The sequence below is a fragment of the Streptomyces sp. NPDC002730 genome, from assembly GCF_042888805.1.
Taxonomy (GTDB): Bacteria; Actinomycetota; Actinomycetes; order Streptomycetales; family Streptomycetaceae; genus Streptomyces.
The window spans coordinates 1-115343 of the sequence record NZ_JBIAQG010000004.1; the positions used below are offsets into that span (position 1 = coordinate 1).

Consider the following 115343-nt stretch of genomic DNA (forward strand, 5'->3'; position numbering starts at 1 on the left):
CTCCGCCGTGCTCGGGTCGTCGGCGGCAATGACGACGGTGACCGGCGCGGACAGCTTCACCCTCGGCGGCGCGTCCAGGGCATCGGCGAAATAGCGGTGCGCGGACACACAGTCGTGCCGGTATGCCGCACCGACATGCTCGGCGCGCTGCGCATCCAGCTCACCGAGCTCGGTGTAGCCGCTGTCCGTACCCAGCGCCGCGGCGATCTCGGCATCGCTCCGCCCGGTGAGCTCGGTGATGGCGGCGCGCCGGTCGGTGGCGTCGCCGAGCAGCTGCGCGCCGAGGAACACCCGCTGGACGTCCACTCCGCGCTCCTGCAGCTGCCTGGCCGTCTCCACGGCCAACGCCGTGCCCGAGGAGTGGCCCCACAGCAGGATCCTGGTCAGGCCACGCCGGGTGATCTCGGCGATGACCTGTTCAACCACCTCTGCGATCGGCGCGAACGGCTCGCTCTCGGCGGCCACGTCGTGACCTGGCAGCTCGACGGCGTAGACCGCCAGGCCGCCGGTCGGCAGTGCTCTGGCCAGCGGCTGGAAGTTCACCGCGTTGCCGCCGGCGTGGGGGAAGCACAACAGGGCACCGGCCCGCGCGTGGTCCGATTCCGACAGTGACTGCAGCAGCCCGGAGCTCCGGTCGGACCGGCCGTCGACCAGCCCGGCCAGATCGGCGAGGACCGGGTGACGGGTGACATCCTTCAGGGTCACCGCACGGTCGAGGGTGATTGCCAGCTTCACTGCCGACAGCGATGTGCCGCCCCGGTCGAAGAAGTGGTCCCGCCGACCGATCCGGTCCTGCGGAATGCCGAGGACGTTCGCCCATGCGGCCGCCAGCCACTGTTCTGTGGGCGTACTCGGCGCGCTGTAGTCGTCCTCGACTGTGTCGAGTTCTTCGGCGAGCGCCGTCAGCGTCTTCCTGTCGATCTTGCTATTGGCCGTCAGCGGCAGACTTTCCCGCCAGTGGAAGACCGACGGGACCATGTACTCGGGCAGTGACGCACTCAGCCGGTCCAGCAGGACGTCGGCCTCGAGTGGCTGCCGGCCGGAGTAGAAGGCCACCAGGTACTTGCTCTGGCCGGTCCGCTCGGCGACCACTACCGCGCCGTCGCGGACACCCGGTACCCGCAGCAGGGTGTTCTCGATCTCGCCGATCTCGATCCGGAACCCGCGGATCTTGACCTGGGCATCCCGGCGGCCGAGGAACTCCAGCTTCCCCGACGGGTGCCAGCGGCCGAAGTCACCGCCCCGGTAGAGCCGCCGGCCCTTTCGGTGTGGATCCGCCATGAAAGCCAGCCGGGTGCGCTCCGGGTCGTTGACATACCCGCGGCCGACGCAGACCCCGGAGAAGACAATCTCACCGGGGGCGCCGAGCGGCACCGGTGTGAGGTGTTCGTCGACGACGTACACGTGGACGTTGTTGACCGCGCGGCCGAGCAGGATCCGGTCCGGCACCCGGTCCATGACCTCGTGGTTGGTGTCGTCGGAGGTCTCCGTCAGCCCGTAGGCGTTGACCAACTTGATCCCGGGTTCTGCCGCGAACCAGCGCTGGGTGAGCTCCTTCTTCAGCGCTTCGCCGGTGACCGAGACGCACCGCAGGTCCGGCAGTTCGCGGGGGCGCTGCTCCAGACTGGACAGAACGACTTCAAGGTAGGACGGGACGACTTGGAGCACGCCGACCCGGCCGTCGACGATCGTGTCGAGGAACTGTTGGGCGTCCAGGATCGCCTCCTGTTCGACCAGCAGGGTCTGACCGCCGACCAGGAGCGCGGAGAGCAGTTGCCACAGCGAGATGTCGAAGCACTGCGGCGCGGTCTGGGCCACGACCTGGCCCTTGCCGATGCCCAGATCGTCGATCTTGGCGTAGAGGTGGTTGAGCATGCCCGCGTGCTCGCACATCGCGCCCTTCGGCTCGCCTGTGGAGCCGGAGGTGAAGTAGATGTAGGCGAGCTGGTCCGGCGCGACGTCGATGCCGGGATCACCGTCGGGATGGTCTTCTTCGTAGGCCGCGTCGATGACCAGCGTCTGGACTGCGGGCAGCGAGTCGAGGGCCTGGTCGAGGGTGGTGGTGCTGCCGGGTTCGGTCAGCACGAGCCCGCATTCGGCGCGGGAGAGCGTGGTCGCGATGCGCCCGGCCGGGAAGTGCGGCTCGATGGGCAGGTATGCGCCGCCGGCCTTGAAGACCGCCAGCACGGCGGCCAGCCAGTCCAGGTTGCGCTCCGTCACCACCGCCACGACGCCCTCGCGGCCAAGGCCGCGGGCCAGCAGGGCGCGTGCCAGCCGGTTCGCGCGGGCGTTGAGTTCCCGGTACGTCCACTGCCTCTCGCCGTGCACGGCTGCGACGGCATCCGGATGCGCCCGCACCCGCTCCTCGAACAGCTCGTGCACCCGGCGGTCCGGCAACTCCCGGCGCGGTCCGGCCAGCCCCTCGAGCTGGAAGCGGAGTTCCTCGGCGGACAGCAGACTCTGCCACCCGTGCCCGGCGTCCGGATCGGCGGCGATCAGCGTGAGGGCGGTGAGGTGGTAGCCCGCGATCCTGGCGGCGCAGTCCGCGTCGAGCACGTCGGTCCGGTAGCGCAGCCGCAGCACACGCCGGCCGACGTGTTGCGAGAATCCCACCCACAGCGCGGTGCCTTCGGCGAGATCGCCGCCGTCACCGGTCGGATCGAACGCAATCTCGAGCGACGGTTCGCTCAGCTCCAGCTCGCGCCTGAGATCATCGACCGGGAAGTCCTTGTGCGACAGCAGTTCCGAGGCGACCCGATGGGTGTTCAGCAGCAGCGCCCGCCACGAGTCTGGTTCGGTCGTCAGCCGGCAGGGCAACGGCCGGCCGCCCTCCACGGCGACGTAGCCGGTCGCGACCTCATGCTCGCCCGACAGCGCGGCGAGCACCTTGGCGTGCGCGGCCAGCAGCACCGAACTGAGCGGCACCTCCAGCTCCTCCGCCAGCCGGTACAACGCCGCCACGACGTCGTCCGGGATCGCCGCCTCGTACTCGACGACGCCCGGCACCGGATTGAGCGTCCACCGCGGGATCTCGGTGAATCCACCGGCAACGAGCACACCGCGCCAGAACTCGCGGTCGGCTTCCACTTGCACTCCCATCCTCTTCGCCCTTCACTCACCGTGGCCATGTAGTTCAGCCAGTTGAGCGCGCTGACCGAGATGGTCCTGCTGCCCCTGCCGCACGAGTGCCTCAGGCTGATAGTGGTCTCGCATCTCGGTGGCTGGGTTTCCCCCCCACCGCGCGTGCTGGGGCATTTCCTCGCCTTTCATGAGGAAGGAGTCGGGGGCGAGCACTGCGGCGTCGCCCATGGTCACGCCGTAGTGGACGTGGGCGCCGACACCGAGGGTGCAGCCGACACCGATCGTGCTGCGGTCGGACTTGAAGGTGCCGTCCTCCTGCGAATGGCACTGGATTTTGCTCCCCGCGTTGAGCGTGCAGTCGTTCCCGATGGTGGTGAGCGTCCGCTCCGTCAGATAGCAGCCGTCGTCGAATACCCTGCGGCCGAGCCGGACACCCAGCATTCGCCAGATGACGTTCTTGAACGGGGTGCCGTTGAAGACGTTGAGGTATTCATCAGGCACCTTCCAAAGGCGCTCGTGCCACCAGAAATACGGTTCGTAGATGGAGCACAACTGCGGCCGCAGCGCACGGAATGCCGCAATGCCACGCTCCACCAGTACGAAGTAGACAGCGGTGAACCCTAGGGTGAGCGCCAGGGACGCGGCGATAATCACCTGCCCGAAAACACCGTACAGGTCGACGGTCGCGAGGCCGAACACCGTGAGCACGAAGAAGTGCAGCCACCGCACGAACAGGAAGAATCCCATCGTGCGGATGTTGTAGCGGTTCTTTGCGGCGAGATTGCGGCGTTTCTCGTCCCCGGTCCGGAGATGGTCGAACCGGCTGTCGCGTTCCACCGACCGGGGAATCTCGAAGCACGGCGATCCGAGCAGGCCCACCCCCTCGCGGACCTCACCGTCGAGCGGAATCATCACCTTCGTCGCGAGGAGACAGTTCTCGCCCGTCCTGGCCCCCGAGGGAAAGGCAATGTTGTTCCCAAGGAAGTTGTGTGGCCCGATCGACGCTCGGGATACGAGGAAGGACGTGCTCGAGAAGTCGGCATTGACGATGGAGAGCCCGTCGGCGATCATCGTTCCGCTGCCGACAGAGCTCAGATACGGCGTCTCATGCTGCACTTCCGTGCCGAAGTTCGACCCGGTCTGCTCGACATGGGACAAGTCGTATCCGAGGCCGCGCAAATAGTGGACGATGTAGGAGCTGTCGCCGAAGAGCCATTTGAAGAACTTTATGTTGGTCATGCGCGTGATCGCCCGGTGGGCCGAGTAATGGAGGCCGTACAGCGGATAGACCTTGTCCGGCTCGATCACCAGGTTCAGCAGGCGTGGAACGGTGAACATCATGGCAAGGCCCACGACGAGGAAGCCGAGGAACAGCACGAGGGAAAGGGCCAGCGCGTCGATGTAGAGCCTCGGAGACGTGAACCCCACCGTGCCCGGGCCCAGCAGGTTGCCCACCGCCGGAATCTCGGTCACCAGCATGTACGCGCCCCCGATGGTCAGCGGCACGTACAGGAAGAACAGCTGGAGCACGCTGAGGAGGCCGAAGCCGGCCCGGCGCAGCGTGCTGCAATCCGCCGGCGCGACTCTCACGTAGTCAAGCTCCGTGCGCTGTGCCGGGGATCCGTGCCACCGATGGCCGTCCGGGACCACCTGGCCGCTTTGCAGCGCGGACGTGTGGCCGAGCTGCGCCCCGTCGCCCATCGACGTGTCGATGTCGAGCACGGTCTTCTCGCCGATGAACACGTCCCGGCCGAGGGTGACCCGGCCGGTCTGGATACGGCCGGCGTGCGCCCGGTAGCAGAGGAAGAACGAGTCTTTGCGGATTACCGTGCCGGCGCCGATCGTGAGCAGGTCGGTGCAGACCGGAACGGTGTGGGAGAGGATCGTGACGCCCTTTCCGATCCGCGCGCCGAGGGCACGCAGGTACAGCACGTAGAGCGGATTGCCGATGAAGAAAATCATCGGGTTGGCGTGGACCAGCGCCTTGACGGTCCAGAAGCGCAGATAGGTCAGACCCCAGACTGGGAACTCGCGGGGCTTCCATCGACCGATGAGGATCCATTTGGCCACGATCGGCAACGTGCACAGGCCGATGAAGGCGGAGCCGCCGAAGAGGACCGACCGCACGTAGATGCCGCGCAAACCGGAGCCGGCCGAGACCCACTCGTAGCCTCGGGCGGTGACAAGTCCGGCGAGAAAGCAGTACCCGAGGAAAATCAGGAACTGCATCGTTCCGCAGAGGACGTACTGCAGCGTGCCGGCAGGTGTCACCACCTCGGGCGACGCCGGGACCGACGACTCGACAGGGGTGGGCGAGGCTTCCGCGAGCGCCGTCGCCAGACCACGGATCGTTGGGTACCGGTAGATATCCTTCATCGAGGCTGACGGCAGGTCCGTCCGCTTCCTGACCCGGGCGCAGAAATGGGCCATGACCAACGAGTTGGCGCCGAGGTCATCGAAGAAGTGGCTGTCGACCGACACCTGCTCGACGCACACGACGTCAGCCAGCAACTCGGCGAGGTCTCTTTCGATGCCGGTCTTCGGGCCGGTGTACCTGCGCTTGGGGATTGCAGATTCATCCGGCCCGGGCGTCAGGACTTCGACGGATTTCTCCTCCATGCGAGCTCCTTGAGGCATTTTCGACCACCATCGGTCATTACGGTCGGCACCCTGTCCTCGCGCTTGCCGATGGCCGGAGCGAGTAATCCGGAAGCCACGAGGTCGTGACCTCTTGTCCGGTTACAAAACCGTGCCCTCAGTCTCCGCCGTTCACCGTCGGGTTGCCACTCGAACTCGACCGTGTCGGCGAGGCAGCGGCTCTCGACGACGCCACAGGTCCTAGGCGCCGGACGCTTGCAGGAAGCCCCGATCTCGCCGTTGTAGTGGGCCGCGGTCGCCCAGCCGTCGGTGCTCACGGGTCTTACTGCATGCGAGTGGCGTGCGCCTGAAGTGAGCCGCGCTGGGGGCGTGCAACAGCCACCAAACGAAGTTCCTCTGACACCGAGAAGGTATTCCGTACCGCTAACCAGCTGAACAGGAAATTGCATATCAAGATGGCTTTAAAGCCCCTGCAGTGCAGCGGTTAATGAATCAGCCGCCGCCCGTCACGCCACCCAAACAGAGAAAATGCCGCGTGGACACGCGCGTTCTCCTGAAAAAACCAGTCCGCCCAATGGCTTGCCGGGTTTTCGTACTTCGGGCTCGTCAGCTCTCGCCGACTGCCGTGGGGCGGGATTCCGCATGGGGACCCACGTCGTACGGATTCTCCACGACCATGCCGCTGAGCCATACCTTCGGGTGGGCCTTCACCAGCGGGATGATCAGGTCGCCGCAGCCGTCTGTCGACGTCAGAACTGACTGACCTCCCGGTAATAGCCTCCCGGCCCGAGGATGCGGTAGAGGCCCAGTTCGTCGAAGGCCGTGGTGCCGTTGGGTGACCGCGAGCGTTGGCGGACCTCCAGCGACCGCAGCGCTTCCTGGAACGAGCGCGGAATCCCGGGGACGTCGCAACGGCCGCCCACACCGACCGAACCGGTGGGTGAGCCCAGTTCGCGGACCACCACCTGGTGCAGCGCTTCTGCCCGCGGCCGCCCTTGAGAAACAAGGACGGCCATTCCGACCGTTGGCCAGCAATGACCGCATCCGCAGACTTGCGGCCGCACGGCCGGATAGTGCGGTCCGTGCAGGTCATGGCCGACAGCGGCGGCCCGGGTGCAGGCACTCTCGTCATCGGTGCCGGTGATCAGATCGTCCACCAGCTCACGGCGCAGCCGCAACTCGACCTCGGCGAGGTTTCGCAGATGGGCCAGTTCCAGGGCAAGCACGGTGCACGCGTGGGCGAGGGTGAACTCCTCCTGCTCACCGGTGCTTGCCGCAGCGCCGACCAGGGCCATGGCACCCAGGGCCTCGCCACGGTGCTGGGCCAGGGCGACGAGTCGTTCCCCTATCCGCACCGGGCGCAGTCGACGAGCCGCTTCCTGTAGAAGTTCTTCGTGCTGCGTCGCGTCGGGTTTCGGGTATGGATCGGGGCAGCCTGGGCCCGCCCAGGCTCGGAGATTGCCGAAGCGGTCCGCCTCGGCGTGCCGGTCCTGTGGGCGGTCGCCGCGCTGCTCGGCGGTGGGTTGCTGCTCCGATCGCGCGACGTATAGCGGAGAGCTTCGGGCGCGTGGCCGCAGGCGCTCGGCCGGTGCCGCACCGGTGTCGACGGCTGTCGTGAGCGCGTGGTCGAGCTGCTCCAGCCACTCGCGCAACGCGGCGTCAAGGAGTTCGAGCAGTACGGCCTCGCGGGACTCGAAGTAGCGCAGCACATTCGACTTCGCCAGACCGACGCGGCGGCTCAGCTCGTTGAGACTCACCTGAGTCACGGGCATCTCGGAGCCCGAGCGCGGGTCGTGATGGCCGTCCGTACGGTCGTCAAGGCTCGCGGGACTTCTTCACGGCGTACTCCGTGAAGAAGTCCCGCGAGGACCTGATGGACCTCAGGAACACCTGGTTCTACGGCAGGCGGAAGCCGGTTACTTCACGTTGACCGCGCCCCAGGCGGCGGCGACTGTCTTCGCCTCCGCCCCGTCTGCTCCGTACAGGTCGTTGGCTGCCTTCACGGTCGCCTCACGGGCGGCCTTGTAGTCGGTCGTCGAGGTCATGTACGTGGTGAGGGCCTTGTACCAGATCTTGTAGGCCTTCTCCCGGCCGATCCCGGTGACCGTCGAGCCGTCCGAGGTCGGGGAGTCGTAGTCGACCCCGTTGATCGTCTTCTTGCCGCTGCCCTCGGACAGCAGGTAGAAGAAGTGGTTCGCGATGCCGGAGGAGTGGTGGACGTCCACGTCGCCGGCGCCGGCCTTCCACGCATCCAGGGACTGCCCGTCCTTGCTGGGCTTGTCCATGTAACGCAGGGGCGTGCCGTTGCCGTTGATGTCGATCTCTTCGCCGATGAGGTAGTCGCCGACATCCTTCTTGTTGTTGGCGAAAAACTCGACCGAGGTGCCGAAGATGTCGCTGGTCGCCTCGTTGAGCCCGCCCGACTCACCGCTGTACTCCAGCTTGGCGGTGCGGGAGGTGAGACCGTGGCTCATCTCGTGGCCCGCCACGTCGAGCTCGGTGAGGGACTTCTTGTCGCCCTCGCCGTCGCCGTACGTCATGCAGAAGCAGTCGTCGTCCCAGAAGGCGTTGACGTACGACTGGCCGTAGTGGACCCGGGAGTACGCGGCCTTGCCGTCGTCGGCGATGCCATTGCGGCCGAGCTCGGTCTTGTAGAAGTCCCAGGTCATGGCGGCGCCGTAGGCGGCGTCGACGCCGGCGGTCTGCCGGTCGTCGTTGGTGCCGCTGCCCCACTTGTCGTCGTCGTCAGTGAGCAGCTTGCCGGTGCCGCTCTGGCCCTGGTTCAGGTCGTAGGTCTTGTGGCCGCCGCGCTCGCCGTCGGTGAGCTCGAAGCCGGAGCCGCTCTTGGTGGTGGAGAGGGGGACCTCGCCGCTGTACTGGCTGGCGCCGGTGCCGGTCTCGACAGCTTCGTACTGGTGCAGCTTCTTGCCGGTTGTGGCGTCGGTGACGATGTGCAGCTTGCTGGGCGTACCGTCCTTCTGCACACCGGTCTTGACCGTCTCGAAGGCGAGGACCGGCTTGCCGTTGCCCGCCCAGATCACCTTGCGGGCACCGGCCGCGGCCTTACGCACCGCGTCGGTGGTCGCCACCGATATACGGGCGTCGTTCGCCTTGTCCACGCCCTTGAACTTGCCGCTCTTGGCGGTGTGCGTGACGAGGTCGCCGCCCAGGACGGGCAGTCCGTCGTACGTGCGCTCGTAGCGGGTGTGCACCGTGCCGTCCGCGTCCTTGATGACGTCACGGACGACCAGCTTCTCCTTGGCGCCGAGGCCGAGCGTGCCGGCGGCCGAAGTGGCGTCGGCCTGAGCGGACTTGATGGCGGCGTCCCGCGTGGAAACGCCCGTCGGGGCGGGGGTGGGGCCGTCCGCCCGGCCGGGAGCGCCGCTCGCGGATCCGGCCTGTACGCCGACGACGACCATGGCGGCCGTGGCCACGAGGGCAGCGGCGCGCCGGGTGTTCTTGTGGGGGGTCATGCGATCTCCATCGCTCGGTCTGTGGGGGGTTGATCAACCGCCGAGCGTGCCACCGAACGAACGAATTTGACGGAGTTTCGACAATTACCTCACAAATTTTTGACCAGTTCTTGTCCGACTGGGAGCCTCCGGTGTCCGTTATCCGGTGGACTCCAACGACTTGTGCAACTCACCGCAGCGGCAGCCGAGTTGGCGGTCATCGCGGGGCGCGGCGTCGCGCACCAGGCGTCCGTACCCGGCGTCGCGCGCCCGGCGTCGCAGGCGCCGGACCTTCTGAGCGATCCGAATGTGTCGGTCACGAGTATCGGCTGCAGAATTCAAGGAGGAGAGCGAAAGACGGAAGCCTCGGTCTGAATTCAGCATGGTGTGAGCCCAGGAAACGTCAACATTTTTGCAGGCAGCATCGGTTGCATGGCCCTGGACGAGAATGGCAGCGCCCGGTTACGTCCTGAGTAACTGACTCATGCTGCACGGACGGGACGGCGAGCCGGCGAGGAGCACATAGTCGTTCATCACGAAGTGGACGATGGCCATGCGATCCTCCGATCTGTCAGGCGGCTGCCCGGACCGTGGTGCTGTGCAATTGGCGGGCGTCGTTGCAGCGGGGCGGAAAACGCGGTGGAGCGAATTCCAGAGGGCGCAAGAAAGGGGATCCGGGACCGTGTGACGTCGGACCCAGGTTTGGTGCGGGGGTGGAGCGTGCGGGGGCGGTGCCGCACGGCCTGCGTGGGGGTCGCCCGGGGCCGCGAACGGTCGACTGCCGTCTCGCGGTACGAAACCTAGGCCGGGCACCAGCGGGCCGGAAGTGTACGTTCCATCCACTGGACAGCCACTCAGTGGATGTCCCGCACATGCGGAAAGGGTGCGTAAACGGTCCAGGTCGCTCGAAAAGGTCAGCCGTTCTGTGCCGATCACCGTCTTCGGTGGCATGGCCGGGCCGCGTGCAAGGCCGCGGCCGGGACCGCGGCGCGGATGCGCGGATCCGCTGCGGAGGCGGCTGCCGCCGGGGCCCGGCGCGGAGACCGCGGTCCGTTGCTGACTGGCGCAGGCGACGGTTCTTCCGCGAAGGGGAACGCCTTCACCTCTACTGCGGGTTGGTGCCTGGCACACTCCGGCGTCATCCGAGTGTGATTGCCGGAAAACAATCGTTGACGGCCGGACAACCGAACCCTATGGTTTGCGGCACGCGGTCGGCGGTGTGACGCAGCCACCGCGACGAATCATGGATTGTTCGAGATCCATAGGTTCGCGACGCGCCAAGGCATAAGCGGAACCCGCAAAGCCACAGCGATTCGTCGACGGCCCCAGAGTTGCGGCCGCACTCTCCACTCCGCCCCGAGACGGCGTAGATCCCCCCTTTGCTCAGCCTGAAGTTGTCATCGCCCGATTCCCGCATGCGTGGAAATTCCAAGAGAGGCCGTGCCGAAAATGACGCAGCCAACGACACCCATCAGCCGGCGGTCGATTCTGAGGACGGGAGCAGGTGCTGCGCTGGGGGTCCCGTTCGCGGGAAGCCTGCTCACCTCCTGCAGCACCAAGTCCACCAACACCGCGCCGGCGAACAAGACCGTGACGGTCACCTCGTACGGCGGCTCCTACAACGACCAGCTGACGAAGACCATCCTGAAGCCGTTCGAGAAGAAGACGGGCATCCGCTCGACGCTGCTCGCCAACACCAGCCTGGCGGCCCTCAAGACGCAGGTGCACTCCGGCGACGTGCAGTGGGACCTGGTGGAGCTGACGGCTCCGGAGTACGTCCAGGCCGTCAACGAAGACCTGCTCGAGAAGTTCGACTACGGCATCATCAGCGACAAGGGGCTGCCTTCCTACGCGAAGGCGGAGTACGGCATCAAGTACCTGAGCTTCCTGTTCGTGATGGCCTGGGACCAGAAGCACATCCCCGACGGGCAAGCACCGAAGAACTGGGCCCAGTTCTTCGACCAGGGCAGATACCCCACCAAGCGCTCGGTGTACGGACAGCTGTCGGACAGCTCGGTACTGGAAGCGGCGCGGCTGGCCGAGGGCATCCCGTTCGACAAGATCTATCCGCTGGATGTGGACGCCGCGCTGCGTTACCTGGCGAAGCACCCCGGACGCGACAAGCTGATCTACCACACGGCCAATCAGGAGCCCGTCCAGCAGTTGACGTCGGGCGAGGTCACGCTGTCGACCAGCTTCAACAACCGGATCAACGCCGCTCGCAAGGACGGGGCCAGGCTGAACTTCTCCTCGTCCAACGGTGTCCTCGCCGGCGACTACTTCGTCGTCCCCAAGGGATCGAGGAACAAGGAGGCGGCGTTCCGGCTGATGAACTTCATGAGCAACGACGCAGATGCCGGAGCCGACTTCGACCAGACGACAAACCTGACGCTGGCCAACACCCCCGCGCTCGCGAAGCTGCCCGCTGCTGTCGCCGACACCCTTCCCACCAGTCCGAAGCTGGCGGAGAGCATTCTCGTACGCGACGACGAGTGGTGGGCGAAGAACCTGAAGGCGACGGAGCAGAGGTTCAAGCTGTGGCAGGCGGGAAGCTGACCATGCCCCTCGCCGCCGTAGCGCCTGCGCAGGCCTGCGACACGTCCCGCGGACGCCGGTTCCGCGTCCGCGGGACGTGGTTGCTGCTCCTTGCGCCGATCGCCGCTTTCGACGCCATCCTGTTTCTCACCCCGCTGGGGACGCTCGTCTCCTCCAGCATGGAAGACCAGGCCTACCAACGGGTGCTCGAAGACCCGCTGGTGATCAAGTCGTTGATCAACACGTTCGAGATCAGCGCGGTCTCCACCCTCGCGACCATCGTGATCGGCTACCTCCTGGCCTGGGCGATCTGGCGCAGTGGCGCGCTCACGCGGGTCGTCCTGTTCGCCCTGGTCCTGCTGCCTTTCTGGACCGGAGTCCTGGTGAAGAACTTCGCCTGGGCGGTCCTCCTGCAGGACAACGGTCTGGTGAACGGCGCCCTGCAGGGACTCGGGCTCACCGACCATCCGCTGACGCTGCTGCACAACCGGTTCGCGGTCGTGCTGGGGATGGTGCACTACCTCCTGCCCTACGCCGTGTTCCCGATCTTCGCCGCGCTGGCCGCGATCGACAACCGGCTGGAGCTGGCCGCGCGCTCCCTGGGCGCGGGCGAGCTGTCGGTCTTCCGCCGGGTCATCCTTCCGCTCACTGTGCCGGGCGTCTCGGCCGCCGGGCTGCTGGTGTTCATCATCAGCACCGGCTTCTTCATCACACCGGTCGTGCTCGGTGGCCCGGGAGATCAGATGATTGCCAATCAAATCGACTTCTACGCAATGGAGTTGACCGACTTCGCCGGCGCCTCCGCGCTCGCGCTTGTGCTGACCGCCATCGTGAGCGTGCTCGTGGCGGTCTACCAGCGGATCCTCCGCGCGGGAGGTGCCCATGAGGTCGGCTAGTTCTCGGTTCTCCCCGGCGCTGCTCGCCGCAGTCCCGGTTTTCGTGTTCCTCGTCGTACCCACCGCGATCGTGGTGCCGATGGCGTTCAACCACAGCCGGTACATCACCTTCCCGCCGGATCGGATCTCCACCGACGCGGTCACCGGATTCTTCGGCGACACGGCCTGGATCTCGGCCGTTCTGGCGAGCCTGCAGGCCGCGGGTATCGCCGTGGTACTCGCGGTGCTGCTGGGCGGAGCCGCGGCAGTGGCCCTGCACGGGCGGCAGTTCCCGGGGCGGTCCGCGGTGACCGGGGTGATCCTCGCCCCGATGATCGTCCCCGCCGTGGTGCTGGCGCTGGCGTTCTACCAGTTCTTCAACTCCGTCGGACTCGTCGGCACGATTCTTCCGATCGGCCTCGCCCACGCCGTGATCGCCACGCCGTACGCGTTCCTCACCGTCCGCGCCAGCCTTTCCGGCCTGAATCCGGCGCTGGTGCGCTCCGCGCAGAGTCTGGGAGCCGGCACACCGTCCGTGGCACGGTTCGTGTATCTCCCGGTCATCCGGCCCGGTCTCGTCGCGGGCGCGCTGTTCGCCTTTTCCGTCTCCATCGACGAGACGGTGATCGCGCTGTTCCTGCAGTCGCCGAGTGCGACCACGCTGCCGGTGAAGATGTTCACCGACATTCAGTACAACCTGACGCCGAAGATCGCTGTCTCCTCGGCCATGTTGGTCACCGTCGCCACTCTCGGACTGCTCGTGCAGGTCCTCTTCATGCTCCGCCGCCGTTCCATCGCCCGGATGCTGCCGTTGACGACGGTGGCCGCCGACCAGACAGGGTGAGCCCCATGACAACCTCCGCTACGCTCCCGACCGCTGCCTCGCCGATCGTCGGGACTCAGGAAAACGGTTCCATCGAACTGCGCCGGGTGCGTAAGACCTACGGCGACGTCGCTGCGGTCGACAACCTCGATCTGACCGTGCAGCCCGGCGAGTTCGTCACCCTGCTCGGCCCCAGCGGTTCGGGCAAGACCACCACCATGATGATGGTTGCCGGCTTCGAGGAACTCACTTCCGGCACCGTGCTGATCAACGGCGAGCCGGTCGACAAGCTGCCGCCGAAGGACCGCAATCTCGGTGTGGTGTTCCAGAGTTACGCGCTGTTCCCCCACATGAGCGCCCGGGAGAACGTCGAGTTCGCCCTGCGTATGCGCAAGATCCGGCCGGCGGAGCGGCGCCAACGGGCCGAGGAGGCCCTCGAACGCGTCGGTCTGGCCAAGCTGGGCGACCGCCGCCCGCGCCAGCTGTCCGGAGGGCAGCAGCAGCGGGTCGCGCTGGCCCGCGCCCTGGTTTTCAATCCGTCGGCACTGCTCCTGGACGAGCCGATGGCAGCGCTGGACAAGCGGCTGCGCGAGCAGATGCAGGAAGAGATCAAGACCATCCAGCGGTCGCTGGGGATCTCCGTACTGTTCGTCACCCACGACCAGGACGAAGCCATGTCCATGTCGGACAGAATCGTCGTGATGCGCGACGGCAGGATCGTGCAGCAGGGCGCTCCCGAGGACGTGTACGCGCATCCCGCGACCGACTGGGTGGCCAACTTCCTCGGCGACACCAATCTCCTGCCGTGCAGCATCGTGGAGCGCTCGGGAGACACGGCCGTCGTCGACCTCGGCCGGCTCGGGATCTGCCGGGTACAGGACCGCGGGGCCAAGGGTGATCGGTACGCGGTGTCCATCCGGCCGGAACATCTGGTGTTCATTCCCGCCGAACGGGACGAGAACAGCGCGAAGGGCCGAGTGGTGTCCTCCACCAACCTCGGCGCCACCATCCGCCACCGGCTGCTTGTGGGGGAGCAGGAGCTGTTGATGCGGGAAATGTCCCCGAGCTCGCGCACCGCCGCCGACCTCGACGCGGATGTGTGCGTCGGCTGGGACCAGGACCACGCCCAGCTGCTCGTCCTCGACGCCTGACCGGACACGCCCGTTGGGAGCGACGGGCCATCTGCACCTCGCGTGGTGTGGCACGCGCGCCGGCCTGCCCGGGGGATGGGCGGCCGGCGCGCGGCGACCGCCCGCAGCGGCACCGGGGGGATGCCGCTCGACGGCGTCAGGGGCCGATCTTCACCGAGCTCCACATCTGCGTGAGGGGAGCCCTCGCTGTAGCGGCAGCTCTCGGAGACATCGGTCAGCAGCCCGGAGTGCTTGGTGAGCTGGTCGAGCGTTGTCTCGAATCCGGCGCTCTCGACGGGGTAGGCCCCTCCGTGCGTACGGCGGACCAGGCCGCTCTCCTCCAGCACCCGCAGATCCCGCCGCACGGTCTCCAGGGACACGGCCAACTCCCCCGAGAGGGCGGCGACTTCCACCGGTCCATCACGTCGCGCGACCGTGAGAATGGCACGCCGACGTTCGTCGCCGTCCAGGGTCATCTTCTCTTCTGTGTGTCGAAGGCCCGGACCCTGGCGATGAGCAGGGCCACGTCGTCGTGGTCTCCGGGGTGGCGCAGAGAGTGCAGAAGCACGTCACAGGTCTCCTCCAGAGACCGGGGAGGGGCGGCGAGGAGGGCCAGGAGGGTCTGCAGACGTTCATCGATGGCCTGTTCGCGCGTTTCGACCAGGCCGTCGGTGTAGAGGACCAGATCATCGTGAGGGCGCAGATCGAGCGCAGTGGTCTGGAAGTTGACGTCGCCCACGCCGAGCGGGGCGCCAGTGGGCACCTCGAGCAGTTTGGGGGGCAGGCCAGGGCGTACCAGAGCCGGTGGCAGGTGCCCGGCGTTGGAGATGAGGCACTGGGACTGGTGGGGATCGTAGACGGCGTAGATGCATGTGGTGATGGTCTGCCCCATGCGGTCGGCGATGCGGTCGAGGTGGCGCAGCACCTGGGCGGGGTCGAGGTCGAGTTCGGCCAGCGTGCGGGTGGCGGTGCGGAGCTGGCCCATCGTGGCGGCGGCGCTGATGCCGCTGCCCATGACGTCGCCGACGACGAGGGCGGTCTTGTCGCCCGTCAGCGGGATGACGTCGAACCAGTCGCCGCCGACCTCGCTGGCGGCCTGGGCCGGCTCATAGCGGTACGCAATCTCCAGACCGGGTTGGTCCGGTGGCTGCTGAGGCAGAAGGCTGCGCTGGAGAGTGAGTGCGGTATTGCGCACCTGCTGGTACCAGCGGGCGTTGTCGATGCACACGGCCGCTCGCGCGGCCAGCTCGCCGGCCAGGATCTCATCGTCGGTGTTGAACGGTTCAGGGTTGCGGGTGCGCTTGAGGTCGAGGGCGCCGAGGACTTCGCCGCGAGCGATCAGCGGCACGGCGAGGTAGGAGTGCACCCCCGCCGCGGCCAGCAGCCTCGCGGCTTCGGGACTGCGGGCGATACGCAGCAGGTCGTCGCTTTCCACGTGGGGCACCCGGACCGGGCGGCCGGTGATCACGCACTGGGTGACCAGCCGGTCGGTCTCGTATCTGGCGACCTCACCGGGCGGATCAGCGGCGCGTACGGCATCGGTGGGGTGCGCGGCGGCCACGGCGAGAGCCCGGAACACCGCGGGGCCTTCGTGGATCGCGATGGCCCCGCGGGCGTTCAGCACACTGTCGAGCACGTCCACGGCGGCCACGTCGGCCAGCTCCGGTACGGACACTGCGGCGAGTTCACGGGCGGTCTGGTCGAGGTCGAGCGTGGTGCCGATTCTTATGGTGGCGTCGGCAACGAGCGCGAGGCGTTTCCGGGCCTGGACGACCTCGGCGGTGGCGCGGTACCGCTCGGTGACATCCACGACTGAGGTGGCCACCCCGAGCACTTCCCCGTTGGAGGACTCCAGCCGGTAGAACGAGACCGACCAGGCGTGCTCGCGGTCCGGATCGGCCGGGGTGCGCCCCACCGACTCCTGGTCAAGAAGTGGAACGCCCGTGGCGAGAACCTCGCGCATCGCGGACTCGATGGCCTCAGTGTCCAAAAAAGGCACGGCATCCCGGACGTGACGTCCAACATGCTCGGCGGCCGGCAGGCCATTGATGCGCTCGAGTGCCGGGTTGACGCTGACGTACCGCAGATCAGTGTCCACCACCGCCAGCCCGATCGGGGACTGAGAGACCAACCGGGTGGACAGGGCCAGGTCTCGCTCCACCCGCAGCAATGCCGCCTGGTCAGTGGCGAGGCCCAGTGCGTAGAGCTCCTTCCGGTGGTCCTCCAGCCGCATATTGCGGAACTCCACCAGCAGCGTGCTGCCGTCCTTGCGTCGTACGGGGAAGGCACCCGCCCAGTTTCCGTCGCCCACCATCACCTCGGCGAACAGCTGGCGCACCAGATCCATGTGCTGCTCATGGACCAGCAACCGATCTGCGAAGCGGCCGAGCGCCTGCTCGGCGGTGTACCCGAACAACTCCTCGGCCTGCGGGCTCCACAGTGCGATCCGGCCGTACGCGTCCAGCACCACGGCGGCGACGCTCAGCAGATCAAACAGCCCCCCGGGCTCGGATGTGCCGCCTCTCGGCCGGGCGGGTTCGGCAGGGAAGGCATCGCCTGCACACATCCCAGGACCTCCTTCCGCCCGCCGCCACCACTCGATGGCCGTTGCCGACTCCGGCCCGCGGCGTCGCCGTGCGCATGGTCCGGTGCCTCCTATCGTCTCTCGCCCCCGGCTGATCTTGCACCCGTGCGCGAGCTCCAAACCCTCCCGCGGGCCCGCGCGGGGACGAGGGGAACGTGCGTCTCTCTCTGCGCCGACGCCCCGATCAGGGCCAGACGCCGGAGAAGTCGATCGCCCGAGCCCACTCCGGGTGGTCTATCAGGGGATTCCGGTTGCCCTGGATCTCCGCGATGGCGGCATTGCGGTGCAGCTCGTACTCGCTCACCGGTTCGTTCTCGTGCCACGACAGGAGATCGGGCAACCGCTCCTTGGGAAGCTCCCTCTCCGTGTCACCGACCAGCCCCGGGTAGCGCAGCAGGAAGTACAGAGTGGCCCTGGCGACCGTGCCCTTGCCCTCCTCGGGCTCGAACCCCACCGCCTCGCGCATTCCGCACTCCTCCCGGTGCGCTTCCTCGAAGCCGGGGAAGTCGAAGTAGGGGAAGTTGCCACGGAAGCTGTTGCACGCCGCCTCGCACGCGAACAGGTGGTGCAGGTCACCCCGCATGGGCTCCTGCTTGGTGAACCACGACTGCGGGACGACGTGCTCGCAGTTGAAGGGCATCGACGCCTCCAAGGCGTCGAACTCCGCTTCGAGTTCGGCCGGGCCCGCCGTACTCTCGCGCAGGAGGAATTCCTGCATACGTGCCACGCGGGCCGCTTGCATGGCGGCGTCGGCGCGTATGAACTCCTCGGCGGTGAAGGTCTTGCCGGAGTAAATGCTGCGCAGCCGGCCGTCCTTGTGCAGGTCGACCCACGGGTAGACCATCCGGATCGGCTTGTACGAGGGCCGGGGGGCGTGGGTCTGCTCCAGCAGGTCGGTCAGCGCCCGGCGAAGCGCCTCGGCGTTACCGGTGCTGATGCCTGCGTAGTAGGCCTCTCGTGCGGCCAGGTCGGTCTCACGGTCGTAGTAGGGGCGCTCCTTGCCGAGCCTGAGGTTGAGCAGGGCGGCGTTCAAGTCCCTCTCGACAGCGGCGCTTGAGCTTCCGTCTGCATGCCCGTCCACGGGAAGCGTGGGCCGCGGGGCAGCGGTGGTGTCCGCCTGGTTCGCGGGCACATCGACACCGACAGTGATCCGCAGCGGGACGGTGAGTCGTACGGAGCCGTCGGGGATGAGCGCTGTGGACCCGTTCGGTGCCGACCCGTTGGGTGAGGGCGCCGGTGCCGCGTGCGGTGTGCCGTCCACCGGGAGCGGGGCGGCCGTGGCGGTGAACACCTCATCCCGCAGCCGGGCGGCCGTGCCGGTCAGTGTGACCTCGCGCAGCGCCCGCAACACACGACTTATTCGCACGCCCTCGTTGGCCTTCCACGCCAGTCGGTGCTCACCCATCGCCGGCGTCCACGGCGTTCCGTCGACGCTCAGGGGCTGGTTGTCGGCGTCGGTCTTGGGGACGGCCGAGTGGTGCAGTGCGACGACCTCCCACTGGTCGTTGAAGACGGGCGAGCCCGACGAACCCAGATCGGTGTCGGACTCGTAGTGCAGGAACCGTTCCAGCACGTCGACGATCTGGTTCTCGCGCAGCGCCAGCTGCTTGGGCTCGCCCCTGGGGTGCTGGATGATGTTGACGAATTCCCCCAGAATGACCTTGCCTTCCGCTCCGCTGAGGGGGAGCCATCCGAATGAGGAGAGCGCCTCACCCTGCGGGTTGCGTTCGGCCACGGCGACCACGCTGAAATCAAGGTCCCGATCGGTCACAAAGAACCTCTGCGGCTCCAGCTGGAAAGACACTGGAGTGAGCGGGCTCCCGTCGATCCCGGACTGGAATCTGAACGCGACGATGCTGCGGCCCGCTTCCTCCATGCTGCGCAGCACATGGTTATTGGTGAGCAGAAGGGAAGGGGACACCATGAAGCCGGTGCCGTGACCGCCCCCGGGTCCGCTGATGGTGACCCGTCCGACCGAGCGAGCGACCAGGTTCCCTTCCTCCAGGAACGCGATCGGAGTGAGATTGTTGCGCCCGATGAGGCGCTCCAGCCCCAGTACCTCGCTGCTGAAGCTCTCCGGCGGCAGGGGCAGGGTGCTCCCCGCGGTCGTGACGGGTTCCGACGGCGCCTGCTCGATCGCCCTGGCCATTGACCAGTCGGCGCCGAGCCGTGCCAGTCGCTTGCCGACCCGCTCTGGTTCATCGGCGTACAACACGCCGCGCTGCTCGAGTACGTCTCGGGTGCTCTCCCGCTTCGCGGTCCGATTCGCGTAGCGTTGCGCGGCCATTTCCATCTGCGACAAGTAATCCGTTTCCGCCTCGGAAGCCTGCTCTGTTGTCGTCATGGGTCCGCCTTCTCGCCTGTGTGAATTGCGGGCACGCAGTGTTCGGTCTTTTCACCCCTTGGTCATTGTGTGCACAGGCTGCCCCCGGCTTCTTCTCCAGCTGATGGTTCCCGATTCAAAACTCGCACGGTCAACCCGCATCGGCGCCCGGCATTCAGCGTGCGACCGGCTCGAGGAAGTCGGACTATGAAGCCGAAGAGCGGAGTAACAGTGACCCAGGAAACTGCCACCCGCGGCACGGGCAACGCGCTGGTCGTGCTGCGCGACGTCAATAAGCACTTCGGCGCGCTCCATGTCCTCCAGGGCATCGACCTGACCATCGCCCAGGGCGAGGTTGTCGTCGTCATTGGGCCGTCCGGGGGTGGGAAGTCCACACTGTGCCGCGCCATCAACCGCCTGGAGACCATCGACTCCGGCGAGATCGCCATCGACGGCAAGCCACTGCCCGCCGAGGGCCGCGAGCTGGCCGCACTGCGGGCCGATGTGGGCATGGTCTTCCAGTCCTTCAACCTCTTCGCGCACAGGACCGTGCTGCAGAACGTGACGCTCGGCCAGATCAAGGTCCGCAAGAAGGACAAGAAGGCCGCCGAGGAGCGGGCGCGCCGGCTGCTCGACCGGGTGGGTGTCGCCTCCCAGGCGGACAAGTACCCCGCGCAGCTCTCCGGTGGCCAGCAGCAGCGGGTGGCGATCGCCAGAGCGCTGGCCATGGACCCGAAGATCATGCTCTTCGACGAGCCGACCTCCGCGCTCGACCCGGAGATGATCAATGAGGTGCTGGAGGTCATGCAGCAGCTCGCCCGGGACGGCATGACGATGGTCGTCGTCACCCATGAGATGGGATTCGCCCGTTCGGCCGCCAACCGGGTGGTCTTCATGGCGGACGGCCGGATCGTGGAAGAGACGACACCCGATGAGTTCTTCAGCAATCCGCGCAGTGACCGCGCCAAGGACTTTCTTTCGAAGATTCTTCACCACTGAGCCGGCCCCTTGAGCACTCCGGACCTTTGAGCACTAGGGATGATCACCATGAAGCTTCGTATGGTCTCTGCCGCAGCAGCCACTGCGCTCGCGCTGTCCCTGACCGCCACGGCCTGCGGATCCGGCGACGGCAGCAAGAGCAGTGCGGGCAGTGGTGACAAAAAAATCACCGTCGGCATCAAATTCGACCAGCCAGGCATCGGCCTGAAGACCCCGGACGGCAAGTACACGGGTCTCGACGTCGACGTGGCGGCGTACGTGGCCAAGCAGCTCGGCTACAAGCCCACCGACATCGAGTGGAAGGAAGCCAAGAGCGCCGACCGCGAGACTCTGCTCCAGCGCGGCGATGTCGACTACATCGTGGCCTCCTACTCGATCACGCCGGAGCGTCAGAAGAAGGTCGACTTCGCCGGCCCCTACCTGCTGGCGCACCAGGACGTCCTGATCCGGGCGGACGACAACTCCATCAAGAAGCCCCAGGACCTGAACAACAAGAAGCTCTGCTCGGTCACCGGGTCCACCTCTGCGCAGAACGTCAAGACAAAGATCGCGCCGAAGGCTCAGCTGCAGGAGTACGGCGGCTACTCCGAGTGCCTCACCGGTCTGGAGAACAAGGTCATCGACGCCTTGACCACTGATGACGCGATCCTCGCCGGCTACGCCGCGCAGCCCGAGTTCAAGGGCAAGTTCAAGCTGGGCGGCTTCAAGCTGAGCAACGAGAACTACGGCATCGGTGTCCAGAAGGGCAGCGAACTCAAGGCCAAGATCAACACCGCCCTGGAGAAGATGGTCAGCGACGGTTCCTGGCAGGCGTACGTCAACAAGAACCTGGGACCGGCCGGCTACAAGAACGAGCCTGCACCGAAGATCGGCGTCATCGTCAGCTGAAGCGGGTGCCTGACCGGCGCGCCGCCCATCGCTGCGGCGCGCCTCGCCCTTCACACACGAGCGGAAGGCTTCACACACGCGGAAGGCCGGGAGATCGTGTTCGACTTTCTTGAGGGTTACAACGTGCTGGGGGCCTTCTGGGTGACGGTGCAGCTCGCCTTCTATTCCGCAGTCGGCTCCCTGATCTGGGGAACGCTCCTGGCGGCCATGCGGGTCAGCCCGGTGCCCCTGATGCGTGGCTTCGGCACCTCCTACGTCAACGTGGTGCGGAACATCCCGCTGACGGTGATCATCGTCTTCACCTCGCTGGGCCTCTTCCAGACACTCGGCGTCAACCTCGGCGCGGACGACTTCACCACCATCAATTTCAGGCTCGCTGTGCTCGGCCTGACCGCCTACACGTCCGCCTTCGTGTGTGAGGCGCTGCGGTCCGGCATCAACACCGTGCCCATCGGCCAGACGGAGGCAGCGCGTGCCATCGGCCTGAGCTTCCCCCAGGTCCTGCGGCTGATCGTCCTTCCGCAGGCCTTCCGCTCTGTGGTGGGTCCGCTGGCGAACGTGCTGATCGCCCTCATCAAGAACACCACGGTGGCCGCCGCGATCGGTGTCGCCGAGGCCGCGGCGCTGATGCGGCAAATGATCGAGAACGAGGCTCAGCTCATTCTCATCTCCGGCATCTTCGCGTTCGGCTTCATCTGCCTCACCCTCCCGACCGGACTGTTCCTCGGCTGGGTGAGCAAGAAGGTGGCGGTGAAGCGGTGACCTCTGTCCTGTACGACGCCCCGGGGCCGCGCGCCAAGCGGCGCAATGTCCTGTTCACGGTGGTGTTCGTGATCGCGCTGGCAGCGCTGATCTGGTGGGTGGTCCAGAGCCTCGTCGACAAGAACCAGCTCGAATGGGCCAAGTGGAAGCCGTTCTTCACCGATTCCCGTGCCTGGTCGACGTACCTCGTGCCGGGGCTCAAGAACACGCTCAAAGGCGCCGCCCTGGCCATGGTCATCGCGCTGCCGCTCGGAGCGCTCTTCGGTATCGCCCGGCTCTCCGACCACTGGTGGGTACGGGGCGCGGCCGGCGCCGTCGTGGAGTTCTTCCGTGCCATCCCGGTGCTGATCCTGATGCTCTTCGCCAACGCGGCGTACGCCGAGTACACGGACATCAGTCCCGACAACCGGCCGCTGTACGCCGTGGTCACGGGCCTGGTGCTCTACAACGCCTCGGTGCTCGCCGAGATCGTACGGGCGGGCATTCTCTCCCTTCCCCAGGGGCAGTCCGACGCGGCCAAGGCGATCGGTATGCGCAAGAGCCAGACCATGCTGTACGTGCTGCTGCCGCAGTCGGTCACCGCGATGCTCCCCGCCATCGTCAGCCAGCTGGTGGTCATCGTGAAGGACACCGCGCTCGGCGGCGCGTTGCTCGGCTTCTCCGAACTGCTGGCATCGGTCCGCCCGATGAGCGCGAACTACGGGGCGAACACCATCGCCAGCTTCACCGTCGTCGCCGTGATCTTCGTCGTGCTCAACTTCGCGCTCACCACCTTTGCGAGCCGGCTGGAAGGCCGGCTGCGCCGTGGCAAGAGGTCCACCGGCGCGGTGGTCGGCGTCGACGCGGTCGAGGAACTCTCGACGCCTGGCGAGCACGTCGGCCCAGGAGAGCTGGGCGGCGGAGGGGGACGGGCCGGGGGCGGGCCGGCCGATCGGGCGAAGTGACCGGACGAACTGACGACAGGTGAGTGACTCTGCGGCCTCTCTCCTCACGGAGACCGATGCGAAGAAGCCAAACCCTCTTCCGCGCGAGGACGGGGCGATGGGAGGGCAACCATGAGGGGGATGCCGCTCGTCCCCACCTATGGTCGCGCCGATGCCGGGGCGGCCGTGGCCCACACAGGGCCTGTGAGCGAAGGAGGCGGCGTGCTCCGCATTCACTTCACCCCCCACGACCTGCAGAACATCCGAATCGCTCCGCAGCCCGACCCATTGTGGGAACTGGTCTGCAGTGTCTGCCGATTACAGACCGGACAGGGACGGCTCGAGTTCGGCGATTGGCGTAGCTCGGCCCACCACAGGCTCCGCACGGATCCGCTGGTGAATCGTGCCCTGCACCTGCTGCGGACAGTGATTCCCCCTTCCGGCTACATCCCGGACTTCCTCACCCCGCCGGTCCCCGGCGCCGATCTGCCCGCGGGCCTCGAGCAGGTGCGCCTCACCCCGCACAGACAGCTGGTCCGCGAGATGTCGAGGCTGGCCGAGTCCCGCCCGATCCCGAGCTGGACCTCGCTCGGCGGTCCTGGTCGCGATGCGCTTGCCTCGCTGACAGGCGCACTGGCGACGTATCACGGGGCACTGCTGCGGCCGTACTGGTCCCGCATCCGTACCGCTGTCGGCAACGATGTCAGCCAGCGAGCGCGCACCCTGCTGGAAGGCGGCACACAGACGTTGCTGGACGGATTGCACCCGCTGGCTCGGTGGAACTCCCCGGTGCTGGAGGTGGATTACCCCGTCGATCGCGACCTGTACCTGGAGGGGCGCGGACTGCTTCTCGTTCCCTCGTACTTCTGCTGGCGTCGGCCGACCGCCCTCGCGGATCCGGCCCTGGCCCCGGTGCTCGTCTATCCGGTGGCGAAAGCGCCGCTCGACGTTGCGCGGGGGACGGAGGACGGACTGGAGCGGCTGCTGGGCCGCACCCGGGCTGCGGTGCTCACCGAGGTGGCCGACAGAAGCACCCGGACCACTTCCGAGGTGGCCGAGGCCGTGGGGGTCTCACTGCCCAGCGTGAGCTATCAGATCAGCGTCCTGCGCGACGGGGGTCTCGTGACCAGCCGCCGCGAAGGCAAGTACGTCCTGCATGCGGTGACCCCGTTGGGGCTCCAGCTGCTCGGCGCCGGCATGCCGGTCCCGGCGGAGTCGCTGGGCGGCGATGTGGCTGCTGGAGCCGGGAACGCCGACGCGGCCCGCTCGATGCTCGCCCACGCCGGACTGGGCCGTGATCAGGAGATCGTGCGGCGCTGAGCCGGCTCCCCGCGCATCTTCTGCCCCATCGACGAAGTGGACATATGGTTCATAGTGTCGATCTGGTGGCCACGCAGGCACGGCTGTCCGGACTCGTCGCCATCGGCTGCGACGACCCCTCCCGTCGCCAACGACGTCTGCGCGTTCTGAAAGGGTTCCGATGCACCCGGCTCTCAGCTCTGCTGCCCTCTCCCAGCTGCGACAGCAGCGTTCCTATCCGGCAGTGACGGTTCTGATGCCCACTCATCGCCGCGAACCGGACAACGCGCAGGACCCTGTCCGTCTGCGCAATCTGATGGCCGAGGCAAAGGGCCAGCTTCAGGCCGATCCGGCCGTCACCCGGGACAGGCGGATCGATGTCACCGAGCAGTTGGACATGGCTCTGGCGGAGATCGATCTGGTACATGCCGAGGACGGGCTGGCGGTCTTCGCCGCGCCGGGAGAGCACCAGGTGTGGTCGCTGGGCCGTACGGTGCCCGAGCGCGTCGTGCTCTCGGACACCTTCCTGACCCGCAATCTCGTTTCGGCGCAGGCCGCCGAGCACCCCTTCTGGGTGCTGGCCGTCTCCTCCGACCGCGTCTCTCTGTGGAGCGGCGGAGCGGAGCGCGTCGTCGAGGAGGCAAGGGGGGCGTTCCCACTGACCCGGAGCCTCGAGGACCCCGATGCCGAACGCCAGGAGCGGATCGGGGATGTGCCCAGCACCTTCAGCGACGAGCAGACCCGCCAGTTCCTGCGGGAGGCGGACGCTGCGATGGGTGCCGTACTCAAGTCCGATCCGCGGCCCCTGTATGTGGCCGGTGAAGCGGTGGCGCTCGCTCTTCTCGACGGTGTCGGAACAGTGGCCAAGGGGACTGCCACCCACATCCCGCAGGGAGGGCTGGCAACGGGACCCGCCGACGCCGTGTGGCAGGCCGTACGGCCGTTCGTCGAGGCCCGGGCCGAGAAGGAAGTCGCCCATGTCCTCGAGGAACTGGACAAGGCCCGTGGACGACGGGCCTTCGCCGCCGGGGTCGACGAGATCCGGCAGAACGTGACATCGGGCCGGGTCGCGCTGCTGGCCGTGGAGGAGAACTACCGGGAAACCGTCCGCGAGTCCGGCGGCCACCTGATGCCGGCGGAACCCGGTGATCTGGATGCCCTCGACGACATCGTCGACGAGATCGTCGAGCGGTCCCTGGACACGGGCGCGGAGGTGCGCTTCGTGCCTGACGGCACGCTTGCCGACATGGGCGGAATCGCGAGCGCCCTGCGCTACTGAGCTCACGACACGGGTGGGCAACCGAGGGGGGTGACCCTCAGTCACCGACAGTGAAAGGGAACCCCGATGACGGCATGCGTGAAGGGCCGGGCGAGCGCGAGGCGTTTGGCCACTGTTGCGTTGACGCTGATCACTGCGGCCTCGAGCGCGGCCGTTCTCGTTTCGTGCAGCACCGGCAACGGCGACACCGGCAGCAGTTCGCCGTTCAGCCCCCGCCCGACGCCTCCCAACATGTCTGCGTTCTCAGGTACGCCGCCCTCCGCCCTGGCTTCAGCGGCCGCCTCGGCCCGCGCCAGAGCGTCCGCCGCGGCGGCGTCCGCGTCTGCTGCCGCCTCCGCCTTCGAGTCTTCCGTCTCGGCCGAGGTGGCCCGTGCGAACGCAGCAGCCGCTGCCGAGCTCAAGAAGGTGCAGGGCAGCGGCAATGCGACGTCCGACGTGTCACTGACGGGGAAGCCGCGGGCCCAGACCGGTGGTCTGGTCGCCGCCGTGGTCAGCATCACCAACCGCACCGACCAGAAGGCGTCGTACGCCGTGCAGGTCGACTTCACCGACCCCTCCGGCAAGGTGGTGGAGAGCAGAATCGTCGGCGCGGAGGACCTCGATCCGGGCGAGAACGAGCAGTCCATCGCCATCAGCCGTAAGCCCGCCGACCTGAACCTGACCCCCAGGATCGCCAAGGCCCAGCGGTACTGACGGTTGGGGCCCCTCGGCAATGTGACGTCCTTCACGCCACTTTGGGCCGGATGTGACGGTACGTAGTGAGACCGCTGCGTCTTCGGTACGTACTGTTACGTGTGGCGCAGGACCACGCCACGGGAACTCGAGGAGACTCATGAGACCGTTTGTGTTGAACTACGCGCGTCCGGCCGAGAATTCAGCAGTCACCGATCCCTACACGTACGACTCCGCCCTGCAGTTGAACGTCCTGTCCGACGGACGCCCCGCCATCGCGGACCGGGCGGTGCTCCTGGCGGCCGGTACGACGACCTCCACGGCCGGTTCGCAGACGCACTTCGACGACTGACCGGACCGGCGCATCGATGACTGTGCTGATTCTGACCTGTCAGCAGGATGTGACGACGGACATGGTGGTGGCCGGTCTGCACGAACGGGGGATTCCGCTGGTGCGATTCGATCCCGCTGATCTCCCCGGCGAAGCCGCACTGTCGGCGGAGTTCGTCAGCGGCGACTTTCGGGGCTATCTGTCGTACGACGGGCGCTTGGTGAGCATGAGCGGCCTGCGTTCCATATGGGTGCGCAGGCCGGGGGAGCCCGCGGCACACGCCTCCGAGCCGTCGGAGTGGCTCACTGCCGAGTCCGGGCAGGCGCTGTACGGGATGCTCAACTCCACCACGGCACGCTGGATGAACCATCCCTGCGTGGCCGCGCAAGCCCGCTGCAAACCATGGCAGTTGCGCGTCGCCCATCGCAGCGGTTTCGCCGTGCCGCCCACGCTCATCACCACCTTTCCGCGCGTGGCCCGCCAGTTCGCGGCGCAGTACCGGGAGATCGTGGTGAAGTCCACCTCCGGTCCGCCGCGCAGCGATCCACCGGTCACGCTGCCCACCACCCGCATCGGGCCGGAGACGGATTTCTCCGGCGTCGCGGCCGCCCCCACCCTGCTTCAGAAGTACATTCCCAAACGGGCCGACATCCGGCTGACCTGCGTCGGTGGGCGGCTGTTCGCCGCCCGGAAGATCTCGGCGTCCGGTCAGGTGGACGGGCGCTACGGCACCACCGGTCAGGCCTGGGAGCCCGCCGAGGTGCCCGACCGCATCGCCAGGGCCGTCCATGACTTCACAGGCCTTGCCGGTCTCGCCTACGGGGCTTTCGATTTCGCCGAGGACGCCGAGGGCGTCTGGTGGTTCCTGGAGTGCAACCAGGGCGGCCAGTTCGGCTTTGTCGAGCTGGAGACGGGGCAGCCCATCGCCGAGGCGGTTGCGTCGTGGCTGGCGTACACAGCCGCGTAGGCGGAGGTGGGAGGGGATGTGCCCACAGGCTCGCTCAGGTACCCAAGGGCGCTCACGCCCATGGCCGGCGGCAGCTCACCCTGCCGTGTTGTTCACCCTGGATTCGCCGAAGACGGCCCTAATGGGCACCCGATTGGGGAAAGCTGTTCCCTGAGCTGAGACGCGGGACATCGGGGGAGGCGTCCGTGGTCATCGGGGAGAGACCTGTCGTCGAGGAGCCACGCCTGGCCATACGGCGTCAGTCGTCCTCCTTATGGTCACGGCGCAGCTTCCTGGTCGCCTTCCTGCCCGTACTGGCCGCCGTTCTCACAGGTGTGACCGTGCTGGCCGTCTCGGGAAACATCCTTCTGCCCTTCGAGCGAGTCGTCACGCTGGAGGGCAAAATGGCCTCCAAGCGGGACTTCTTCGAGGACGAAGAGGTTCAGCGGCTTCTGATGAAGCATCACATACGCGTCCACATCACCAGTTCGGGATCCCGTGACGTGGCCATCGGGGACATCTCCTCGTACGACTTCGTCTTTCCTTCGGGGCAGCCCGCCGGGGACCTGATCACCAGTCAGCGTGCGGCGAAGAACCAGTACGTCAAGGTGCACCGGCCGTTCGTCAGCCCGATCGTGCTCGCCACCTATCGCGAGTACGCCGAGACTCTGCAGGACGAGGGAATCGCCACCGCGCAACGCTCCTCCGTGCAGAACCAGCCGCTCTACTACGTGCTGGACATGGGGAAATTCCTGGAGAGCATCCACCAGGAGACCAGGTGGGAAAAGATCGGGATCCAGAACCACGGGATCACCAACGCGAACAGGATCGTCGCCCAGAGTCCCGACGTCTGTGGGTCCAACTCCGCCGGAACCTACCTGGCGTTGGTGGCCTTCACCAGGCACGGCAAGGGCGACGAAGTACCCGACTCCGATCAGGAGGCGGACGACCGCGCCCGGGAGATCAAACCCCTCCTGGAGCAGGGCCTGCCGGCCGCCGACGTGTTCCGGACGTACATCTCCCCGGAAGGAAAAGGAATAGCCCCCGTGGTGGTGGCGTACGAGCACCAGTACCTCAGCTACCAGGTGCAGTACCGGGCCGAGTCGAAGAAACTGGACTCCGAGCGGGTGCTTCTCTACCCGGCCAGCCAGTTCGTGACCCAGCCCCAGTTCATCGCACTCAACCGGGACGGCGACCGGCTCGGTGAACTCATCACCCGTGACCCCGAATTGCGGCAACGGGCAATGGAACTGGGCTTCCGGATCCTCGACCCGACGGGGGAGGTCGCGGGTGACCAGCTGGCCCGGTTCCTGCAGCAGCGCCATATCCCCGTCCCGTCGATGGCGGGAGACAACACCAGGTCATCGATGCCCAGGCTCCGGTTCCTGGAAAGAATGATCTCCATCGTGGGTGACTGCCCGGCTGCCGAGACCGAGGCCGGGCGGCCCGAATGAGGGCGCGGCGCCGTCTGACGCGCTTCATCGCCCTGTGTACGGCGGGGCTGTGGCTCGGCGCTGCCACGGCCTGCTCCACGGGCGATCCCGAGCCGGTCACCTTGCGGGTGCTGGCCAGTTCGGAGCTCGCCGATATGCGGCCCCTGCTCGACGACCTCCGCCGGGACACCGGGATCACGCTGGAGATGGACTACCGGGGCACCGTGGACGCCAGCAACGCACTCGCCCCGGGCGACTACCGCCACGATCTCGCCTGGCTCTCGTCCGACCGCTACTTCCAGCTCAAGCTGAAGGAGGCCGGAAACAACGCCGAGAAGCCCCTGGCCACCAGCATCATGCGCTCGCCCGTCGTCATCGGTATGAAGCCCGGAACGGCGGAGCAGCTGCGCCGCAGGACGCCCGACCGGCAGATCTCCTGGGCCGATGTCGCCGACGCCGCGGCGGACGGTTCCCTGAGCTTCGGCATGGCCGACCCGCGGCACACCAACAGCGGCCTCGCCGCACTTGTCGGAGTCGCGACCGCCGCCGCGGGTACGGGCAGTGCACTGCGTCCGGCCGATGTCTCCTGCGACCGGCTGCGCGGTTTTTTCAGCGGACACGAACTCACCGAGGACTCCTCCGGCCGCCTGGCGGACGGCTTCGTACGCCGGCAGAACGACCTGGACGCCCTCATCACCTACGAGTCCGAGCTGCTCACTCTCAACAGCAGCGGGAGGCTCCGCAAGCCGCTGGAGATCGTCTATCCCAAGGACGGCATGGTGCTGTCCGACTACCCCCTGCTGCTGCTCGACCCCGCCAAGCGCGCTGCGTACGACAGGCTGGTGGGCTGGCTGAAGAGCAAACCGGCACAGAAGAAGATCATGGAACGTACGCTGCGCCGGCCGATCGATCCCGCTGTGGCGCGAGACACCCGCCTGCGCGAACCCGTCGGCAATGCCCTGTACTTCCCGGACAAGCACGAGGTGGTTGACCGTCTCCTCGCGGACTACGGCGATCCACAGCGCGACAAGCCTGCCCGGATGGTCTTTCTGCTCGACTTCTCCGGGTCGATGCGGGGCGAGCGCATCGCGAAGCTGCGCGCCACCTTCGACGGGCTCAGCGGTGCTGACGACTCGCGCTCCGGAAAGTTCGTCCGGTTCTACCGGGGCGAGTCGCTCACCGTGGTGCGGTTCGGCGGCCGCGTACTCGACGAGCGGAGTGTGACCTACGACGGGCAGCGGGACCTGGACCGTCTCCGCGGATTTGTGGCGTCCGACGACTTCGATAGGAGCACCGCCATCTGGTCCACCCTCGACCACGCCTACCGGAAGGTGTCCACCACCGTGCGCGACCACCCGGGGCAGGCTGTCTCCATCGTTCTCATGACGGACGGTGAGAACAACGCCGGGATGGATCTCGACGCCTTCATCAGCCGGTACGCAGCGCAGGCGCGCGCGGCCCACGCGGTGCGCACCTACACCATTCGCTACGGCGAGGCCGACACCGAGGAACTCGATCGAGCGGCACGGGCGACCGGCGGACGTATGGTCGACGCCACCGCCCAGTCGCTCCTCAGCGCATTCAAGGAGATCCGTGGGTGTGTTCAGTGAGGCGTGGTGGGGAGTCTGGTGGCCCTGGTTGCTCCCGTGGCTGCTGACCGCGGCCGGCGTTGTGACGCTGCTCGTCCTGTCGCTCTCCTGGTTCACCCGCGGCAGGCGGACCGACGGTCAGAACCTCACCTTCAGCATCTGCTTCTACCTCCACGACAAATCCGTCATGGACCACTACCAGATGCGGCGCTACGAGGCAGCTCTGCGGAAGGAGGTGGAGCAGCGGACCACAGCCACCAAGGACGGGAATGTCCGTGCCACGGTCTTCGGGGTGGGTGCCGGCGCGGGCAGGCGCGACAACCGTGAGATTGTTGCCAAGTTTCTCGAGGTGGCCGAGCCCATTTCGGTCATCGGCATCATCATGGATGTGCTCGAGGAGAAGGACGTCATCGTGCACGTCGACCTCGTCAACCAGACCGTCAGACGGAATACGGCACTGGCCAAGGGGCTGGTGACCCTGCACGGTTCCGGGACCTCGCAGCAGTCCGTACGCCTGCGTGACATCGAGGACTTCGTGCTGATCAGAGGCCGCTTCCGGAAGATCAGTGAAACGGCGGAGTCCACGGTTTTTCTGGCGCCCTACGGGGACCCGGACGATCCCGCGCTGGGTCCTCGCGTCCGTGTCACCTGTGCGACGGAGGGACTGCGCAACGAGGTCCCGCAGGGCACCTTCTCGGCACGCTGTCTCGGCAAGGTCCAGGACTGGAACGCCGACGACGCGGTGCTGGAAGTCCAGGCGATGGCGATCTTCCGGTAGCGGGCGCTCAGCCGGCGTCCGGGAGCATTCGTCACCTTGCGATGCGCGTCCGGACCGTGCGATGCGCGTCCAGCGCGTCGGCTAGGGCCCCAGACTTTCGGCCTTGTCGAGTTCCACGTCCAGTGCCACGGCTGCTGTGATGAGGGACAGATGGGTGAACGCCTGTGGGAAGTTGCCCAGTTGCTCTCCCGTCGGGCCGATCTCCTCGGCGAAAAGGCCGACATGGTTGGCGTAGGTGAGCATCTTCTCGAAGGCGTAGCGTGCCTCTTCGACCCGCCCCGCGCGGGCGAGCGCCTGCACATAGTGGAAGGTGCACAGCGTGAATGTGCCCTCGGAGCCCTGGAGCCCGTCCGGGGAGGCGGACGGGTTGTAGCGGTAGACGAGGCTGTCGGAGACCAGCTCGCGCTCCATGGCGTCGAGAGTGGCGAGCCAGCGCGGGTCCTTGGGCGCGATGAACCCGACGAGCGGCATGAGCAGCAGTGAGGCGTCCAGGACGTCGGTGTCGTAGTGCTGGACGAAGGCCTGGCGCTGCTCGTTCCAGCCGCGCTCCATCACCTGCACAAAGATCGCGTCGCGGGTGGCGGTCCAGCGCTCCAGGTCGGCGGGCCGGGCGTTGTCGCGCGCGATACGGATGCCGCGGTCGAAGGCCACCCAGGACATCAGCCGACTGTAGGTGAAGTCGTGGCGGCCGCCGCGGGTCTCCCAGATGCCCTCGTCGGGCCGGTCCCAGTTGTCGGCGAGCCAGTCCAGGACACCCGCGAGAGCAAGCCAGCCCTGGTAGCCGGCGGTCTCCGCGATGGCTCCCAACTCCAGCATGGCGAATGCAGCCTCGCCGTAGATGTCCAACTGGAGCTGGTCGGCCGCTCCGTTCCCGATACGTACCGGGAACGATCCGAGATAGCCCTCCAGGTGGTCGAGCAGCTCCTCGCTCAGGTGCGGGTCGCCGTCCACCCGGTACATGATCTGCAGCGGCTCGCCGGAGACGGTCGCGCCCGCGGCCACCCGCTGGCCGAGCCATCGGCGGAAGGCGTCCGCCTCCTCGGTGAAACCCAGATCGATCAGGGATCGTACGGACAGCGAGGCGTCCCGGATCCAGGTGTATCGGTAGTCCCAGTTGCGCTCGCCGCCCACCTGCTCGGGCAGTCCCGCGGTCGCGGCGGCGATCGGGGCGCCCGTGGGCGCGTACGTGAGCAGCTTGAGGGTGATGGCCGAGCGGTTCACGGTCTGCCGCCAGCGGCCGCGGTAGCGGGACGTCCGGAGCCAGCTGTGCCAGTACTGTACGGTCGCCCGCCAAGTGGCCCATGCCATGTCGGCGTTGAGGGGCTCCGGCGGCGCGTCGCCGGCGGCGCAGGTGGTCAGTACGACGACGGCGAGTTCACCGGCCTGCAGTGTGACGACGCCCTGGACGTCGCGGTCGTTTTCGGCGCTCAGCCGTGCGGTGCTCTGGAGGTGTACGTCGATGCCGGGGCCGGTGAAGACAGCGGCGTCGCCGGCCTCGTTCAGGCTCAGTTTGTGCGTGGCACGGCCGTAGTCGAAGCGAGGTCTGCACTCCACGGTGAACGTCATGCTGCCGCGCACGACGCGCATCGCTCGGAAGATCCGGTGCCGGTCCGTGGGGGTTTCCGGGGTGTCCACCGGCATGAAGTCCACGACCTCGCCCACCCCGTCGGCGGTGAGGTAACGGGTGACCAGGACTGCGGTGTCGGGGAGGTAGAGCTGGGTGATCCTGGCATCCGGGTGGTCGGCTGCGATCCGGAAACTGCCGCCACGGTCCTGGTCGAGCAGAGCGGCGAAGATGCTGGGCGAGTCGAATCGCGGCGCGCAGAACCAGTCGATCGCTCCGTCGGACGCCACCAGAGCAGCGGTCTGCAGGTCACCGATCATCCCGTGGTCGGCGATGGGCGGGTACTGGCGCATCCAGGGGTCCCCTCGTCAGGAGCCGGTGACCCCCGTCGGTGGACCCGCCGGTGGCGAACTCCATCGTGCGATGCCCAGGCCGGGCCCGCACGTCAGGCGTTCGCGCTCCGGTGTCGGCTCGACCGGTTGGCCGGCCGGGACGCCCCGCTCCTAGACGTGCGTCCGCCTGCGGTGCGCATCGGTGCCCGCGAGGAGTGCCTCGGTGATCAGCCGGACGCCGCGGGCCAGGCGGTTCAGCTGCTCCAGCTCGATGGCGTACAGCCTGATGGTGCTCTCGATGATGACCTCGGACACTCCCAGGGTGGGCAGTTCCGCCCGGCAGGTCTGCAGTGCGACCCGCACGGCTCGTATCTCGTGCTGCACCTGGAGGTGCGCATGGCGGGCGAGCAGGATGTGGTGGCGGGTGAGCGTCGAGTAGCCCGCATAGCGGGCCGGCAGGAGGTCTCGCAGCCACCGGGCCGCCGTGCGCTCCCAATCGTGGCTACCGGGGGCCTTGACCTGACAAGGCCAGTCGGAGTCGATCGGTGAGAAGGTCTGGGACATCGTCGTCGCTTCCGGATGTGAGGCGGGTGGGCTCTGATCGCGGGGGTGGTCGCGGAGGTTGGTGGCGGCCCCGGCCCAGGGGTTGACCGGGGCCGCCAAGGGCATCCGCGCGAAAAAGGCGCAGCGCCCGGGTTGAACACCATGGGCCGACGCGAGGAGGAGGGGCGTCGTCCCTGGGTGTTCGGTCACGTGGCCCGTAGGGGCTCGATGCGGTACACCGCGCGTACCTGAGTGGCATTCACTGTCGTGGTGCGTTCCACCGACTGCGCGAGTCGGCAGACGATGCCGAGTCTGCGTCCGCTTTCGTTCGCGCGAGACCCGAGACCCGACCGTCGTACCGGCCCCAGCTGCTTCCTGCGGGCTGCGCCGCGTGCGGCGGGGCGAGGCGTGAGGTGCATGGTGCGGACCGCCGGCTTTCCTTCGGTGAGTGCTGAGGTCTGGCTCGCGACTTCGGGGCACCCGGGGGTCGCAGATGCAGTAAATATATATACCGTCGAGTAAGCAAGGGTATGAAAAAATTCATGCACAAAATGTGATGACTGATCCATGATCAAGTCTTCGGTGGGACGCGAACCGGCAGGCAGGGCGGCCCGTGCCGGGTCGACTGAGCGGATGCACGCTCGCGTCGGTCCGTGAGGAGGAACCCGCTTCAGTCCTCGAGGAAGAAGTCGTGCTGTTCCGCGGCATGCTCGTAGCCCTCCAGTCGCACCTGCGTGCGCTCGGGATCGGCATCGGCCATGGCTTGGAGGACGGCGGCGGACATGACCACAGGCGCCGCGTAGGAGTCGAAGACGAGACGTGATCCGGTGCCGGCGGTGAGTACCACATCGGCTTCGTCCACGAGCGGCCCGAGCGTCAGGTCGGTGATCAGCGCGACATGCAGCCCCGTCCTACGGGCGGCCCGCATCGCTGCCAGGGTCTCGTTGGCGTGCCTGGGCATCGCGAACGCCAGCATCCAGGTCCCGCCTGCTTCCCGCGACTGGAGCAGCGCGTCGTAGGCGACGCTGCCGCCGCGGGTCACCAGGCGCACGTCGGGATGGATCCGCCTGGCGGCATAGGCGAAGTATTCCGCCAGCGACACGGAGATCCGCAGGCCAAGAACGGTCAGGGGCGTCGAAAGGGCGAGGTCGCGGCCGATCTCGAGCACCTGGTTGGGGTCGGCCAGAACACGGCGCAAACTCTCCAGGTTCTCGATCTCGGCGTCGACGGCTGCCTGTAGTTCATTGCGGCGGATCTCTTCCCGCGTGTCGGGGGACTGGGTGCCCGCGCTGAGCGCGATGGGCTGGAGGGCCTCTCGGAGCGCGGGAAATCCGCTGAAACCCAAGGAGGAGGCGAAGCGGGTCACCGACGGCTGGCTCACACCCACGCGTTCCGCGAGATCCGTGATCGACAGGAACGCGGCCTCGGTGAGGTGGTCGACCATGTACTGGGCGATGCGTCGCTGCGCGGGAGACAGCCGGTGGCCGCCGAACAGTGCGAGAACCCTGTCCGTGGGAGCTGCTTCCACGTCCGGAGACTGCTTTCCCGGCGTGATCGCGGACGCCTGTGCGCGTGCCTGCTGCCCTGATGGCACCGGTGTGCCTCCTTGTCGTCCCACTCGTGCAACATAGCTCACGCACCGTGGCCGCACGGTGGAACTGTTGCGTGGAACAAGGCGGAACGAGGCGGAACAAGGCGGAGCGTGGCGGCTCGCGCGCGGGATCGTCCGATCGCGTACCGCGTCCGTGGAGAGCGCGAAGCAGGGGTCACATCGTCGGCGGAGGACGGTGCCGGGAGGTGGTGGCGACCGCGGCCGCGACGGCAAGGACGACGGCGGCCACCAGGAGCAGCACTCCCGTCGGTGACCAGTGCAGGTGGAGCAGCCATGCGCCGAGGACGCCGCCCGTGAACATCGCGAGGACGGCGACGCCCCTGCGGGCCGAGGCGCCGCTGCCGTAGCCCAGCGCCGTGTCGTGCCCGAGTTGCGAACCGCTGACCAGTGCGGTGATGGTCCGCGTGACCAGGGTGGTGGGCAGGTCCGGCACATGAGCGCGCATCGCGGTCACATTGCGCATGCCCATGGCGAGCGCCACCAAGGCCACCACCGCGATGTGGCGGGCGGACGGCGCACCGTCCGCCCGTACGAGCCCCCAAGCCGTGAACGCCGCCACAGCGAGCAGCGCCGACTCCATGATCAGCGCGAGAACGAGCCACCGGCGCTTGCGGGCTTCCATCGCCGACTCCAGCCGGGCGCCGAGGAGGGCTCCGGCGGCGAACGACCCGAGCGACACGGACGTCGCCACTGCGGAGGCGCTGCCCTCGCCCACGAGCGCGAATCCGAAGAAAAGCACATTGCCGGTCTGCATGGCGGTGAACACGGACCCCAGAGCGAGCAGGCTCACGGCTTCGACCATGCCCGTTGTCAGCGTCAGCGCCTCCATGAGCGATGTGAGGGGTGTGGACGTGAGGTCGGGCCCGGGCTTCGTCTCCAAGCCGGCTCCTCGGCTGCGGCGGCGGTGTCCGGCAAGTGTGCGTACCCGCCGGGCACCGCCCGCACCATTGCGCCAACCGTGGGCCGAACCCCGGCGGTGAAGCCGGGTTCAGGACCCGGCTTTCACGTCGGCTGTTCGCACGTCGGCCACTTGTACGCCGGCTATTTGACGGAGCCCGCCATCACTCCCTGGACGAAGTGCCGCTGGAAGGCGAAGAAGACGACCAGCGGCACCACCAGCGAGAGGAAGGCGCCCGGCGCCAGAACCTCGATATTGCTGCCGAACTGCCGCATCTCGGACTGGAGGGCGACCGTGAGCGGCTGGGACTCGCTGTCCGCGAAGAGCAGTGCGACCAGCATGTCGTTCCAGACCCAGAGGAACTGGAAGATGGCCAGGCTGGCCAGCGCGGGCCGTCCGAGTGGAAGGATCAGTCGGGAGAAGATCCGCCACTCGCTGCCGCCGTCCATCCGTGCGGCCTCCAGCATTTCGCGCGGGATCTCGGCGAAGTAGTTACGGAGCAGGAAGATCGCGAAGGGCAGTCCGTACGCGACATGGAAGAGGATCACACCCGGAATCGTGCCGAACAGCCCGACGGCGCCGAACAGTTTGGCCACCGGCAGCAGCCCGATCTGGACGGGCACCACGAGGAGGCCCACGACCACCAGGAAGATCGCCTCGCGGCCCGGGAACTCCAGCCAGGCGAAGGCGTATCCGGCCAGTGCCGCGATTCCGACGACCAGAGCGGTGGCCGGCACCGAGATCAGCACGGTGTTCCAGAAGGCCTGCGTGATACCGGAGTTCTCGAACAGAGCGGTGTAGTTGTCGAGGGACAGCTGCCCGGGGTCGGTCAGCGCCGTCCACCAGCCCTCGGTCGCGTTGTCCTGCTCGGAGCGCATCGAGGAGAGGAACAGCCCGGCCAGCGGGGTGATCCAGACAAGTGCGACCACGATCAGGACGGCCTGGACCAGTCCGTTGCCGAACCAGGTGCTCAGTCGGCTCAGCGGACGCGGACGCGGGCGCCGCGGCAGAGTGGCGAGGTGGGCGGAGGTCGCGGCCGTGTGCGGGGACGAATTGCGCTCGATGGTGCTGTGGCCGCTCATTTTCCGCTCCTTCGGAAGCGCCGGACATTGAAGATCATGGCGGGCACGACCAGAAGAAGCAGCAGCACGCTCAAGGCGCTGCCGAGTCCCTGGTTGTTGCCGCCGCCGAAGGACACCAGCCACATCCGGGTCGCCAGTACATTGGCCTCTTCCTGGACCGGTCCCGGCGCGATGATGTAGACGAGGTCGAAGACCTTCATCACATTGATCACCAGGGTCACGAAGACCACCGTCAGTACCGGAGTGAGCAGCGGCACCGTGATCTTCCGGAAAATCTGCCACTCGTTGGCGCCATCCATCCGGGCCGCCTCCAGCGAGTCCCGGGGGAGAGCAGCGAGTCCTGCTGCGATCAGCACCATCGAGAATCCGGTCCAGATCCATAGATAGGCACCGATGATGGCCGGGGTCACCAGCGCCGGGCCGAGCCAGGAAATGCCTTGGTAGGGTGCCGCGAAGTTCTCCGCCGGAAGCCGGACGGTGTACGAACCGGCTTCCAGACCGCGGAAGTTGAACGAGCCGTCCGCAGCGGTGGTGGCCGTGGCCGCCACCTTTCCGTCCCGTACCGCCTCCACCGACATCCCCGGCAGGCCCTTCTCGGCCGGGTCGACCTTGCCCGGCGTACCGCCGCCGCCGGGGGTGAAGTCGAGGTAGACGACGCCCCTGACCTCGTCCGCGGCGGGCGCGGCGGAGGACGCGGCATGTGCGGGCCGGGCCTCAGCCGGCATCTTGTCCGGCGCCACTCCGACGAAGCCGAGACTGATCGACTTCCCGGGGCTGACCGCGTCGGCCGTGCGGTACGTTCCGCCCGTGTCCCTGGTCAGGCCCTGGTTCTCGCGGGCCCTGGCGGTGGGGTAGGCGGAGCGGTCGTCGAAGGCGTCGTGTACGCCGACGGCCACGGCGTTGAGCACGCCCCGGTCCGGGTCCTCCTCGTAGACGAGCCGGAAGATGATGCCGGCGGCGAGGAACGACACGGCCATGGGCAGGAAGAGCACCAGCTTGAAGGCGGTGGCCCAGCGCACCTTCTCGGTGAGCACGGCGAGTACCAGGCCGAGACCGGTCAGCAGAACCGGAGCCACGACCACCCAGATGGTGCTGTTGCGGATCGCCTTGAGGGTCGCGGGGTCGCTGAATATCTCGGCGTAGTTGTCGCCGCCGACGAAGCGATCACCGCTCGCGTCGAAGAGGCTGCGGCCGGCGGAGAACAGCACCGGGTAGACGACCAGCGCGCCGAGCAGCAGGAGGGCGGGCAGGACGAACACCACTGCGATGTTCCGCTTCCTGCGCTGGGCACGCCGCCGCGGGGTGGCGGCGTGCCCGGATTTGGTGACAGTGACAGCCATGGAGTGCGACCTCAGTTCCGGTACGCCTTGGCGGCCGCGGCTTCGAGCTTGGCCGCGGTGGCCTTCGGGTCCGAGGGGTCGCGCAGGAAGTCCTGGAGGAGCTTCCACTCGCCCACACCCTTGGTTCCGCCGAACGCGGCCGGGGCCTGGTCGGACATGTCGAAGCGGACCGAGTCACCTGCCTCGACCAGTGACTTGGCCGTGGCACGGGTGGTGTCGTCCGCGTACGAGGCGGGCTTCACGTCCTTGTTGGGGGAGACGAAGCCGCCCGCGCCGGCCCAGACCGAAGCCGCTTCCGGAGTGGCCAGGAACTCCAGCAGTCGCTGCGCCCCCTTCTGGTTCTTGCCGTCCTTGAGCACCACGGCCGCGTCGCCGCCGCTCACCACCGGTGCCTTGCCGCTGTCGACCCCGGGGAACGGGAAGAACTTGGCGTCCTCGCCGAGCTTGCGGCCGAAGTTGTCCTTGGCCATACCGCCGACGAAGTCGCCCTCGTAGACCATGCCGGCCTTGGGCTCGGGTCCGAAGACCTGCTCGATCGAGCCCGGGAAGTCAGTGCGCAGCGCTCCTGCGGAGCCGCCCGCGACGAGCTGCTTGTCCTTGAAGATCTCGCCGAGCGTGGTGAGTGCCTTGACCACGCTGGCGTCGGTCCACGGCAGAGTGTGGGCGGCCAGCTGGTCGTACTTCGCTGGGCCCGCCTGCGAGAGGTAGATGTTCTCGAACCAGTCGGTGAGGGTCCAGCCGTCCTCACCGGCGACGGAGAAGCCCGGGAGTCCCGAGTCGGCGAGCGTACGGCCCGCCTTGAGCATGTCCGGGTAGCTCTTGGGCTCCTTGACTCCGGCCTGCTCGAACGCGCTCGGGCTGTACCAGACGGTCGACTTGTGGGCCGCCTTGAAGTAGAGGCCGTAGTAGGTCTTGTTGACGGTTCCGTAGTTCTTCCACACATCGGCGAGGTTGGCGCCGGCGGTCGTCGCGGTCTTCTGCGACAGGGGTGCGAGCCAGCCCTCCTTGGCGAACTGCTGGAGTACGCCGACCTGAGGCACCATCGCCACGTCCGGGGCGTTGCCGCCCTCGATCTTGCTGCCGACGAAGGTGGAGACATTGTCACCGGTGGGCACGAAGACCGTCTTGGCGCCGGTCTGTTCGGTGAACGCGTCCAGCACCTTGCGGAAGTTCTTCTGCTCGCTGCCGGTCCAGACACCGGCCACGGTCACGGTCTGGCCGCTGAGCTCCTTGCCGCTCGCCGGGCCGGTCGAGCCGCCGCAGGCCGTCGCACCGAGGGCGAGGGCGAGTGCCGTGGAGGCGGCCGCAGCTGTCCGCCGGTTCGTTGAGAGTCGTCGCATGGTGACAGTCCTTCCAAGAGGGTGGGGATGGGGAGTTCAGGGGGTGGGGCAGTCGCCCGTCCACCACGCGGCGGTCGCTCCGGGGAGCACACCGTCCGCGCAGGGGCCGCTGGAGAGGAGAGGAGTACCGGCGACCGGCGCGGCGACGGGTTCGGTGCCGAAGTTGACCGCGCAGATCAGGCCGTCGCCCCGGACCATGGCGAGGACCTGCGGCGGCGACTCCAGCCAGCGCAGGCTGCCCTCGCCCAGCTGGGGAAGACTGCGGCGGAGCTGGAGCCCTTCGCGGTAGAGGTGCCAGAAGGAGCGGGTGTCGGCCAGCGCCCGGTCGGTGGCGTGTTCGGCGAACCACTCGGGCTGTGGCAGCCAGGGCCTGGCTCCGGCCGCGCCCTGGCTGAAGCCGAACGGGGAGGCGTGACCTGACCACGGCAGCGGCACCCGGCAGCCGTCCCTGATGTGCTTGCGACTGCCCGTGCGGTGGAAGATCGGGTCGGTGAGCACATCGTCCGGCAGGTCCAGGACCTCCGGGAGGCCGAGCTCCTCGCCCTGATAGACGTACGCGGCACCGGGCAGCGCCAGCATCAGCAGTGCGGCGGCGCGGGCCCGTGCCGCACCCAGCCCACTGGCCTCCACGCCGGGCTCACCCGCGTAGCGGGTGACCGTGCGGACCTGGTCGTGGTTGTTGAGCACCCAGGTGACGGTGGAGCCGGTTCCCGCGATGTCGCGTATCGCCTCCGTGATGGTGGTCCGGAAAGCGTCGGCATCCCAGGGGGCGCTGAGCAGATCGAAGAAGAAGGCCTGGTGCAGCTCGTCGGGCCGTACATACTCCGCGTGTTCGCGCGCGGTCGGTACGGAGACCTCGCCGACCAGTAGCCGCTCGTTGCCGTCCCGCGCCGTGTACTCCTCGCAGACCAAGCGCCAGCGCCGCCACACCTCGTGGACTTCGGGCTGGTTCCAGGCAAGCGGGTTCACCGAGTCCCGGGAGCGCTCGTCGGCGGCGGGGTCGGCCGAGTCGGGCAGCTCCGGGTGCTTGAAGAGGCCGGCGGCGACATCGATACGGAAGCCGTCCACGCCCCGGTCCAGCCAGAAGCGGAGCACCTGCTCGAAGGAGTCGCCGACCTCAGGATTGCGCCAGTTCAGGTCGGGCTGCTGCGGAGTGAACAGGTGCAGATACCACTGCCCGGGGGTGCCGTCGGCTTCGGTGATCCGGCTCCAGGCGGGGCCGCCGAACATCGCCCGCCAGTTGTTGGGCGGCTCCGCGCCGTCCGGGCCGCGGCCGTCGGCGAAGTGGAACCGGGTGCGGGCGGCGCTGCCGGGACCGGCGGCGAGCGCCTCACCGAACCACGGGTGCTCGCTGGAGCAGTGGTTGGGGACGATGTCGAGCAGCAGCTTGAGCCCGAGTCGGCGGGCGTCGGCCATCAGCAGGTCGAATTCGGCCAGGTCGCCGTAGACGGGGTCGACATCGCGGTAGTCGGCGACGTCATAGCCGTGGTCGTGCTGGGGCGACGGATAGAACGGGCTGAGCCAGATGCCGTCGACACCGAGCTTCCTCAAGTACGGAAGCCCGGCCCGTACGCCGGCCAGGTCGCCGATGCCGTCCCCGGTGCTGTCGAGGAAGCTGCGGACGTAGACCTGGTAGATCACCGCATCGCGCCACCAGGCGGGGGCGGTGGCGGTGCGGGAGGGCTGGCCGAGGGCGGCCGGAAGAGCTGTGAGCATCTCGCGTTGACCTGTTCCTGCTGGATGCGAGAGCGCCCCAGAGCGGGTGCGCTGTTATGCATGCATGTTAAGTAGCGGTGACGGGAAGGTGTCAACGATGCGGTGAAAACCCGCCGGATATGCCCGAGAATTTGAGGGTATGCAAAAACCGGTCAGTACTTAACATGTAAGTAGTGACCGGTGTGGAGGGGTGCGCAGATTCAGCCCTTGCGGGAGATCGATCCCAGCTCGCGGGACAGCCGGGCCACGGCCTGCTGCGGCGTCTGCCGCAGCGCCATGACGTCCTGTACGACGGCCTGCACGGCGAGACTCACCTGGTCGTACCGGGGGCTCTTGGGGCGCGGCTCGGCCGCCAGCACGCTCTGCCGAAGCGTCGGCAGATACGGGTATGCCCGGATCAGAGCCGGGTCCTCGTACAACGAGGCGCGCACCGGCGGCAGCGAGCCCTTGGTGAGCACCTGCCGCTGGACGCGCTCGCTGGTGAGATAGGCGATCAGATCGGCGGCCGACTCCGGATGCCGGGAGTGGCTGCTGACCGCGAGATTGGAGCCGCCCAGCACACTGGTGCCCGGCCCGGACGGTCCCGGCAGCGGCACGGCGCCGAACTTGCCGGCCACCTTCGACCCCTTGGCGTTGGCCATCGCATACACATAGGGCCAGTTCCGCAGGAAGAGCAGCCGGCCGTCCTGGAACGCCTGCCGGGACTCCTCCTCCTTGTAGCCGCGGGCCTTGGGGGAGATCCAGCCCTCCCGCACTCCGCCCGCCAAGAACTCGAGTCCGGCACGGGCCGCGGCCGAGTCCACCGTCACCAGCGCGCCGTCGTCCCGCAGGATCGAGCCGCCCGCCGAGTGCACGGCTTCGGTGGCGTTGACCGTCAGTCCTTCGTACGGCAGGAACTGACCGGCGTAGCCGTCCATGCCGTACTGGGGAGCGATCGTACGGGCAAGCCGGGCCAGCTCCGCCCAGGTGCGCGGCGGCCGTTCGCCCGCCCGCTCCAGGATGTCCTTGCGGTAGTACAGCAAGCCGGCGTTGGTGACATACGGAACCGCATACAGGCGGCCGTCGAAGGTTGCGGTGTCCACCACGGGCGCCAGGAAGGTGTTCAGCGAGAACCGGCCCGGCCGCAGCGGCGAGATCATGCCGGCCGCCGCGAACTCGGAGGTCCAGGCCACATCGATGTTCAGTACATCGAACCGGTCGCTGCCGGACCGCAGTTCGCTGATCATCTGGGCCCGGGTCTCGTCCGCGGAGTCGGGCAGCTCGACGAGCGTGACCTTCTCCTTCGGACGGCTGCGATTCCAGTTGTCCAGCAGCGGACCGAGATAGTCGGTGAGATCGCCCGCGGTCACCAGCGTCATGGGGCCGCGGCCCTTGGGATCGCCGGCACCGGGCTGGGTGGCGAAACCCGCGTAACCCGCGAGCAGCACCGCGACAACCAGAAGCCCCCTACCCGCGGCGTGCATCCACCGCATAGGTTCCTCCCAGTGCACCGATCCGGCTGCGCCGCCGTCCCATGTGGCCTATGTATACCCGTTAGGCATGGGCGATACTAGATGTCCAGGCGGAGAAGGCGGGTGGCGCGAACCACAGCCCGTATCCGAGCCAACAAGAAACTATGGAGCGGGAGGGAGGGGAGCGCGTGCGGCTGCCGCTCCTGGCACTCCTCTCCCGTGGCCCGGCGCACGGTTACGAGCTCAAGCAGGACCTTGAGAAGCTCCTGGGTGCCGCGTACCCTCAGCCGAACGTCGGCCAGATCTATGTCACCCTCGGGCGGCTGGAAAAGGTCGGTCTGATCGCCGGCGAGGACGTCGAGCAGTCGGGCAGGCCCAACAAGCGTACGTACCGGCTCACCGATGCCGGGCGTGAGGCCGTGCTCGCCTGGTTCGACGAGACCACGGACGAGCCGCGGGTAAGGGACGAGTTCTTCATGAAGATCGCCCTCGCCCCGGAGTCCGGGCTGGCCGACCCGGTCACCCTGATCAACAAACAGCGGCGGCAGTATCTGAACACCATGCGTGATCTGTCGAAGCTGGCCGCATCCGAGGACCGGAACAACAGGGTCTCCCAGCTGCTGATCGAGGGCGCGATGCTGCATCTGCAGGCCGACCTCGACTGGCTGGAACGCTGTCAGGAGGAGCTGGAATGAGCGACGACGCCGCTCCTGCCGTGCTGGGCGAGTCCGCACCCGCAACCGGTCGGGGAGACACGGTGCCGATCGTGCGCGCCGAGGGCCTGACCAAGACCCATCGCGGCGAAGGCTCACCCGTGGAAGCCGTACGCGGAGTGGATCTCACCGTCCAGCCCGGGGAATTCGTCGCCGTCACCGGGCCCTCCGGCGCCGGCAAGTCCACACTGCTGCATCTGATCGGCGGACTCCAGCGGCCCGACAGCGGCCGTCTCTGGCTCGACGGCCGCCGGGTGGACGAGTATCGCGAGGCCCGCTGGGCGGTGCTGCGCCGCCGGAGCATCGGCATCGTGTTCCAGTTCTTCAACCTGGTCTCCGATCTCACCGTCGCCGACAACGTCGAACTGCCCGCGCTGCTCGCCGGGGCCTCACCCAGGGCAGCCCGGGACAGCCGTGCCGAACTGCTCGCCGAACTCGGCCTCGAAGGCAGGGAGCGGTCCATGCCGGGCGAGCTCTCCGGCGGCGAGCAGCAGCGCGTTGCCCTGGCCAGGGCGCTGGTGAACCATCCCGCACTGCTGCTCGCCGATGAACCGGCCGGCAGTCTGGACAGCAAGGGCACCCGGGAAGTGCTCCGGCTCCTCTCCCGGTTCCACCAGCGCGGGCAGACCATCCTGCTGGTCACCCATGACGCCCGGATGGCCAGCGCTGCCGACCGGGTCATCAGCTTCTTCGACGGACGCATAGCCGACGACGCCGCGCTCGGGGCGGGGCGCCGCAGCCCGGGCGGCGGAGTCTCCGGCGTACTCGAACTGAAGGAGTGACCGTGCGGGCCACTCTGCGCTGGGCGCACGCCGATCTGAGGGCACACCGCGGACAGTCGCTCTTCGTCGTCCTGGCCAGCGCCGGGATCATCGCCTCACTGCTGCTCGCGGTGGCCCTGTTCAGCTACGCCGCCAACCCCTGGCAGCGGATCTTCACCCAGTCCAAGGGCGCCCACGTCTGGCTGCACACCCGCGTCGCCGCGGACACGGACGCGCTGTCCGGGCTGGACGGTGTCGCCGGTGTCTCGGGGCCGTACCGCACCGGTCGGGCGACCCTGGAGTCCCGTGGCGCCAGGGCGAGCGTGTCCTTGCGCGCGGCCGGCACCGAGCCGCCGCAGATCGCCAGGCCGCTCGTCACCGCGGGCCACTGGCTCGATACACAGACAGCGGGCGTCGTGCTGGAGAGCTCGGTCGCGCGTGTGCTGTGGGCGGAGCCGGGCGACACCCTCACCGTCGCGGGATCGGACGGCACGGCCCGCACCCTCCGGGTGGCCGGTGTCGCCGAGGCCGCGGAACCCCGCTACCGACCGGGCGGCGAGCCCGGCATCGGCTGGGTGCTGCCGGGCACGCTCGACGCCGTGGCGCCACACAGCACCGGGCAGAGCGTCGGGCTGCGGCTGGACGATCCGGCCGACATCGACTTCACCGTCCAGCAGGCCGTCACCCTGCTCGGCGCCGACCGGGTCGCCCAGGTGACCAAGTGGCAGCAGGCGCGCGCCGAGGCCGGGAGCGACGACCGGCTTCTCGGGCAGCTGTTCGCCGTGTTCGGGCTGGGCGCGTTGCTGGCCGCCGCGCTCGCCGCATCCGGGGCGATCAGCGCCCGTATCCGCGGACAGCTGAGGGATATCTCGATCCTCAAAGCGATCGGGTTCACCCCGGGCCAGGTGATACGCGGCTTCCTCCTGCAGCACCTCGCCTTCGCACTGCTCGGGGTCACGCTGGGCACGGCGGCGATCGCGCTGCTGGGTGCCCGGATACCCGGCCGGATCGGGGACGCGGCCGGGGTGTGGCAGGACCTGCCCGGGCACACCGCCGTGATGCTCGGCGTCCCGAGCGGCGCGGTGCTGCTGATCGCGACCGCCACCGGACTGGCCGCCTGGCGGGCCGGACGAGTACCGCCGGTACCCGTCGCCCGGGCAGCCCTGCCCTCGGCCGCGCCGATGACCGGGCTGGGGCGCCGGGCACTCGGAATGCGGGTGCCGCCGGCGCTGGTGCTCGGCTGGCGGGCGGCCTTCCCCAGGCGGACTCGCACCCTGATCACCGTGGCCCGCCTTGCGCTGCCGCTGCTCATGATCACGGTTGCGCTGGTCGCCTGGTCCACTCTGGACATGTTCCGCAGCCGCCCCGCGGAGATGGGCGTACCCGCGGCGCTGACCGTACGGGCCGAGCAGCCCGGCAGTCTGACCGGCCAGGAGCTGGACCGCGCGCTGACCGCGCCGCCGGACGTCGAAGCGGTCCACCCCGGCGTGGAGGTCGCCGCCCTGGTACCTGGCCAGACCGGCACCATCACCCTGCGCGGGCTCGGCACCTCCCGCGCCCCCTATCCGTTCACCGTCGTCGAGGGGCGCACCGCCGATGGCCCCGACGAGGCGGTCGCCGGTCAAGGGCTGCTCGATCTGCTGGATGTACGGGTCGGCGACTGGGTGCGGATGACGGTGGAAGGACGGCCGCAGATTCTGCACATCGTCGGCCGCAGCATCGAACCGGAAACCGGCGGCCGGGTGATCTCCACAACGGTCGACACGCTCCAGGAACGCGATCCCGCACTGCGGCCGGACTTCCACCTGCTCGTCCTGCGGCCCGGCGCGGATCCCCGGGCGGTGAGCGGCGCTCTCGCCGAGAGGGCCGGGGGCGCGCTGGAGATCCGCGAGACGGCCAATCCGGCGGACCGGCTGGAACCGGCGCGGGGCGTGATCGCGGCGCTGGTCGGGGTGCTGGCCCTGATCGGGTTCCTCGAGCTGCTGACATTGATCAGTACCGGGGTCCGTGACCGCGGCCGCGATCTGCTCGCGCTCAAGGCGATCGGTCTGACGCCGCGGCAGATCAGCTCGGCGATCGTGGCGGCCGCCGGCTTCACGGCACTGGTGGCCGCTGCGCTGGGCACCGGGCTGGGGGTGCTGTCCGGCCGCTGGCTGGTGGACACCCAGGGTCGTTCCAGCGGTATGGGAGCCGGGATCGCCCATGTCCCGCCTGCCGTCCTGCTGGTGTCGGTGGTGGTCGGAGCAGTTCTGGGCGCGGTCGCGGCTGCGGCGGTACCGGCCGCCCGGACCGCGCGTCGGCGGCTGGCGGATTCGCTGTCCGAGACGCTCTGAGGCCGAGACGGTCTGAGTCCGAGACGTTCTGAGTCCGAGAGGCTCTGACCATCCGAAGGCGGAGGCTGCCGGAGCTGCCTCTTCGAGGCTCCACCGTCTTCGGTGCTACTCCCCGGGTGTGCACAGCACGGAAATCCGCTGGACGAGGTTGTTCGCGAACCCGCCGCGGTTCCACGGCTGGCTGAGCGGCTGGCTGTGGCCCTCGGCGTCAGTGGCCCGCACGCTGAGCACATGGCTGCCCGGCGTGGCGGTCCAGGACGCCTGCCAGTGGCGCCAGGCCCAGCCATGTCCGTCCGGCGGGGCGAGCTCGGCATCGCTCCAGGAGCGCCCGTCGTCGGTACTCACCTCGACCGTTGTCACCGGGGCACGGCCGGACCACGCCCGGCCCTCCAGTCGCACCCGGCCGGGGCGTACGACGCGGGTGCGGGACATGAAGTCCGGGAACCCGGGCGGGATCATGAGGGCACGCGGAGCAATCCGCGTGACCGGCTCGCCGGGATCTTCGGGCGACTGACGGTAGCGGTAGGCCACCGCCTGCTGGAATCCGGTGAACGGGACGTCGGTGAGGGCGATGTCGCGCAGCCACTTCACGTGCGCCATGCCGTACCACCCGGGGACGATCAGCCGCAGTGGATGGCCGTGTTGCGGCGGCAAGGGCCGGCCGTTCATCTCGTACGCCACCAGCACCTCGGGATCGCGGCCCGTGGCCATGGGCAACGGCAGACTGCGCTGATAGTCCTGCTCGATGCCGCGCTCCACGCCATGATCGGCTCCGGTGAATACGGCCTCGACGGCATCCGCCGCCACCCCTGCCTCGGCGAGCAGCGTGCGCAGCGGCACGCCGGTCCACTCGGCTGTTCCCACCGCCTCGACCAGCCATGGCTGGCTCACCGGCCGTGGTGAGAGCCGGGCCCGGCCGTTGCCCGCGCACTCCATCGTCACGCGCTGAGTGACGGCCGGAAAGGACAGCAGTGTGCGCATGTCCAGGGTCAGCGGGGTGCGTACCCGGCCGCCGACGGTGAGCTTCCACGCGTCGGCATCGGCGGCGGGGATGTCGTAGTGGACCAGTACGTAGTGCAGTCCGGCCGGGGTGAGGTCGTAGCGCAAAGCCTCCAGCGGCAGCCCGTGGTTGCGGGCCGCGAGCGCCAGTTCCTCGATGCTGATGCCTTCGTCGGGTTCGGCGATGCGCCCTGGTGCGCTGATGTCACCGATGCTTCCGTCCATGGCCCCATGGTGCTCTCCGAGCCGGGCCCCGGCACCTGGTGGTGCGGCGGGATTGCGCCGCTCGCCGAGCGGCGGGACGCTGGTCATGTCAGCTCTGCGGCGTCCGACTGCGCTTGCGGCCCATGACGGTGCCGGAGCGCTGGCACGCACTGTTGCTCAGCAACAGCCCAGCAGGAGAGGCGACATACGTCGCTGCCCCTGTTCCGCTCAGCCGCTGTTCCGCTCAGCCGCCGAGCGAGTTGGTCGGCTGTCTGAGAGAGCCCGGGCTTCCAGACGACCCGGGCCGGGGCCCGCCGTCGGCGACTACCACGGCGGCGAGGCCGGGATGCTGCGGCCGGAATGGCCGAAAGGCCTGGCGGGTTGCGGTCTGCACCTCGTCGAGGAGATCACGATGGACGGCACCACTCTGGAAGGAATGCGGACTGCCCTGCGCGGTCCGGTCATCGGCCCCAAGGACCCGGATTACCACCAGGCCCGCAAGATCTACAACGCAATGATCGACCGTGAGCCGGCTGCCATTGTGCGGTGCACGGACGCGGCGGATGTGATGGATGCGGTCGATTTCATCCGCGACCACGGTCTCGAACTCGCCGTACGGGGCGGCGGACACAGCGGCCCGGGCCTGTGTCTGGTGGACGACGGCCTCACCATCGACCTGTCGCCGATGCGCTGGGTGCGCGTCGACCCCGCCGCGAAGACCGCCAGGGTCGGCGGCGGCAGCGTTCTCGGCGATCTCGACCACGCCTCACACGCCTTCGGCCTCGCCACCCCCGCCGGCATCATGTCGACAACGGGCGTCGGAGGCCTCACCCTCGGCGGCGGTCACGGCTACCTGACCCGCAAGTACGGTCTGACGGTGGACAATCTGCTGTCCGCGGACGTCGTGCTCGCCGACGGCAGCTTCGTCACCGCGAGCGAGACCGAGAACCCGGACCTGTTCTGGGCGCTGCGCGGCGGTGGCGGGAACTTCGGCATCGTCACCTCGTTCGATGTCCGGCTGCACCCGGTGCACACCGTGGGTGTCGCAATCACCGTCTGGCCGGTCGACAGCACCCGCGAGGTGCTGCGGTGGTACCGCGACTTCCTGCCGCAGGCACCCGAGGACCTCTACGGCTTCTTCGCGCTGCTCGCCGTTCCGCCGGGCCCGCCGTTCCCGGAAGAGATCCATGGGCACAAGATGTGCGGCGTCGTGTGGTGCTGGACAGGAGACCTGGACCGCCTCGAGGAGACTCTCGCGCCCGTGAACGAGCCCGGCCGGCCGGCCTTCCACTTCACGGCACCGATGCCGTACCCCGCGCTGCAGACCATGTTCGACGAACTGATCCCCGCCGGCCTGCAGTGGTACTGGCGCGGGTCCTTCTTCGACCGGATCACGGACGAAGCCATCGATGTGCACCTCAAGTACGGCGAGAACCTCCCCACCGACCTGTCGACCATGCATCTCTACCCGGTCGACGGGGCGGCCCACAAGGTCGGCGCGGACGACACCGCGTGGGCCTACCGGGACGCCGTCTGGTCCGGTGTCATCGCCGGTATCGACCCCGACCCGGCCAACGCGCAGACGATCAAGCAGTGGGCCGTCGACTACTGGGACGAGCTGCAGCCGTACTCCATGGGCGGCTCGTACGTGAACTTCCTCGGCGCGGGCGAGGGCCAGGACCGGGTCAAGGCCACCTATCGCGACCACTACGACCGGCTCGCGGAGATCAAACGGATCTACGATCCGCACAATCTGTTCCACGCCAACCAGAACATCGAGCCCGCCAAGGAGCGCTGAACCCGCAGGCGGAGCATTGGCCAAAGGTGCTTCTGTGTCGCCTGTTGACCGGCATGCCGGGTAAGCGTTTCATGGAGTTAAAGGGCAGATAAAGGCTTCTATAGGAGGCGGCCCGCATGACCACCCATCCGAGCATTGAGCAACACCCCGACCTGGCCGAGATGCGATCTCGGTTCGAACGGGCGACCACCACTCCCCGTGCCCAGGCGATCGAGACCCTCGCCCTGCTCACGGGCCTGTACCTGGCCGCCTCACCGTGGATAGTCGGGTTCAACGGCCTCACCACTCTGGCCGTCTGCAATCTGATCACCGGCGTTGCCTACGCCATATGCATGGGCGGGTTCGGCTCGGCATACGAGCGGACCCACGCCATGGCCTGGTGCGCCATAGCCATCGGAGCATGGACGATCATTTCTCCGTGGGTCGTGTCCGGCAACGTGGATACGGTGCGCACCATGGTCAACAACATCATCGTCGGCCTCGTGGCCCTGCTGCTCGGCCTGGCCATGGCCGCCATGGACGACCGTCGAACCGGTCTCGCTCCCAGTCGCCTGCGCACTCGCGCCCGTTCCGCCCCCGGCTCCGGTGGCCCGAACATCGACCCGATGCGCTGACGGCCCTCAGTGCCCGAACGGGCCCCGCCGCTTCGACGGCGGGGCCTCGCTGTGGTCAGGCAGATCAGGTGCACTGAGATGCGCGGCACGGCTGCCGGGGAGCATGCTGGCTGTGTGACCTGGTACGGCGCGGCCGGGTACACCCCGCAGAGCCAGAGTGGGGCAATGCCCGGGCGACTGAACGGCAGCGGCCGAGTTCCGGACGAGCTGTCCCTGGTGCTCGCACAAGCCGCGGTGGGCGCGACCGAAGCTGTCGGCGGGTACGCCGGCGGCGTCTATTTGCGCTCCCGCACGCAGGGGCTGCTGCGGTTGGCCGTGCTCGCCGGGCTGCCCGTCCGGCTGTTCCGCCCCTGGTGGCGTATGCACGTGAACCGCCCGTTTCCGGTGGCCGAGGCCTATCGCTCCGGTCAGGCTGTCCTCCTCGGCGACGCCGACGAGGCCATGCGCCGATTCCCGCAGCTCATGGCGGGCCTGCCGTACCCTTTCGGCTCGCTGTACGCGCCTGTCGTCGGCGGCGACGAGAAGTTCGGCGTGCTGGTGGTGCTGCGGCCCGCCACGCCCGGACACCCGGTCGACCACTCCGACCGCCGCCGGATGCAAACTGCCGCAAGGCGCCTCGGAACCGCTCTGGCGGAGCTGGGCGCGGACGGAGGGCTCGTCGAGTGGGACGGTGAACCGACGCCCGTCCAGCTGCCCACCGCCTCCGCCCCACCGGTGCGGATCGGTTACTTCGACTGGGACCTCGACAGCGGCGCCGTAACCGCCGACGAAGAGCTGTGCACGATCCTCGGCTCCGAGCCGGCGGGCTTTACCGGCACCATCGAGGCACTGGCGGCGCATCTGGCGCCGGAGGACGCGTACGGACTGTGGGCCGTCGCCGCCCAGGCCGCCACATCGGGCGGGCCGGTGTCGCGCAGGATGTGGCTGCGAGGACCGGACGGACGGCTGCATCTGCTCGAACTCTCGGGCCGCCGCACGCAGCCGCCCGGCGACGGTCCGGGCAGCCACCTGACCGGTTTCCTGGTGGACCTCGGCATCGGGCCGGCCGTCGCCGAGGCGACCGACCGGCTCCCGCGGGGCATCTTCTCGCTCGACCGGCTCGGGCGGATCACCCACATCAACCGCATTGCGGAGACTCTGCTCGGTCACTCACGCTCCGAGCTGGCCGGACGCGTCCTGTGGGAGGTCCTGCCGTGGTTCGGGCACCCCGCCTACGAGGACCACTACCGGGCGGCACTGTTCGGGTACGACCCCGTCCACTTCATGGCCCGCCGCGGGCCCAAAGAATGGCTGACGGTCTCCCTCTACCCCGGCCACGACGGCCTGACCGCCACACTGGCCCCGGCAGAGGAACCGGCCTACGCGTCAGGGTCCATCGTCAGGCCGGGCCCCGGGTTCGGCTCCCCGACCGACCGCGCGTCGTCGCTGTACCGCCCGGTCGCCCTGGCCATCGCGCTGACGGAGGCCGTTACAGCCCGTCAGGTGTCCGCCGTGGTCACGGAGGAACTGCTGCCCGCCTTCGGCGGTCGTCAACTGGCGATCTACCTGCTGAACGAAAGACATCTCTATCTGGCCTGGGAGACCGGTTTCCCGAAGGGTTTCCTCGACCGCTTCGACGGCGTCGCGCTGGACGCCCGGCTGCCCGGCGTCGAGACGCTCACCTCCGGCCGCCCCATCTTCTTCGAGTCCATGGAGCGCCTGGCCGCCGCCTACCCCGGCATCCCCATCGACGCGGACGTCGGCGCCCGGGCCTTCCTGCCACTGATCGCCTCCGGACGCCCCGTCGGCTCCTGCATCCTCGGCTTCGACCATCCGCGCGGCTTCAGCCCGGAAGAGCGCACGGTCCTGACCGCACTCGCCGGACTCATCGCGCAGGCCCTCCAGCGAGCCCAGCGTTACGACTCCGAAGCCGCACTCGCCCGTGGTCTGCAGGATGCCCTGCTGCCGCACCGGCTGCCCGTACTCCAGTTTGTCGACACTGTCGGGCGATACCTCCCCGGCACCCAGGGCATGGAAGTCGGGGGCGACTGGTACGACGTCGTAGAGACCAGCTGCGGGGAGCTGGCCCTGGTCATCGGCGATGTACAGGGACACGGTGTCTCCGCCGCCGCCACCATGGGCCAACTGCGCAGCGCCGTACGTGCTTTCGCGCTCAGCGGGCATGACCCGCAGGAGGTGATGAGTGGCACCAACCGGCTGCTCATCGACCTCGATCCGGGCCAGTTCGCCAGCTGCTGCTATATCGTCCTCGACCGGGAATCCGGCTCCACACAGGCCGTACGGGCCGGGCACCCCCAGCCTCTGCTGCGCCATCCCGACGGCCGGACCGAGGTCCTGGACATCCCCGGTGGCGTCGTGCTCGGCGTCGACGTGGAGGCGTCGTACCCCGTCACCGAAATGTGGCTCGAGCCGGGCGCCGTCCTGGCTCTCTACACCGACGGACTGGTGGAGCAGCCGGGAATCGACATCGACCTCGGCATCGAGCGGCTGCGCAGCGCACTCGCCAAGGTCGGCTCGGACCCTCTCGCCGACGCGGCGGACCGACTGATCCTCGAGGCCAGACAGGCCACCGACAGGCCCGACGACATCGCGCTGCTGCTCGCCGCCCGCTGGGCCGACGTCCCACGGCAGGCGCCATGAGCGTAGTGAACGCAGCCGAGGATGCCGGCTTCCGTGGCCCCCTGGATATCACCAGGGCAGCTACGGCTGTACTGGATGCCGACTGCAGGGTCGTCGGATGGAGTCCGAAGGCGCAGGGGCTGCTGGGATACCCGCCCCAGGAGGTGCTTCGGCGCCCGATCGGTGCCCTGATGGTGGAGCCCGCCGATGCCATCCACGCGGTGGCAGACCTGGCGGGTGCGGCACATGGTGGCCGTCAGGTGCTCCATATGCGTCACCGGGACGGCCATATCGTCCGCGTCGTGACGGCAACGCATGCCCTGACCCATGAGGGCGCCGGGCCCGCCTGGCTCCTGGCGGTGGCCGATGCGGAGGAAACGGAGGAGTGGGAGTCCCTGCAGTCGATGCTCCGGGGGCTGGCCACCGAGTCACCCGTCGGTCTGGCCGTCTACGACACGGATCTGCGGGTGGTGTGGACAAACTCCGCCCTGCGTCGGGAGATGGGTACTTCGCAGTACGTCGGCCTGGGCCCGGACGAGATGGTGACCCATGGCAAGGTCCTGTCCCCGGGGTATCCCCCGACTCTGGAGGAGATGATGCGGCAGGTCCTCGCCATCGGCGAGCCTGTCATCGGGCTGCACTACAGCGGCCACCCGCCCGTGGACCCGGAGCACGACCACGTCTGGTCCTGTTCGTACTACCGGCTGCAGGACGCCGGGGGTGTCTCGCTGGGCGTGTGCGAGGAGACCGTGGACATCACCGACGCCTACCTCGCACAGCAGCGGCTGGATCTCCTCGTGCGGGCCGGCGGACAGGTGGGCACGACCCTGAACATGAGCCGTACGGCGCAGGAACTCTGCGTGGTCACCGTCCCGCAGTTCGCCGACGCGGTCACGGTCGACCTTCTGGAGGTCGTGCTGGCAGGTGATCAGCCCACGCAGGGATCCGCGCACGCGCGGGACATGGTACGAGTGTGGGAGGAGCCGGGATTCAAGCGGGCAGGCCCGGGAGGGGCGCGGCCGGCGGGACGGGAGCGAGTCGACTACCCGCCGGACTCGCCCCAGGCACGCAGCCTGTCCTCCGGCCGTCCGGTGCTGGACGGCCCGGCGGACACGGAGCGCGGTAATGGGCAACTACCGCCGCGCTCGCGGCTGGTCGTTCCGCTGCGTGCCGAAGGAGCCACCCTGGGGCTGGTCACCTTCTCGCGGGACCGCCACCCCGCCCCGTTCGACGACGGAGAGCGGGCCGTGGCCGACGAGCTTGTCTCGCGGACCGCCGTATGCATCGACAACGCCCGCCGTTTCACCCGTGAGCACGCCGCGTCCCTCATGCTCCAGCGCAGTCTGCTGCCGCAGAATCTGGCGCAGCTGACCGCAGTTGAGCTGGCGTACCGCTATCTGCCGGCGGACAGCAGGGCCGGGGTGGGCGGCGACTGGTTCGACGTCATCGCTTTGTCGGGCGCGCGGGTGGGCCTGGTCGTGGGAGACGTGGTCGGTCACGGGCTGCGCGCTGCCGCCACCATGGGCCGTCTGCGTACGAGCGTACGGGTGCTGGCCCGGCTGGACCTCGCGCCGGAGGAGCTTCTCGCGCGCCTCGACGACCTCGTGGGGGAGGGCGCCAACGAGCAGGCGGCCGTCCTTGACGAGGGCGAGCAGGTGCCCCATGACGAAGCGCTCGGGGTGACGTGCCTGTACGCCGTGTACGACCCGGTGTCCGGAGTGTGCCGCATGGCGCGGGCCGGGCATCCGCCTCCCGCGGTCGTCGACTCCGGTTCCGGCACCGTCACCTTCCCCGACCTTCCCGCGGGGCCGCCCCTCGGCCTGGGCGCCCTGCCCTTCGAGAGCGTGGAGATGAAACTGCCGGAAGGCAGCCTCATCGCCCTGTTCACCGATGGCCTCGTCCGAAGCCGCGAGCGGGACTTCGACGTCCAGCTCGATACGCTCGGCACAGTCCTCACCGAGCATCGACGCACGCTGGACGAGCTGTGCGACCAGGCAGTGGCCGCGCTGCTGCCGGGCCCCGTGGACGACGACGCCGCGCTGCTGCTCGTACGGACACAGAAGCTGGACCGCCATCAGGTGGCCGAGTGGGAACTGGCCGCCGATCCGGAGGAGGTCGGCCGCGCCCGGGCCGTGGCCACCGAGCAGGTCGGCGCCTGGGGCCTGGACGACCTCGTCTTCACCACCGAACTGGTGGTGAGCGAGCTCGTCACCAACGCCCTCCGGTATGCCGCCGGCCCGATCCAACTGCGGCTCATCCGCGACCAGACCCTGATCTGCGAGGTCTCCGACACCGGACACACCTCACCCAATCTGCGTCATGCCGGCAGTGAGGACGAAGGCGGCCGAGGTCTCTTCCTCGTCGCACGGATGACCCAGCATTGGGGAACGCGCTACACATCGACCGGCAAGACGATCTGGGCCGAGCAGACTGCCCTCCGTGCAAACCCCGACCACCTCGGGTGACACTCCGCGCCAGATCTAAGAGACGCCCGTGGCCAGGTCGTCTCCGGTGGGAGCCGTACTCTCCCGCTCGATCAGCCGGGGGAGCGGCACTGGTACGGACCGGGCCGCGCCGCCGTCGAGCAGAGCGGTCAGTTCCTGTGCGGCGATCCGCCCGAAGGCGACCGTGTCCCGGGAGAGTGCCGTCAGCCAGGGATGGACCATGCGGCACAGCACGGAGTCCTCCCACGAGACGATCGACACGTCGCCGGGAACGGAGAGGCCAAGGCCCGCCGTGACGGCCGCTCCGGCCGCTGCCATCACGTCGTTGTCGTAGATGAGTGCGGTGGGCGGTGTGCTCCCTTCCAGCACCCGGCGGGTCACCGCAGCGCCTTCGGCGTCGGAGTAGTCCGTGGCCAGTGACCGGACCTCGGTCAGCCCGCGCCGGCCGGCCTCGGCGCGCAGCGAGCGGATGCGACGGTCGGTGTGGGCGAGTGACGGCAGGCCCGCGATATGCACGATCCGCCGGTGCCCCAGCTCGTACAGCCGGTCCACGACGGAAGCCATCGCCCCGGTGTCGTCGGCGCGGACCTGCGACAGGTTGGGATGCTGGTCCGGCAGTCCGCCGATGACGACACCGGGCAGGCCCAGCTCGTCGAGGAGCTCCGGACGCGGGTCGTCGGTCCGCGGGTCGACCACCAGGACACCGTCGACCCGGTGCTCGGCCCACCAGCGGCGGTAGACCGCGCACTCGGTCGGTACATCCTCCACCACCTGGAAGAGCAGACCGAGTTGACGCTCCGCCAGGATCTCCTGGATACCCGAGATCAGCTGCAGGAAGAAGGAGTCCACGCCCAGCGTCGCGGCCGGCCGTGCCAGCACGAGGCCGACCGTCGCCGAGCCCTCGCCGGACAGTGCGCGGGCCGCCGTGCTCGGCCGCCAGCCCAGCTGTTCGGCGACGCGCCGGATCCGGTCACGGGTGATCTCCGAGACGCCGGGCCGGTCGTTGAGTGCGAAGGACACGGCGCTCTCCGAGACCCCGGCACGCTGAGCGATGTCCTTCATCGTCGGACGCCGCGCGGGAGCGCGCCTGGCCGGCGAGGCGTCCTTGTCGGACGGGGTATTCGCTGCCATCCGTGCCTCTTTCCTCCTACGTACTAATGCGCTTGAGCACATGCACTCTAAAGCGCATTAGTCGATCACTGCAAGTCGTTCCTTGTGTGCGTCTGACCTGGACTAATGTTCGCCAGGGCGCATTAGTTCCAGCGAATGTATTGACTTCATAGACGGTTCACTTGCAAGGTCTGCACGTCTGGTCCGAGCAAAGGAGCCGTTCACCGTGCGCATTCCCCGCAGGGCACTCGCTGCTGCCGCCGTCCTCGCCACCGTTCTGCCGCTCAGTGCCTGCGGCGGAGGATCCGGCGCCGGCTCGTCCGACGCCTCCGGCAAGGTCGAAGGCAAGATCACCTTCCAGACCTGGAACCTGCAGGCCAACTTCAAGGACTACTTCAACGGAGTCATCGCGGCCTTCGAGAAGAAGTACCCGGGCACCGAGGTGAAGTGGGTCGACCGGCCAGCGGAGGGCTACGCCGACAAGATCAGCGCCGATGCCGCAGGCAACACGCTGCCCGACGTCGTCAATGTCTCCCCGGACCTGGTGGCCCCGCTGGCCAAGGCCGGGCTCGCGCTCGACCTCGACAAGGCGGCCGCGAAGTACCGCAAGGAGTATCTGCAGGGCGCCTGGCAGAGCCACCGGATACCGGGTGTGGACGGCACGTACGCCTTCCCCTGGTACCTCAACACCGGCCCGCTCTTCTACAACAAGCGTCTCTTCAAGGATGCCGGACTCGATGCCGAGAAGCCCCCGAAGACCTATGACGAGGTCTTCGATGCCGGGCTGAGGATGGCCGGGAAGAGCAAGGGGAAGATCGCGACTCTCGCGAACGTTCCCACCATCGAGGACTTCGGCCGCTACGACGTCCCGCTGATGAACAAGGAGGGCACCGGCTTCGCCTTCAACGACGCCAAGGGAGTCGAACTCCTCACCCACTACAAGGGGTTGTACGACGCCAAGGCACTCGACCCGCAGGCGTTGACGGCGACCCCCGAGTCGTCGGGCCACAAGTTCCTGACCGAGTCCGTCGCCATGAACCCCGGCAGCGCGCTGGACCTGGAGAACTTCAAGAAGCAGGCCCCGAGCCTCTACAGGAACATCGGGATCACCGACCAGGTCAGCAGCACGGGCAAGGCCAATATGTATGTCATGGGCGTCATGGTGAACTCCCGGGCCAAGCAGAAGCCCGCCGCCGTCGCCTTCGCCCACTTCGTGACCGACGCGACCCGTCAGATGGAGTTCGCCAAGAAGGTCGCCATCTTCCCGAGCACCGCAGGATCGCTCGACGACCCGTACTTCACCAAGGAGGACGGCACCGATGTGACCCGGGTGCGCATCGCGGCCGCCAAGTCACTGAAGACCGCGGTCAATTACACACCGGTACTGTTCAGCGAGCAGATGAAGACGGAGCTGCGCAACGCGGTGGCCCGGGCGCTGCAGGGCAAGGAGAGCCCCAAGGAAGCGCTTGACAACGCTGTCAAGGCCTGTGACCGGCTGCTGCGGCAGAGCTGAGCCGAGTCCGCGATGAAGACCCCCACCGCCTCCGAGGCGATCTCGCCGGATCCCACCACGGCGGGCCCGGCCGTCCGGAGCCCCGGCTCCGACGGCCGCCGGCCCGCCCGCGGGATCAGGCGCCAACTACCGTCCAGTCCCTGGCTGTTCGCGGCGCCAGGTCTCCTGGTCGTCGGTGCCTTCAGCCTGTATCCGTTCCTCAGCACCCTGGTCAACGCTTTCACCGACCGCCGCACCCTGGTCCCCGGTCAGTACGTGGGCCTCGCCAACTTCCGGGAACTGCTCGACGACGAGATGTTCTGGATCGGGCTGCGCAACAGCACCCTGTACGTCCTCGGTGTCGTCCCCGCCCTGGTGATCCTGCCGCTGCTGCTGGCGATGCTCGTACAGCGGCACATTCCCGGCATCACCTTCTTCCGCTCGGCCTTCTACACCCCGGTCGTCGCCTCCATCGTCGTGGTCGGCCTGATCTGGGTGTGGATGCTCGACGACCGAGGACTGATCAACTCGGTGCTCGAGGCGGTCGGCGTCGGCAAGGTCGGCTTCCTCAGCGACCAGTGGCTGCTGCTCGGCAGCGCGATGGCGGTCACGGTCTGGAAGGGCCTCGGCTACTACATGATCATTTATCTGGCGGCGCTGGCCAATGTCCCGCGCGAGCTGCACGAGGCCGCCGCCGTCGACGGAGCGGGGGCCGTACGCCGCTTCTGCACCGTCACCGTCCCCGCGGTCCGCTCCACCATGGTCCTCGTCGGCGCGCTCTCCTCCGTCGCCTCCTTCAAGGTCTTCTCCGAGGTCTATCTGATGGCAGGTCCCAGCGGCGGCCCGGCAGGCGAGGACACCACGCTCGTGATGCTCGTCCAGCGCGTCGGCACCGGACTGACCGGCCGCGTCGGCTACGCCTCGGCCATCTCGGTGGTCGTCTTCGTCGTCACCGTCGCCCTGATGCTGCTGGTGCTCCGCGCCGACCGCAAGGAGGACGCATGAGCCTCATGAAGATCACGGACGCCGACGGCAGGCGCATCCCCGGCTGGCAGCTCGTACTCCGCTACGGCCTGCTGCTCGCCGTACTGGCGCTGACCGTCGGGCCTTTCCTGTGGCAGCTGTCCACCTCGCTCAAGGGCCCGCACGAGGACATCTTCAGCTCACCGCCCAGATTCCTGCCGGGCGAGCCGACGCTCGACAACTACTCGCGCGTCTCCCGGACCATCCCGGTCTGGGACTACGCGCTGAACTCGCTGAAGGTCGCCACCGCCAATGTGCTGACCAACTGCATCGGCTCCGCACTGGCAGGCTATGCCCTCGCCCGGATGCGCTACCGCGGACGCAGGGCCGCGACCCTGGTGTTCATCCTCGCGATGCTCGTCCCCGTCGAGGGCATCATCATCGCCCAGTTCACCACCATGCGTGACCTCGGCCTGAACAACACCCTGATCGCCGTACTGCTGCCCGGCTGCATCGCAGCGATGAACGTCCTGCTGATGCGCAATGCCTTCCTGAACCTCCCGCACGAGGTGGAGGAAGCGGCATTCGTCGACGGGGCCACCGCATGGCAGCGGTTCCTGCGCATCGCCCTGCCCTCGGTCAAGGGCACCCTCGCCGTCGTCGCCATCTTCGCCTTCATGGGCGCCTGGGACGACTTCCTGTGGCCCCTGATCGTGCTCAGTGACCCGGAGAACTTCACCCTGACCATCGGCCTGAACTATCTGCACGGCACCTTCGCCAACGATGAACGCCTCGTCGCCGCAGGCACGGTCATCGCCGTACTCCCGTTGATCGTTCTCTTCGCCTGTCTGCAGCGCTTCTTCTTCCGCGGTGTCGGCGAGGGCGCCGTCAAGGGCTGACCTGCCCGGCTCCGATCCGAGTGCCGCACCACAGAACCAGGACACCCCTTCCCCATGAGCTCTTCCGTGCCGCGCTTCGGCGCCAACTACACGCCCAGTCAGGGCTGGTTCCACCACTGGCTGGACTTCGACCTCGACGCCGTACGCGCCGACCTGGACTCGATCGCCGGCCTCGGCCTCGACCACATCCGGGTCTTCCCGCTCTGGCCGCTCTTCCAGCCCAACCGGACCCTCATCCGCCCGCGCGCCGTCGAACAGCTCGTACAGCTCGCCGACGCGGCGGCCGAACGCGGTCTGGACGTCAACGTCGACGGCCTGCAAGGGCACTTGTCGAGCTTCGACTTCCTGCCCGCATGGACCCGGACCTGGCACCGGCGGAACATGTTCACCGATCCCGATGTCGTATCGGGACAGGCCGAGTACCTGCGTACGCTCGCGGCCGCGCTCGGTGACCGGCCGAACTTCATCGGCATGACCGTCGGCAACGAGATCAACCAGTTCTCCAGCGGCCCGCACCCCGATCCGGACCGCATCTCGGCCGAACAGGCCGGGAGTTGGCTGCGGCTGCTGCTCGACGCCTGTGAGGCCGGGGCGCCCGGCAGGCTCCATCTGCACGCCGAGTACGACGCGGCCTGGTACCAGGACGACCACCCGTTCACCCCCGCCCACTCGGCACGCATCGGCGCCGCGACCGCCGTGCACTCCTGGGTCTTCAACGGCACCGCCCAGCGGCACGGGCGTACGGGAGTTGCGACCGAGCACCATGCCGCCTACCTGATCGAGGTCTCCAAAGCCTGGGCTCTCGATCCGCGCCGGCCCGTATGGCTGCAGGAGGTCGGCGCACCCGCGCCGCTTGTCCCGGCCGAGCACGCCGCCCACTTCACCGAGGCGACCGTGGCGAACGCGCTGGACTGCCAGGACGTCTGGGGAGTCACCTGGTGGTGCTCCCACGATGTGTCCCGCTCGCTCGCCGACTTCCCCGAACTCGAGTACAGCCTCGGTCTGTTGACCAACGACCGGCAGGTCAAACCGGCCGGCCGCACGATCGCGCGCATCGTCGAGGAGTGGCGGGGGAAGGAACACAGTCCCGCGCCGCGCACCACCGCGCTCGTCGTCGACACCGGTGACGAGGAGACGGCGCCCCAGCGATCCACGTGCGCACCCGGTGGCGCCTTCTTCGAGGCCTTCGCCCGGCTCACGGTGCAGGGCGTCCGGCCCACGGCCGTCCTCGCGGGCTGCGCGGAGGACAAAGAGCACCTCGCTGCACGAGGCATCACCGAAGTGGTAACCCCGGGGCAGGTCGGCCCATGACCTGCCCCACCCCGCCCCTTCCCGTAACTGGGGCTCCGCCCCAGACCCCGCTCCTCAATCGCCGGAGGGGCTGAATATCAGCTCCTCCGGCGACTGAGGACAGACCAAGAAACGGAGCGCACCATGACCCCCCACCTCAGCCGACGCGCCCTCCTGTTGGCATCGGCGGCGGCAGCCTTGACCCCGGCCCTCGTGCCCGGCATCGCGTCCGCCGCGACGAAGACAACGCCCGGCACGCCGTACGCCTCCTACTGGTACCCCGACTCGTTCCCCTCCGGCACCCCGGGCCAGGGCATCACGTGGCGCAGCCTCAAGGCCTGGCGCGCCGAGGACGACACTGATCTGGTGTTCAACAAGTCGGCCGTGCCGCTCGCCCGGCGGTTCACGCCCACGCCGGTCAACGCCACCGCCCGCAGCGGGCAGGCGCGCGTCCAGTCCCTCGTCTCCTTCGGCCCCACCGCCGGCAACCCCTCCCAGGGCGCGGCCACCGCCGACTACTACGCCCTGACCCACTGGTCCTACCTGGACGAGCTGGTCTTCTGGGGCGGCTCGTCGGGGGAGGGCCTGATCCTCGCGCCCAATGCCCCGATCGTGGACGCCGCACACCGCCACGGTGTGCCCGTCCTCGGCAATGTCTTCCTGCCGCCCGTGGCCTACGGCGGCGATCTGCGCTGGACCCGGGACCTCGTCCAGAAGGACTCCTTCGGCAGATTCCCGCTCGCCGAGCGGCTCGTCGCGGTCGCCACGGCGTACGGTTTCGACGGCTGGTTCATCAACGCGGAGACCGGAGGCGGCAACAGCGCACTCGCGGCCGACATGCTCGGCTTCGTGAAGGAGCTGAAGAGTCTGGGCGCGCCGAAGGGGCTGCGCGTCTGCTGGTACGACTCGATGACCGTGAACGGTTCGGTGAGCTGGCAGGGCGCGCTGAACGACCGTAACAAGGCGTTCTTCCAGGCCGCCGACTCCATGTTCATCGACTTCCGCTGGTCGCGGTCCTCGCTGGCGTCCTCCGGGCAGGTCGCTCAGCAACTGGGGCGCATTCGCTACGAGTTGTGGGCGGGAGTCGATGTCGAGGCGAACGGCTGGAACAGGTCCGTCGACTGGGACGCCATCATCCCCGAGAACACGGCGGACATCGTCTCGCTGGGCTTCTACCGGCCCGAGTGGACCCGTAACCACCTGCCCGCGGACCGCACCCCGGCCCAGTTCCACGCCGCCGACGACCGGTTCTGGAGCGGGCAGTCGCTCGACCCGTCGCGGCCCACCTCCGGCGAGGCCTGGCGGGCTCCCGCGCGCGCCGTCGCCGACCGCTCGACCGTCGACACCGTGCCATTCGCGACCGCCTTCAACACCGGCCACGGACTGCGCTGGTACGAGGGCGGCAAGGTGACATCGGACGCGCAGTGGAACCATCTCGGCGTTCAGGACCGCCTCCCGTCCCGCCAATGGGTCGTGCGCACGAAGGGCCAACGCCCTTCGGTCGCCTATGACTTCGCCGATGCCTGGCACGGAGGCAGCAGCCTCCTCGTCGCCGGCTCGCTCAATGCGCCCACCACGGTGGACCTGTACGCGACCAGGCTCCCGCTCACCGCGGACACGGTCGTCGAGCTCACCCACCGAGCCGACGCGGGCCGGGTCGGGGTCGAGCTCGCGGTGGCCGTGGCCGAGCCCTCGGGGCCGGGCGCACCCATTCCGTACACCTACCTTCCCGTGGGCACCGTGGGCCCGGGGAGCGGCTGGACCACCTCGACCGTGCGGCTGAACAGCCCGCCCGGGACCGTGCGCGCGCTCGGTGTCCGACTCACCGCGAGCGGCGGACCCGTGAAATGGCGGCTCGGCGCCCTGGCTGTGCGCGACAAGGCCGCACAGAGCCCCGCCGCCCCGGCCTCCCTGAGGATCACCGCCACCACGGGCGGCGACTTGCGCTTCGGATGGCTGGGCGCCCCGGGCGCGGTTCGTCACTACACACTGCACCGCGTCCTGCCCGACGGGCATCGGCGCTTCCTCGGGGCAACCTGCCAGCGAGCATTCTTCGTCCCCGGCCTGAAACCCGAACAGGGTGAGCAGTCGGCGCGGTTCGAACTGCGAGCGGTCGGGGAGCTCTACACCACATCGGCACCATCGACCGCAGCCCACCCCTGGTAACCACCACCCGAACCCTCGGAGCAGCCCCGCATGCATGACGACCGCAGCCTTGTCGAAGCCCGCCTCAAGCGTGTCCTCGACGAGCGCATCCGCCCCGCCGTGTACCCCGAGTCCGTACCGCTGGAGGTGGCTGTCTGGAACGCGCCGGGCGAACCCGTCCCGGTCGCCGAAGGTCTCGCCGCCTCGCCAGGGCCGATCGCGGTCGGCGACATGTGGGGCGCTCCGTGGGGGACCAGCTGGTTCCGGGTCACCGGGACCGTACCGGCCGCGTGGGCCGGCAAGACCGTGGAAGCGATCCTCGACCTCGGCTTCGACGAGAACATGCCCGGCTTCCAGTGCGAGGGCCTCGTCCACCTCCCCGACGGCACTCCGGTGAAGGGACTCAATCCGCGCAACCAGTGGGTGCGCATCGGCGCGCCCGTCGAAGGGGGCGAGGAAGTACGCCTCCACATCGAGGCGGCCTCCAACCCTGTGATCCTCGACTACCACCCCTTCCTGCCGACGCGGCTCGGCGACAAGGAGACCGCGGGCACCGACCCGCAGTACACCCTGACCCGCATGGATCTCGCCGTCTTCGACGAGACCGTGTGGCAGCTCGTGCTCGACCTGGAGGTCCTGGGCGAACTGATGCAGGAGCTGCCCGTGGAGGGCGCCCGCCGCTGGGACATCCTGCGGGCCGTGGGCCACGCCCTCGACGCGATCGATCTCCAGGACGTGAACGGCAGTGCTGTCGCGGCCCGTTCCTGCCTCGAGGGAGTCCTCTCCACCCCCGCCGGTCCCTCGGCGCACCGGATCAGCGCGATCGGCCACGCCCATATCGACTCCGCCTGGCTGTGGCCGCTGCGCGAGACGGTTCGCAAGGTCGCCCGTACGACGTCCAATATGACGGCGCTCCTCGAGGACGAGCCGGAGTTCATCTTCACCATGTCGCAGGCGCAGCAGTTCGCCTGGATCAAGGAACACCGGCCCGAGGTCTACGCGAAGGTCAAGAAGGCCGTGGCGCAGGGGCGGTTCGTGCCTGCGGGCGGCATGTGGGTCGAGTCCGACACGAACATGCCGGGCTCGGAGGCGATGGCCCGTCAGTTCGTGCACGGCAAGCGGTTCTTCCTGGACGAGTTCGGCATCGAGAACGACGAGGCCTGGCTGCCCGACACCTTCGGCTTCGCGGCCGGACTCCCGCAGATCATCAAGGCGGCCGGCTCCAAGTGGCTGCTGACACAGAAGATCTCGTGGTCGCAGACGAACAAGTTCCCGCACCACACCTTCCAGTGGGAGGGCATCGACGGCACCCGGATCTTCACGCACTTCCCGCCCGTCGACACCTACAACTGCTCGATGAGGGGCAGCGAAATCGCCCACGCGGCGAAGAACTTCAAGGACAAGGGCGTCGCCAGGCACTCCCTCGCACCGACCGGCTGGGGCGACGGAGGTGGCGGCACCACCCGCGAGATGGTCGCCAAGGCGGCCCGGCTGCGCGACCTCGACGGCTCGGCGACCGTCCGGTGGGAGACCCCCACGGAGTTCTTCACCAAGGCGGAGGCCGAATACCCGAACGCGCCCGTCTGGGTCGGCGAGCTCTATCTGGAGCTGCACCGCGCCACGCTCACCAGCCAGGCGAAGACCAAGCAGGGCAACCGCCGCAGCGAACATCTGCTGCGCGAGGCCGAACTGTGGGCCGCCACCGCCGCCGTGCGGACCGGATTCCCTTACCCGTACGAGGAGTTGGACCGCATCTGGAAGACGGTGCTGCTGCACCAGTTCCACGACATCCTGCCCGGCTCGTCCATCGCCTGGGTGCACCGGGAGGCCGAGAAGACATACGGGGCCGTCGCCGAGGAGCTGAACGGCATCATCGACGGGGCGCAGCGCGCGCTCGCAGGCGAGGGATCCGGAACCCTTGTCTTCAACTCCGCACCGCATGAGCGGCACGGTGTGGCGGCAGGCGGTGCCGCGGTGGCGGCCGTCGGCGGCAGCGCTCAGCTCTCCCCGCGCGACGATGGCGGCTTCGTCCTCGACAACGGCCTGCTTCAGGTCGAGATCGACGGACGAGGCCTGGTGACGTCCGCGTACGACATCGGCGCGGAGCGCGAGACGGTGGCCCCCGGCCGGGTGGCGAATCTGCTGCAGATCCACCCCGACTTCCCGAACATGTGGGACGCGTGGGACGTCGACGCGTTCTACCGCAACACCGTCACGGACCTGACGGACGCCGACGAGATCACCCCTGTTGTGACCGGCACATCGGCGGCGGTGCGCGTCGTCCGCAGCTTCGGCGACTCGAAGGTCACCCAGCTGCTGACCCTGCCCGCCGGCGCCAAACGCCTCGACATCGACACCGAGGTCGACTGGCACGAGACGGAGAAGTTCCTCAAGGCGTCCTTCCCGCTGGACATCCACGCCGAGCGGTATGCGTCGGAGACCCAGTTCGGCCATTTCCACCGGGCCACGCACACCAACACCAGCTGGGAGGCGGCCAAGTTCGAGGCCTGCAACCACCGCTTCGTGCATCTGGAGGAGCCCGGATGGGGCATCGCGCTCGTCAACGACTCGACGTACGGCCATGACGTCACCCGTACCGTCCGCGCAGCCGACTCCGGAACGACGACCACGCTCCGCGTCTCGCTGCTGCGGGCCCCGCGCTTTCCCGACCCGGAGACCGACCAGGGCGTGCACCGATTCCGCCATGCCCTCGTGCCCGGCGCGGCGATCGGCGACGCGGTCCGCGAGGGCTTCCGCATCAACCTCCCGGAGCGACGGGTCGCGGGCGACGCGGCAGTGACCCCGCTGGTGACGGTGGACAACGACGCGGTCGTGATCTCCGCGGTGAAGCTGGCGGACGATGCGAGCGGCGATGTCGTCGTACGCCTCTACGAGTCCCGGGGCGGCCGCGCCCGGGTCGGCGTCACCGCCGGATTCGACGCCGTCGAGGCAGCCGCGACCGACCTGCTGGAGCGACCGTCGGCCGACGCACCGAGGCTGGAACTGGCCGACGGCGCAGTGAAGTTGACCCTGCGCCCCTTCCAGCTGGTCACCCTGCGCCTGGCGCGCTCCCGGACCTGACCGGCTGACTTGGAAGACTAGAGCGGCAGTGCGCAGACGGCGACCGGGGAGCTGAACGGGCTTCCCGCGGGCCGGAGTTCACCACTGCCGTGATCGACCTGGAAGACGCTGACCGAGCTGGACCGCTGGTTCGCCGCGAACAGCAGGTTCTCGTCGGGCGAGAGGGCGATGTGCCGGGGGAAGTCACCACCCACCGGTACCGTCCCCAGCAGCCGGAGCCGCGACCCACCGCCCTCGATCGCGTAGCGGGTCAGGCTGTTGTGACCGCGGTTGGCGAGGAAGGCGTACCGGCCGTCGTCGGTCACGACCAGCTGCGCCGGATAGCTCGTGTCCGGTCCCGTGCCGGTCGGCTGAGGCGTGCCCGGCGTGAGCCTTCCGGTGGCGGGGTCGTAGGCACAGACGACGACGGTGTTGTCCACCTCGTTGGCCAGATAGGCGAACCGGCCGGCGGGGTGGAAGGTGAGATGCCGGGGTCCCGCACCCGGCCTCAGGCTCGCGTACGAGACCCGGGCGAGCTCTCCTCGAGAGGTGTCCAGCCGGTAGGTGTAGACCGTGTCATTGCCCAGGTCGACAGCGAGTACGTGACCGCCGTCCGGGCTGGTGACGATCTGGTGGGCGTGCGGTCCTTCCTGGCCGGGGCCGGGCGGCGGCGTGGAGTGAGTGACGAGGGCTGTACGCGCGCCCAGCGCGCCGGAGGCGTCGATCGGGTGCACGGCCACGCTGCCGGAGAGGTAGTTGGCGCTGAGCAGCCAGCGCCCGCTCGGGTGCACGGAGAGATGGCAGGGGCCCGCGCCACCGGTTCCGCGGGTGCCCAGCACACGGTGGTGACCGTCGGGGGACAGCCTGATGGCGGTCACGCCGCCCTCCTGCTGTTCGTTCACGCAGTACAGCGTGCGACCCGAGGGGTGGAGGGCCAGGAAGGAAGGGTCACTGACACCGGCGACCGTACCGGTGGCGGTGATCCGTCCCGTCGCCTCGTCGTAGGTGGCGAGACCGATCCCGGCGCCGCCACCCGGGACCGAGGTGTACGTGCCCAGGAACAGCGAGCGCGAGCCACGGGAGCATGCCCGAGCACTCGGACTGGGGCTCGCGCTCGGGGTCGGGCTCGCGCTCGCCGGGGCCGCGGAGCCCACGGCCGTTGCGCCGACCGCGGCGGCCGCGACCGCGCCGAGGAACCGGCGGCGGTTGGTGCCGGGAGCCGATGCCGTCTCCGTGCGTCCTGCCCTGCTGCTCATGCGGTGCACCTCGCGCGTGGGTCTGTCGCTTCGGATGTGGCAAACACAGTGCCGTGTGCCGCCCTCATAAGCAATAGACGCAACTCTGATTGCACCCTGTGCAACGTGAGTTCGGGGGATTGAGGGCTGAGGAACATCCGTGTCAGATCGTGCGCTCTGCCCGGAAGGGGGCCGCTAGCGTGAGCCCATGCCACATGCCTCCGCGCTCCTCGTCATCGACATGCAGAACGCCCTGGTGGCCATCGCGCACCGGGCCGCCGAGACTGTCGCCGCGATCACCGGGCTCCGCGAACGAGCCAAAGCCGCGGGCGTGCCGATTGTGACGATCCAGCATCAGGGTGACGGGGTGGAGGCGGGTACCGAGGGCTGGCGGATCGTGCCCGAACTCGCGCCGGGCGCCCACGAGGCGGTCGTCCACAAGACCAGCGCAGACAGCTTCCTCGGCACCGATCTCGACAAGACGCTGAAGGTGCTGGGAGTCACCGAGGTGGTCGTCACCGGGTTCGCGACTGAGATCTGCGTGGACACCACGGCGCGGCAGGCGCTGAGCCACCGGTACGACCTCGTGCTGGTCGCCGACGGACACACCACGTCCCACCGGCCCGACACCGGCGAGTACGCCTCGCCGAAGCAGTCGATCGCGCACCACAATGAGATCTTTCGGCACATCGACTTTCCCGGGCGGAGCATCCGGGTGCTGCCCGCGTCCGAAGTGGACTTCGCCGCGGCTTGGAAGCCGCGCAGGTAGGCGCGGTTCGGCTCACGCGCTGCGGGCGCGGACGGCGAGGAGGGCGGCCAGGATGCACGGTGCGAGCAGCAGGCCGAAGGCGGCGCCGTAGCCGACGGCGTCGGTCGAGCCTGCGCCGAGGCAGGCGTTGAACAGGGCAGAGGACACGCCCAACACCGTTATCTGGCCCAGGTTCTGGGTGGTCTGCATCGCGCTGCTGGCATAGCCCTGCCGACCGGGCGGACTATGGGTGAGTGACAGCACGGTGAGGGAAGGGGCGTACATACCCATGCCGACGGCCGCGACGACCATGGCCGATGCGGCGGTGTACGCAGGCGTCACTGGAAGCGTCCCGGCGACCGCGAGCGCGATCGCCGCCGCCTGCACCAGTGCACCGGCCACGACCAAGCGGTGGCGGGGGCAGTGCTCAAGCAGACGGCCCTGCACCCAGGAGGAGCCGGCCCAGGCCACGGCGGCGCCTGTGAAGGCCAGGCCGATCACCACGGGAGGCGCGTCCCGGTCGGTGACCAGCAGCAGGGGCACGTATGCCTCCAGCGTGAAGAACACGCCTGAACCCAGGCCGCGCAGCAGGACCGTGGCCGGCAGGCCGCGCGCGGCACGCCACGTGCCCGGCGGCAGCAGCCGCGGCGCGAACGCCGCCAGCAGGGCGAGCCCGCCCACCGCGAACAGCAGATGGCGCCTGTCCCAGCCGGAGACGCCGTACTGACCCAACGCCGCACCCAGGCTTACCGCTGTCGCGACCATCAGCGCCGGGCGCGGCGGCCTGCACCCCGACGGCGCGGGCGCGGCCGCCCAGGAAGGGCCGCGCAGCATGGCCACCACTACCAGCGCGGGCAGCACGGTGAGGGCTGCCAGACCGAAGAACACCGCGCGCCAGGACAACCACTCGGCCACCAGCCCCGCCAGCGGAGGACCGACCAGCGACGGGACGATCCAGCAGGCACTCATCAACGCCAGAACGCGCGGTCGCAGGCGGTCGGGGTAGGCCTGGCCGATAGCGGTGTTGACCGACACCGCGACCATCCCGCCCGCCAGCCCGTCCAGGAAGCGCCCGGCCGCCAGCTGCCAGATCGAGGTGCTGGCGCCCGAGACCAGCAGGGTGACTACCGCCAGCACCATGCCAGCCGCCAGCGGACGCTGCGCCCCGACACGGTCTGCCCAATGACCGCCGAGCACCCCGCCGAGCAGACTCGCGGCCACGAAGCATCCTGCCACCAGCGGGTAGAGCGACAATCCGTCCAAGTCCCGCGCCGCCGCCGGCAATGTGGGGACCACGGCCAGCGCGGCGAACCCGGTCAGGAACATCACCGCGGTGAAACAGGATGTAGCGGCAACGTAGGTTCCGGAGAACAATCGCTCAGCCGTTACGGATTGTGTCGGCGGGCGATCAGCTGTCGCTGTCCACTTGTCGGAGACCGGCACGGTCCGTTCTGTGGAAGCGGGCGAGCCACTCGACGAGCGCTCCGGATCATCAGTCACGAGCGCACAAGCTATGCGGAGCACGCGACTGCGTGCCACCCGTTTCCGCACGGCCCCGCGCCCCGGACGCAGAGTTCGTCAGGTCATGTCAGAGTGATCGCGTACAACTCGACGCGGGGGTCGTCCGGCAGCGCCACCGAGCGCACCTGCTTCGCGCTGTCGAGCACCGCCGTATCGCCGAACAGCCGTACCGAGGGGCCATCGACACCCTGCCCGTCCTTGATGCGGTGCGGCATGTCGAGGACCACGGTGCTGCCGGACGGTGTCGATCCGGCCCAGTCGCCGATGGTGACCGGCACGTCCGCGGTGCTGCCGTCCGTGTAGCGAACGGTCAGTGTGGTGGCCACAGGACCGTTGTGGGATGCGGCGACCAGGTGCAGTGCGGAGCGGGCGCCGGCGGGCAGCAGCAGCGCCTGGCCGCGTGCCTTTACGAAGTTCGGCGCGGTCCCCGTCGGGTCGGGCGCCTGGTACGGCACGCCGTTCCAGCTGACCGGGCCGGCCGTGGGCAGCAGGCCGGCGTCGTAACTCCAGCCGAGACCGTCGAAGTTGCCCTCGCCCGACCGGTCCTTCGTGGCTGTCCCGTCGTGATTCATGGCACCGGTCAGCTCCACGGGACACTGCTCATTCCCGACGCTCGCGCAGCTCGCCGCGGGCCGCACCTCGACGGTGGCCGTGCGGGCGACCGCCGGAGTGCCCTTCGCCGCGACCGTGATCCGGACCGGGTACGAGCCGACCGCGGTTGCGGCCGGCACCGTGACCGCGAGCGGGACCGTCGTCTGCACCGGCAGCCTGCGGGACTTCACCGTCACCTGTGCGGGCGCCTTCACCGCCCAGCCGGAGGGAGCCTTCGCCGCCACGGACACGCGTACTTCGCCCAGCGACTGGGCCAGTACGTCCACCGCGAGATGCGCGGTCTGCCCCGTGTCGCTCGACGGTACGGCGTCCGAGGCGGGCCGCAGCGAAGCGTCGAGGTGCCGGCGCCCGTCGGCAGCCGCCGCTCCGCCGACCGACGGGGGTTCGGCGTTCCGGTCCGTGCCCCACGCGGACGGTTCGGTGCCCAGCCGGTGGGTCAGCCGCCCGCCGTGCGCGATCGTGTCCCAGCCCAGCCAGGTGGTGCGGATGTTCTTGCCGTTCAGGGCCACCTTCTGGACGTACCTCCGGTCGTCGCTCGCGCCGGGCGCCGTGAGCGTCAGAGTGCCGCCCTGCTTGCGGCCGTACTGTCCGATCCTGATGGTCGCCGACTCGAACTGCGGGCTGGAGAGCGCCAGGAAGTCGGCGCCGCTCATCGTCGGGTACAGACCGAGCGACGAGAAGACGTACCAGGCCGACATCGTGCCCAGATCGTCGTTGCCGGTCATGCCGTCCGGGCCGTTGGTGAAGAGCGTCATCGCCGCCCGTGTGACGGTCGCGGTCTTCGCGGGCGCGCCCGCCCACAGATACATGTACGGGGCGTGCAGATCGGGCTCGTTGTTGGGGTTGTACGTGGGCTTGCCGTAGTAGTCGTACGGCTGCGAGATCCAGTCCTTGCGCGCGGTGCCCGCCGGGTCGGTGAGCAGCTTGTCGTGGACGAAGAACTCGTCGAGCCGCTTCTCGGTGGCCTTCCTGCCACCCATCAGCGCGACGAGACCGGCCGGGTCCTGTGGCACCAGCCACTGGTACTGGTAGGCGCCGCCCTCGTGGAACTGGTGGCCCGCCTCGACCGGGTCGTACGGCGTCACCCAGGTGCCCTGCGTGGTACGCGGACGGAACTGGCCGATGGAGGAGTCCCACAGGTTGCGGTACCACCGGCCGCGCGCCGCGAACATCCCGGCGTCGGCCCGGTGACCCAGCCCGCCGGCCATCAGGGCGAGCGAGGCATCCGCGGCCGCGTACTCGAGAGTGGCCGATGCGGGGTGGTTGCAGTCGTTGTCGCCGCCCTTGTCGGCGCAGTCCTTGCCGAGGCCGAGACCCGAGGGGATATAGCCGCGCTCGCGGTAGAAGTCCACGCCCGAGCGGCCGTTGTACGCGGAGTCGGCGGGCGGAGTGCTGGTGGCGTTCTTCCTCAGCAGCGCGTACGCCTCCTCCTCGTGGCCGGCCAGCAGGCCCTTCGACCAGGCCTCGACGAGGAACGGAGTCACCGGGTCACCGGTCATGATGTTGGTCTCGCTGTTGGCCAGCGCCCAGCGCGGCAGCCAGCCGCCGTCCTTGCCGATCGCGACGACGGACAGCGCGACATCGCGGGCGACCTCGGGTTCCAGGAGTTCCAGGAGCTGGTTCTGCGGCCGGTAGGTGTCCCACAGTGAGAGGTTCTGGTACGGCGTGAAGCCGTCGGCCGTATGGGTCTTCCGGTCGAAGCCGGTGTAGCGGCCGTCCACATCGCCGGCCAGGTTCGGGTGCAGCTGTGCGTGATAGAGCGCGGTGTAGAAGGCGCTCTGCCGGTCGCGCGAACCGCCGCCGATGCCGATGGAGCCGAGCTGCTCCTCCCAAGTGCGGTGCAGGGCGGCACGGGTGGCGTCGAAGTCGTACGAGTCCTTCGTCTCCGCCGCCAGGTTCTTCCGGGCGCCTTCGACTCCGGTGTAGGACAGGCCGACCTTCATCACGACGTCCTTGTCGACGCTCGCGTCGAAGGTCACCCAGGCGCCGTTGGCGCCCTCGCCGGCGGCGTCCCGGCTGCCCGGTTCCGGGGTCGAACCGCGCCAGGTGCCCTGGGTCTTGAAGGACCGGTCGAAGGTGGCGGTGAAGTAGACGGTGTGATCGTCCTTGCCGGCGCAGAAGTTGCCCGCGTGTACCCGGCCCTCGACCGTGCGGTCGCCGACGACGTGCACTTCGGAGTCGTACACCTTCTGGTTGGCCTTGCCGGTGTTGAACAGGACGTTGGCGGCGCCGGTGGACGGGAAGGTGTAGCGCTGCCAGCCGGTGCGCCGCGTCGCGGTGAGCTCGGCATTGATGCCGTACGACTTCAGGCTGACCCGGTAGTAGCCGGGCTCGGCCTTCTCGTCGTCGTGCGAGTACACCGAGCGGTAGTCGTCGGGGTTGACCCGGTCGACCGCGCCGGTCGTCGGCATGATCGGCAGCTCGCCCGCGACGCCGCAGCCGACGCCGGAGAGATGCGTCTGGCTGAAGCCGTGGATCTTGCCCTGCTGATAGTCGTAGCCGCCCTGGCCGCCGGTGTCCGGGCTCACCTGGACCATGCCGAAGGGGGCGCTCGCACCGGGGAAGGTGTTGCCGAAGTTCTGTGTGCCGACGAAGGGGTTGACCAGGCCGGCCGGGTCGGCCGCGGGTGCTGGAGAGGGCGCCGGCGTGGCGACGGCGGTCGCGGTGGCCGGTCCGCTCAGACCGCCGGCCAGCAAAGTGGCGACCACCATCCGGATCGCTCTCGTACGCATCCAGCCGGCTGACCGTCGCATGGGCGTATCCCTTCTTGACAACGTTGTCTGATCGGCCCGGGAAAGATGTCATGGTCGTGCAAAGCCTGTCAACGGCTCGGTCGCGGGCTGTTTTCGGCGACCTGGCAGGCCTCGAATTCGTAGCGCCAACAGCCGAAAGAGCACGCTCGTCCCGGCCCCTGCGTACGCGGCGGCATGCGCCGCAGCGCGCCGCAGCGTCACCTTGCCGTCCACTGGACGACGATCCCGGGATCGAGATCCTGCGCGATGCGCCGCGTGTAGTCGGTCCTGGACGTTCCCCAGTACTGGGTCGGCATCATCTGCAGCGGCTCGGCTTCGGGGTGCACCGCATTGAATGCCTTCTGCACGGCGTTGGCCAGGTGTGCCTGGGCGCCTGCGGCGGCCGCCGGTCCTGTGCCGAAAGCCGCCCGGTCCTCGTCGCAGTTCCACCGCTGGTCGTCGATGTCGTCGAAGGCCACGACGAAGCTGCGTACGCCCAGCTCCCACAGCGACTCGAACTTCGCGGTCAGCGCGGCGGCCTCGGACGGCTGCGAGTAGCGGACCGACAGGCCGGGGAGAGGACGTAGCCGAACGAGACATGGTTCTCCCGGGCCCGCCGTACCAGCTCACCGATCAGGGCGAGTTCGTCCGCCGGGTAGGGCTTGCGCCATTCTGCCCGCCGATAGGGGTCGTCCTTCGGTGCGTAGACATAGGAGTTCAGCTTGTGCCGGCCGAACCAGTCGAGATCGGCGAGGCGTTGCTGATGCGAGGACGGCGGTCCGTAGAAACCCTCCATCACCCCGCGCCACCGCAGCGAGGGCCAGTCACGGATCACCACGCCCTGCAGCCGTAAGCCGTGCACCAGCTGACGCAGCGTCTGGGCGGCGTAGTACGTACCGGCGCCGTCCGCGCCACTCAGCACGATCCGGTCGCGGCCGTCCCTGCCCTCGCCGACCGCGAGCACGTACCCCTCGGCGGCCATGGTCTCGGCGCCCTGCACACCCAGCGCGCGCAGCGCACCGGCGGTGGCGGCGTTCTCCTTGTGCCCGCCCACATGGACGGTGAGCCGGGCGCCGCGTACGGGAGTGCGGTCGTCGACCTGATGGATGGTGCGCACTCCGGCGTCGCGCAGCACTTCCCGGGCCACGGCGAGTGCGGAGGCGTCGGTCGACGGGCCTTTCACGAGTGTCACGGCCGGTGGAATGCGCACCTCTTCCGGTCGGCTCTTCGCCGACCGGGGCTTCGGGTACACGGGCAGGGGGCCGTTCGTCTTGGCGGCGGAGGCTTCTCCGGCGTCCGCGGCGAGGACGTCGGTCGGGGCCAGCATGCTCCGCATCAGCGCGACGACATGAGCGCCGCGGGAACGCCAACTGGGCCGGAGCGCCGTGGGTGTTGATCCGATTGCCATCGCAGAGCCGCCTCCTCGTCGATATCCCGGTAAGGCAGGACTGGACCACTGACTGACATCGTTGTCAAGATTGGCCGACAACGGTGCTGTACATGCAGATGTGCGTCATGAGCCCGTGTACACGGCGAAAGCGCCGGCTGCCTTGCTCGCGATGGCGGCCGACGGTCGCCTCGGCGCCGGCCCTGTTCTGTTCCGCCGTACCCGCGGCCCCAGGGACGGTCTCCGAGCACCACAGACTCGTCCGCACGCCACCTCTGCCGGCCGGACCGGTTCAGCCTGTGACGAGGTGTCACGTCATCGACGTCGTAGATGAGGCAGACGTTCGGGAACGTGCGACAACGGACCCGGATTCGCAGCAGTGGCCGGCGCCGGGAGAGCGGCCTCGAGGTGCCGTCAGCCGTTGGCCGGAACCAGGCCGTGCTCCGCGAAGCCGGGTGTCCACCAGACTCGGGCATCCGCGGTGCACGCGAACGCCTCGATGCCGTCGAGCGTCCGGATCCACTCGCGTGCCTCGTCGCCCATCGCGAACGCGGCGGTGGCCATGGCGTCCACCTCGGTGAGATTCCGTCCGACCAGCGTGATCGAGGCCAGCCCGGTCGCCGGCCGTCCGCTGTGCGGGTCGACGATGTGGTGGCCGCGCTCGGCGCTTCCTGAGGTCGCAACCGCCAGGTCACGGCCGGAGACCGCGGTGACGAGCTCGCCGGGCTGCAACGGATGGGCCACACCTATGCTCCATGGCCGACCGGGGCCGGCCTCGCCTCGTGCCTGGATGTCACCACCGCCGTTGACGCAATGGTGCCGGGCCCCCGCCTCGCAGAGAATCTGTGAGGCCCGCTCCACCGCCCAGCCCTTGACCATGGCGGACGGGTCGAGGCGCCCACCGGGAGTGAAGGTGAACCACCCGCCGCTGGCGCGGCCGGCAGCCCGGCACAGATCGAGCACTTCGGCCACCTCGTCGTCGCACTGGCCGACGGTCAGCTCACCGCGCCCGAGGCGGCTGATCTGGCTGTCCGCTCGGCAGGGGGAGAAGACCTCGTCGACCCGGTGGAGCCACGCCACCGCTTCGGTGAGGGCCTGGTGGACAGCCAGGCTCGGCTCGCTCCGGACTACGAAGGAGAACACAGTGCCCATCACATGCTCCACATGACGCATGGCCTCGCCCTCACCCACTCGCCCGGTCCAGCGCGCTCTGCAGTGAGGAAACGTATCCCTCGCTGGTGAAGGTGGCGCCGGACACGGCGTCGATCCGGGCGCTCTGCGCGGCCAGTGCCTCCTGAGTCAGCCGGGCCATCGCGTCGGCGCTGGGGCCGGCTTCGTGCACTCCTTGCAGGACGTCCACCGCGGTCAGCCGGCCCTGGTTCATGGTGATCTCGACCTGTACCGCTCCTCCTTGCCCGGCGTTGACCGTGTCACCGGTGAAGGTGCCTGACGGCCGGCCGGAGTCGGCGGCGCCCGACGGACTGCCACCAGGCGGCGCGCTCGTGGATGCGCCGGCGGAAGGCCTGACCGGCGGCGCGGACGCCACTGCCGGACTCTCCTGCGGTTTCAGCGCCAGTATCAGCACCACACCGGCGACGGTCGCCGTGGTGGCCATGACAGGTCGGCTCATGGATCGGTTCACAGCAGTTCCTCCTCAGAACTCGAACGACTCGTGGTGAATGTGGCGACGCGGAACTCCGGCGTCCCGCAGGGCGTTCTTGGCCGCCGCGGTCATCCCCGGCGGCCCGCACAGATAGACCTCGTGTTCCGCCAGATCCCCGATCGCCCCGCACAACGACTCTGCCGTCAACGGCAGAGCGCCCTCGCCGACGGCGTAGAGCACCCGGGCGCGACGGACAGCGGCAATCTCGTCCAGCTCACCGCGCAGCGCCAGATCCTCCTCGCGGCGGGCGTAGTAGAGCAGCGTCACCTCGCCGTGCAGAGTCTCGAACAGGGCACGCAGCGGTGTTATGCCGACGCCGCCTGCGAGCAGGAGAACCTTCGACCTGCTGCGGCGGTTGGCTGTGAAGCCTCCGTACGGCCCTTCGGCCCAGACCCGGGTGCCGGGCCGCAGCCGCGCCACCGCACGGCTGTGGCCACCTGCCTCCTTCACTGTGATCCGCAGGTAGCCGGCATCGGGCGGGGCGGACAGTGAGAAGGGGTTGGCCGTCCACCACATCCCCGGGGTGAGGAATCGCCAGCGGAAGAACTGGCCGGCCTCCGCGCCGAGCCGGTCCAGGTTCTTGCCGGTGAGGTACACGGACACGACACCGGGGGCCTCCGGGCGGACCTCGGCCACCCGCGGCCGGTGACGCAGCGCACGCAGCAGCGGGCTGAGAAACCGATACCGCAGCAGCAGCGCCGCCGTCCCGAGGTACAGGGTGTACCAGGCCACCCGGGCCGGACGGTCCGCCACGAAGTCGGCGCCGTTCGACAGCTGGTGGAAGAAGGCCAGATAGACCGCGAGATAGGTGCAGAAGTGCAGGTAGTACCAGGTCTCGTAGCTCAGGCGGCGCCGCGCCGCGCGTGCTGACACTCCGCCCACCACGACGAACAGAATCAGGCCGATGGTGCCCTTCAGCATGTCGGGGTAACGCAGCACCAATGTGGTCGTCTGGTCCACGACGCTGGTCGTGGAGTTGATGGAGTACCCCCAGATGATCAGCAGCGTATGGGCGAGGGCGAGGGCGACGGTGTATCGCCCGCCGATCGCGTGCCAGCGGGCGAGCCTGTCGGTGCCCACGCCCCGATCGAGGGCCGGAATCCGCGCCATGAGCAGGAGCAGGACGGCGCAGGCGTAGCCGGCCAGGAGTCCGGTGATCCGCCCGGCGCCCGTCAGCCAGCCGTCGACGCCGACGACTGCGGGCGTGTGCCGCCACCACAGGCCGAGTACCGCCGCCGCACCGGAGTAGATCACCACCAGGACCGCAGGGGCGGGCAGCCTCCACCGCCGCCGTTTCGGCGGCGACGCGTGCCGGGGCACGGACGCGGCCGTACCTGTGTGCTGGACGGTGGTCATCAGGAATCCCCTTCGGCTGGACATCCGGGCGTCGGCCTGGCATTCCGGGGGCGCCAGGGCGGCCCGGGAACCGGTCGGTGGCTCACCCTGGCAGCGGAATTTCTGGGTTTCCTCTGAACGCGGGCCCTCAGCCGGTCAACCGGTGGACTCAGAGGAAACTCAGAGGTTGGGACGTAATACTGCGAGGACCATGGAACTGCCCGACACCCCCGCGACCGACGACTCCTCCCCACCGTCTGCACCCGACGGCAGACGGACGACCGAGGCCTTTGCCGCCGCACCTGCCGGTCTGCGTCGCCCCAACGGCACACAAGTGCGGGTACTCGTGGTGGACGACGAACCCGATCTGGCCGGCATCCTCTGTGACGTGCTGCGTTCCGAGGGCTGGGAGGTCAGGGCGGCCGGCACTGGCCAGGATGCGCTGGCCACCGCCTCGCAGTTCCGCCCCGACGCGGTGGTGCTGGACGTGATGCTCCCCGACATCAACGGCCTGGAGGTGCTCCGCAGGCTGCGTGCCGCGCTTCCGGAGGTGTGCGTGCTGTTCCTGACCGCGCGGGACGCCGTCGAGGACCGCATCGCCGGGATCACGGCAGGCGGTGACGACTACGTCACCAAACCGTTCAGCCTGGAGGAGGTGCTCGCTCGGCTGCGCGGGCTACTGCGCCGGGCCGGAATGACCCGTACGACGGACGGAAGCACACTGCTGGCCGTCGGCGACCTGGTGATGGACGAGGACGCCCGCGAGGTGTCGCGCGCCGGACAGGTGGTGGATCTGACGCCCACAGAGTTCGAACTGCTGCGATTCCTCGTACGCAACCCGCGGCGGGTGTTCAGCAAGGCGCAAATCCTGGACCGCGTGTGGAGTTACGATTTCGGCGGCCAGGCTCATGTGGTCGAGCTCTACATCAGCTATCTGCGCAAGAAGATCGACGCCGGACGCACCCCCTTGATCCATACGGTGCGCGGCGTCGGCTACGTACTCAAACCGGACGCACGATGAAACGTCTCCCCCTGCCGTCCGCCCGCAGCCTCAGAGCACGGCTCACTCTCGGTCTGGTGGTGCTGCTTGCCCTGAGCTGCCTGGCCGTCGGCGTCGCAACGACCGCCGCTCTGGAAGGGTTTCTGGTGCGTCGGCTCGACCAGCAGCTGACGGCGGTCGGCGGCCATTTCCCGGCCAGCCTGGATCCGGCCCTGGCGTCGGAGAAGTCCGCGTCGGGCCCCGACACCCGCGGGCAGTCCGCGGGCACCTTCGGCGCCTGTGTTCTGCGCGGTTCGGTGACCCAGGCCGCAGTGGTGCGCGACCGGACGGAGACCGCGGTGCCGCTGAACGCGTCCGACCGTAAGAATCTGACGCAAATACCCGCAGACGGCCAGGGCCGCAGCGTCCAGCTCTCCGCGCTCGGCGAGTACCGGCTGATGGGAATCCGCGGCCCGGCGGGCGATGTGCTGATCACCGGGCTGCCGCTGCAGCCGGTGGAGGACACCGTACGCCGACTGCAACTGGTCGAGGCGGTGGTGTTCGGCGCGGCTCTGCTCGCCGCCGGGATCGCCGGAGCGCTCGGGGTGCGGCTGTCGCTGCGCCCGCTGAGGCGGGTGGCCGCCACCGCATCCCGGGTCGCCCAGCTCCCGCTCGGTGGCGGCAATGTGGCAATGCCTCAGCGGGTGCCGGACACCGATCCGAGGACCGAGGTGGGCCGGGTCGGCGGGGCGTTCAACCGGATGCTGCAGCACGTCGAGGATTCGCTGGCGCGCAGGCACGCCAGCGAGCAGCGGCTGCGCCGCTTTGCCGCGGACGCCAGCCATGAGCTGCGCACCCCGGTGGCTTCGATCCGCGGCCACGCGGAGCTCGCACTGCGCAGCCAGGCGCCGGTACCGGGCGAGGTACGCCACGCTCTCGTCCGGATCCAGTGCGAGTCGGTGCGGATGGGCGAGCTGGTGGACGATCTGCTGCTACTGGCCCGGCTCGACGCCGGACGCCCGCTGGCCGGCGAACCTGTGGACCTGACCCGGCTGGTGCTCGACGCGGTCAGTGACGCTCGCGCCGCCGGACCGGAACACCGATGGGTCCTGGAGCTGCCGGAGGAACCGGTGGTACTCCGCGGCGACGAGCGGGGGTTGCAGCAGGTGCTGACCAATCTTCTCGCCAATGCCCGCACCCACACACCGGCGGGTACACAGGTCACCCTCCGGCTTGCAGGGCGGGACGGCAAGGTGGAGCTCGTCGTCCAGGACAACGGGCCGGGCGTGCCCGAAGCGCTGCAGGCCGAGGTCTTCCACCGGTTCGTGCGGACCGATGACGGCAGGGCGAGAAGCGCCGGCGGTACTGGTCTCGGGCTGGCGATCACCCACGCGGTGGCCACCGCGCACGGCGGGCGGGTCGATCTGACCAGCCGCCCCGGCCACACTGCCTTCCGGGTGTGCCTTCCGTGCCGGTTGGAACCGTAGCGTGGCCAAGATGTGCGGAACCCGCTCTTCCCTCGGACGGGGGTGTGGAGGGAGAGGAGTTCGACAACCAGATGCGGAACGGACCCGGGTCCGTGACCTGATGTCAGTGCGCGGCGGAGTGTCAGTCGGCCCCCGCGGTGGCAGCGGCGCCGACGACGCGCGATGGGTCGACGACGCGCATGTGCGAGACGCCCGGATCGACCGCGCCGCGTACATGGCCGCTCGGGGCCGACGCGGTGCGCTGCAGGAAACGGACCGTCTCGGCGGTGATGACCTCGCCGGGCAGCACATTGGGGATGCCCGGCGGGTACGCGGCCAGTGTGTCGGCGGAAATGAGACCGACGGCCTTTGCCGCGGGGACCACGCGGGTGGGGCTCATAAAGGCTTCACGGGCGGTGAGCCGGGAGGGTCCGGGCTGCGGCAGTGACAGCCGTAGCCGCTCGTCGGCGCTTCCGAGGCCGGTGCTTCCAAGACTGTCGCCAACGCCGGTGTTTCCCGTGCCGGTGCCTCCGGGACCGGTGCCTGCAAGAGGCGACGGCAAGGCGTGCAGGGCCTTGATGAACCGGTCGGTGCCGGGGGCCGAACCGGCGCCGACCACCGCGACGATCGCCGAGTCGGTGGCCACCTCCACCATGATCCGATGGTCGCGCGACAGCCGGCGGCGTGCCTCGTGGCCGGGGATCCCCCCGGCGCGAGTGTCGATGGCGATCCGCAGCGGATCGGCCGTCACGATGTCGGGGAACCGTCCGAAGCCGTCGCTGACCACGGCGAACCGGCCGACGGAGCGGATCACTTGGCGTATCTCGTCCGCTGCCTCGACGGAGGCGCCGACGGCGTCGCGGCCTGCCATCAGCGTCATCCGGGCCAGGTCGAGGGAGGCCAGCAGCAGTGCGCTCGAGCTCGTGGACTGCACCAGCCGGAACGCCCGGTCGATCAAGGGCTCGAGCACGTCGGCGAACGGTCCGTGCCCGAGGTGCAGCATCGCGGACTGGGTGAGGCTGCCGGCGAGCTTGTGCGTACTGGAGGTGACCAGGTCGGCGCCCTGCGAGAGCGCGTTACCGGGAAGGCGCGGATGGAATCCGAAATGCGCACCCCAGGCCTCGTCCACGATCAGCGGGATGCCCGCGCCATGCGACACCTCGGCGAGCGCGCGTACGTCGGCGACCGCACCGAAGTAGCTGGGGGAGACAACATAGGCGGCCGCGGCATCGGGGTGCCGGGCGATGGCCGCGGCGAGATCCTCGGCCGTCACACCATGGGCGATGCCCTGCTCCGTGTCGACGGACGGCTGGACGAAGGCGGCCTTCAGCCCGGACAGCACCAACCCGTCGATCACGCTGGAGTGCACGCTGCGCTGGACGACGAGGGTACGTCCCAGGGCCGGGGCCACCAGGGACGCGGTGTGGTTGCCCTGCGAGGCGCCGTTCGTCAGGAACCAGGTGCGTCGCGCTCCCCACGCTTCCGCGGCCAGGGCCAGCGCCTCGTCCATGGGGGTAGCCGTACCGAGGTCGAGGCCCTCGAGCAGCGGAGGGAAGTCGAGGCGCAGCGGCTCGGGCCCGAAGGTCCCGGCGAGCGGGCCGAAGCTGTCGGGCTCGGCGGCGTGACCCGGGACGTTGAGGCGGAGCCAGCCCCGGCCGGCGTGGGTCCTGAGGGCCTCGGCAAACGGAGCGCGGCACTGCGCGGACACCGGCGGTGAGAGGTCGGGTACTGCTGTGGTTCTGGTGTTCACGCCGGTCAGAGTGCCAGCGGGAGGCTCATAGAGGAATGCTTCAGTTCTCTGGGTATCTCCATAGACTGTCTATATGCTCGAGCTTCGTCACCTCCAGGTACTCAAGGCCATCGCGCAAGAGGGCTCGCTCGCGGGCGCCGCCCGCGCGCTGCACTACGCACAGCCCACCGTCACGCACCATCTGACCGTCCTCGAAGCCCACTTCGACGCTCCGCTGGTGCAGCGTGGGCCCCGTGGCGCCGTACTCACCGAACTCGGCGAGACACTGCTGCCGCATGCGGAAGCGGTCCTTGAGCGGCTGCAGCTCGCCGAATGGGAAGTCCGCGGCCTGGCCGAGCGCGGCACCCGCACGCTGCGTATCGGCACTTTTCCCACGGCCGGTGCGCTGCTGCTGCCACCTGCCGTAAAAGCCTTGAACCAGAAGGGAGTTCATATCTCCCTCGCCGAAGGAGAACTGCCCAGCCTGCTGCGCGGACTGAGGTCCCGCGAGCTGCAGGCCGCGCTCGTCTTCTCCCAGCCGGGCGACCGACTCGACCTGGACGAGGACTTCGCACTGCACCCGCTGCTGACCGACCCGCTGCTGCTGGTCATGCCCGACAATCACAGATGCGCGGCGCTGGACCGGGTGCCGCTGCAAGAGCTGCGCGACGACGACTGGGTCGGTGCCGCGGATCCCCGCGATCCGTGCGACCGCGTCCTGTCCTGGGCCTGCGCGCAGCACGGCTTCGAACCGGTGCATGTGATGCGGACCGACGACTACGCCATGGTGCAGGGCTTCGTCGCGGCCGGCACCGGCGTGGCCCTGGTGCCCCGCCTCGCACTCGGCGCCCCGCGCGACGACCTCGCCGTACGGCCGCTGGAGGGGCCACCGCTGGCCCGCGAGATCAGCGTCGCGATCCTCCGCTCGACCGTCGCACCCAGCGCACAGGAACTGGTGGCCGCGCTCACCCGGCAGGCCGGGCACATCACGAGGCAGTGGGAGTCACACGGCAAGGACGCAGGCTGAGCAGAATTGCTGTCCGTGTCCTTCTGCGGCTACCTGCTCTACGGACTTCCGCTGCCCGCGTACGCCCTGTTCGCCTGCTGGCTCGCTGTTGCCCTTGCGGTGTACCTGCTCTACAGCCGCCACCACTCACGTCTCCGGCCGACGGCGCCGGCCCGCGAGGTCGTGGCCCGGTGAAGCCCTGTGCTCACGCTCGGCGTGCGACCACCACAACGCAGCGAGGACTGCCGTCCGGCCGCCGGCCGATCTCCGGCAGTGGCAGCACCTCCACGGTGAACCCTGCCTGCGCCAGTTCGTCCAGCACATCCGGCAGCCGGAACGTGCGGTAGTACATGATGAAGCGCGGGTGCCACAGCAGATTCCGTACGCGCATCGCCGCGTCGAAGCCCCACAGGGCCCAGTAGTGCCTCGAGCCCACTCGAGGCGGTGCCGGAACGGGAAAGACGAACCGGCCGCCGGGCTTCAGCGCCGCGTGCACCTGCGCGAAGAGCGTGGGGCGTTCGCGGGGCAGAAAGTGACCGAACGCTCCGAAACTCACGGCCAGGTCGAAGGCCCGCCGGAAGGGGAGTGCGCGGGCGTCGGCCCGCACCCAGCTCACCGGCGGTGCGCCGGGGACATCCGGCAGAGTGGACCTGGCGGCGGCGAGCATGCCCGCGCTGAAGTCGACGCCGGTGACGCGTTCCTGGCACAACTGACGCAGGACACCGACTCCGGCGCCGGTGCCGCAGCAGATGTCGAGTCCGGCCGCGAACGGCCCGAGCGGCCGGACGGCACGTACCACCGCGTCCAGCAGACGATCCGATGTCCGGAACGACGTCTGGTCGAACTTCGGAGCAAGCAGGTCGTAGCCGTGCTCGGTGGACGAGAGCGCCTGCACGGCCAGTTCGCGGAAGGTGGGGCTCGTGGGGGTGAACATCATTGATGAGAATATCTGGGCAGGGCGAGTTTGCGCCCGGGCGTCGACCGAACTGCGTGCCGCGGTCCGGCTCGGGTAGTGTTGCCGTCTCCGGCAGGAAACGTACCGAGGAGGTGAGACCCATTACCGCTGTACCAGGCTGGGTGCTCTCTTCTCACGGCTGTGCGGTCCGTCAGGCATAGGTGACCGCGGGAGCGCCCATAGGCATCCCGAAAGGTTCGTATGTCGGTTTCACCGTCACTTCTTCCTCTTTCCGCCATCGTCACCAGGCTTCGTGCCGCAGGCTGTGTCTTCGCCGAGGACGAGGCGCAGTTGCTCGTCTCCGCGGCACGCGACTCCGATCACCTCGCTGCCATGGTGGAGCGGCGAGTTGTCGGCCTGCCCCTCGAACACGTCCTTGGCTGGGCGGAGTTCTGCGGCCTGCGGATCGCCGTGGACCCCGGCGTCTTCGTGCCGCGCCGCCGCACCGAGTTTCTCGTCGGCAGGGCCGCCGCGCTGGCCGGGCCGCGAGCTGTCGTCGTCGACCTGTGCTGCGGCTCGGGCGCGTTGGGCGCGGCGGTGGTCGCCGGCCTGGACCGGGCCGAGCTGCACGCCGCCGACATCGATCCCGCCGCGGTGCGGTGCGCCCGCCGCAATGTCACCGCCGCCGGAGGCCAGGTCTACGAAGGTGACCTCTACGAGCCCTTGCCCGGCACGCTGCGGGGCCGCGTCGACGTCCTACTCGCCAATGTGCCCTATGTGCCCACCGAAGAGATCGAGCTGCTCCCCGCGGAGGCCCGTGTCCACGAGGCACGCGTGGCGCTCGACGGTGGCGCGGACGGGCTCGACGTCCTGCGGCGGGTGACCGCCGCGGCGTCACTCTGGCTGGCGCCGGGCGGCCATCTGCTGTTCGAGACGAGCGAGCGCCAGGCGCCGCGGGCCGTCGAAACCGTCGCCCGTGACGGGCTGATCCCGCAGGTGGTCAGCTCCGAGGAGCTGTACGCCACCGTTGTCATCGGAACCAGGCCTGCTCCCTAGACGCCCGGTTCCGTACGGGTGGTCGCCGCCGGAAAACGTTGTCACCGGCGGCGGCCGACCGTCCGGAGACGGTGACGCGGGCACGCACGCGGTCGCGTACTGCGCCGGTGTTCACCGCTCGGCAGGAGTGCTCTGCCTCATCCGCAGGACGGCCGCGATCCGCAAGCACCAGTCCCGGTTGTCCTGTTCGAAGGCCAGACCGCGCAGGCAGGTCAAGTACGGCCCGATCCGGTCGCCGCGGAGCAGGAACTCCTCCTCGTCCGCATCGCCGCGCATCTGCCGCAGAAGTTCGCCGAAGAGCTCGACCTTGGCCTGCGCGACGGCGGCTCGCTCCTCGAGCTGTTCGATCACGGGACCGGTGCCGATGCGGTCGGCGGCCTGGACCTTGACCAGCAGGTCGTCGCGGATGAACGCGGGTTTCGAAAAGGCTGCCGCGAACTGCTCGAGCTCGGCGCGACCGGCGTCGGTGACCTGGAACAGCCGTTTGTTGGGCCGGGTCTCCTGGATCACCTGTCGACCCGTGACCAGGCCTTCCTTCTCCAGCTTGGTCAGCTCGGCGTACAGCTGCTGGGGCAGGGCGTGCCAGAAGTTCGCGACGCCGATGTCGAACGCCTTGGCCAGCTGGTATCCGCTGTACTCACCGTCCAGCAGCGCCGCCAGTACGGCGTGCCGCAAGGCCATCGAAGCAGCCCCTTCCCATTCCTTGTCCGTCCCTGCATCATACTCAAGAAACCGACTAGTCACATTCTTGAGTATAAGAAGCATCAGGATCAGGAGGAGTCATGGAGACTGCTGAACGTTTCCGCGCCGCCGTGGAGGCGCGGGATCTCACCGCGCTCGACGAGCTGTTCACCGACGATGTCCGCTTCTACAGCCCCGTGAAGTTCAGGCCCTTCGAGGGCAGGCCGATGGTGCTGGGCCTCTTCGGTGTCCTGCTGCGGACCTTCGAGGACTTCCGCTACATCGGACAGTTCGACGGCGAGGCCGAGACCAGTACGGACGGTGCGGAGGCTCCGTCGGAGATCCTGCTCTTCCGGGCAGCCGTGAACGGCATGCAGATCCACGGCATCGATCTGCTCCAGTTCGACGAGACGGGCCGGATCAAGGAGTTCACCGTGATGGTCCGCCCGCAGTCCGCGGTCCATGCGTTGAGCGAGGCGGTACTCGCCGGCCTCGTCGCGGACGGTCTCGTCCCCGAGCCCGCCGATCACTGATCGGCTCGCCTTCGCCGCTGCAGCCCGCCTGCCCATGTCGGCGCTGTCTCCGCCGCCCTCGTACTGAGGGCGGCGGAGACGAACGTGTGGGGGAGTGGGTCGACGTGGTCAGGGCTGGGGCGGGTTGTCCCGGTCCCGGTCCGTGCCGAACTGCTCCCTCATCGTGTCCTGGGCGGTGTCGACCTGGCGTCGGTGCTTGCCCTTTGTCTTGTCGTCGACGAAGTCGCCCGTCTTTTCGATGCCCTGGTCGGCCTGAGACTCATGGCCCTTGAGCATGTGCTTGATCTTGTCCATTACGGACATCGGTCATCCTCCTCGCCGCATGGCCCCCACTCCTCCAGGGTCACCGCACGTGGGCCGGTTCGCATCCGCACGGGCCCGCCACCAGGGCGCATCGTTTCCGGCGCCGCGGAGAAGTGGTCGTCGTCGACCTGCGCCGCGGTCGCCTCGTCCTGGAACGCCTCCACCAATGCAGGCGCAGGAGAGGATCCCGCGAGAAAGGCATATGCCAAACCATCCTCCGCGACATGGATCGCATCCGTCTTGAATGCCATAGCGCCAATCGATTTGAAGCCAGATATTCCGGGGGATCAGTTTCGAGGCGACTTGATGTTTGAGTAGGGTGTTGACGCTGCCGGTGGATCTGTCGGATCCGGCTGAATTCGACAGTGGCCGGAAATGTGTGTGTTGTGAGTGGTGTCCTGTGCGGGATTGGGAGGGGATCGTGGCTGCTGGCTCCTTTGAGGGGCAGTACGTGTGGCATCCGGCGGCCGACGATCGCCAGTTGGCGCGAGCATGCATTGATGTGAAGGCCGGCAGGTACCTCGGCGCACACGACGTCCTCAGGGAGGCACGTGGCGATTTCGATGTGCGGGCCCACCGGTCACTGGTGCTGGCTTCCGAGGCTGCGGACTCCGATCTGGCCGAGCGCTGGCTGGCCGAGGAGCCGAGCGCGGAGGCGGCACTGCTGTGGGCGCGCGTGGCGATGCTCCGGGCGTTACGTATGGCGGATGCCGGTGACCGACGGGCGGGCACCCTCGTGGGCATCGCAAGGACGGCGTGTGATCGAGCGGCGCAGATGCTGCCCGAGGACCCGACCCCATGGGTGGCTCAACTGGCCATGGCCCGCCTCCGCCGACCTCGCGATCCCGCTCCGCAAGGGCTGCTGACAGCACCGCCGGGCCCCTGGTACCTCTTCTCCCGCATTCTTCGCCTCGACCCCTGGAACCGCGAAGCGCACCACCGGTTCCTGGCCTTCTTCTTCACCCGTCACGGCGGGTCGGCGAGCGCGAGATGGGACGTCGCCTCGTTCCTCAGCCACCGGGCACCGGCCACCTCGGCCCTTCGGCTGCTTCCGCTGGTGGCGCTCGTCGAGGACTACGACCCGTCCGCTCTGCTGGCTGACAGCACGTGGGAGCAGTCCCAGTGGATCGCCACGGCGACGGGAAGCTACAACCACTGGTTTCCGCAGGTGGCCGGCTACCGGTTCACTCCGGTGCTGGACCTGGCGTACCTCGCGCACGCGCTGTACATGGCGAAGCGCGAATTCGAGGCACGGGAAGTCTTCACGGCGATGGGCCCGTATGCCTCTCGCATGCCCTGGAGCGCGTTCGGCGAACCCGCGGAGCAGCTCACCAAAGCGAGACGCTCATGCGGACTGCCGATCCCCAATGCCGCCTGAACCGCCCTGGTGAGTTTACGGAATTCCAGGGCGCACGATGAAATATTCCTTTCAGCGCAATCACCCCCCATCAGCCCCATCAGAAAGGCTGCGATTGTGTCCGAGCGCACATATCTCTCTCGCTCGAAAACCCGTCACGACGAAACGTCTGTCACCCTCGATGATGACGCGACGCTGCACGCCATGGGATATCCGCGGAAGCTTACCCGCCGATTCCGTGCATTCGACAATTTCGCGATCTCCTTCACGATCATCAACATCATCTCCGGGATCTTTTCCGCATTCGGGTTCGGAATGGGTGCCGGTGGGCCGCGGATTCTCGTCTTCGGCTGGATCGGCGTGTCGATCATGGTGCTGTTCGTCGGTGCGGCCATGGGCGAAATCGCCTCCGCCTACCCAACCAGCGGTGCGTTGTACTTCTCCGCAGGCAAGCTCGCCAAGCGTCATCGCGGCGCCTGGTCCTGGTACACGGGCTGGCTGAACTTCGTCGGTCAGGTGGGCGGCACCGCCGCCACCAACTACGCCGCCGCCACCTTCATCCAGGCGTTCATCGCGATGCAGTGGCCCTCCTACGAGGCGACGGCGCAGCAAACGGTCGGCATCGCAGCGGTGATCCTGCTGCTCCAGGCGCTGGCCAATACGTATACGGTGCAGCTCGTCGCACTGGTGAACCGGATCTCCGTATGGTGGCTGCTGATCGGCATGGTGGTGATCGTCACCTCGCTGATCGTGATACCCACGCACCATCAGCCGGCGTCGTTCATGACCCACTTCGTCAATAACACCGGTTTCAGTAATGGCATGTACGCGGCAATGCTTGGTCTGCTCGTCACCAGCTGGACGTTCACGGGCTTCGACGGCAGCTTCCATATGTCCGAAGAGACCGTGAAGGCAACTGTCAACGCGCCGAAGGGCATTATGCGTGCGATCGCCTACTCGGCGATCACCGGACTGATCCTCATGCTCGCACTCGTGTACGCGATCCGTGATTATGCCGATACGGCGAGTGCGTCAGCGCCGCCGGTGCAGATTCTCATCGACGCGCTCGGCACGGGCACGGCCAAGCTGCTCCTGTTGATCGTGATCGGCGCCATGCTGTTTTGCGGTCTGGCCAACATGACCAGCAATACCCGCCAGATCTTCGCGTTCTCCCGCGACGGGGCGATGCCCGGCTCCCGTTGGTGGCATTCGGTGTCCTCCCGTACGCGCACACCGGTCAAGGCCGTATGGCTCGCCGCGGTCTGCCCCATGGTGCTGGTACTGCCCGGCTGGTGGTCCCACACCGCCTTCACCGCCATCGTGAGCGTCAATGTCGTCGGGCTCTTCCTCGCCTACGGCGTGCCGATCTTCCTCCGGCTGCGGCTGGACGACTTCGAGCCCGGCCCGTGGAACCTGGGGCGTTACGGCAAGCTCGTCGCGGGTATCGCCGTGACCTGGATCGTGATCAGTAGTGTGCTGTTCATGCTGCCGCAGGTCTCACCGATCACCGCCGACTCGTTCAACTACGCACCGATCGCACTGGGAGTGGTGCTGCTCATCGCCACCGTGTGGTGGTTCGCCACCGCCCGCCGGCGGTTCCACGGGCCTGTCAGCTACGGCAGCCCCGACGAAGTGGCTGCCATGGACCTGATCTGACCCGCAACGCACCAGTCACAGCACCGGCAGACCGCCCGCGGCGGCCGCGCCGGCCCCATCGGAAGGGACGAACAGCAGGTATGCACCCCCTCGGCGAAACCCCTCAGCCGCGCTCCACCAGCGAGGCCCCGACTCCCGCCGCCCCGGGCGCCGACGGACTCACCGTCACCGGCGCCTCGCTGGACGAATGGCATCAGGTGGTTGAGTGGGCCGCCGAGGAAGGGTGGAATCCCGGCCGCGACGACGTGACTTCCTTCCACCCCACCGATCCCGCCGGGTTCTTCATCGGCCGCCTGGGCACCCGGCCGGTCTCGGCGATCTCGATCGTCAACTACTCGGAGCGGTTCGCCTTCCTCGGCTACTACCTGGTCCACCCCGACCACCGCCGTCAGGGGTTGGGCCTCGCCACCTGGCAGGCCGCCTTCCCGCACGCCGGAACCCGAACCATCGGCCTGGACGCCGTACCCGCCCAGACCGCCACCTACCAACGTGCCGGGTTCACCGCCGCCAACGACACCGTCCGCTACGGTGGCCGCCCCGAGCGGTCCGGCACCCCGGCAGCGGGAGCCGTGCCCGTCACCTCGGCACACCTCGACGCGATCGCCGCCTACGACCGGCAGTGCTTCCCGGCCGAACGGCGCCCCTTCCTCACCCGCTGGCTGACCGCCGACGGCCACACCGCGTACGTATACCTGCGCGACGGCCGGATCGCCGGTTACGGAGTGATCAGGCCCGCCCGTGACGGCCATCGCATCGGCCCCCTCTTCGCCGACACCCCTCAGGGTGCCGAAGCGCTCTTCGACACCCTCATCGGGCACCTCGGCCCGGACGAGGAGGTCTCCATCGACATTCCCGACCCGCAGCAGGCCGCTGGTGCCCTGGCCAAGGCCCGCGGCCTCACACCCCGCTTCCAGACCGTGCGGATGTACATCGGCCACGTCCCTGACACCTGGGTGGCGCGCACCTATGGCGTCACCAGTCTCGAACTGGGATAGCACCGCGTCCGGACGACGGCCGGCGGGTCCCGGTGGGCGCCACACCGGGACCTCGCGCCGCTTTCGCGGGCGGCATCCCGCAACGACTTGATCGTTGTTGTGGCCGTACAGCCACTTGTCCGTGTAGCGTCGCGTTCAGCTGTCATGGTTCCGAAGTACCGGTCGCCCGTGAGCGCGAGTTCACGGGCGTTTTGCTGTTCAGAGTCTCTGAGGGCCAGGGCGATCACCTCCGGATCCCGCACGGTGCGGGAACCGACTACGAGTCCCCTTGGAGGACAAATGGCCAGCGGAACCGTCAAGTGGTTCAACTCGGAAAAGGGCTTCGGCTTCATTGAGCAGGACGGTGGAGGCCCGGACGTCTTCGCCCACTACTCGAACATCGCCACCTCGGGCTTCCGTGAGCTCCAGGAGGGCCAGAAGGTGACGTTCGACGTCACGCAGGGCCAGAAGGGCCCGCAGGCGGAGAACATCCTCCCCGCCTAGTTCAACCGGACGATGCGCCCGTACCCGCGACAGGGTGCGGGCGCATCGTGCCTCCGCCATGAGCAGAGCCCTCAGGGCAGGGCGGAGTCCTCAGGGCAGGGCAGGGGCCCTCAGAGCAGGGCAGGGGCCGATACCCGGGCGGGCAGGCCGGCCCGTCGGCTCACCTCGCGGGCTCCCGCACAGGCGCGTTGTGGCGTGCGTGCGAGAGGAAGGCGCGGGCGGCGCGGCTCAGCGGGCCGCGCGGATGCACTATGCCGACGGCGCGCAGCAGCGGCGGAGTGAAGGAACGAACCTCCACGCGGTGACCGAAGGCCCGTAACACCATGTCCCGGTACCAGATCAGCGAGCCGCGCCCGTCCGTCACACTGGTCACCCAGGCCAGCCGTTCATCCACTTCCACCACGGTCACGGGGCGCACGCCGAGGCGGCCGAACATCGCCTCGAGCTCCGTGCGCCGGCCTGTGCCCGGGGTCGGCAGCACCATCCGCAGTCCACCCAGCATCCGGAACGGCATCGGGTCGGGCAGCCCTGACCCCGGCGGGGAGATGAGTACGACCTCGCGGTCCTGGAGGTGGTGCGTGGAGAGTTCCTTGTCGACGGGGAGATCGACCAGGCCGAGCTCCGCCGAGCCGTCGATCAGTGCCCGCACGAGCGCCTCGCGGCTGTCGTGCTGGCGCAGGCGTACGTCGATGCCGTGGTGGCTTTCGGTGAAGGACGGCACCAGATCGGCGGCGAGGTCGAGGGAGAGGGTCGGGGTGGCGGCCAGGGTCAGCGTGCCGCGTGAACTGCCCGCGTGCGCCGGACCGATGTCCTCGATCGCCTCCACCGAGTCGAGGACTGTCCGGGCCAGGCGCACGACACGCGAGCCCTCGGGGGTGAGGGTCGCCGCTCTGCCCCTGCGGTCCAGCAGCGCCACACCCAGATCGCGTTCCAAGGACTGGATGGAGCGGGAGAGGGCCGGCTGGGCGATATAGACGGAGCAGGCCGCGGCAGTGATGGAGCGGCAGTCCGCGACGGCTACGAGATAGCGCAGCTGTTGCAGTGTGGGGGTCATGAGCGGACGTTAGCGGCCGGGCCTTGCGGGTGTAAGGGGCACCAGGGGGAACAAGTGTCCATTCGGCCAAGGGAGTTGAGCCGTGGCCGACAGCAGCCCATACCTCTGTGGCATGGGTGGCTGATGTGCGTTGACAGTGCCCGCCGACCGCCGCACCATTCAACGCGGCATGGCGGTTACTGACGGGTTATTCCTCCTGTGACACCCGTACACCCCCGGTACGCCGTCATCCGAGCGTCACGGCTGCGGCCGTGGCCGTGGTGCCGTGCACCCAGCGGCCGTGAAGCAATGCGCCTCTGCTCCCCCGCCCGGCCCTGCTCGGAACCCAAGGAGAGCCCGTGACCTCTCAGCACACCCGGCACTCCCGCCGGGATCTCGTCGTGGTGGTCAGCCCGTTCGAGGAGCCCCGTCCCCGGATGGTCGCGGCCGCGGAACGTGCCGGCGCGCTGGGCCTGCTCGACCTCGGCAGGGACCGCGACCGGGCGCGCAGCGCGCTTGCCGGGCTTCACGGGTCGTACGGAGTGCGGGTGCCGGCCGGATGCCCGCTCACGCCGGACGAACTGCCCGACGCCGTGGACACCGTGCTGCTCACCGAAGCCTGGTGGCGGACCGGAACGGGCGACTGGGCGGCCGGCGGTCGGCGCCGGGTGTGGGCCGAGGTCGTCAGCCCCGCCGAAGCCGCTGCCGCGGTCGCCGCCGGAGCGGCCGGAATCGTCGCCAAAGGACATGAGGCCGGCGGCCGGGTCGGCGAACTGACCACATTCGTACTGCTGCAACGCCTGCTCGCCGATCCGGGGTTGACGGTCCCGGTCCACGCGGCCGGCGGCATCGGCCCCCACACGGCCGCCGCCGCGGTCGCCGGCGGCGCCGCCGGCGTCGTACTCGACACGCAGCTCGCACTCACCACCGAGGGCGCGGACGGTCTGCCCCGCGAGGTCGCGGCCGCGATCCGTTCCATGGACGGCAGCGAAACCACCCTCGTCGCGGGTCACCGTGTCTACACCCGCCCGGATCTCGCACCGCCGGAAGGGGACATCGCCGAGGTGCTCGGCGCCGGGGATCTGCGCACCCAGCCGCTGCCCATCGGCCAGGACGGGGCGAGCGCCGCCCGGCTCGCCGCGTGCCACCGTACGACCGGCTCTGTCGTGCAGGCCGTACGGGCGGCCATCACCGACCACCTCGAAGCGGCCGTACGGGCCCGTCCTCTCCAGCCGCGCCCCGGCGCAGACCGGTTGCCGGCGGAAGGGCGCGTGACAGAGCGCCCGCCGGTGGACGAGCGCCCGCCCGTGGTCCAAGGACCCATGACCCGGGTCAGCGACCGGCCCGCGTTCGCCTCCGCCGTGGCCGACGCCGGTGGACTGCCCTTTCTCGCCCTGGCCGTGATGGACGGCCGCGAGGTACGCGAACTGCTCACCGAGACCGCCGAGCGCCTGGCCGGCCGGCCCTGGGGCGTCGGACTGCTCGGCTTCGCCCCGGACGAACTGCGCCGCGAACAGCTCGCCGCCGTCGCCGAAGCGCGCCCGCCGTACGCGATCATCGCCGGTGGCCGCCCCGCCCAGGCCGCCCCGCTCGAAGCCGCCGGAACCAGGACCTATCTGCACGTACCCTCGCCGGGACTGCTGGAGCAATTCCTCGCCGAGGGAGCGCGACGGTTCGTCTTCGAAGGGCTCGAGTGCGGCGGCCACATCGGCCCGCGTGCCGCCTTCCCGCTCTGGGAGGAGCAGCTCGAGCTGCTGCTCTCCTGCCCCCGCCCCGCCGAACTCGACGTGCTCTTCGCCGGCGGCATCCACGACGAGCGCTCCGCGGCGATGGCCGCTGCCGCCGCCGGGCCGCTGGCCGAGCGCGGCGCCCGGACCGGCGTACTCATGGGCACCGCCTACCTGTTCACCGAGGAGGCCGTCGCGGCCGGAGCCGTACTGCCGGGCTTTCAGCGGGCAGCGCTCGACTGCGACACCACCACACTGCTCCGCACCGCGCCGGGGCACGCGACACGCTGCGCCGCCACACCGTACGCCGACACGTTCACCGCCACCGCGCAGTGGCTGCGGCAGGACGGCGCGAGCCCGAACGAGGTCTGGGAGGAGCTGGAGAAACTCAACCTCGGGCGGCTGCGTATCGCCAGCAAGGGCCTGCGCCACACCGCTGCGGGACCCGTCCCGGTGGAGGAGGACGAGCAGCGCGGCGAGGGACTGTACATGCTCGGCCAGATCGCCACCGCACGCACTGACACAACCACGGTCGCCGCCCTGCACGCCCAGGTGACCGATGGCGCGACGGCACTGCTCGCCGAGCGCGCCGAACAGCTCCGGGGTCTTTGGGCCGAGCCCGCTCCGCACGAAGAAGCCCCGCTCGACATCGCCGTCGTCGGCATGGCATGCCGCTACCCCGGCGCCGGCGACCTCGCCGGGTACTGGGCGAACATCGTTGCCGGGACCGACTCCGTGGGCGAAGTGCCCGCCGACCGCTGGGACCCGGCTGCCCACTACGACCCCGACCCGGCACGGGCAGGGGAGCGGACTCCGTCCCGGTGGGGCGGCTTCCTGCCGCCCGCACCGTTCGACGCGCTCAGCCACGGCATCGCCCCGGCCTCGCTCGGCAGCATCGAACCGGTACAGCTGCTCGCCCTCGACGTCTCCGCCCGGGCCCTCGCAGACGCCGGTTACGCCAGGGAGCGGCAGTTCGACCGCTCCCGGACCTCAGTCGTCTTCGGCGCCGAAGCCGGCACCGACCTCGCCGGCGCCTACGGCTTCCGTGCCCTCCACTCCGGCTACCTCGGTGAGCTGCCGCCCGAACTGGACGCCCAACTGCCGCGGCTGACCGAGGACTCCTTCCCAGGAGTCCTCGCGAATGTCATCGCCGGACGCGTCGCCAACCGCCTCGACCTCGGCGGCGCCAACTGCACGATCGACGCCGCCTGCGCCTCCTCGCTCGCCGCCCTCGACCTGGCCTGCAAGCAACTGCGCGACGGCGACAGCGACATGGTGCTGTGCGGCGGCGCCGATGTGCACAACGGCATCAACGACTACCTGATGTTCGCCTCCGTACGCGCACTGTCGCCCACCGGCCGGTGCCGGCCCTTCGACGCGGCCGCCGACGGCATCGCCCTGGGCGAGGGCGTCGCCTGCCTCGTCCTCAAACGCCTCGCCGACGCCGAACGCGACGGCGACCGTATCTACGCCGTCGTCAAGGCCGTTGGCGCATCCAGCGACGGACGCTCGCTCGGCCTCACCGCACCACGCCCCGAAGGACAGCGCCGCGCCCTGGAACGTGCCTACCGGCGGGCCGGAATCGCGCCCGCCGAGATCGGTCTCGTGGAGGCACACGGCACGGGCACCGTCGTGGGCGACAGCACCGAACTGACCGTCCTCACCGAGGTCTTCGGCGGCGGTGGCGGCCCGGGCTTCTGCTCGCTCGGCTCGGTCAAGTCGCAGCTCGGCCATACGAAGTGTGCGGCGGGTCTGGCCGGGCTCATCAAGGCGGTCCGGGCCGTGCACTCCGGCGTACGGCCGCCGACTCTGCATCTGACCAGCCCCAACCCCGACTGGCGGCCGGACAGCAGCCCCTTCTTCTTCGACACGGAGGCCAGACCGTGGGCCGCGCCCGCCGGGCGGCGGCTCGCCGCGGTCAGCGCCTTCGGCTTCGGCGGCACCAACTACCACGCCGTTCTCGCCGGGTACGCGGATGCGGGCGAGCCCGCGCAGGGGCTGGACTCCTGGCCCGCCGAGCTGTTCTGCTTCCGCGGCGCCGGCCGCAAGGCCGCGCTGCGCGCCATCGACCGCCTCGCCGTCCGGCTGGAACAGAATGATGCGGCGGGACGTCCCTGGCCGCTGCGCGACCTCGCTGCCGAGGCTTCCGCGGGCTCCGCGGGCTCCGCGGATGAGGGCCAGGCCCAGGTCCCCGTCCAGGTCGCGGTCGTCGCCACCAGCCTGGACGACCTGGCCGAAAAGCTGGACCGGGCCCGGGAGTTCGTCTCCGGCGACGGTGTCCACGCAGCCGATGACACGGGCGCCCCTGGCCGGATGGCCTTCCTCTTCCCGGGGCAGGGCAGTCAGCGCCCGGGCATGCTGAGCGATCTCTTCATCGCGTTCCCGCGCCTGCGGTCGCTGCTGTACGACGCGGATCCGCGCCGCGTCGCCGCGATGTTCCCGCCCGCCGCCTTCACCCCCGAGGAACGAGCCGCCCAGCGCGCCGCCGTCACCGACACCCGGACCGCCCAGCCCGCCCTCGGCCTCGCCGGCGCCGCCGCGCATCTGCTGCTCACCTCGGTGGGAGTACGCCCTGACTGCACGGCCGGGCATTCCTACGGCGAACTGGTCGCCCTCTGGGCGGCCGGTGCGTACGACACCGAGACCCTCCTGCGGCTCAGCGACCGCCGTGCCGAGGCGATTCTGGCCGCCGCCGGGGACGACCCCGGAGCGATGGCCGCCGTGCCGTCGGCCCCGGACGGCATACCCGAGCTGCCGGCCGGATGTGTCGTCGCCAACCACAACGCGCCCCGGCAGAGCGTCATATCGGGCCCGACCCCGGCGGTCGAGGCCGCGATTGCCGCGTTGCGCGAGGCGGGTATCGCGGCCGAACGCATCCCGGTGGCCTGCGCCTTCCACAGCGAAGTTGTCGCCGGTGGAGCCGGTGCGCTGGCCGCCGAACTGGCCGGCACGGCCGTTGCCGCGCCCGCCGTCCCGGTCTGGTCCAACACCACCGCGCGCCCGTACCCCGGCGACCCGGCGGCCGTCCGGGAACTGCTGGCCCGTCAGCTCGCCGAGCCCGTGCGCTTCGTCGAGCAGATCGAGGCCATGTACGCGGCCGGTGTGCGCACCTTCGTCGAGGCCGGCCCCGGCCGGGTGCTCACCGGCCTGGTCGGCCGCATCCTGGGCGACCGGCCGCACAACGCCGTCCCCCTCGACGTGCAGGGTGAGAACGGTCTGACCCGCCTGGTCACCGCGCTCGCCGAACTCGCCGTGGCGGGCGTGCCGATCGACCTCGAGCCACTGTTCACGGGCCGTACGGTGGCGCTGCCCGCCGAGCCGCCGCGGCGCGCCGGATGGCTGGTGGACGGCCACCTCGTACGGACCGCGGACGGCGAGCCCGTGGCGGGCGGGCTGCGCCCGGCCCGGCGGGTGGCGGTGGCCCGTCCGGTGGCGGCGGTGGACCGGCGGGAGGACGCCGTACTGGAGTATCTGCGCGGAGCGCGGGAACTGGTGGCCGCGCAACGAGACGTTCTGCTGGGCTACTTGGGGGCGGGCGGGGCATCGGCAACGCCATCGGCGATGCCGACCGCGCCGGAGCCCGAGTCGAACGCCGCCGTGCCGACCGAGCACTCCGTGCCGACCGAGCCGCAGCCCGTGGCCGACCCGGCCGTCACACATCCTCTGACGCCAGATCAACTCATGGACGCGGTACTGGAGATCGTCCACGTCCGCACCGGCTACCCGCGGGAGATGCTCGACCCCGGCCTCGACCTGGAGGCCGACCTTTCGGTGGACTCCATCAAACGGGTGGAGATCATCGGTGCGCTCGCCGACCGGATCGGGCTGCCGCAGGGTGCGGACGGCCCGGCGGAATCGGCGGTGGAGGAACTCGCGCGGCTGAAGACCATCAGCGGAATCGTCGACTGGATCGTCGCGCGTGGCACGACCACTGATCCGGCAGTGGATGCGATGACGGACGCGATGACGGATGCGATGACGGATCCGGGCGTGGTCCCTGGCCTGGTCCCGGTCACGGGTGCGGGCCTTGGCGCAGGACGGTCTGCGGGCGGCGACCGGCCCCCGAACGTGGTCCAGGATCCGGCCACGGGCCGGGCGGCGAGCCCGGTCACCGAACAGAGCCCCGCCCGGCCCGCGCGGCTCCTGGTCGAGGTCACGCCCGTGGGTCCGCCCGCGCCCCGCGACCCCGCCGACGTACTGCCCGGCCGGCGGTTCGCCGTCGTCGACGACGGACTCGGGGTCGCCGTCGCTCTCGCCGCGGCGCTCGAGGCCCGGGGCGCCGAGGTACGTATCGTCCACCAGGACCGCCTGGCCGACGCCGCCGGATCCGACGCCGACGGTGTCGTGGACCTCAGCGCGCTGCGACCCGCCCCCGCCCCCGTGCTTCCGGAAGCCTTCGCCGCACTGCGCGAGACCCTGATCGCGGGAACCCGCCGACTGCTGCTCGTCACCGGCTGCGGGGGAGCGTTCGGCCGAACCGCGCAGTCACCGGACGCACCGGACGCGCCCGACGCACAGGGCTTCCCGGGTTCCGCCGACCCGGACCCGATCCCCGGCGCCGGACTCTACGGTTTCGCCCGTACCGCCGCGATCGAATACCCCGGCACCCAGATACGCGCCGTGGACGTCGATCCCAAGGACCGTCCCGAGCGGATCGCCGCACATCTGATCGCCGAACTGTGCGCGCCCGAGGAACCGGTGGCCGTCGGGTACACCAACGGCACCCGCAACACGCTGCGTACCGTCCCCGCCCCCCTCACCGACACCGCACCGGCGCCACAGCTCCCGTTCGGCCGCGAAGCTGTCGTACTGCTCACCGGCGGAGCCCGCGGCATCACCGCTCGTACAGCCATCGCCCTCGCAGCTGCCACCGGCTGCCACATCGAACTCATCGGCCGCACCCCGCCCCCCGACGCCGCCGAGGACCCGGCCGTCGCCCACGCCCACGACCGGGTCGCGCTGCGCGCGGCTCTCGTCAGCCAGGGCCTGCGCACCCCCGCCGAGATCGAGGCGGCAGCGTCCCGCATCCTGGCCGCACGCGAGATCCGCGCGACCCTCGCCGCCCTCACCGGCGTTGCCGCCTCCGTGCGCTACCACGCGGCTGACGTCACCGACTCCGATGCCGTACGAGCCGTCATGGAAGACATACGCACACGTCACGGCCGCCTCGACGGGATCGTGCACGGCGCCGGAACCATCCAGGACAAGCTGCTCAGCGACAAGGACCCGGCCTCCTTCGCCCGGGTGTTCGCCACCAAGGTCGACGGCGCCCGGCACCTCGCCGACGCCGCCGCCGATCACGGCGACGCCCCCGCACCGGCCTTCCTTGCCCTCTTCGGCAGCGTCGCCGGTGTCTTCGGCAACCGCGGTCAGGCCGACTACGCGGCCGCCAACGACGCCCTGGACACGCTCGCCGCCACCCCCGCCTGGTCGCGCCGTTTCCCCGGCCGCGTCGTCGCCGTCGACTGGGGCCCCTGGGCGGCCGAGGCCGGCGGAATGGTGACGCCGGAGCTGGAACGGATGTACGCGAGCCGCGGCATCCCGCTCATCGACCCGGCCGGAGGAACTGCCGCGTTCCTCGCCGAGCTGGCGCACGGCACCGGGGGCCAGGTCGTACTCCTCGCGGAAGAGAGTTCCGTTCCGGGCGAGGCGCGCCGTGGCTGACTCGCGGGGCGGCCCACGCCCGGCCGACGCCGCCATCGTCGGCATGGGCGCCGTCTTCCCCGGCGCCGCCGACCTGGCCGCCTACCGGACCAACCTGTTCGCGGGCACGGACGCCATCACCGACGTACCGCCCGGCCGCTGGGACCCCGATGTCTACTACGACCCGCACGGCGCCGAAGGAACCGCCCGCAGCGACCGCTTCTACTGCCGGCGCGGCGGTTTCATCGACGGCCTCGCCGCCTTCGACCCGACCCGCTTCGGCATCATGCCCGCCGCCGTGGCCGGGGCAGAGCCCGACCAGCTGCTCGCGCTGCGCGTCATCGCCGAGGCCGTGGCCGATGCCGGAGGCGAGGAGCGGCTGCCCGCCGACCGCTCCAGGATCGGGGTCATCCTGGGCCGCGGCGGGTTCATGGGCGTCGCCACCGCCCGCCTCGACCAGCGCGTGCGCACCGCCCACCAACTCGCGGCGACCCTGCGCGAACTCGCCCCCGAGCTGGGCGAGGACCGGATCGCGGCCGTCCGTGAGGCCTTCCAGGCCGGCCTCGGCCCGGAACGGCCGGAGGCATCCATCGGCCTCGTCCCCAGCTTCACCGCCGCGCGTACCGCCAACCGCCTCGACTTCCGCGGCCCCGCCTACACCCTCGACGCCGCCTGTGCCTCCTCCCTGCTGGCCGTCGAGCAGGCGGCCGGCCTGCTGGCGGGCGGCAGCTGCGATCTGGTGGTGGCCGGGGCGGTGCACCACTGCCATATCGCCACCCTGTGGAGCGTCTTCACCCAACTGCGGGCGCTCAGCCCGAGCCAGCACATCCGCCCCTTCGACCGGCGCGCCGACGGCACGCTGCTGTCCGAAGGCACCGGCGTCGTCCTCCTCAAGCGCCTGGCCGACGCCGAACGCGACGGCGACCGTGTCTACGCCGTCGTACGAGGAGTCGGCGTGGCCGGTGACGGCCGGGCGGCGAGCCTGATGAGCCCCTTGGTGGACGGCCAGGTGCGCGCCCTGGCCCAGGCCTGGGCGCGGTCCGGTCTCGACCCGGCCGCGCCCGACGCGCTCGGCCTGCTGGAGGCGCACGGCACCGGGACGCCGGTCGGCGACGAGGCCGAACTCGCAACCCTGGCCCGGGTCTTCGGCCCTCCCGCGGCGGGCGTCGAACCGGTCGCGATGGGGTCGGTGAAGTCGATGCTCGGCCACACCATGCAGGCCTCCGGGATGGCCGGGCTGATCAAGGCCGCGCTCGCCGTGCACGACGGGATCCTGCCACCGACCCTCCATCTCGACGACCCGCACGAGGACTTCGCCCGTACGCGGATGCGCCCGGTGACGGAGGCGGAGCCCTGGGAGCGGGGGAGGGCACCGCGACGGGCGGGCGTGAATGCGTTCGGCTTCGGCGGCATCAATGCGCATGTGGTGCTGGAGGAGGCGCCCGGGGCCCCGGCGGCGGCTGCCGCCCCCGGACGACGGCGTGACCGGGATGCGGCGCACCGCGTCGCCGAGCCGGTTTCCCGGGGCCCCGGGAGGTCCGGGGGCCGAGCCGGCCAGGAGAGGGTCCCGCCGGCCCCGGACGAGCAGCGCGCCCCGTCGGCGGCCGCCGCCGAGGCAGGGGAAGCCACGATGACTCTGCTTGCCGCCGCGTCCCCAGGCGAACTTGCCCGCCTCGTCGAGGAGTTGTCGGCCTCCGGCCAGGTCCCTGCGACGCCCCGGTCCAACGGCTCCTGCCGCCTCGCCGTCCTCGGACTCACACCCAAGCGCCGGGCTCTTGCAGCGGCGGTCGTCGCCAGAGGGAAGCCGTGGCGCGGCCGCGGCGGCGTCTGGTTCACTCCAAGTCCGCTCCTCGGGCGCGATGCCGGCCGACTGGCGTTCCTCTTCCCGGGCCTGGAACCGGACTTCACCCCCTGCGTCGACGACGTCGCCGACCGCTTCGGACTGCCGAGGCCCGCCCTGACAGGCGGCGGCACGCTGGTGGAACGGGCGGTCGACGCCATAGCCGTCGGACGGCTCTTCGCCCGCGTCCTCCCCGAACTCGGCATCGAGGCGGACCTCCTGGCCGGGCACAGCCTCGGCGAGTGGACCGCCATGGTGGTCGCCGGGATGTACCCGCAGCGCGCCGTCGACACCTTCCTCGACTCGCTGCGGCCGGGCGATCTCGACGTCCCCGATCTGGTGTACGCGGCACTCGGCTGCGGTGCGCGCCAGGCCGCCGACGCGCTGCGCGGGCTGGACCGCGTCGCCGTCAGCCATGACAACTGCCCGCACCAGTCGGTGCTGTGCGGCGAGCCCGGTCCGGTGGCCGAAGCGCTGACCCGGCTGGCCGCCGAGGGTGTGCTCGCCCAGGAGCTGCCCTTTCGATCGGGCTTCCATACGCCGATGTGGGCGCCGTATCTCGACCAGGTGCGCGCCGCGTTCGCCGCGCTGCCACTGCGTCCCCAGACCGTGCCCGTCTGGTCGGCGACCACGGGCACCGCGTACCCGGAGCCCGAGCACGAAGTCCGGGAGGTGGTGCTGCGCCACCTGCTGGAGCCGGTGCGCTTCCGGGAGCTGACGGCACGGCTGTACGCGGAGGGCGTACGGGCCTTCGTCCAGATGGGTCCGGGCAGCCTCCCCGGTTTCGTGGGGGACACCTTGCACGGCCGGGCGCACCTCGCGGTCTCGGCGGGCGCGGCCCGCGGCGGCAGCGGCCTTGACCAACTGCGGCGGCTGGCTGCTGCGTTGTGGACGGAGGGGCTGAATCCGCGCTGGGAGCGGCTGACGGAGCACGAGCCGCCTTCGCCCGCAGTGCCGGCCTCCGCGGTTCCCGCGCCGTCCGCCGCGCCGGCTTCTGCCGATGCCGCCCTCGTCCCACCGGCCGCGCTCGCACCACCCGACAGGCCCACGGCCGACGCGCAGAGCCTCGTACGGCTCGACGGCGCCGCAACCGTCGAGCCGACGGCGCACGCCGCGCCCGCCGCCTCCGCGCACGGTCTCGTACGGCTCGATCTCGGCTCCCCGCTGGTGAGCATGGGCGGCGCCGCGCCCGCGCTGCACCTGGGCGGGCCGACCCGGCCGACCCGTTCACCCGTCGCCGGTCATCCTGCGCTGCGGTCGGCCCTGGACGCCGTACTGGAGGAGACGGAGGGCGCGGCACGCACCGTCGTCGAAGCTTGTCGGGCGGCAGCCCCCGCGGTGGCACCGAGTGCACGCCAGCCCTCGGCGGCGTACGCGCCCGGGGTCCCCTCCTCGCCGGCTGTCGGGGTCCCCTCCTCGCCCGCCGTCGGGGTCCCCGCCGCGAGCCCCGGCGCTCGGCAGCAAGCCGCACCGGCCGCCTCCCGCGTCCCGGCCGCCCCCGCACCGCCCCCTGTCCACCGCACCCGGCGTCGGCTCTCTCTCGAGACCATGCCGTACGTCCTTGACCACTGCGTCTATCTCCAGCCCGACACCTGGCCCGAGCCCTCCGACCGCTTCCCGGTCGTCCCCATGACCACGCTGCTCGAGCTGGCCGCCGACGCCGCACGCCAATCCGTGCCCGGACGCGTGGTGGCCGGCTTCGACGACGTAAGGGCCCTGCGCTGGCTGCCCGTCGCTCCGCCCGTCGATGCGGAGATCAGCGCCACACCCGCCGCCGACGGCAGCGGCCGGGTACGCGTCGAGATAGGCGGGTGCGCGACCGCCACCGTCGTGCTCGCCGGCCGGCACACCGCCCGCCCCGCTCCCGACCCCGCCCCCCTCACCGGCGAAGGACCGCCACCCGTCAGCGCCGAAGCCCTCTACCGCGACCGATGGATGTTCCACGGGCCGGGATTCGCCGGGGTGCACGAAGTGACCGCCGTCGCCGAGGACGGTATCCGCGGGCTGCTGCGCGCCCTGCCCGCGCCGGGCGCGCTGCTGGATGCCGCCGGGCAACTGCTCGGCCACTGGATGCAGTTGCGCCTCACCGCCGACCGACTGGTCTTCCCGGCGTCGCTGGAGCGGGTCCGCCTCTACGGACCAGCACCCCGCGACGGCGAACTCCTGCGTGCCACCGCCCGTATCCGCGCCCTGCGGCCGGACTCGGTACGGGGCGACGTGGAACTCACCTCCGCCGACGGCACACTCTGGGCCCGCCTGGAAGGCTGGACGTACCGGCGCTTCGCCGCCGACGAGCGGGTCTGGCCGATGAAGTTCACCCCCGAGATCTGCGGTATCGGCGAGCCTCAGCCCGGCGGCTGGTGCCTGGCGCGGCGCCGCTGGACCGACCCCGCCTCGCAGGAGCTGGTGATGCGGCGCTATCTGGGCGCCGCCGAGCGCGCGGTGTACGAGCAGCGCCCGCCGCGGGCCCGCGCGGCCTGGCTGCTCGGGCGGATCGCCGCGAAGGACGCGGTGCGCCAGCTCCTGTGGGACGACGGCGCGGGGCCGCTCTTCCCCGTGGAGATCCCGGTCGGCAACGACGAACACGGGCGCCCCCGCACGGAAGGCCCGCTCGCCGCCGGACTCCGGCTCTCCCTCGCCCACAAGGACCGGCTGGCTGTCGCGTACGCCCATCCCGCCCAGGCTGTCGGCATCGATATCGAGGCCGTCACCGACGACCCCGGCGCACTGAGCCGTATCGCCCTCACCTCCGACGAGCGGCGACTCGCCGGGCAACTCGCCGCGCGGGAAGGGTCCGGCCTCGCACAGGCGCTCACCGCACTCTGGTGCGCCAAGGAAGCCGCCGCCAAGGCAGAGGGCACGGGCCTGGGCGGACGCCTGCGGCAGTGGACCGTCACCGACCGATCCACCGGGCTCCGTGTGACTTCTCCCGAGGGCCGTAGCCACACCGTGCGGATCAGCACGGTCCACGACCGGCCGGGCCCGGACACCCCACCCGAGGTCTTCGTCGTCGCGTGGACCGTCCCGGCCCGCACTCCCGCCCGCTCAGTCACCCCCACCCCGACGGAGGCCAGCCATGGCATCTGACCCCACGGCCGAACGCATACTCGCCGAGATCACCGCCATGCTCGTCGAGACGGTCGGCGACGAGTTCCTCCTCGCGGAGGAGGTCACGTTGGAGACCACGTTCAACGAGGACCTGGCCCTGGAGAGCATCGAGTTCGTCGCACTCGCCGAGCTGCTCCAGCAGCGGTACGGCACAGCGGTGGACCTGATCGCGTTCCTGGCCGAGAAGGACATGGAGGAGATCCTGGCCATGACGGTCGGCGACCTCGTGTCCCATATCGCCGACACACCGACGCCGGCTCCCACGCCCACGTCGGCTCCCACGCCCACGCCCGCCCCGACGGCCGCTCCCGCTCCGGCCCCGGCCCCCGCCGCCTGAACCCGCCATGGCCGAAGTCCTCGCCAACTCCCTCCGCTTCCACGTCCACCGGCTGCCCGGCGGTGACGTGAGCCGTACTGCGGGCACGACCGTCGTCTTCCTCCACGGTCTGGTCGTCGACAACCTCTCCAGCTTCTACGCCACCCTCGCCGTCCCCGCCGCGCGGGCCGGCCACGATGTCGTCCTCTACGACCTGCGCGGCCACGGCCGCACCGAGCGACCCCCCACCGGTTACGACATCGGCACCGCCGTACGGGACCTGACCACCCTGCTCGCCGCCCTGGGCCTGGACGAACGGCCCGTACACCTCATAGGCAACAGCTACGGCGGCACGATCGCGCTGCACACCGCACTCGCGCGCCCCGACCTCGTCGCCGGGCTCGTCCTGGTCGAGGCCCCGCTGAACGGTCCCTGGATCGAGAACATGCTCGACACACTGTCCGTCGCAGCCCTCGCCCTCGAAGGCAGCCAGGTGCCGCAGGAACTCTCCTCGCTCGGTGCGCGCAAGGCCGCCCGGCTGACCGCCACCGCCGACGAACTCCTCAACCGCACCACGCTGATCGACGACATCGCGGCGAGCCGGCCGTTCACGCCGACGGACTTCGCCCGGGTGCGCTGCCCGGTGCTGGCCGTCTGCGGCGAGCACTCCGAACTCGTCCCGGGTGCCCGGGAACTGGCCCACCACGCACCCAACTGCACCGTCCGTATCATCCCGGGCCTGGGCCACGACGTGCTCCAGGGCGGCACCGAAGAGCTCCGGCGTGCGGTGCTCGACCGACTGGCCGAAGCCGCACGGCCGCGCTCTGAAGGTGCCGAGCGCGACCGGCGCTCCGGGTGCTCCGAGCGCGCGCAGGCGGTGGTCGTATGAAGGCCCTGTTCGTCGTCCCGCCGCTTGCCGGGCACATCAACCCCACTGTCGCCGTCGCCGCCGAGCTGGCCGCGCGCGGTCACCGGGTGGCCTGGACGGGTCCCGCCGAAGTGCTGCCCCGACTCCTGCCGGCGGGCGCCGCGCTGTTTCCCTCCGGCGACCGCGCCGGGCCCGCGGCCTACGGTTCGCTGCACGCGCACTGGCGCGATCTGCGCGGCGTCGCCGCCCTGCGTTTCCTCTGGGAGGAGGCGCTCATCCCGCTCGCCCACGCGATGCTGCCGGGTGTCGAAGCGGCGGTCGACGCGTACGCCCCCGATCTGCTCGTCGTCGACCAGCAGGCCCTCGCAGGCGCGGTGATCGCGCAGCGGCGCGGGCTGCCGTGGGTGACGTCGGCGACGACCTCGGCCGAATTCACCCGGCCCTTCGCCGGCTTCCCCAGAGTGGGGGAGTGGGTGGCGGAGCGGATCGCCGGACTGCTCGCCGACTCCGGAGCACCGGGCGGCTGGGACCCCCGTTACTCGGACCGCCTGGTCCTGGTCTTCTCCACGCTCGAACTGGTCGGCGCGGACGAGCCGTACCCCGGGCACTACGCCTTCGTCGGCCCCGCAATGAGCCCTCGCCCGTCGGACGGCTCGGCCTTTCCGTGGCGGCGGCTCGATCCCGTACGACGGCGGGTCCTGGTATCGCTCGGCACGCTCAACCGCGAGGCCGGCGGCCGCTTCTACGCCGCGGTGCTGCAGGCCGCCGAACGGCTCGCCGACCGTGTGCAGTTGATCCTGGCCGCGCCCAGGGACGTGGTCGGCGAAGTACCGGATCATGTCCTGCTCCTGGAACACGTTCCCCAGCTCCAGCTGTTGCCCCACCTCGACGCCGTCGTCTGCCACGGCGGCCACAACACGGTCTGCGAGGCACTCGCGCACGGCCTGCCCCTGGTCGTCGCCCCGATCCGCGACGACCAGCCGATCGTCGCCCAGCAGGTCGCTGCGGCGGGGGCCGGGATCCGGGTCCGCTTCGGCCGGGCCCGCGCGGACGAACTCCATGCCGCACTCGACGCCGCACTCGACGACCCCGCCCACCGCCGGGCCGCCCGCCGCATCCAGGCCTCGTTCGCCGCGGCCGGCGGTGCCGCGGCCGCGGCCGACCAGTTGGAGAAACTGATATGACGCCGTTCCCGACTGACCTCCCATGGGCCGCGATCGTCGCACTGGCCGGGCTCACCGCGGGCACCGTGCGCGCTCGTCGCAGGCTGCGCGCCGTACCCGTCCTGGAACCGGCCTCCCACACCCACACCGCACCGCCTCCGGGCCGCTGGCACCTGATCAGCGCCCGCGGAGTCGAGGTCGACGACGCCACGGTGCGCGCCGCCGTCGCCCACGCCGAACGGACCGGCCTGCAGGTACTCGACCTGGTTCCCGCCCGCCTCGACACCGAACGCGCTCTGAGCCTGCTCCGGATCCTCGACCTCAGCGCCGCCCGCTACAACCGCACGGCCGACGGCCGCGGCGCGGGACACGCCCTGCTGATCGCCGAGGACGTCCGGCACCGGGCCGGCGTGGAGTGCGACACCGGTCCCGACTCGTGTCCCGGCCCCGCCGAACTGCACATCCTCCTGCGGCGGTTGAAGCCGTACGCCCCCGCCGCCACCGGCGTCGCCATCGCACCCGGCCTGGCCGCCCCGGCCCCCGCCCCCGCCCGCCGTGCCGCTGAACTGCGCGCCCAAGGGCTGCCCCCGGGCCTGCTGACCGTTGCTCAACTGGCCGGTCTCGCCCTGCTCGTCCGGGCGGCCGTCGCGGACGGCGGCTGGGGGGCCGCGGCCGCCGCCCTGTACTGGCTGCAGCCCGCCCTGATCCTCGGCGGCCCGCGCACCCCGCTGCGCCCGGCCGACCTGATCCGCGCCACCGCAGCGCGGCCCCTGTACTCGCTCGGCGCCGCTCTGCGTACGGCCTCGAGCCACCGCTCCGGACCTGCCGGAACGTCTCCCGAGTTGGAGGCGCTGCGCCCCGCCTATGCCGCCGAACTCAAGGCCGGCACCGACCGGTTCTTCGAGCCTCGTCGCGACGACTGCCCCTGGTGCGGCTCCACCCAGCTCTCGGTGCGTATCCGCGTACCCGATCTGCTCCAGGGCAAGCCGGGCCGTTTCACCCTCGAACAGTGCGGCGAGTGCGGACACGTCTTCCAGAACCCCCGCCTCTCCCTGGACGGCCTCGACTTCTACTACCGCGACTTCTACGAGGGCCTGGGCGTCGGAGGCGCGGCCCAGGTGTTCGGCACGATGGGCCGCTCGTACCGCGCCCGCGCCGCCATGCTGAAGCCGTTCGGGACGCCCACCGCCTGGCTCGACGTGGGCACCGGGCACGGTCACTTCTGCGACAGCGCGCGCGACATCTGGCCAGGCACCCGCTTCGACGGTCTGGACATGAGCGCCGCCGTACGCGAGGCGGAGGCACGCGGCTGGGTCGGCACCGCCCACCAGGGCCAGTTCCCCGATCTCGCCGCCGGGCTCGTCCACCGCTACGACACCGTCAGCATGTACCACTATCTGGAGCACACCCGCGAGCCGCTCGCCGAACTCGACGCGGCCGCTGCCGTGCTGGCCCCCGGCGGGCATCTGCTCATCGAGCTGCCGGACCCCGAATCACGGCTCGCCCGCCTCCTTGGCCCGCACTGGCTGCCCTGGTTCCAGCCCCAGCACCAGCACCTCATCCCGATCGCCAACCTCCGGCAGGCACTGGCCGACCGCGGATTCACCGTCCTGGCGGAGGAGCACGGCGCGGCCCACCAGTCCTGCGATTTCGTCGGTGCCGTCCTCCTCACTGCGAACCGGCTCGCCCCTCACCCGTACGCCCCCTGGGGACCGGGCACCGCGACCCGCACCCGGCGGGTGGTCCGCACCGTCGTGCACACCGCGGCGCTGCCGTGCTTCGCCGTCGCGGCAGCCCTCGACGGGGTGCGTGCGGCGGTGGCCCGCGCAACCGAAGGGGGCAACGCCTACCGCCTGCTGGCCCGCAGGACGCCGGCGGCTCAAGAGACGGGGTGACGGCGATGAGCACGGACACGAGCAGGGACATGAGCACGGCCACGAGCACGCTGGACATCGCCCGCCGCCACACCGCCGACCCGCTCTTCCGGCTGGTCGCCTATGCCCTCGAATCAGCGCACGACCGCCCCCCGGCCACGGTGTGGAGCGCCCCGCACGCCTTCCACCTGGGCTCGCCCCACGTCGTCGCCGCGGCCGGCTGGCCCGTGGCAGCGGCCGCGGCCCCGCGCGAGGACGGCCTGGTGCGGCTGAGCTCCCTCGCCCACCCCGCGCAGAGCTGCGAACTCCCGCTCACCGGACCGCCATTGCCCCACCCCGACTGGGCCGCCCGCAGCTACGCCCTGCTGCGCACCATGGCCCGCGCCGGATACGGCCGTGGCGGCATCGACCTGCACATCCACTCCACGCTGACAGCGGCGGCCGGTCTCTCGAGCACGGAGCCGCTGGAGTGCGCCGTGGCGCTCGCGGTCGCCGATCTGCACGCCGGCCGCACCAGACCGCGACCGCCGCGTGGCCGACTCGCCGCCCTCGCCCGGGCAGCGGCGCCCGCCGGTGACGAAGCCCTGCGGCAGGCCGTGCTCTTCGCACGCCCCGGCAGGGCTCTGCTGCTCGACAACGGCCGCCGGCGGCGTATCCCCTTCGACCCGCCCGAACACGGGGCGAAGCTGATGCTCCTGGTGACACGCGGCGAGGGACCCGGCGCCGCTGACATCCGGCGCGCCCTGGACGCCGCTCGGCGCGTAGGTGTGCTCGCCGCCTGGCGGCCCGGACGAGAGCCGGGGCGCAGCGCCCTGGTGCTGTTGCCGCAGGACCGGCTGACGACCCTCCGTACCACCGTGGCCGAGGAGTTCCGCAGCCGCGGACGGCCCGTACCGCGCTTCCTGAACATCGCCGTGGCGGGCGCGGCCCGCCGCGAGGAGTGAGAGGAACAAGGAGGAACACCCTCATGGAGCCAAGAGCCCTACCGGAACGGTCACCGCACGGCAGCAGCACCAGCAGGTGGCGCACAGCTGCCGCCGGGATCTTCAGCACGCTCTGTCTGGTCGCCACCCTCGGCGCGGCCGACTCGCATGCCGCAGCGCCGAAGGCGGCTGCCGCGCTGCCCGGTTACGACCACGTCATCGTCGTCGTCTTCGAGAACAAGCAGTACGGCGAGATCATCGGCAGCTCCAACGCGCCCTACATCAACCAGCTCGCGAACGCCGGCGCCAGTCTGACCGGCATGAAGGCGCTGACCCACCCCAGCCAGCCGAACTACTTCAACCTCTTCTCCGGCAGCACCCAGGGCATCACGGGCGACGGCTGCTACACACCGCAGTCCATGAGCGCCGCCAACCTCGGACAGGAGCTGACCGCCGCCGGCAAGACCTTCGCCACCTACAACGAGGACCTGCCGAGCGAGGGCTCCACCGCCTGCACGAACGGCCAGTACGCGCAGAAGCACAACCCCTGGTTCGCCTTCAAGAACGTGCCTCTCAACACCGGCAAGACCTGGGCGCAGTTCCCGAAGAACGACTTCACCCAGCTGCCGCACCTGTCGTTCGTCGTCCCGAACCAGTGCAATGACATGCACTCGTGCTCGGTCGGCACCGGTGACACATGGGTGAAGAACAACCTCGACGCATACGCCCAGTGGGCCAAGGCCAACAACAGTCTGCTGGTGCTGACTTGGGACGAGGACAACTACCTCGGCTCCAACCGGATCGCCACAGTCTTCTCCGGGGCCAAGGTCAAGCAGGGCATATTCAGCGGCGCGTACAACCACTACAACCTGCTGCGCACTTTCGAGGACCTGTTCGGCACCACCCACGCAGGCAACGCGGCGAGCGCGACCCCCGTCACCGAGGTCTTCGGCGACGGCACTCCGCCGCCCGGCGGGGATCTGAGCGTGGCCAACCCCGGTGCGCAGACGTGCAGGTTCAACCAGAGCTGCACCATCCAGATCACCGCGACCGGCGGCAGAACGCCGCTCAAGTACAGCGCCTCCGGACTGCCGTTCGGCCTGTCCATCGACACCTCGACCGGCCGTATCAGCGGAAAACCCTGGCAGACCGGCACCGTCCAGATCACCGCCACCGCCACCGACTCCACCGCTGTCTCTGCCGGCACCACCTTCCCCCTGACCGTCAACTGGTTCTGAGTCGCGATCTTCTGGCGAATCATCAGCGACTGGAGAGGAGACCCCCGTGTACCTGTCGGCCGGGCGGGCCGCCGACACCACGGCGGGCGTACGCCGCACCCGGCCGAGCCCGGCGCGCGGTAAGGGAGCCCGCCGCGCGGTCGGCGGCAACGTCATCGCACTCGGCGCGGTCAGCCTGGTGACGGATGTCGCGGCCGAGATGGTCACCGCCGTACTGCCGCTCTATCTCGTCGTCGGGCTCGGTATGTCCCCGCTCGCCTTCGGCGCCCTCGACGGCCTCTACCAGGGTGCGACCGTGCTGTCCCGGCTGGTCGGCGGTCACCTCGCCGACCGCGCCCAGCGGCGCAAACTCGTCGCCGGCACCGGCTATGCCCTGTCCGCCTGCTGCAAGCTCGCCCTGCTCGCCGCCACGACACCCTGGGCGGTCGGCGCCGTCCTCGCCGCCGACCGCACCGGCAAAGGGCTCCGCACCGCCCCACGCGACGCGCTGATTTCTCTGTCCTGCCCGCCCGAGGAGCAGGGCAGAGCCTTCGGAGTGCACCGGGCGATGGACACCGCGGGCGCGCTGCTCGGGCCGCTCGCCGCATTCGCCGTGCTGTGGGCCGCGCGCGACGGCTACGACGCGGTGTTCGTGGTCAGCTTCTGCGCCGCCGCATTCGGTGTGCTGCTCCTTGTGCTCTTCGTACGGGACGCCTCGACGCGAAGTCCCGCCGCGGCGAACCGAAAGCGACGCGGCCCGGGGTCGCTGCGCACCCTCGCCCGCACCCCCGGCCTGCCGCGGCTGTGTCTGATCGCCGCGCTGCTCGGCGTGGTCACGGTGAGCGACTCGTTCCTCTATCTGCTGCTCCAGCGCCGCCTCGACCTGCCCACTGCGTACTTCCCGCTGCTGCCCGTCGGCGCCGCCGCCGGATTTCTGCTGCTGGCAGTGCCGCTCGGCCGGCTGGCCGACCGGATCGGCCGCCGCGCGGTCTTCCTCGCGGGCCATGGGGCGCTGCTCATCGCGTACGGGCTGCTCCTCGCATCCTGGGCGGGCGGACCGGCCGTGGCCGGGTGCGTACTGGTGCTGCTCGGTGTCTTCTACGCGGCAACCGACGGCGTGCTGATGGCCGCCGCCGGCCCGCTGCTGCCGCCGCACCTGAAGGCGAGCGGCCTCGGCCTCCTCCAGACGGCCGGGGCCCTCGCCCGCTTCGTGGGCTCACTGCTCTTCGGCGCGGCCTGGATGTACCTCGGTCCTGAAGGCGCTCTGACCGTGGCTGCCACCGGTCTGGCCGTCGCCATGGCTGTGGCCGTCGTCCTCCACCGAGGGAGTCACCCATGAGCATGCGGGCCAGGCTGCTCATCCTTGCCCTCGCCACCGCGGTCCTGGCCTCGGTCGCCGCCGTCGCCACGCTGCGGGCCGCCGACCGCGCGGCCGAGCGCGAGCGGGCCAGACCCGGCGAACCGGTCGCCCGGCCCGGTGCGGTGACGTTGCGTCAGCCCGGTCGGCTCCTCTTCCGCAACCTTGCCTGGGGCCCGCAGCGCGACCACATCTCCTCCGTTCCGCTGACCAGCCCGGCCGCCCCGCGCACCGCCGCGCCCGGCAACTGCCTGCGCTTCCACGCGGCCGCCGGCACGGGCATCTGTCTCCGAGCCACCGGCGGAGTCATCCCCGGCCACGAAGCCGTGCTCCTCGACGAGCGATTGCGGCCCGTCCGTACGTTTCCGGCGCCCGGCATGCCCACCCGCGCCCGGGTGTCGCCGAGCGGACGACTGGCGGCGTGGACGGTCTTCGTCAGCGGCGATTCCTACGCGGGCGGCGCCTTCTCCACCCGTACCGCCATCTACGACACCCGCACCGGCACCCTCCACGCCGACCTCGAGAAGTTCACCGTGATCAAGGACGGGCATCGAGACCGGGCCGCCGACCACAACTTCTGGGGCGTCACCTTCGCCGCCGCCGACAACCGCTTCTATGCGACCCTCGCCACCGGCGGACATACCTATCTGGTCGAGGGCGACCTGGCCCTGCGTACCCTGCGCACCGTGCGCGAGAACGTCGAGTGCCCCTCCCTCTCCCCGGACGGCACCCGCGTCGCCTTCAAGAAGCGAATCCCCGGCGCCCCCGCAGCCACCCCTTGGCGGCTGCATGTGCTGGACTTGCGCACAGGCAGGGAGACTGCGCCCGCCGAGCGGAGAAGCGTCGACGACCAGCCCCTTTGGTTGACCGGCGACACGCTCCTCTACGCGCTGCCCGGCGACTTCGGTGCCGACCTCTGGTCGATTCCGGCGGACGGCGGCGGAACACCCCGGCTGACCGTGAAGTCCGGCACGTCTCCGGCCGTCATCACCTGAGCCGTCCCAGGTTGAGTCCGGTTCCTCAGGACACGGGTGCGTACGGTTGGAGGGGAGGCTCCACTGCGGATTCGGGGGGAGGTTCCGGGACGGCGGGAGGCGGTGGCGCAGGCAGCGAGGCGTCCGACGGCGGGGCTTCCTCGGGCGGCGAGTATGCCGGGGGCTCGGAGGACTGCGGCTGCGGGTTCTCCTCTCCCGGGGACGGCGGCGACGGCGCTGGGGGCTCGGAGGACTCCGGCTGCAGGTTCTGCCTGTCGGGGGACGGCGACGAACTGCCGGGAGAGGGCGATGACTTGCCCGGGGACGGCGACGAGCTGCCCGGAGAGGGCGATGACTTGCCCGGGGACGGCGACGATTTGCCCGGGGACGGTGACGACGTGTCCGGGAAGCGTGGCAGCTCTATTCTCGCCGGCGGTGGGGTCCGCTTGTCGTAGCGGCCGTCGGTGTCGCCCCTGTCGCGGGCGAACCAGTCATTTTTGTGCGGGTCGAACACGATGAACACGTTCACCACCGTGACGGAGGGCGCCACGACCACGACGTTCGAGGGCCGGTACGCGGGCCAGGGGTCACCCTTCCGTTGGGGTGTGCCCTTCGTCGGGACCAGAGGCCGCAGCGGATTGCCGCAGCCGCAGCGCACCTGCGGCACGCCGCGGGCGTCGACGAGCACGGCCGTACCGGCCTGCAGCACCGCCTGGTAGCTGGTGGAGGCACCGTTCTTGTAGCCGTGGTTGGTGACCCGGGTGTCCATCCCCAGCTGTACGGGCGTCAATGACCGCAGAAACCCGGGAACGGCGGCGGGCGCGATGCCGTGGACCGAGGCAAACGCCCTGTTCTTGGCCGGATCGGCCGTGAGAGAGCTGATCTGCTTCTCCACGTCGCAGCTGGCGACCTTACGGGTCCCGGTGTACAGGCCGGGGGTCGATCCCCGCACGCTGCGGGTGGCGTTGGCCGGGGTCTCGGAGCTGCTCGGCAGTCTGGGCAGCGTCGGTGGAGGGGAGCTCTCCCGCGCCGTCGATTCGGTGTACGGATCCGGTCCGGTCGAGCCGGCGGGCTCGAGGACCACCTCGCCGGCCTTGGCCGACTCGGGACGGGTGAAGACGATGGTCAGCACCACCGCGGCCACGAGCGCGGCGGCGACCGCCGCAATGCGTGGTACGGACCGCCACCAGGGGTGGCCGGGTCCCTCGCCCGAGCCCTTCGCCGGTCCGCCTGACCCGCCTGTGCCGCCGGGTCCGCCCGCCCCTCCGGGACCGCCTGTGCCGCCGAAGCCCCCGCCGCTCGGTGGGGGCTCGGGCGGCACCGGACCGGGCGGAGGCGTCGAACCCGGCTGCGACGGGCCCGAGAGTGGGCCGGAGGGAGGTCCGGTGGGGCGTTCGGAGGGTGGTGGTTGGGCACTCACGGGCTCTTCTTCCCAGCGTAGGAATCGTGCAGCGCAGGAAACTCGGCACAGGAATGTCAGTGAATGTCGTAGAAAGTGAAGTACGTTCACTTTCTTCCTTGACCATCACCATTGTGTGCGCCGCACCCGTCCGGCTCGCAAGCTGACGCGGTCGGCCCTCCCAGGGGGCGGAGCGCCGGACCCCTGCTTAGCGTGGCAGCGTGAGCCAGCAGCGATCCAGCGAACGGGCGGATGCGAGACGCGCCGCGCACTACTGGCGTGACGCCCTTGTAGCGGTGCTCGCCGGGCTGGCCGTCATGATCGTCACGGCCGCTCTCGGCCTCTGGGCCGCGGGCGCGGCAGGCCTCCCCGGGAACGCGTTTCCGCGGGTCGTCGCGGCCGTCGTCGTGCTGGCCGTCGGCGGCTCTGTAGACCTCTCGGGAGACGCCGGGGTGATCGCCGAGACGAAGGTGGGCCTCACGGTGATGCCTCTCTCGGTGACCCTCGTCGGGGCCCTGGTCATCGCCACCGGCTTTCTCCGGCCGCTGCGGCACCGAGCCGTCGCCAGTACCCGCGAACTGGCCGGCTGGGCCGCCCGGATGGCGGCGGTGTGGGTGCTCGCGCTCATCGCCCTCGCGGCCCTGGCCCGCCACAGCTTCGCCATCCGGCTCGGGGACCGGACGATCGCGGACATCGGCGAAGTGCTGGACGCATCGCCCGAGGTCGGGTTCCAGGCCGATATCGCCCTCACCCTGGTCTTCGGCCTGCTGTGGCTGGCGGGCCTCCTGGTGCTGGCCCTTCTCGTCTCGCGCAAGGCGCCGCTGCCCGCCCGCCTGGTGCGCTTCCAGGAGTCGGTGCGCCCAGCAGCGTTCGCCATGGTGGCGCTGCTGCTGGCGTACGTCGTGCT

Annotated in this window: 82 protein-coding genes and 3 pseudogenes (1 of these 85 running past the window's edge); 51 read left to right on the forward strand and 34 right to left on the reverse strand. The window is 69.6% G+C overall.

Annotated elements, in window-relative coordinates; all coding sequences use genetic code 11:
* The 6 genes and pseudogenes from ACFYXH_RS11320 to ACFYXH_RS11345 all read right to left on the reverse strand — a co-directional run.
* Positions 1 to 3099: amino acid adenylation domain-containing protein (locus ACFYXH_RS11320; protein WP_389561846.1), on the reverse strand; the 3099-nt coding region annotated here is incomplete at its 3' end.
* Positions 3100 to 3111: 12 nt separating this feature from the next.
* The gene (locus tag ACFYXH_RS11325) at positions 3112 to 5700 is read right to left on the reverse strand and encodes a Pls/PosA family non-ribosomal peptide synthetase (protein WP_389561847.1); all 2589 of its coding nucleotides are present in this window, start codon (positions 5698 to 5700) and stop codon (positions 3112 to 3114) included.
* Complete coding sequence (locus tag ACFYXH_RS11330) at positions 5673 to 5996, reverse strand: hypothetical protein (RefSeq protein WP_389561848.1); 324 nt, start codon at positions 5994 to 5996, stop codon at positions 5673 to 5675. Before ACFYXH_RS11330 ends, ACFYXH_RS11325 begins: the two co-directional genes overlap by 28 nt.
* A gap of 432 nt (positions 5997 to 6428) precedes the next feature.
* Positions 6429 to 6974, reverse strand: coding sequence for a PucR family transcriptional regulator (locus tag ACFYXH_RS11335; protein ID WP_389562234.1), 546 nt, complete (start codon positions 6972 to 6974; stop codon positions 6429 to 6431).
* 282 nt (positions 6975 to 7256) lie between these two features.
* A pseudogene (locus ACFYXH_RS11340) lies at positions 7257 to 7454 on the reverse strand (TetR/AcrR family transcriptional regulator); the annotation flags it as partial.
* Positions 7455 to 7595: 141 nt separating this feature from the next.
* A complete protein-coding gene (locus tag ACFYXH_RS11345) occupies positions 7596 to 9152 on the reverse strand; it encodes a M4 family metallopeptidase (RefSeq protein WP_389561849.1) in 1557 nt (518 codons plus the stop codon).
* Positions 9153 to 10580: 1428 nt separating this feature from the next.
* On the opposite strand from ACFYXH_RS11345, the gene ACFYXH_RS11350 reads away from it, so the two are divergent.
* Genes ACFYXH_RS11350 through ACFYXH_RS11365 form a run of 4 tightly spaced genes read left to right on the forward strand, consistent with a single transcriptional unit; the run spans position 10581 to position 14515 of the window.
* Entirely contained in the window at positions 10581 to 11687 is a 1107-nt protein-coding gene (locus ACFYXH_RS11350) for an extracellular solute-binding protein (protein ID WP_389561850.1), read from the forward strand.
* Entirely contained in the window at positions 11669 to 12562 is an 894-nt protein-coding gene (locus ACFYXH_RS11355; protein ID WP_389561851.1) for an ABC transporter permease, read from the forward strand. Before ACFYXH_RS11350 ends, ACFYXH_RS11355 begins: the two co-directional genes overlap by 19 nt.
* On the forward strand, positions 12549 to 13385 hold the full coding sequence (locus tag ACFYXH_RS11360; RefSeq protein WP_389561852.1) for an ABC transporter permease: 837 nt from the start codon (positions 12549 to 12551) through the stop codon (positions 13383 to 13385). The genes ACFYXH_RS11355 and ACFYXH_RS11360 overlap by 14 nt, the downstream gene beginning before the upstream one ends.
* Positions 13386 to 13390: 5 nt before the next feature.
* The gene (locus ACFYXH_RS11365; protein ID WP_389561853.1) at positions 13391 to 14515 is read left to right on the forward strand and encodes an ABC transporter ATP-binding protein; all 1125 of its coding nucleotides are present in this window, start codon (positions 13391 to 13393) and stop codon (positions 14513 to 14515) included.
* A gap of 245 nt (positions 14516 to 14760) precedes the next feature.
* On the opposite strand, the pseudogene ACFYXH_RS11370 reads toward ACFYXH_RS11365, so the two are convergent.
* The 3 genes and pseudogenes from ACFYXH_RS11370 to ACFYXH_RS11380 all read right to left on the reverse strand — a co-directional run.
* Positions 14761 to 14964: pseudogene (locus ACFYXH_RS11370) on the reverse strand (DeoR family transcriptional regulator); the annotation flags it as partial.
* A gap of 2 nt (positions 14965 to 14966) precedes the next feature.
* The gene (locus ACFYXH_RS11375; protein ID WP_389561854.1) at positions 14967 to 17060 is read right to left on the reverse strand and encodes a SpoIIE family protein phosphatase; all 2094 of its coding nucleotides are present in this window, start codon (positions 17058 to 17060) and stop codon (positions 14967 to 14969) included.
* A 202-nt stretch (positions 17061 to 17262) separates the two neighbouring features.
* Positions 17263 to 19422, reverse strand: a complete 2160-nt coding sequence (locus tag ACFYXH_RS11380) for an endonuclease (protein WP_389561855.1) — start codon at positions 19420 to 19422, stop codon at positions 17263 to 17265.
* 186 nt (positions 19423 to 19608) lie between these two features.
* Between ACFYXH_RS11380 and ACFYXH_RS11385 the strand changes: the two genes are divergently transcribed.
* The 12 genes from ACFYXH_RS11385 (at position 19609) to ACFYXH_RS11440 (ending at position 31300) form a co-directional block, all read left to right on the forward strand.
* Positions 19609 to 20400: an amino acid ABC transporter ATP-binding protein gene (locus ACFYXH_RS11385; RefSeq protein ID WP_389561856.1), complete on the forward strand. Its 792-nt coding sequence runs from the start codon at positions 19609 to 19611 to the stop codon at positions 20398 to 20400.
* 48 nt (positions 20401 to 20448) lie between these two features.
* Complete coding sequence (locus ACFYXH_RS11390; RefSeq protein WP_389561857.1) at positions 20449 to 21288, forward strand: glutamate ABC transporter substrate-binding protein; 840 nt, start codon at positions 20449 to 20451, stop codon at positions 21286 to 21288.
* 96 nt (positions 21289 to 21384) lie between these two features.
* The gene (locus ACFYXH_RS11395) at positions 21385 to 22050 is read left to right on the forward strand and encodes an amino acid ABC transporter permease (RefSeq protein WP_389561858.1); all 666 of its coding nucleotides are present in this window, start codon (positions 21385 to 21387) and stop codon (positions 22048 to 22050) included.
* Complete coding sequence (locus ACFYXH_RS11400; RefSeq protein WP_389561859.1) at positions 22047 to 22994, forward strand: amino acid ABC transporter permease; 948 nt, start codon at positions 22047 to 22049, stop codon at positions 22992 to 22994. Before ACFYXH_RS11395 ends, ACFYXH_RS11400 begins: the two co-directional genes overlap by 4 nt.
* Positions 22995 to 23369: 375 nt before the next feature.
* The gene (locus ACFYXH_RS11405; RefSeq protein ID WP_389561860.1) at positions 23370 to 24293 is read left to right on the forward strand and encodes an ArsR/SmtB family transcription factor; all 924 of its coding nucleotides are present in this window, start codon (positions 23370 to 23372) and stop codon (positions 24291 to 24293) included.
* A gap of 160 nt (positions 24294 to 24453) precedes the next feature.
* Entirely contained in the window at positions 24454 to 25551 is a 1098-nt protein-coding gene (locus tag ACFYXH_RS11410) for a chemotaxis protein (protein WP_389561861.1), read from the forward strand.
* Between the two features lie 66 nt (positions 25552 to 25617).
* The gene (locus ACFYXH_RS11415; RefSeq protein ID WP_389561862.1) at positions 25618 to 26244 is read left to right on the forward strand and encodes a hypothetical protein; all 627 of its coding nucleotides are present in this window, start codon (positions 25618 to 25620) and stop codon (positions 26242 to 26244) included.
* 139 nt (positions 26245 to 26383) lie between these two features.
* Positions 26384 to 26575: a putative ATP-grasp-modified RiPP gene (tgmA, locus tag ACFYXH_RS11420; protein WP_327321779.1), complete on the forward strand. Its 192-nt coding sequence runs from the start codon at positions 26384 to 26386 to the stop codon at positions 26573 to 26575.
* Positions 26576 to 26591: 16 nt separating this feature from the next.
* On the forward strand, positions 26592 to 27521 hold the full coding sequence (gene tgmB, locus ACFYXH_RS11425; RefSeq protein WP_389561863.1) for an ATP-grasp ribosomal peptide maturase: 930 nt from the start codon (positions 26592 to 26594) through the stop codon (positions 27519 to 27521).
* Positions 27522 to 27706: 185 nt separating this feature from the next.
* Entirely contained in the window at positions 27707 to 28954 is a 1248-nt protein-coding gene (locus tag ACFYXH_RS11430) for a hypothetical protein (protein ID WP_389561864.1), read from the forward strand.
* Positions 28951 to 30543, forward strand: a complete 1593-nt coding sequence (locus tag ACFYXH_RS11435; RefSeq protein ID WP_389561865.1) for a substrate-binding domain-containing protein — start codon at positions 28951 to 28953, stop codon at positions 30541 to 30543. Before ACFYXH_RS11430 ends, ACFYXH_RS11435 begins: the two co-directional genes overlap by 4 nt.
* Positions 30527 to 31300 (forward strand): hypothetical protein, encoded by a 774-nt coding sequence (locus ACFYXH_RS11440; RefSeq protein WP_389561866.1) that lies wholly within the window; start codon positions 30527 to 30529, stop codon positions 31298 to 31300. The genes ACFYXH_RS11435 and ACFYXH_RS11440 overlap by 17 nt, the downstream gene beginning before the upstream one ends.
* Positions 31301 to 31381: 81 nt before the next feature.
* Here the strand turns inward: ACFYXH_RS11440 and ACFYXH_RS11445 are convergent, their stop codons facing one another.
* The 9 genes from ACFYXH_RS11445 to ACFYXH_RS11485 form a co-directional block, all read right to left on the reverse strand.
* Entirely contained in the window at positions 31382 to 33217 is a 1836-nt protein-coding gene (locus ACFYXH_RS11445; RefSeq protein WP_389561867.1) for a glycoside hydrolase family 15 protein, read from the reverse strand.
* A 150-nt stretch (positions 33218 to 33367) separates the two neighbouring features.
* Positions 33368 to 33760, reverse strand: a complete 393-nt coding sequence (locus tag ACFYXH_RS11450; RefSeq protein ID WP_327321776.1) for a hypothetical protein — start codon at positions 33758 to 33760, stop codon at positions 33368 to 33370.
* A gap of 649 nt (positions 33761 to 34409) precedes the next feature.
* The gene (locus tag ACFYXH_RS11455; protein WP_327321775.1) at positions 34410 to 35333 is read right to left on the reverse strand and encodes a MurR/RpiR family transcriptional regulator; all 924 of its coding nucleotides are present in this window, start codon (positions 35331 to 35333) and stop codon (positions 34410 to 34412) included.
* Positions 35334 to 35505: 172 nt separating this feature from the next.
* Positions 35506 to 36231: a YoaK family protein gene (locus tag ACFYXH_RS11460; RefSeq protein WP_389561868.1), complete on the reverse strand. Its 726-nt coding sequence runs from the start codon at positions 36229 to 36231 to the stop codon at positions 35506 to 35508.
* Positions 36232 to 36392: 161 nt separating this feature from the next.
* The gene (locus ACFYXH_RS11465; RefSeq protein WP_389561869.1) at positions 36393 to 37331 is read right to left on the reverse strand and encodes a carbohydrate ABC transporter permease; all 939 of its coding nucleotides are present in this window, start codon (positions 37329 to 37331) and stop codon (positions 36393 to 36395) included.
* Positions 37328 to 38671 (reverse strand): carbohydrate ABC transporter permease, encoded by a 1344-nt coding sequence (locus ACFYXH_RS11470; protein ID WP_389561870.1) that lies wholly within the window; start codon positions 38669 to 38671, stop codon positions 37328 to 37330. The genes ACFYXH_RS11465 and ACFYXH_RS11470 overlap by 4 nt, the downstream gene beginning before the upstream one ends.
* Before the next feature lie 11 nt (positions 38672 to 38682).
* Positions 38683 to 40011 (reverse strand): ABC transporter substrate-binding protein, encoded by a 1329-nt coding sequence (locus ACFYXH_RS11475; RefSeq protein WP_389561871.1) that lies wholly within the window; start codon positions 40009 to 40011, stop codon positions 38683 to 38685.
* Positions 40012 to 40047: 36 nt separating this feature from the next.
* Complete coding sequence (locus ACFYXH_RS11480) at positions 40048 to 41727, reverse strand: glycoside hydrolase family 13 protein (RefSeq protein WP_389561872.1); 1680 nt, start codon at positions 41725 to 41727, stop codon at positions 40048 to 40050.
* A 200-nt stretch (positions 41728 to 41927) separates the two neighbouring features.
* On the reverse strand, positions 41928 to 43199 hold the full coding sequence (locus tag ACFYXH_RS11485) for an ABC transporter substrate-binding protein (protein ID WP_389561873.1): 1272 nt from the start codon (positions 43197 to 43199) through the stop codon (positions 41928 to 41930).
* A gap of 167 nt (positions 43200 to 43366) precedes the next feature.
* Here ACFYXH_RS11485 and ACFYXH_RS11490 point away from each other — a divergent pair, with 167 nt between their 5' ends.
* The 3 genes from ACFYXH_RS11490 to ACFYXH_RS11500 are packed head-to-tail and all read left to right on the forward strand — an operon-like array spanning position 43367 to position 46985.
* On the forward strand, positions 43367 to 43873 hold the full coding sequence (locus ACFYXH_RS11490) for a PadR family transcriptional regulator (protein ID WP_327321768.1): 507 nt from the start codon (positions 43367 to 43369) through the stop codon (positions 43871 to 43873).
* Positions 43870 to 44673: an ABC transporter ATP-binding protein gene (locus tag ACFYXH_RS11495; protein WP_389561874.1), complete on the forward strand. Its 804-nt coding sequence runs from the start codon at positions 43870 to 43872 to the stop codon at positions 44671 to 44673. The genes ACFYXH_RS11490 and ACFYXH_RS11495 overlap by 4 nt, the downstream gene beginning before the upstream one ends.
* Before the next feature lie 2 nt (positions 44674 to 44675).
* Entirely contained in the window at positions 44676 to 46985 is a 2310-nt protein-coding gene (locus ACFYXH_RS11500; protein ID WP_389561875.1) for an FtsX-like permease family protein, read from the forward strand.
* Positions 46986 to 47090: 105 nt separating this feature from the next.
* Here ACFYXH_RS11500 and ACFYXH_RS11505 read toward each other — a convergent pair whose 3' ends face one another.
* The gene (locus ACFYXH_RS11505; RefSeq protein ID WP_389561876.1) at positions 47091 to 48209 is read right to left on the reverse strand and encodes a sulfite oxidase; all 1119 of its coding nucleotides are present in this window, start codon (positions 48207 to 48209) and stop codon (positions 47091 to 47093) included.
* A gap of 391 nt (positions 48210 to 48600) precedes the next feature.
* On the opposite strand from ACFYXH_RS11505, the gene ACFYXH_RS11510 reads away from it, so the two are divergent.
* From ACFYXH_RS11510 to ACFYXH_RS11525, 4 genes are all read left to right on the forward strand, one after another.
* Positions 48601 to 49986, forward strand: a complete 1386-nt coding sequence (locus ACFYXH_RS11510; protein WP_389561877.1) for an FAD-binding oxidoreductase — start codon at positions 48601 to 48603, stop codon at positions 49984 to 49986.
* A gap of 116 nt (positions 49987 to 50102) precedes the next feature.
* Positions 50103 to 50600 (forward strand): SPW repeat protein, encoded by a 498-nt coding sequence (locus tag ACFYXH_RS11515; RefSeq protein WP_327321763.1) that lies wholly within the window; start codon positions 50103 to 50105, stop codon positions 50598 to 50600.
* A gap of 78 nt (positions 50601 to 50678) precedes the next feature.
* Positions 50679 to 53240, forward strand: coding sequence for a SpoIIE family protein phosphatase (locus ACFYXH_RS11520; protein ID WP_389561878.1), 2562 nt, complete (start codon positions 50679 to 50681; stop codon positions 53238 to 53240).
* On the forward strand, positions 53237 to 55684 hold the full coding sequence (locus tag ACFYXH_RS11525) for a SpoIIE family protein phosphatase (RefSeq protein WP_389561879.1): 2448 nt from the start codon (positions 53237 to 53239) through the stop codon (positions 55682 to 55684). Before ACFYXH_RS11520 ends, ACFYXH_RS11525 begins: the two co-directional genes overlap by 4 nt.
* Before the next feature lie 15 nt (positions 55685 to 55699).
* On the opposite strand, the gene ACFYXH_RS11530 is transcribed toward ACFYXH_RS11525, so the two are convergent.
* On the reverse strand, positions 55700 to 56794 hold the full coding sequence (locus ACFYXH_RS11530) for a LacI family DNA-binding transcriptional regulator (protein ID WP_389561880.1): 1095 nt from the start codon (positions 56792 to 56794) through the stop codon (positions 55700 to 55702).
* A 205-nt stretch (positions 56795 to 56999) separates the two neighbouring features.
* Between ACFYXH_RS11530 and ACFYXH_RS11535 the strand changes: the two genes are divergently transcribed.
* The 6 genes from ACFYXH_RS11535 to ACFYXH_RS11560 all read left to right on the forward strand — a co-directional run bounded on the left by ACFYXH_RS11535 (position 57000) and on the right by ACFYXH_RS11560 (position 66643).
* Positions 57000 to 58286 (forward strand): extracellular solute-binding protein, encoded by a 1287-nt coding sequence (locus tag ACFYXH_RS11535; protein WP_389561881.1) that lies wholly within the window; start codon positions 57000 to 57002, stop codon positions 58284 to 58286.
* Between the two features lie 12 nt (positions 58287 to 58298).
* Entirely contained in the window at positions 58299 to 59270 is a 972-nt protein-coding gene (locus ACFYXH_RS11540; RefSeq protein ID WP_389561882.1) for a carbohydrate ABC transporter permease, read from the forward strand.
* A complete protein-coding gene (locus tag ACFYXH_RS11545) occupies positions 59267 to 60127 on the forward strand; it encodes a carbohydrate ABC transporter permease (protein ID WP_389561883.1) in 861 nt (286 codons plus the stop codon). Before ACFYXH_RS11540 ends, ACFYXH_RS11545 begins: the two co-directional genes overlap by 4 nt.
* Before the next feature lie 54 nt (positions 60128 to 60181).
* Positions 60182 to 61438 (forward strand): glycosyl hydrolase, encoded by a 1257-nt coding sequence (locus ACFYXH_RS11550; RefSeq protein WP_389561884.1) that lies wholly within the window; start codon positions 60182 to 60184, stop codon positions 61436 to 61438.
* A 123-nt stretch (positions 61439 to 61561) separates the two neighbouring features.
* A complete protein-coding gene (locus ACFYXH_RS11555) occupies positions 61562 to 63583 on the forward strand; it encodes an endo-beta-N-acetylglucosaminidase (protein WP_389561885.1) in 2022 nt (673 codons plus the stop codon).
* Between the two features lie 30 nt (positions 63584 to 63613).
* Positions 63614 to 66643 carry an alpha-mannosidase gene (locus ACFYXH_RS11560; protein WP_389561886.1) on the forward strand — a complete coding sequence of 1010 codons (3030 nt, stop codon included), beginning with the start codon at positions 63614 to 63616 and terminating at the stop codon, positions 66641 to 66643.
* A gap of 17 nt (positions 66644 to 66660) precedes the next feature.
* Here ACFYXH_RS11560 and ACFYXH_RS11565 read toward each other — a convergent pair whose 3' ends face one another.
* On the reverse strand, positions 66661 to 67878 hold the full coding sequence (locus ACFYXH_RS11565) for a lactonase family protein (RefSeq protein ID WP_389561887.1): 1218 nt from the start codon (positions 67876 to 67878) through the stop codon (positions 66661 to 66663).
* Positions 67879 to 68065: 187 nt separating this feature from the next.
* Between ACFYXH_RS11565 and ACFYXH_RS11570 the strand changes: the two genes are divergently transcribed.
* Positions 68066 to 68626 carry an isochorismatase family protein gene (locus tag ACFYXH_RS11570; RefSeq protein ID WP_389561888.1) on the forward strand — a complete coding sequence of 187 codons (561 nt, stop codon included), beginning with the start codon at positions 68066 to 68068 and terminating at the stop codon, positions 68624 to 68626.
* A gap of 12 nt (positions 68627 to 68638) precedes the next feature.
* On the opposite strand, the gene ACFYXH_RS11575 is transcribed toward ACFYXH_RS11570, so the two are convergent.
* The 6 genes and pseudogenes from ACFYXH_RS11575 to ACFYXH_RS11600 all read right to left on the reverse strand — a co-directional run bounded on the left by ACFYXH_RS11575 (position 68639) and on the right by ACFYXH_RS11600 (position 77876).
* Positions 68639 to 69931, reverse strand: a complete 1293-nt coding sequence (locus tag ACFYXH_RS11575) for an MFS transporter (protein ID WP_389562235.1) — start codon at positions 69929 to 69931, stop codon at positions 68639 to 68641.
* A gap of 257 nt (positions 69932 to 70188) precedes the next feature.
* Complete coding sequence (locus ACFYXH_RS11580; RefSeq protein WP_389561889.1) at positions 70189 to 73491, reverse strand: GH92 family glycosyl hydrolase; 3303 nt, start codon at positions 73489 to 73491, stop codon at positions 70189 to 70191.
* Positions 73492 to 73688: 197 nt separating this feature from the next.
* Positions 73689 to 74878: pseudogene (locus tag ACFYXH_RS11585) on the reverse strand (beta-N-acetylglucosaminidase domain-containing protein).
* Positions 74879 to 75271: 393 nt separating this feature from the next.
* Positions 75272 to 76009, reverse strand: coding sequence for an FAD:protein FMN transferase (locus ACFYXH_RS11590; protein WP_389561890.1), 738 nt, complete (start codon positions 76007 to 76009; stop codon positions 75272 to 75274).
* Between the two features lie 31 nt (positions 76010 to 76040).
* Positions 76041 to 76487 carry an FMN-binding protein gene (locus ACFYXH_RS11595; protein WP_389561891.1) on the reverse strand — a complete coding sequence of 149 codons (447 nt, stop codon included), beginning with the start codon at positions 76485 to 76487 and terminating at the stop codon, positions 76041 to 76043.
* A gap of 24 nt (positions 76488 to 76511) precedes the next feature.
* Positions 76512 to 77876, reverse strand: coding sequence for a ferric reductase-like transmembrane domain-containing protein (locus ACFYXH_RS11600; RefSeq protein WP_389561892.1), 1365 nt, complete (start codon positions 77874 to 77876; stop codon positions 76512 to 76514).
* Positions 77877 to 78066: 190 nt separating this feature from the next.
* On the opposite strand from ACFYXH_RS11600, the gene ACFYXH_RS11605 reads away from it, so the two are divergent.
* Positions 78067 to 78876 (forward strand): response regulator transcription factor, encoded by an 810-nt coding sequence (locus tag ACFYXH_RS11605; protein ID WP_389561893.1) that lies wholly within the window; start codon positions 78067 to 78069, stop codon positions 78874 to 78876.
* Complete coding sequence (locus ACFYXH_RS11610; protein WP_389561894.1) at positions 78873 to 80321, forward strand: sensor histidine kinase; 1449 nt, start codon at positions 78873 to 78875, stop codon at positions 80319 to 80321. The genes ACFYXH_RS11605 and ACFYXH_RS11610 overlap by 4 nt, the downstream gene beginning before the upstream one ends.
* Positions 80322 to 80442: 121 nt before the next feature.
* Here the strand turns inward: ACFYXH_RS11610 and ACFYXH_RS11615 are convergent, their stop codons facing one another.
* A complete protein-coding gene (locus ACFYXH_RS11615) occupies positions 80443 to 82050 on the reverse strand; it encodes an aminotransferase class I/II-fold pyridoxal phosphate-dependent enzyme (RefSeq protein WP_389561895.1) in 1608 nt (535 codons plus the stop codon).
* A gap of 73 nt (positions 82051 to 82123) precedes the next feature.
* Here ACFYXH_RS11615 and ACFYXH_RS11620 point away from each other — a divergent pair, with 73 nt between their 5' ends.
* Positions 82124 to 83056, forward strand: coding sequence for a LysR family transcriptional regulator (locus ACFYXH_RS11620; RefSeq protein ID WP_389561896.1), 933 nt, complete (start codon positions 82124 to 82126; stop codon positions 83054 to 83056).
* 15 nt (positions 83057 to 83071) lie between these two features.
* Positions 83072 to 83230: a hypothetical protein gene (locus tag ACFYXH_RS11625; protein WP_389561897.1), complete on the forward strand. Its 159-nt coding sequence runs from the start codon at positions 83072 to 83074 to the stop codon at positions 83228 to 83230.
* A 10-nt stretch (positions 83231 to 83240) separates the two neighbouring features.
* On the opposite strand, the gene ACFYXH_RS11630 is transcribed toward ACFYXH_RS11625, so the two are convergent.
* On the reverse strand, positions 83241 to 83969 hold the full coding sequence (locus ACFYXH_RS11630; RefSeq protein WP_389562236.1) for a class I SAM-dependent methyltransferase: 729 nt from the start codon (positions 83967 to 83969) through the stop codon (positions 83241 to 83243).
* A gap of 222 nt (positions 83970 to 84191) precedes the next feature.
* On the opposite strand from ACFYXH_RS11630, the gene ACFYXH_RS11635 reads away from it, so the two are divergent.
* Positions 84192 to 84986: a putative protein N(5)-glutamine methyltransferase gene (locus ACFYXH_RS11635; protein WP_389561898.1), complete on the forward strand. Its 795-nt coding sequence runs from the start codon at positions 84192 to 84194 to the stop codon at positions 84984 to 84986.
* A gap of 111 nt (positions 84987 to 85097) precedes the next feature.
* Here ACFYXH_RS11635 and ACFYXH_RS11640 read toward each other — a convergent pair whose 3' ends face one another.
* Positions 85098 to 85667, reverse strand: a complete 570-nt coding sequence (locus ACFYXH_RS11640) for a PadR family transcriptional regulator (protein ID WP_389561899.1) — start codon at positions 85665 to 85667, stop codon at positions 85098 to 85100.
* Positions 85668 to 85768: 101 nt separating this feature from the next.
* Here ACFYXH_RS11640 and ACFYXH_RS11645 point away from each other — a divergent pair, with 101 nt between their 5' ends.
* Positions 85769 to 86200, forward strand: coding sequence for a nuclear transport factor 2 family protein (locus ACFYXH_RS11645; RefSeq protein ID WP_389561900.1), 432 nt, complete (start codon positions 85769 to 85771; stop codon positions 86198 to 86200).
* A gap of 108 nt (positions 86201 to 86308) precedes the next feature.
* On the opposite strand, the gene ACFYXH_RS11650 is transcribed toward ACFYXH_RS11645, so the two are convergent.
* Positions 86309 to 86503: an antitoxin gene (locus ACFYXH_RS11650; protein ID WP_327321739.1), complete on the reverse strand. Its 195-nt coding sequence runs from the start codon at positions 86501 to 86503 to the stop codon at positions 86309 to 86311.
* Entirely contained in the window at positions 86494 to 86754 is a 261-nt protein-coding gene (locus ACFYXH_RS11655) for a hypothetical protein (protein WP_389561901.1), read from the reverse strand. The genes ACFYXH_RS11650 and ACFYXH_RS11655 overlap by 10 nt, the downstream gene beginning before the upstream one ends.
* Before the next feature lie 170 nt (positions 86755 to 86924).
* Between ACFYXH_RS11655 and ACFYXH_RS11660 the strand changes: the two genes are divergently transcribed.
* The 4 genes from ACFYXH_RS11660 to ACFYXH_RS11675 all read left to right on the forward strand — a co-directional run bounded on the left by ACFYXH_RS11660 (position 86925) and on the right by ACFYXH_RS11675 (position 90994).
* Positions 86925 to 87881 carry a hypothetical protein gene (locus ACFYXH_RS11660; RefSeq protein ID WP_389561902.1) on the forward strand — a complete coding sequence of 319 codons (957 nt, stop codon included), beginning with the start codon at positions 86925 to 86927 and terminating at the stop codon, positions 87879 to 87881.
* A 183-nt stretch (positions 87882 to 88064) separates the two neighbouring features.
* Complete coding sequence (locus tag ACFYXH_RS11665) at positions 88065 to 89516, forward strand: amino acid permease (protein WP_327321737.1); 1452 nt, start codon at positions 88065 to 88067, stop codon at positions 89514 to 89516.
* A gap of 80 nt (positions 89517 to 89596) precedes the next feature.
* Positions 89597 to 90511 (forward strand): GNAT family N-acetyltransferase, encoded by a 915-nt coding sequence (locus ACFYXH_RS11670; RefSeq protein ID WP_389561903.1) that lies wholly within the window; start codon positions 89597 to 89599, stop codon positions 90509 to 90511.
* 279 nt (positions 90512 to 90790) lie between these two features.
* A complete protein-coding gene (locus ACFYXH_RS11675) occupies positions 90791 to 90994 on the forward strand; it encodes a cold-shock protein (RefSeq protein WP_326647991.1) in 204 nt (67 codons plus the stop codon).
* A gap of 160 nt (positions 90995 to 91154) precedes the next feature.
* Here the strand turns inward: ACFYXH_RS11675 and ACFYXH_RS11680 are convergent, their stop codons facing one another.
* Complete coding sequence (locus ACFYXH_RS11680) at positions 91155 to 92048, reverse strand: LysR substrate-binding domain-containing protein (RefSeq protein ID WP_389561904.1); 894 nt, start codon at positions 92046 to 92048, stop codon at positions 91155 to 91157.
* 416 nt (positions 92049 to 92464) lie between these two features.
* On the opposite strand from ACFYXH_RS11680, the gene ACFYXH_RS11685 reads away from it, so the two are divergent.
* The 10 genes from ACFYXH_RS11685 to ACFYXH_RS11730 are packed head-to-tail and all read left to right on the forward strand — an operon-like array spanning position 92465 to position 113058.
* Positions 92465 to 99418 (forward strand): SDR family NAD(P)-dependent oxidoreductase, encoded by a 6954-nt coding sequence (locus ACFYXH_RS11685; protein ID WP_389562238.1) that lies wholly within the window; start codon positions 92465 to 92467, stop codon positions 99416 to 99418.
* Positions 99411 to 104324, forward strand: a complete 4914-nt coding sequence (locus ACFYXH_RS11690; protein ID WP_389561905.1) for a beta-ketoacyl synthase N-terminal-like domain-containing protein — start codon at positions 99411 to 99413, stop codon at positions 104322 to 104324. Before ACFYXH_RS11685 ends, ACFYXH_RS11690 begins: the two co-directional genes overlap by 8 nt.
* On the forward strand, positions 104314 to 104682 hold the full coding sequence (locus ACFYXH_RS11695; protein WP_389561906.1) for a phosphopantetheine-binding protein: 369 nt from the start codon (positions 104314 to 104316) through the stop codon (positions 104680 to 104682). Before ACFYXH_RS11690 ends, ACFYXH_RS11695 begins: the two co-directional genes overlap by 11 nt.
* A gap of 7 nt (positions 104683 to 104689) precedes the next feature.
* On the forward strand, positions 104690 to 105550 hold the full coding sequence (locus ACFYXH_RS11700; protein WP_389561907.1) for an alpha/beta fold hydrolase: 861 nt from the start codon (positions 104690 to 104692) through the stop codon (positions 105548 to 105550).
* Entirely contained in the window at positions 105547 to 106713 is a 1167-nt protein-coding gene (locus ACFYXH_RS11705) for a glycosyltransferase (protein WP_389561908.1), read from the forward strand. Before ACFYXH_RS11700 ends, ACFYXH_RS11705 begins: the two co-directional genes overlap by 4 nt.
* Complete coding sequence (locus ACFYXH_RS11710; protein ID WP_389561909.1) at positions 106710 to 108587, forward strand: methyltransferase domain-containing protein; 1878 nt, start codon at positions 106710 to 106712, stop codon at positions 108585 to 108587. Before ACFYXH_RS11705 ends, ACFYXH_RS11710 begins: the two co-directional genes overlap by 4 nt.
* 5 nt (positions 108588 to 108592) lie before the next feature.
* The gene (locus ACFYXH_RS11715; protein WP_389561910.1) at positions 108593 to 109510 is read left to right on the forward strand and encodes a galactokinase; all 918 of its coding nucleotides are present in this window, start codon (positions 108593 to 108595) and stop codon (positions 109508 to 109510) included.
* Between the two features lie 23 nt (positions 109511 to 109533).
* Positions 109534 to 110727 (forward strand): alkaline phosphatase family protein, encoded by a 1194-nt coding sequence (locus ACFYXH_RS11720; RefSeq protein WP_389561911.1) that lies wholly within the window; start codon positions 109534 to 109536, stop codon positions 110725 to 110727.
* Between the two features lie 46 nt (positions 110728 to 110773).
* Positions 110774 to 112045 carry an MFS transporter gene (locus ACFYXH_RS11725; protein ID WP_389561912.1) on the forward strand — a complete coding sequence of 424 codons (1272 nt, stop codon included), beginning with the start codon at positions 110774 to 110776 and terminating at the stop codon, positions 112043 to 112045.
* Positions 112042 to 113058, forward strand: a complete 1017-nt coding sequence (locus tag ACFYXH_RS11730) for a TolB family protein (protein ID WP_389561913.1) — start codon at positions 112042 to 112044, stop codon at positions 113056 to 113058. The genes ACFYXH_RS11725 and ACFYXH_RS11730 overlap by 4 nt, the downstream gene beginning before the upstream one ends.
* 25 nt (positions 113059 to 113083) lie before the next feature.
* Here ACFYXH_RS11730 and ACFYXH_RS11735 read toward each other — a convergent pair whose 3' ends face one another.
* The gene (locus tag ACFYXH_RS11735; protein WP_389561914.1) at positions 113084 to 114457 is read right to left on the reverse strand and encodes a DUF6777 domain-containing protein; all 1374 of its coding nucleotides are present in this window, start codon (positions 114455 to 114457) and stop codon (positions 113084 to 113086) included.
* A 200-nt stretch (positions 114458 to 114657) separates the two neighbouring features.
* Between ACFYXH_RS11735 and ACFYXH_RS11740 the strand changes: the two genes are divergently transcribed.
* Positions 114658 to 115343: the 5' portion of a streptophobe family protein gene (locus ACFYXH_RS11740; RefSeq protein ID WP_389561915.1), read on the forward strand. It continues 598 nt past the right edge of the window; 686 of the gene's 1284 nt are visible here — the first part of the coding sequence; its start codon is at positions 114658 to 114660; the stop codon falls past the right edge of the window.

Coding starts and splice junctions, on each gene's coding strand:
- ACFYXH_RS11665 (WP_327321737.1), top strand. CDS start 88,065: ATGGGATATCCGCGGAAGCTTACCCGCCGATTCCGTGCATTCGACAAT.
- ACFYXH_RS11520 (WP_389561878.1), top strand. CDS start 50,679: ATGCGCGGCACGGCTGCCGGGGAGCATGCTGGCTGTGTGACCTGGTAC.
- ACFYXH_RS11450 (WP_327321776.1), bottom strand. CDS start 33,760: ATGTCCCAGACCTTCTCACCGATCGACTCCGACTGGCCTTGTCAGGTC.
- tgmB (WP_389561863.1), top strand. CDS start 26,592: ATGACTGTGCTGATTCTGACCTGTCAGCAGGATGTGACGACGGACATG.
- ACFYXH_RS11720 (WP_389561911.1), top strand. CDS start 109,534: ATGGAGCCAAGAGCCCTACCGGAACGGTCACCGCACGGCAGCAGCACC.
- ACFYXH_RS11590 (WP_389561890.1), bottom strand. CDS start 76,009: ATGGGCACTGTGTTCTCCTTCGTAGTCCGGAGCGAGCCGAGCCTGGCT.
- ACFYXH_RS11595 (WP_389561891.1), bottom strand. CDS start 76,487: ATGAGCCGACCTGTCATGGCCACCACGGCGACCGTCGCCGGTGTGGTG.
- ACFYXH_RS11650 (WP_327321739.1), bottom strand. CDS start 86,503: ATGTCCGTAATGGACAAGATCAAGCACATGCTCAAGGGCCATGAGTCT.
- ACFYXH_RS11655 (WP_389561901.1), bottom strand. CDS start 86,754: ATGGCATTCAAGACGGATGCGATCCATGTCGCGGAGGATGGTTTGGCA.
- ACFYXH_RS11580 (WP_389561889.1), bottom strand. CDS start 73,491: ATGCGACGGTCAGCCGGCTGGATGCGTACGAGAGCGATCCGGATGGTG.
- ACFYXH_RS11530 (WP_389561880.1), bottom strand. CDS start 56,794: ATGGCAGCGAATACCCCGTCCGACAAGGACGCCTCGCCGGCCAGGCGC.
- ACFYXH_RS11510 (WP_389561877.1), top strand. CDS start 48,601: ATGGACGGCACCACTCTGGAAGGAATGCGGACTGCCCTGCGCGGTCCG.
- ACFYXH_RS11600 (WP_389561892.1), bottom strand. CDS start 77,876: ATGACCACCGTCCAGCACACAGGTACGGCCGCGTCCGTGCCCCGGCAC.
- ACFYXH_RS11415 (WP_389561862.1), top strand. CDS start 25,618: ATGACGGCATGCGTGAAGGGCCGGGCGAGCGCGAGGCGTTTGGCCACT.
- ACFYXH_RS11645 (WP_389561900.1), top strand. CDS start 85,769: ATGGAGACTGCTGAACGTTTCCGCGCCGCCGTGGAGGCGCGGGATCTC.
- ACFYXH_RS11730 (WP_389561913.1), top strand. CDS start 112,042: ATGAGCATGCGGGCCAGGCTGCTCATCCTTGCCCTCGCCACCGCGGTC.
- ACFYXH_RS11525 (WP_389561879.1), top strand. CDS start 53,237: ATGAGCGTAGTGAACGCAGCCGAGGATGCCGGCTTCCGTGGCCCCCTG.
- ACFYXH_RS11710 (WP_389561909.1), top strand. CDS start 106,710: ATGACGCCGTTCCCGACTGACCTCCCATGGGCCGCGATCGTCGCACTG.
- ACFYXH_RS11390 (WP_389561857.1), top strand. CDS start 20,449: ATGAAGCTTCGTATGGTCTCTGCCGCAGCAGCCACTGCGCTCGCGCTG.
- ACFYXH_RS11570 (WP_389561888.1), top strand. CDS start 68,066: ATGCCACATGCCTCCGCGCTCCTCGTCATCGACATGCAGAACGCCCTG.
- ACFYXH_RS11465 (WP_389561869.1), bottom strand. CDS start 37,331: ATGAGCGGCCACAGCACCATCGAGCGCAATTCGTCCCCGCACACGGCC.
- ACFYXH_RS11700 (WP_389561907.1), top strand. CDS start 104,690: ATGGCCGAAGTCCTCGCCAACTCCCTCCGCTTCCACGTCCACCGGCTG.
- ACFYXH_RS11335 (WP_389562234.1), bottom strand. CDS start 6,974: ATGGCCCTGGTCGGCGCTGCGGCAAGCACCGGTGAGCAGGAGGAGTTC.
- ACFYXH_RS11575 (WP_389562235.1), bottom strand. CDS start 69,931: ATGTTCCTGACCGGGTTCGCCGCGCTGGCCGTGGTCCCCACATTGCCG.
- ACFYXH_RS11560 (WP_389561886.1), top strand. CDS start 63,614: ATGCATGACGACCGCAGCCTTGTCGAAGCCCGCCTCAAGCGTGTCCTC.
- ACFYXH_RS11555 (WP_389561885.1), top strand. CDS start 61,562: ATGACCCCCCACCTCAGCCGACGCGCCCTCCTGTTGGCATCGGCGGCG.
- ACFYXH_RS11545 (WP_389561883.1), top strand. CDS start 59,267: ATGAGCCTCATGAAGATCACGGACGCCGACGGCAGGCGCATCCCCGGC.
- tgmA (WP_327321779.1), top strand. CDS start 26,384: ATGAGACCGTTTGTGTTGAACTACGCGCGTCCGGCCGAGAATTCAGCA.
- ACFYXH_RS11480 (WP_389561872.1), bottom strand. CDS start 41,727: ATGCTCACAGCTCTTCCGGCCGCCCTCGGCCAGCCCTCCCGCACCGCC.
- ACFYXH_RS11325 (WP_389561847.1), bottom strand. CDS start 5,700: ATGGAGGAGAAATCCGTCGAAGTCCTGACGCCCGGGCCGGATGAATCT.
- ACFYXH_RS11620 (WP_389561896.1), top strand. CDS start 82,124: ATGCTCGAGCTTCGTCACCTCCAGGTACTCAAGGCCATCGCGCAAGAG.
- ACFYXH_RS11640 (WP_389561899.1), bottom strand. CDS start 85,667: ATGGCCTTGCGGCACGCCGTACTGGCGGCGCTGCTGGACGGTGAGTAC.
- ACFYXH_RS11375 (WP_389561854.1), bottom strand. CDS start 17,060: ATGTGTGCAGGCGATGCCTTCCCTGCCGAACCCGCCCGGCCGAGAGGC.
- ACFYXH_RS11485 (WP_389561873.1), bottom strand. CDS start 43,199: ATGCGGTGGATGCACGCCGCGGGTAGGGGGCTTCTGGTTGTCGCGGTG.
- ACFYXH_RS11635 (WP_389561898.1), top strand. CDS start 84,192: ATGTCGGTTTCACCGTCACTTCTTCCTCTTTCCGCCATCGTCACCAGG.
- ACFYXH_RS11610 (WP_389561894.1), top strand. CDS start 78,873: ATGAAACGTCTCCCCCTGCCGTCCGCCCGCAGCCTCAGAGCACGGCTC.
- ACFYXH_RS11605 (WP_389561893.1), top strand. CDS start 78,067: ATGGAACTGCCCGACACCCCCGCGACCGACGACTCCTCCCCACCGTCT.
- ACFYXH_RS11470 (WP_389561870.1), bottom strand. CDS start 38,671: ATGGCTGTCACTGTCACCAAATCCGGGCACGCCGCCACCCCGCGGCGG.
- ACFYXH_RS11360 (WP_389561852.1), top strand. CDS start 12,549: ATGAGGTCGGCTAGTTCTCGGTTCTCCCCGGCGCTGCTCGCCGCAGTC.
- ACFYXH_RS11680 (WP_389561904.1), bottom strand. CDS start 92,048: ATGACCCCCACACTGCAACAGCTGCGCTATCTCGTAGCCGTCGCGGAC.
- ACFYXH_RS11695 (WP_389561906.1), top strand. CDS start 104,314: ATGGCATCTGACCCCACGGCCGAACGCATACTCGCCGAGATCACCGCC.
- ACFYXH_RS11540 (WP_389561882.1), top strand. CDS start 58,299: ATGAAGACCCCCACCGCCTCCGAGGCGATCTCGCCGGATCCCACCACG.
- ACFYXH_RS11385 (WP_389561856.1), top strand. CDS start 19,609: ATGAAGCCGAAGAGCGGAGTAACAGTGACCCAGGAAACTGCCACCCGC.
- ACFYXH_RS11410 (WP_389561861.1), top strand. CDS start 24,454: ATGCACCCGGCTCTCAGCTCTGCTGCCCTCTCCCAGCTGCGACAGCAG.
- ACFYXH_RS11495 (WP_389561874.1), top strand. CDS start 43,870: ATGAGCGACGACGCCGCTCCTGCCGTGCTGGGCGAGTCCGCACCCGCA.
- ACFYXH_RS11685 (WP_389562238.1), top strand. CDS start 92,465: ATGGTCGCGGCCGCGGAACGTGCCGGCGCGCTGGGCCTGCTCGACCTC.
- ACFYXH_RS11675 (WP_326647991.1), top strand. CDS start 90,791: ATGGCCAGCGGAACCGTCAAGTGGTTCAACTCGGAAAAGGGCTTCGGC.
- ACFYXH_RS11445 (WP_389561867.1), bottom strand. CDS start 33,217: ATGCGCCAGTACCCGCCCATCGCCGACCACGGGATGATCGGTGACCTG.
- ACFYXH_RS11435 (WP_389561865.1), top strand. CDS start 28,951: ATGAGGGCGCGGCGCCGTCTGACGCGCTTCATCGCCCTGTGTACGGCG.
- ACFYXH_RS11515 (WP_327321763.1), top strand. CDS start 50,103: ATGACCACCCATCCGAGCATTGAGCAACACCCCGACCTGGCCGAGATG.
- ACFYXH_RS11715 (WP_389561910.1), top strand. CDS start 108,593: ATGAGCACGGACACGAGCAGGGACATGAGCACGGCCACGAGCACGCTG.
- ACFYXH_RS11365 (WP_389561853.1), top strand. CDS start 13,391: ATGACAACCTCCGCTACGCTCCCGACCGCTGCCTCGCCGATCGTCGGG.
- ACFYXH_RS11670 (WP_389561903.1), top strand. CDS start 89,597: ATGCACCCCCTCGGCGAAACCCCTCAGCCGCGCTCCACCAGCGAGGCC.
- ACFYXH_RS11505 (WP_389561876.1), bottom strand. CDS start 48,209: ATGGACGGAAGCATCGGTGACATCAGCGCACCAGGGCGCATCGCCGAA.
- ACFYXH_RS11705 (WP_389561908.1), top strand. CDS start 105,547: ATGAAGGCCCTGTTCGTCGTCCCGCCGCTTGCCGGGCACATCAACCCC.
- ACFYXH_RS11630 (WP_389562236.1), bottom strand. CDS start 83,969: ATGTTCACCCCCACGAGCCCCACCTTCCGCGAACTGGCCGTGCAGGCG.
- ACFYXH_RS11380 (WP_389561855.1), bottom strand. CDS start 19,422: ATGACGACAACAGAGCAGGCTTCCGAGGCGGAAACGGATTACTTGTCG.
- ACFYXH_RS11565 (WP_389561887.1), bottom strand. CDS start 67,878: ATGAGCAGCAGGGCAGGACGCACGGAGACGGCATCGGCTCCCGGCACC.
- ACFYXH_RS11345 (WP_389561849.1), bottom strand. CDS start 9,152: ATGACCCCCCACAAGAACACCCGGCGCGCCGCTGCCCTCGTGGCCACG.
- ACFYXH_RS11550 (WP_389561884.1), top strand. CDS start 60,182: ATGAGCTCTTCCGTGCCGCGCTTCGGCGCCAACTACACGCCCAGTCAG.
- ACFYXH_RS11350 (WP_389561850.1), top strand. CDS start 10,581: ATGACGCAGCCAACGACACCCATCAGCCGGCGGTCGATTCTGAGGACG.
- ACFYXH_RS11475 (WP_389561871.1), bottom strand. CDS start 40,011: ATGCGACGACTCTCAACGAACCGGCGGACAGCTGCGGCCGCCTCCACG.